This window comes from Thermoanaerobacterium sp. PSU-2 (assembly GCF_002102475.1).
In the GTDB taxonomy this organism is placed as follows: domain Bacteria; phylum Bacillota; class Thermoanaerobacteria; order Thermoanaerobacterales; family Thermoanaerobacteraceae; genus Thermoanaerobacterium.
Genome location: NZ_MSQD01000011.1, coordinates 1 through 93,368, shown reverse-complemented (window position 1 = coordinate 93,368; position 93,368 = coordinate 1). Strand labels below are relative to the sequence as shown.

The following is a 93,368-nucleotide window of genomic DNA, read 5'->3' as shown; positions in this document are numbered from 1 at the left end:
TGATAATTCGCAAATTAAATAAATTATTATCTGCATAGACGGTAACTGTGCAAATGCTGATTTTATTAGCTATATGTAAATAAAAGTAAATATCATTTTTAAAAACCCACTATCAACCATAGGAAAAGTCCATTAGTAATGGCTCAGAAATTCATTAGCACATGGATCACTTTTTCAATAGCAGAAGTGGTTCAAAAATTCATTAGCATGTGGCTCAAATTTCTATTGACATTCACACAGTTACATATCTTATTTGTGATTTCTTAAGTTTATTTGTAGAATTAAAATTAATATACCTTAATTTTTAACATGTATGGATTCACAACAATAACATGTATATATGTAATATGTCAATTAATAGTAATGTAACAAACTTTAATAGATATGAAATTTTTGCAACTTGAAAATTATTTATACTATACCGATGCTACTAAAAGATGGATAAAATCTTCGTATGTTTTAGTTTTTAAGAGTTCTTCAAAATATTTTTTGTTTAAAATTATTTCTGTCACAAAATCAAATATATCGCGAAAAAGTATTCGATCTTCCTCATTGATTGCAAGCATAAAAACAACATTTACCTTATTTTGATTCCAATTGATTGGTGTTGGATGTATCGATATTGCTATGGCAGTTGAAAAAGCACTCATTTCTAAGGGGTGAGGTATTGCGATATTTAAGTATGCGCTAGGACTAATCTTTTCTCTTTCGTTAATCCTTTCTTGGAAAGATGAGTCTACATAACCGAATTTATATAAGGCATTAGACAAATAATTTATTGCATCTTCTTTATTCGAAAAGCCAGGATTATAGAAAAACAATTCCCTTTTAAATATAAATTTAAGCTTTTTTTCTAAAATAGTTCTTAATCTTGCTTTTTTGATTTTTTCAATTTCATTGGCAATAATACTCATATCTTTATTATCAAAGTAATTTGATATGATGATCATTGGGACAGTAAGGCAGATGTTAACATGTACTGTGGATATTACAAGGTCATAATCTGAAAAATTCTTTAACTCATCTGGAGTGGTAATGACTCCGGACAGTATTATGTCGTTCTCAAAGATTGCATGAATTTTTTTTACTAACTTGAGATGAGTAGAGTAATAACGAGGGCAGAGTATGATTACTTTTACTTTGTTTCTTAATGCTTTTTGTTCTTCTATTAAGACACCTATATGCAATGATATATAGGCAATTTCATCTTCAGATATTGCGTAACCTGTTTCTTCTGTGATGATATTAGCGATAAAAACTGATACATCGTAAATATATGGGTAAGTGTTTTTAATTGACAGAAGTTGAGGATTTCTTAAGTTAATATTGTTTTCTAAACGAATAAGCATGTTGCATAGATGTAAAGAAAAACGCATCACGAAATCTGGATTGTCTAAGTTGATATATAAAGCGTTTTTCACTTTATTTTGAATTAGTTCCATTAGATTACATATTTTAGATCCAATAATTTCGTTTAGCTGAGAATATTCCAATTTGGTGATATTTTCATTGACAATACTGGTTGTTAAGATTAATGCTAGATTATAAAATTCATTGTCCGTAAAATGAATAGGGAAATACTTTTTTAAATCATCACAGATCTCCATTAATAACTTAGAAACAGGTTCGGTAATATGAACATTATTTAAGGAATCCAAAACTTCCGGTGTAGTAAGATTTTCCATGGAACGTTGCATTGTAATTGCTAAGTGTAAAATAAAGTTTATCAATGAAAAGTCATTGATAAAATAGTGATTTGCCAAAAGCTTCTCAGTCACTACTTCCTTTATTACCTTTAAATCTAAGTTTTGGAAATATGTTTGAAGGAGATCTAAACTAATAAAGTTTTCTTTTATCTCGTTATAGATAAGATGTGATATCATCTTTTTTTTATTTTTTTCCAGTCCCTCAATATAGACACAATTATTTTTTGTTTTGAATACCAGATCAAAATTTTTTAATTCTGCCTTGATTTTTGATATCTCATTCATCAAAGTCACAGGGGAGATACACAGCTCGTCTGCTAATTCATCAAGGTTTTTTGTTTGTTGCTGAAGCAAGAGAAGTTTAAGTATATATGCTTGTCTGTTTTTTGAAGACTGGGGTATATCGTTATTTGTAAAATTATTCAATATATTAGCCAGACGTTCTTTATCTTGTATAAAGTAGCCTTTTCTGGATGAAAGGATTAAATTGGGATAATTTGTATTGATATTAGATATATAAGTCTTAACACTGCGAATTGAAAATCCTAAATTTTCTGCTATGTTTAAAGCTGTAACGTAGCTTGTCTGATCTTTTAAATAGTTCAATATTTTAAGTTCTTTTTCTTGCATAGGAGAGTCTCACCTCTTACATAATAATGTAATTATTACTTTTTTATATTATAACATAGCAATTTTCAAAAATTTATATTATCAATTGCACTGTAAAAGTGCAAAATCAAGAATAGAAATTTGATTGTCCAGCTAGTATAATAAAATCACAGCGACGAGAGATAAGAACAAATGCAGATGGATGGAAGGAGAGATGTTTATGGATGCAATAGCAAAAAGTATGGAAATCATTGCAAACAGTGGTGAAGGTAAAAGTTTGGCAATGAAAGCAATCAAGCAAGCTCGTGCTGGCAAATATGAAGAAGCTGAGGCAGACTTAAAACATGCAGATGAGGCGATTATAAAGGCACATCAGGCCCACAGCGAATTGCTGTTCTATGATGCTGAACATCAGGATTTAAAAATTAATATGTTGTTGGTACATGCAGCAGATCATTTGACTGCAGCAGGTATTATAAAGGAATTGGCAGAAGAGATTATCTATTTGTATAAGACACGATAGTTAAGAAATCTATGTTATATTGGGTGGTGTGATATGTATAAAATTGCTTTGGTGTGTGAAAACGGTGCAAGTACTGGTATGGTAGTCAAAAAAATGAGAGAAGCTGCAAAAAAACGCGGGATAGAGGCAGAAATTCAAGCTTATCCATATACACAATTAGAAAATTTTATTGAAGAGGTAGATGCTATACTTTTAGGTCCACAGATCGCATACAAAAAGGACGTTATTGCAAAAACATTTTCAAAGTATGCGGATAAAATTGATGTTATAAAACCGATGGATTTTGGAATGATGAATGGCGAAAAAATTTTAGATGATGCTATTGCAATTATTAAAAAATGATTTTTTGCAGTACTTATACTTATAAGATTTGTTGAAATTTTATGACTGATTTCATGAAAAAATTTTTAAATATATGATTGCTTACGATTTTAGTATTGACTATATGAAAATAAAAGTATGATGATGTATAGTTTTAGTCTATTGTCATTCCTAAACATCTTTAAAATGGAAATCTCCATCCATATACAATTCTATCTTTGTATATTATAACTGCTTAATGACAGAAGGTCAAATCATATTAATTATAGTTTCAGCTTTGTTTACATCTATACTATGTATAGCTGCTAATATTAGTTTAACTGTACACATAAATCATGACGATGATGTTGGAGACTAGAAGATAAAAAATATATTTTAGGGGGAAAAAAGATGGATAGATTTATAGACGCATTGCAAAAAAGGCTAATGCCTATAGCAAAGAAAATAAGCGACATTAAATTTTTAAGTGCATTAGGTGCTACATTTCAAATTTTATTGCCAATTATTTTACTTGGTTCATTTGCTTGCTTAGGAGCATTTTTAAATATCCCAGCATGGCAAAGTTTTGTTAAAAATACAGGGTTAGCAACTATATTTATGACAATTCAATCTCTAACACTTAGCATTATTGCTTTGTATGTTGCTATTGTATTACCATATCAATATGCAACAAAATTGGGAATGAAACCCCTTTCCATAACAATTATTAGTTTTATGACATTTTTGTTAATTACTCCACATAAACTATACACTGATATTCCTACTCAATGGTTAGGATATCCAGGTTTATTTACTGCGATGCTTATAAGTGCTTTTACTGTAAGATTTACAAAATTGCTTCAAGATAAAAAGATTTATTTGCGTATGCCAGAAGGTGTTCCACCTATAGTAGAAGAATCTTTTGCAAGTTTAGTGCCCGCATTGTTTTCTGCACTTTTAGCAACGTTTATAGAAGCAGGATTAGCTAAGACAAGTTTTGGAAGCATTCATCAGATGATTTACTCACTAATTCAAGTACCATTACAAGGAATTGGATTGTCATATCCAGCTTATCTTCTTGTCCAAATACTAAGCACTTTGTTTATGTTTTTTGGTATTCATGGCAATGCGGTTTTTAGCATCATTTCACCGTTGACGTTAGCTGCATCTGCTGAAAATTTAAAGGCACTGTCATCTGAATTACCTTTACCGCATATTATAACTGATTCATTTTCTGTATTATGTCAACCTGGAGGCATTGGAGGTACATTTGGTCTTGCATTTTTAATGGCGTTTACCGCAAAGAGTAAGAGATTAAAGACACTTGGTAAAATGGCAATAATTCCTGCAATTTTTGGCATTAACGAGCCATTGTTATTTGGTATACCAATTTTATTAAATCCATTATTATTCATTCCTTATATTTTGAATCCGATTATTTGTACAACAATTAGTTATCTTTCAATAGCACTTGGTGTTACCCCGAGATTATCCGGTGTTATAGTAAACTGGACTATGCCGCAGATTATTTCAGGTTTTCTTGCACAAGGTGTGCCGACAGCAATTTTACAAATAGTATTGATTATTATAACAACTTTAATATGGATTCCGTTTTTTAAGATGGTAGATAGACAAATTATGTTGGAAGAAACAGAAGAAACATTAGTAAAATAAATTAAATTGTTTATAAGAGGGGGCGATAAAGCCATCTCTTCTTTTTATCATTATAACTCAAATATTAGGTAACTTTCATTTTGATAAGTAATTATGACTAGTTAATGGGATGTGCTAAAAGTCTGTATTGACATTATTCTGGGAAAAATAGAGAAAACCACTGTAGATTTTGGCTATATAGACGAAAATGACATATGAAATGGTAAATTAAAGAATTTTAATGAAATATTTATTGATGATATAAAAATTAATCGTCTATATGCAAAACTTAAATTTAGGAGGAATATTATGAAATATCCAAACTTATTTTCACCGATTAAGATCAATGATATGATGGTAAGAAATCGAATTGTGGCTACACCGATTGGACAGAAATTTCTTGACAAATCCTTAGGTGGACCGGCAATTGTTATCGCTGGTTCTGTTATTGCAGAGCCTGGAAAGTCTTCGTTTGCTTCAGCAGATGAACCTTATGCATTTTCAAAATATGAGGTTGAACAAACAAGACAAAGGATTTTGATTGCACGTCAGGCGGGTGCAAAAGCTTCTATTGAAATTGTACATGCAGGTCAATATGCTCGAGTAAAAGATTTTGCCAAAGGACCTTCCGGATTTATTAGAAATGATGGAGTAGAAGTAAAAGAAATGACAGAAGAAATGATGGAGGAAACACTTCACTGGTACGAACAAACTGCATTTGACGCTAAAGATATAGGATTTGATATGATTTTTATGCATTTTGGCCATGGCTGGCTACCAGCACAATTCCTTTCACCATTTTTTAACAAAAGAACAGATAAATATGGTGGAAGCCTTGAGAACAGAGCAAGATTTCCTCTAATGATTTTAGAAAGAGTTAGAAAAGCGGTAGGAACAAATTTCCCTATTGATATGCGAATTTCAGCAACAGAATGGATTGACGGTGGGATAGAATTTGAAGATGTGTTGGCTTTTATAAAGATGGCAGAACCATTAATTGATATGGTACAGATTTCGTGTGGATTAGACATGGAGCGTGAGGCTAATGTTCATATGGTTACTACTAATTTTTCAGAACATGTGCCTAATGCAAAGTATGCAAAAATCGTAAAAGAAAATGTTCATATTCCTGTTGCAGTCGTTGGGGCCATTATGAATCCAGACGAAGCTGAGCAGTTGATTTCAGATGGAGTTGCAGACATGGTTGCACTTGGACGTGCTTTGGTGGCAGACCCTGAATGGCCTAAAAAAGCGAGAGAAGGTAGACCTGAGGACATTGTCCCGTGTATAAGATGTTTACAATGTTATCATATAGCTACAAACCGCAGAAATGTAGGATGTTCTGTGAATCCAAGATACTCCAATGAATCATGGATACCGCGGAAATTAGAAAAGGCTGATATAAAGAAAAGAATTGTCGTAATAGGTGCTGGACCAGCGGGACTACAAGCTGCATTGGTAGCAGATAAAAGAGGTCATAAAGTAATTTTATTTGAAAAAAATAGTTTCTTAGGTGGCGAACTTCACTATGTTGCAATGGAATATTACAAGAGTGATATTAAAGCATTTTTAGATTATCTTAAAGTACAGCTTAAAAAGTCCAAAGTTGAAGTTCATCTAAATACAGAAGTTACGCCGGAACTTGTAGAAAAAATTATGCCAGATGCAGTTATAATAGCAGTGGGAGCGAATCCTGTTATACCACATATACCAGGAATTGATAATCAACATGTGATCAGTTTCTATGATGCCATTGAACATATGGATAAGATTGGGCAGAATGTTGTAATTATTGGTGGCGGCACAATTGGTGCAGAAATTGGACTGGAGCTTTCATTACTTCAGCAGAAAAATGTTACAATCATAGAGCTTGCAGGAGAAATAGCAGCGCAGGGAAACATGCTTTATAAAATTGCACTTCGCCAAAAAATGCAACAGGCAAGCACATTAAATACAATGTTGAAGACTACATGCCAGGAAATCAAAGAAGATGTTGTAGTGGTTAAAACAAGTGATGGAAAAGAAAAATTCATTAAGGCGGATACTGTTATAATTGCCACCGGATTGAAACCAAATAAATCGGTAGCAGAAAGTCTTTATGGGATTGTACCAGAAACATTTATGATCGGAGATTGTATCAAACCAAGAAAAATAATGGAAGCTGTAATGGAAGGGTATACAATTGCTTCCAATTTATAAGTTTACGTTATAATATTGATCTAGGAGGGAAAGATTTATTAATGTATCACAAATTTATAAAACCATTTCCAAAAGACTTTTTATGGGGAGCATCCACATCAGCTTATCAAGTGGAAGGGGCATGGAATGAAGACGGAAAAGGACCTTCTGTCATTGATATGGGAAAGCATCCTGAAGGAACATCAGATTTTAAAGTAGCCAGCGATCATTATCATCGATACAAAGAAGATATAGCTTTATTTGCAGAAATGGGTCTTAAAGCTTATCGCTTTTCTATTGCATGGACAAGAATTTATCCGAAAGGCACAGGGGAAATAAATGAAAAAGGTATTGCCTTCTATAACGATTTAATTAATGAATTGCTGTCACATAATATTGAACCTATTGTTACAATGTACCATTTTGATCTTCCATATGCATTACAAGAAAAGGGTGGCTGGTCAAATAGAGAAACGATAGATGCTTACGAAAACTATGCTAAGACATTGTTTAAATATTTCGGTGACAGAGTGAAATACTGGTTAACAATTAATGAACAAAATATGATGATTTTATACGGTGCAGTTCTTGGAACTGTTGATTCTAAAATAGAAAATCCACAAAAAGAATTGTATCAGCAAAACCACCATATGCTTTTGGCCCAGGCAAAAGCGATGAAGTTATGCCATGAAATGTGTCCAAATGCAAAAATTGGTCCTGCACCAAATATCATATCAATCTATCCGGCTAGCTCTAAACCAGAAGATGTAATTGCTGCTTCAAACTTCTCATCAATTCGCAACTGGCTGTACTTAGATGCGGCTGTGTTTGGGCGATACAATAGTATAGCATGGAGTTACATGGAGGAGAAAGGGTATACACCTGTCATTCAAGAAGGAGATATGGAAATCTTAAAAAATGGAAAGCCTGACTTTATAGCATTTAACTATTATTCAACATCAACTGTAGCTGAAAGCAAGAATGACTCATCTGATAAGAATTCCACGGGAGATCAGCAGATTGCAATTGGAGAAGAAGGAGTTTATAGAGGAGTTTCTAATCCTTATTTAGAAAAAACACAATTCGGCTGGGAAATTGATCCAGTAGGTTTTCGCAGTACATTGCGTGAAATAAATGAAAGATATAATCTTCCGCTGCTGGTAACAGAGAATGGATTAGGTGCTTATGACAAATTAGAGGAAGGTGATGTAGTAAATGATGATTACAGGATTGATTTTTTACGCAAACATATAGAACAAGCTAAGCTGGCGATAACCGATGGTGTAAACTTAATAGGATATTGCCCTTGGTCAGCAATTGATCTTGTCAGTACGCATCAAGGTATAAGCAAGCGTTATGGTTTTATCTATGTCAATAGAGACGAATTTGATTTAAAGGACTTAAGAAGGATAAGGAAGAAGAGCTTTTATTGGTATAAGGATGTTATAGAATCAAATGGAGAGAAAATATAAATCAATTTTATTAAAGAAAATAAATGATATTTCGATATAAAAGATGTTGGTGCTGAAGTTTACTTACACACTAACATCTTTTATCATTTTAGTAATGCGGAAATAATAGTAAAAATATAAACTAAAGTTGATATTATTCTAAAAAATTATACAAAAAATTTATATAAAAATTTTACGTAATTTACTTGATATATTTAGTAGATTATATTAAAATTATAATGAACTTTAAATAATATAAATTAATGTAGATATGTCGAGGTGGTTAGAATTAATATCTCAGATATTGCATCAATAGTTGGAGTATCTCCTGCAACAGTTTCAAATGCACTTAATGGTAAAAGTGGCGTAAGTGAAGAAACAAGGCAGAAAATAATAAAAATTGCTAAAGAGTATGGTTATTTTAAAGATAATATTTTTAATACTTTACAAAAAACTATAAGATTTATAATGTACAAAAAGCATGGTTTTGTCGTTTGTGATACGCCATTTTTTACTTCTCTTATAGAAGGTATAACTAAGGAATCTAAAGCACAAGGATACGAATTATTAATATCGCATGTAAATTACAATGAGAAAGATAACAAAGAATTGATAGAAATCATTGAAAAGGATTATTCTGAAGGTATATTGATTTTGGCTACAGAAATGACAAACGATGATTTAATGATGATAAAAAATGTTAATGTTCCAGTTGTTATGCTTGATAGTTATTTTAAAAATAGCGATTTTGATTCTGTTTTAATAAACAATTCAGAGGCAGCTTATAAAGCTACAGAATATCTTATTATGAATGGACATACTAATGTAGGATATCTTCATAGTTCGGTTTATATCAACAATTTTTATTATAGGCGAAGAGGTTATTTAGAAGCTTTATCAGATTATGCATTAAAGGCTGATAAAAAGTTTGAGTTTGCTTTGGAGCCAACGGCAGAAGGTTCATATCGCGATATGTCTTTATATCTAAAGCAAAAGAATATAACATTGCCAACAGCGTTTTTTGCTGATAATGATATTATTGCTTTTGGGGCAATGAGAGCATTGAAAGAAAGCGGCGTAAAAATACCAGAAGATGTTTCGATTATAGGTTTTGATGATATGCCCTTTTGTGAAATTTCTACTCCCAAGTTGACTACACTAAAAGTATTTAAACAAGAAATGGGTAAAGCTGCTGTTAAGAGGTTAATTGATAAAATAAAAGGAAATGATGACAGTGTACAAAAAATTGAAATTAATACACAGTTAGTAGTAAGAGAAAGTGTATTAAAAATTAATTAAATCTATTAAAATATTAAGCAATTATTTAATAGTTCTTTCAAATATTTCATGAAATAAAATTTTTATTATTGAATAGGGAAAATGAGTTTTATTTATATGTAATGGCTCTATTAGTAATATAAAAATTAAGTAGAGCCTTATTTTTTTATATAAAATTTTATTTACCTGTAATAAGTAATCATAATTTCTATATAAAAAATCCTTACAATATGATAAAAAAATTTATATAAAGTGGTTGAAATTTATATTAATATATTATATAATAATAGTGAAAAAATTAATCTAATTTAATTAAAAACTTAAGTTAAATGTGGATTCAAATTTAATAATCTGAAATTATTAAGGAGGAGAATATTTAATGGAGGATCGAGTAAAAATAGGTTTTTTACCTACACGACGAAATGTTTTTAGTAAAGAAGACGCTCTTAAATATAAAAATTTAACAAGAAATAAAATAGAGAATTATAATATTGACATTATTGATATTGAAGATATTAATGATGAAGGATTATTAGCAGATAATGCAGATGACATAAAAAAAGTAATTTATAAATTCAAAAATGAAAACGTTGATGCTGTTTTTGTACCGCATTGCAATTTTGGTACAGAAGACGCTGTTGCTAAAGTCACGAAAGAAATAAATAAACCATTGCTGCTTTGGGGACCAAGAGATGAAGCACCGCTTGATGATGGAATGCGCCTTAGAGATACTCAGTGTGGTTTATTCGCAACTGGAAAGATACTGCGGAGATTTAATGTGCCATTTTCTTATTTAGTAAATAGTTATTTGGATGATTTATCTTTTGAAAGAGGATTTAAAAATTTTATTTCCGTAGCGAACGTTTTAAAGAAATTTAATAACCTTAAAATATTGCAAATTTCAACGAGACCAGAAGGTTTTTGGACGATGATCTACAATGAAGGCGAATTATTAGAACGTTTTGGCATTCAAATTACTCCTGTCACTTTAAAAGATGTTGAACAAAAGACTTTGTTTGTTGAGAGAGAAGATAGCACCGAATTAAAAATGACAATGGAATTTATAAAATCAAAATTTGATTGTACTGAAGTAAGCGAATCAGATGTTAAAAGAGTAGCAGCCTTTAAAGTTGCATTAAATAGATTAATAAAAGAAAAAGATTGTTCTGCAGTTGCTATACAGTGCTGGACTGCATTACAAGTGAGTTTAGGAATCATGCCTTGTTTAGTAAATGGATTATTAACTGATGAAGGTATTCCTGTCACATGTGAAACAGATGTTCATGGAGCAATAAGTGCAGTAATAGCTCAGGCGGCATCAATGAATTCTGCAGTTCCATTTTTTGCAGACCTTACAATAAGACATCCAGAAAATGAAAATGGAGAGTTGCTATTTCACTGTGGGAATTTTCCTCCATCTCTGTGTTCTATAGATAATAAACCTAAATTTAAGCATCACTTCTTATTTGAATCGCATGCACCTGGTACGGCTGAATTCGAAATCAAAGGTGGGGATATCTCTATAGTAAGATTTGATGGTGATCATGGAGAATATTCTTTGCTTTTAGGGAAAGCTAAAGGAATTAAAGGACCTTACACAAGAGGTACATACCTATGGGTTGAGGTAAATGATTGGCCAATGTGGGAAGAAAAATTAGTAAAAGGTCCGTACGTTCACCACTGTGTAGGAATACACCACGACGTCATTCCAGTTTTGTATGAAGCATGCAATTTTATCCCTGGTTTGAGACCAGATCCTATTGATCCAACAGAACAGGAAATAAAAGAATTTTTAAGAGGTAAATGATACAAGGATAAGTTTGATTTTTATGTGTATGTAATGAATACATCAATGGAGATAAATTTCAGATTTTATATTGTTTTACTTTTGAGGTGATATAATTGAATGATGTTTTAGATCTAAAGGTAAAAGCTACACAAATTCGACTTGATATAATTAACATGATTTATGAATCTAAATCTGGACATATTGGTGGTTCACTTTCGTCTGCAGATATACTTACTGTATTGTACTATAATGTAATGAATATAGATCCAAACAATCCTAAGTGGGAAGAAAGAGATAGATTTATTTTAAGTAAGGGACATTCAGTAGAGGCATATTATAGTGTTCTTGCCGATAAAGGTTATTTTCCAAAAGAAGAGTTAAAAACGTATTGTAAATTTGGCACAAGGCTTATTGGGCATCCAAACAATAAAATACCTGGTGTAGAAATGAATACAGGAGCGCTTGGACATGGATTGTCCATTGCAGTTGGTATGGCATTAGGTGCAAAAATGGATAATAAATCTTTCCGCGTGTTTACTCTTATGGGAGATGGAGAACTTGCTGAAGGTTCTAATTGGGAGGCTGCTATGGCTGCATCTCACTATAAATTAAATAATCTTATAGGAATTGTTGATAGAAATAGACTTCAAATTAGTGGAAGTACAGAAGAAGTAATGTCTCTTGAGCCGCTGGAAGATAAATGGAAAAGCTTTGGCTGGGATGTGTTAACTACTGATGGCAATGATATTGAAAGACTTTTAGATATTTTTAATGTGGCTATAGCATCTACTAATGATAAGCCCAAACTTATATTAGCATACACAACAAAAGGCAAAGGAATTAGCTTCATAGAAAATAAAGCAAATTGGCACCACCGAGTTCCTACTGAGGAGGAATATAAAGCTGCAGTTTCTGAGTTGAGAGAGCAAATGGAGGTTTATTTGAATGAACAAAATATCAAATAAAGAAGTTATTAGCAATGTATTATTAAAAGAAGCTGAAGTAGATAAGGATATTGTTGTATTATCAAGTGATTCGAGAGGGTCTTCATCTACATCGAGCTTTGCTGAAAAATATCCAAGACAGTTTGTAGAAGTAGGAATTGCGGAGCAGAATTTGGTAGGTATAGCTGCAGGATTAGCATCAGTAGGTAAGAAACCATTTATAACTTCGCCTGCATGTTTTTTGACAATGAGAAGTATAGAGCAGGTAAAACTTGATGTGGCTTATTCACGAATGAATGTAAAGATTATAGGTGTAAGTGGTGGAGTTAGTTATGGAGCATTGGGTATGTCACATCATTCTTTACAGGATATAGCTGTGATGAGAGCTATACCAGATATTAATATCATTATACCTGCTGATAGGTATGAAACTGAGAAAATGATGTCAAGCTTATTAGATTATGAAGGACCTGTTTATGTAAGGGTAGGCAGAAACCCAGTAGAAGATGTTTACAGTGATTTAGATTATGATTATGAAATCGGGAAAGCAGTTGTTATGAGACAGGGGAATGACATAACGATAATTGCAACAGGAGAAACAGTAAAAATAGCAGTTGATGCATCTGACAAATTAAGAGAAGAAGGTATAGGTTGTCGGGTTTTAAACATGCATACTATTAAACCACTTGATGAAGAAGCTATTGTAAAAGCAGCACATGAAACTGGTCGCATTATCACAATAGAGGAACATAGCATATTTGGTGGTTTAGGTGCTGCTGTAGCTGAAGTAGTGGTACAAAATAAACCAGTGCCAATGAAGATATTAGGCATACCAGATGAACCAGCCATAGCAGGGAATAGCAAACAAATTTTTGACTATTATGGTTTATCAGTATCAAATTTATACGATGTTTCAATGTCATTACTTAAATAGGAAGTGATACGTATGACTGATAGTTGTATTATTGCTATAGATCAAAGCACATCGGGGACAAAAGCCATGGTTGTTGATAAATATGGCAAAGTAATTGCAAAAAGCAATAAAGAACATAAGCAGTATTATCCTAATCCAGGGTGGGTAGAACAAGATCCGTTAGAAATATATAACAATGTAAAGGCAGTAATAAAAGATGTAATAAATAAATTAAACTTTCCAACGTCTTATATAAAAGCGATATCTATTACAAATCAAAGAGAAACAGTTGTTGTATGGGACAAAGAAACGGGAAAACCTATTTATAATGCTATAGTATGGCAGTGTAGAAGAACTTCTGATGTGTGTATGCGACTCAAAGAACAAGGTGTTGAAAAATCAATAAAAAATAAAACGGGATTGCTTTTAAACCCCTATTTTTCAGCTACAAAAGTGAAGTGGATATTGGATAATGTTGAAGGAGCTAGGGAAAAGGCAAACAAAGGTAAATTGTTGCTTGGTACAATAGATTCCTGGCTTTTGTGGAATTTTACAAATGGAAAAGTACACGCAACTGATTATACAAATGCTAGCAGGACGCTACTTTTTAATATAAGAACTCTTAAATGGGATGAAGAACTATTAAAAATTTTTGATATACCTTTAAATATGTTACCTAAAGTAATATCATCGAATGATGTATTTGGTTATACAAATTGTGATGGAATACTCAATGGGGAAGTGCCAATAACAGGAATAATTGGTGACTCTCAAGGAGCCCTTTTTGGACAAAATTGTTTTGAAGCAGGTATGATAAAAGCTACATACGGCACTGGATCTTCAATCATGATGAATGTAGGTCAAAATTTCATAGATGCGGAAAGGGGGTTGGTAACATCTATTGCTTGGGGAATAGACAAGAGTGTAGAATACGTGCTTGAAGGTATTGTCAATAGTACAGGAGATACTCTTAAATGGCTAAAAGATAATTTGGAGATTTTTAAAGACTATGATGAACTAGAAGAATTAATTTCTAATTTAAAAAGTAATGAAGGCGTTTACTTAATTCCTGCATTTTCAGGACTTGGTATTCCATATTGGAATATGGATGCAAAAGCAGCCATAGTTGGCATGACCAGAGGTGTAAAAAAAGAACATATAATTAGAGTTGCATTAGAATCGATAGCATATCAAATTAAAGATGCTATTGATGTAATGAAAGAAGAATCTGGAATAGCTCCAAAAGAATTAAGAGTTGATGGAGGGGCAACCAATAATAAATTTTTAATGCAATTTCAAGCGGATTTGCTGGGTATAAAAGTTATTAAAACAGAAAATGAAGATTTATCAGCATTAGGTTCTGCATATATGGCTGGACTTGGCATTAAGTTATGGGATAGTAAGGATGAAATTATAAAGCTAAGAGGAAATGAATATGTTTATTCACCCAATTTAAATGTAAAAGAAGAAATGGATAGGCTTTATAGCGGTTGGAAAAACGCCGTAAAAATGATATTGACATGAGATTTTGTAAGTCAACTTCACTGTCTAAAATTTGTTTTCATAAGGGAAACCCACGATTAAACCTTATATAATTCGATTAAATGTGGGTGTACCTTAGAAATATATGCGAAACAAAATAGTTTACGATGTTTCGCAAATAATTTAAAATAATTTAAGGAGGAGATTTGTGTGAGAAAGGCAGTTGGTATTAAGTTTTTGACATTAGCATTAATAATGACAATTGTATTTTCTTTTTCAGCATGCGGTAATAAGACATCAACAAATAATAATTCAAAAAGTAGCAGTAGCAGTGAAAAAATTACGATTAAATTAGCTGATACTTATACAGGTTCAGATTCAAAAGCAGCTTATTTTCAAGCGGAATTAAAAAAATTTATGGCTGAACATCCAGAAATAAATCTTGTTCAAGAAACTGCGGCGGGTGATGAGCTAAGGAATAAAATAAAAGTTGAGTTGGCTGCTAATAATTTGCCTGATGTTTTTACTTATTGGGGTGGTTCAATTTTAAAACCATTAGTTGTTGATAAAAAAGTTTTAAATATTGATGAATATTTAAAAGTAAGCAAATCATTAAAAAAATCAGACTTTAGCGATGGAGCTTGGGCTTTTTATACTTATAACGGTGTTCCGTATGGTATTCCGACTGAGGGGTATGTTTCTGCATTAGTTGCAAACAAAAAATTGTTCGCAGAATATAATTTGCAATATCCTAAAACTGAACAAGATCTTCTTAATGTAGCAAAAGTTTTTAATCAGCATGGAATTGTGCCGTTAGCAGTTGGTAGCAAGGGAGGAAACCCTTCACATTTCTATTTTAGTGAGCTATATAATCAACTTCCAAATGGAACACAAGAAATCGAGGATTTGACTTCAAGCTATAAATTTAATACAGCTAATGCTTTGAAAGTAGCTCAAATTATAGATGAGCAACGTAAAGCAGGTGTTTTTCCGAAAGATACTGTAGCAAATGGTGATTGGACTCCGTCGGCAGAGTTATACAACAGTGAAAAAGCTGCTATGACCTATCTATATCCATGGACGATGGGTCTTATAAAACCAGAAATTGCAGCTAATTCTGTAATAATAGACATGCCAAAAATAGATGGCGCTACAAAGGATCCATCTACTTTTGTTAGTTCAAGTGCAGTATTTGGCCTTGTTATTAACAACGATTCATTTCATGATCCAAAAAAGCAAAAGGCAATTGTAGAATTAGTCGACTTTTTGACGTCTGATGAAATGTTCAAAGAATTAGCTAAAGGAGGAATGGTTCCGGCAAAGAATATTCCTAATATGGATAGAAGTGTATATCCTACGCTGTTAAAAGATGCTCTTGACCGTGCTGATAAATTGGAAAAAGTGCCTTCTCATTTTAATACATTCCCAGATGATAATTCATTTACAGTTTTCCAAAATACGTTGGATAGTTTATGGGCAGGTGCGATTTCGCCACAAGGTTTTGTTGATAAGGTTCAAAAAGCTTTAGACAGTGCTAAAGCTAGCAAGTAACTTAAATCAGCAGGAGAAAATGAATTTCTCCTGCTGATAAAAATTATTTTTAAAGGAAGTGAAATCATAACATGAAAAAAGAATCTAATGCAAATATTTCAGTATTTATTTTGCCAACTTTAGCAATTTATACATTACTTATTATTGTTCCAATAGTATTTTCTATATATTATGGTATGACTGACTGGGATGGCATTGGAAAACAAACATTTATTGGGATCAGCAATTTTTTAAATATTTTCAAAGATACTGATTTTTTGATTTCTTTTAAAAATACAATAATAGTCACACTTATATCAATTTTGTTACAAATACCTATAGGATTAGTCATATCATTTTTGCTAAGTAGGGGAATTAAATTTTATAAAACTTTCAGGGCTATATATTTTCTTCCAGTTGTAATTGCACCTATTGCAATAGGATTAATGTTTAGTTTGATATTTAATGGTCAAATTGGCGCTTTAAATAGTCTACTCAAAGACATTGGATTGCAAAGTTTTCAAAAAGCATGGCTATCTGACCCAAAAGTTGTGTTATATGCTGTAATGACACCACAAGTATGGCAATTTATTGGCTTGTATATAATTATATTTATAGCAGCCATTCAAAATATTCCTGAAGAAATTTTTGAAAGTGCTGAAATAGATGGGGCGTCATCGATAACAATTTTCTTTAGGATAGTAATTCCTATGTTATGGGATGTAATAAAAATATCTATTATCTTATGCTTTACAGGTTCTTTAAAATCTTTTGATTATTCATGGATAATGACTCAGGGTGGGCCAGGAGTAAGTTCGTCATATTTAGGAGTATACATGTTCAAATCTGCATTCATAAACACTAAATTTGGTATAGGCAGTGCAACTGCAATTGTTATTTTAGCTACATCGCTGATTTTTACAGTAATATTTCAGAAAATAGCTTCAAGAGATATATATGAATAAAAGAGGTGAAAGCATGAAAAATTCTGTTTTAAACAATATAGAAACGAATACAAAAAATATAATTTTTAACATCGTAAAATATTTTGTTGTTATATCATTTGCCATGATGTCATTATTTCCTTTTGTTTGGATGGTTATAAATGCTTTTAAAGATAATACTCAAATTTATTCTTCGCCATTTTCTCTGCCTAAGACATTTAATTTTACTAACTTTATACAAGCATGGTATACTGCAAATATAGGTACTTATTATTTTAACAGTATTATTATAGCTTTTTCATCAGTTGCAGTAATAATTGTACTTGCCTCTATGTCTTCATATATATTGGCAATGGTAAGACCGAATAAATTTCTTTATACTTATTTTACACTTGGGATAATGGTTCCAATACATGCAATGCTTATACCTACATTTATTATACTAAGAAAATTTGGTTTGTTAAATACTAGAACAGGCCTTGCCATTGTATATTCTGCTGCAGGTCTTTCACTAAGCATTTTTATATTAGTAGGTTTTATGAAAGGTATTCCCAAAGAAATAGAAGAAGCAGCGACAATTGATGGTGCGGGTATATTTAGAAGATTTTTTAGCATTATATTGCCGATGTCAAAGACAGGTATAGCTACAATTGGGACATTAGCATTTATCAATACTTGGAATGATTTTTTATATGCTCAGGTGCTCATTTCAAATCAAACTTTAATGACATTAACACAAGGTATATATTTTTTACAAGGTCAGTATTCTACTGATTATGGATTAATGAGTGCAGGTTTAGTTTTAGCGGTTATTCCGGTGACAATTATTTATGTTTTATTCCAGGAACAAGTGGTAAAAGGAATGACAGCAGGAGCTGTAAAAGGATAATTATTACTTAAATTTATAAATACACTTTGCTAAAGAAAGGTGGTTTTTACTGGTGAACAATTTTGTAGAAAAATGGGGTTTATTTGAGGCAAGTTTTGAAGGACCAAGAAATGGAAACCCATATATTGATGTAAATTTTGAGGCAATTTTTAAACATGAAGAAATTTTGATAAAGGTTAATGGTTTTTATGATGGAGATGGAATATATAAAGTAAGATTTATGCCGAATATTTTAGGAGAGTGGACATTTATTACTGAAAGTAATGTATCATCTTTAAGGGGGCTTAGTGGCAGCTTTGTATGTGTTGAACCTTCAAAGAAAAATCATGGACATGTAAGAGTAAAAGATAAGTTTTATTTCGAATATTCAGATGGTACGCCATACTATCCATTTGGGACAACCTGCTATGCATGGATACACCAACAATTAGAACTTCAAGAGAAGACATTGGAAACCTTAAAAAGATCGCCATTTAATAAATTGCGTATGTGCGTCTTTCCTAAACATTATGATTATAATCACAATGAGCCCATATTATATCCGTTTGAAGGTTCTTTAGACAAAGGTTTTGATTTTTCTAAATACAATCCGGAATTTTTCAGACATTTGGAAAAGAGAATACTTGATTTGCAGGAGATTGGCATAGAATGCGATCTAATTCTTTTTCATCCTTATGATAGATGGGGTTTTAGTAAGATGGGTGTTGAAAATGATGATAGATATGTCAAATATATTGTTTCTAGGCTATCATCCTTTAGAAATATTTGGTGGTCAATGGCTAATGAATATGATTTGATGGAATTTCTTAAGATGAAAAATCATGAAGATTGGGATAGATTAGCAAAAATAGTACAAGAAAATGATCTGTATGGACATTTAATGTCGATCCACAATTGGAAAAAAATTTATGATTTTAATAAACAATGGGTTACTCATTGTAGTATTCAACGTATAGATGTATACAAAACATCAGAGAACACTGATGAGTGGAGAAGACATTTTAATAAACCAATAGTTATAGATGAGTGTGCATATGAAGGTAATATAGAACATGGGTGGGGAAATATAACTGGCGAAGAAATGACAAGAAGAGTATGGGAAGGAGTTGTGAGAGGAGGTTATGTTGGACATGGTGAAACATATATGCATCCGAAAGATATATTATGGTGGGCACATGGTGGTGAACTTCATGGAACAAGCTATCATAGGATTGGATTTTTAAAAAGAATAATTGAAGAAGTTCCAGGAAATATTCAACCTATAGAAAATACAACTGAAATTAATCCTTATTGGGATGTCGCTGTAGGATCAGTTGGAGAAGATTACTACATATTTTATTTTGGTTTTAATCAACCTTCATTCAGAACATTTAATATGCCAAAAGATAAAGAATATTACGTTGATATTATAGATACTTGGAATATGACAATAAAAAGATTGCCAGGATTATATAGTGGAGATTTTCGCATAGATCTTCCGGGAAAACAGTATATTGCAGTTAGAATGATAAAAGCAGGTTGATACTTAAAAATATGTATATGTGCTTTCTCTAAATATTAAATTAATGAGATTCATTATAATTAAAAACCATCATTTTAATATTACAATTTAAATTAGATTTTTGGAAGGAAGATGTGATAATATGGAGCATAATATCAAAAAGCTCATTTCAGAGATGACATTAGAAGAAAAAGCAAGCTTATGCTCAGGATTAAATCTTTGGCAAACTAAGCCAATAGAAAGATTAGGGATTCCATCAATAACGATGACTGATGGACCACACGGTTTGAGAAAAGCAAGCAAATCAGATGAACTTGGACTCAATAATAGTGTGCCTGCAACATGTTTCCCGTCTGGCAGTGCTCTTGCAGCATCTTGGGATAGAGATTTAATCAAAAAAGTTGGTGAGGCCATTGGAGAAGAGTGCATAGCAGAAGATGTACAAATATTGCTTGGACCAGCAATCAATATAAAACGATCTCCACTCTGTGGACGTAACTTTGAATATCTGTCAGAAGATCCATATTTAATATCTGAATTAGCTGCAAACTATATAAAAGGCGTTCAATCAAAAGGCGTTGGAACATCTATAAAACATTACGCAGCCAACAATCAAGAAGACTATAGAATGACTGTAGATGTAAAAGTAAATGAAAGAGCACTACGTGAAATTTACTTAACAGGATTTGAAGGAGCTATAAAGCAGTCACAACCATGGACAGTTATGGCATCGTACAACAAAGTAAATGGAGTATACGCAACAGAAAATGAGCACCTGATAAATGAGATACTTAGAAACGAGTGGAAGTTTGACGGAATAGTCATATCAGATTGGGGAGCAGTCAACGATAGAGTCGCAGCATTAAAAGCGGGATTAGATATAGAGATGCCAGGAAGTGGAGGTGAAGAAGACAAAAAAATAGTTGAAGCCGTAAAAAAAGGTCAAATATCAGAAGAGTATTTAAACACAGCAGTTGAACGGATTTTAAATATAGTATTCAAAGCATACGAAAACAAAAAGAAAAACCAAAACTATGATGCAGAAAAACATCATCAATTAGCTCGTCAAGTCGCATCAGAATGTATGGTGCTATTAAAAAACGAAGATGAAATACTTCCACTTAAAAAACAAGGCAAAATTGCAATAATAGGAGAACTTGCCGTAAAACCAAGATATCAAGGTGGAGGAAGTTCACATATAGTACCAACGAAATTAGAAATTCCATACGACGAAATAACAAAAATTGCAGGAAATGCAGTAGAAATAAAATATACGCCAGGTTATGAATTAGAAAAAGACGAAACAAACAATAAATTAATCGAAGAAGCAGCGTATATAGCAAAAAAATCTGATGTTGCCGTAATATTTGCAGGATTGCCAGATAGCTATGAATCAGAAGGATATGACAGAGAACACATGAGAATCCCAGAAAGCCACAATAAATTAATACAAGCTATTACAGAGGTTCAGCCAAATGTTGTTGTCGTGCTTTGCAATGGATCACCAATAGAAATGCCATGGGTTCATAAAGTAAAAGGCATATTAGAATCATATTTAGGAGGTCAAGCATCAGGAGGAGCAATTGCAGAAATACTATTTGGTGAAAAAAATCCATGCGGAAAACTCGCAGAAACATTTCCAAGAGATCTTAAAGACAATCCATCATATCTAAACTTTCCAGGAGAAAAAAACGTAGTAAACTATGGCGAAGGAATATTTGTAGGATACAGGTATTATGACACAAAAGATGTAGAACCAATATTTCCATTTGGACACGGTTTAAGCTATACAACATTTGAATACACAGACATTTTTGCAGATAAAAATAACATAACAGATGAAGATACAATAGAAGTAAGAGTAAAAGTAAAAAATACTGGAAAACGTGCTGGAAAAGAAATTATTCAATTATATGTTCGAGACATACAAAGCAGTGTTACTCGCCCATACAAAGAACTAAAAGGGTTCCAAAAAGTATATCTTGAATCAGGAGAAGAAAAAACAGTTGTCTTCAATTTAGATAAAAGATCATTTGCATATTATGATGTTGATTCAAAGGACTGGTACGTCGAAACAGGAGACTTTGAAATTTTAGTAGGAAGCTCATCAAAAAATATTTTATTAAAAACAGTCATTCATATAACATCAACTACATCAGTAAAAAAAGAATATACAAGGAATTCAACAATAAACGATGTAATTACAAATCAATACGGTAGACAAATTATTTATAACATAATAGAGAGAATAAAGTCTGACACAAACGACACACAGGATATGTTAAATATATTAAAAAAACAGTTAGAGACAAACAATCAAGAAATAAGTAGTTTATCTCAAAAAGACATGATGAATGCGTTTTTAAAAAATATGCCATTGAGAGCCTTGACTATCTTAAGCAATGGAATTTTTACTGAAAAAATGGTTAATGAAGTTGTTGATGGGTTGAATAAACAATGATACTAGAAAAGTATGCATATAAAAAACAAATTAGAATATAGGCGTGCTGCGTTTAGGTGATAATCTTGTGCTGATAAGTTAAAAAACGCCAACATATTAAGGATGACATGATAACTGACTCATCAAATCCAAAGATAAAATTTCTCTGCTGCACAGAACTGACATAGTAATAATAATATACTATTATGGAATAAAGATACCATGGAAAATATCCTTTTAGCGACGTTTAATTGTTGCTAAAAGGATATTTTTTTGCTTTCTAGATAAATACGCAAAAATACTTCGTTGAAGGTATTGCAACAACTGGATTAAAGAACTAAACTAAGTATAAATCTACTCAATAAATTTTATTTTAGGTCAGGAGGTTAAGCTTAATGAGGTATACAGATGGAAAGGTGAATGACATCACTATTGCTTATATCGGTGGTGGCTCAAGAGGATGGGCGTGGAATTTAATGACCGACTTAGCAAAGGAAGAGAGCATTTCTGGCACAGTAAAGCTGTACGACATAGATTATGATGCGGCACATGACAATGAGATAATAGGCAATGCTCTATCAATGAGACAAGACGTTAAAGGCAAATGGCTTTATAAAGCCTGTGAGACATTAGAAGAGTCACTAAAAGGTGCTGATTTTGTCATAATATCTATTTTGCCAGGTACGTTCGATGAGATGGAATCTGATGTTCATGCACCAGAAAAGTATGGCATTTACCAGTCAGTAGGTGATACAGTAGGACCTGGTGGAATAGTCAGAGCTTTAAGGACAATTCCGATGTTTGTTGATATTGCCAATGCGATTAAAGAGCATTGTCCTGATGCGTGGGTCATAAATTATACAAATCCTATGACGCTTTGTGTCAGGACATTATATGAAATTTTCCCTCAAGTTAAAGCTTTTGGATGTTGCCATGAAGTTTTTGGCACACAAAAGCTATTATCTCGTGCTTTGCAGGATATAGAAGGTATTGAAAATGTTCCAAGGGAAGATATAAAGATAAATGTCTTAGGTATAAATCATTTTACATGGATCGACAATGCAATATACAAAGAAATAGATTTAATGGATGTTTATAGACAATTTGTGAATAAGTATTATGAAAGTGGATTTGTCAGCGATGCTAACAATAATTGGATGAACAATTCGTTTGTATCTGCAGAGAGAGTAAAATTTGATCTGTTTTTAAGATATGGAGTGATAGCTGCAGCGGGTGATAGACATCTGGCGGAATTTGTGCCGGGGTATTGGTATTTAAAAGATCCAGAGACAGTCAGAGAATGGATGTTTGGCTTAACGACTGTAAGTTGGAGAAAAGAAGACTTGAAGCGCAGGCTTGAAAGAAGTAAAAGGCTTAAGACAGGCCAGGAAAAATTTGAGTTAAAGGAAACAGGTGAAGAAGGCGTTAGGCAAATTAAAGCGCTATTAGGCTTAGGTGATTTAGTGACTAATGTCAATATTCCCAACTATGGACAGATTGAAGGAATACCATATGGCGTGGTAGTTGAAACAAACGCTTTATTTTCAGGAAATAAACTAAAGCCTGTATTATCAGGGAAATTGCCTGACAATGTAAATAGCCTTGTGCTAAGGCAGGTATACAACCAAGAAACGACGTTAAAAGCTGCTTTAAAGAAAGATTTTGATTTGGCTTTTAGTGCTTTTGTAAATGATCCCCTTGTTACAATATCTTTAAAAGATGCGAAAAAATTATTTAATGAAATGCTTGAAAATACGAAAAAATATTTAGATGGATGGAAAATAAAAGGATAACATCTTTATAATTACGGCTATTTATTGTAAACTAAAATTGATGATCCTCCTTAATAGAGCCGATACTATGCGATCGGCTCTATTATATTGCCCAAAAATTTATAGAAAATTTATAAAATACCTTGTCTAACTACTTTATGTTGGACACATACTGTGGTATACTAAGATAAAATATCAAATTTTTAACAAGAAAGGGGGATAAATACGGAAAGCCTATTGACATTATGGATTTCAATAATGATAATTGGTATAGCTATTGACCTTATTACAAGCAACTTCATATTTTTTAATTTTTCAATGGGAGCTTTTTTTGCAATATGTGCGGATCTATTAGGAGCTAATACACCGATTCAGATTTTTGCATTTCTCGCAGTAGGAATTGTTTCACTCATTTTTTCGTTTAAATACTTGAGAAAGAAATTTAAAAACATACCAAAGACTTATCCCTATGAAAACCAGTATATAGGTAGGACCATAGAGATAAAAGACGATATCGGCAAGACTGGTCAGGTATTTTTTGAAGGCATATATTGGACTGTCAAATCTGATGTGCCCCTAAAAAGCGGTGACAATGTGGTTATAACAGGTATATCTGGAAATAAATTAATTGTAAAGAGATTGGAGGAATAAAAGTGTTTATTTTGTTTATAATATTGCTTCTTCTCATATTTATTGCTGCTGTAGCGTCCATAAAAGTCGTTCAAACAGGTTATGTTTACGTCATTGAGAGATTGGGACAGTTTTACAAGGTGTTGGAGCCGGGTTGGCATTTTGTGATACCTTTTGTTGATTATGTACGGGCGAAAGTATCTACAAAGCAGCAGATATTGGATATTGAGCCGCAAAACGTCATTACGAAGGACAATGTGAAAATATCTGTCGATAATGTAATATTTTATAAGGTAATGAGTGCAAAAGATGCCATATACAACATAGAGAACTACAGATCAGGTATAGTCTATTCTACAATAACAAACATGAGAAACATCATTGGAGATATGACGCTTGACGAAGTTTTGTCAGGCAGGGACAAGATAAACGCAGAGCTTCTTAAAGTGATTGATCAGCTTACAGACGCATACGGCATAAAAATACTGTCTGTAGAGATAAAGGATATTACTCCGCCAGATGAAATAAGGCAAGCGATGGAAAAGCAGATGAAAGCAGAAAGAGATAAGAGAGCTACAATACTTCAGGCAGAAGGTGAGAAACAAAGTGCCATAGCTGTCGCTGAAGGTCAAAAGCAGGCAAAAATTTTGCAGGCAGAGGCTGAGAAGGAAGCAAATATCAGAAAGGCTGAAGGCTTAAGGCAGTCGCAGATATTAGAGGCGGAAGGCAAAGCGAAGGCCATTGAGGCGATTGCTGAAGCACAGGCAAAGGCCATTGAATTGGTCAACAAAGCCATATTAGAGTCAGGTACAAATGAGACTGTCATAGCATTAAAGCAAATAGAAGCATTGCAGGAGATGGCAAAGAATCCTGCCAATAAGCTTATTATTCCTGATAAATTGGTTGGAACATTAGGAAGCATAACGGCAGTTGCAGATCTCATTAAAAATCAATAGCTTTCTACACCTCGAGTTTACTCGAGGCTTTTTCATATGATTTGGTTTTTTTAAGGTTAAGCTATAAAATGTATAATGTAAAAAATATTGCGGAGGGATGAAACATGACTATTAAAGAAGTGCCTTACGATATGTACTTAAAAGAGGTGAATCAAAAGCTTACGTCAAGAGGCATATTTTTGACTACTAAAGAGAATAAGTTAAATACCATGATAATTGGCTGGGGAGGAATAACTTATTTTTGGGGGAAACCTGTATTCTTAGTTGCAGTGAGAAAGTCTCGCTTTACGTACAATCAAATCGAAAAATCAGGTGAATTTACGATTAGCGTGCCTTTAAATGAGGACTTAAATAAAGCCATTGCATTTTGCGGCACAAAATCAGGTAGGGATTTTGATAAGTTTAAGGAGTGCAATCTTACACCTATTCCATCACAAAAAATTGATACACCTATAATAGGCGAGTGTTCACTTCACTATGAATGTAAAGTCATATACAAACAGGAGATGATAAAGGAAAATCTGGATGCTGATATTGATAAAAGATGGTATCCAGATTACCATACGTTTTACTTTGGCGAAATTGTGGCATCATACATAAAAGAATAGTCAAAGCAGTGCCATTAAAAAGATTGCATAGAAAATGATGCCTGACATCAAAACAAATGGGCTTAAACTTTTTTTGTTGGATGCATATAAGAGGCTTATATATGATGATATAAGCGATAACATGGTTGTAAGCATAGTAAGCCCAGTCAAATGCCATTCTGTAAACATCATGCCTATGGCGACAGGCACAGATGATTGAAATACCATTGCCCCTGTTATGTTTAAAAGGGCAAGGGTATCTTTTTTTTGACCTATCCATAAGACAGAGTTAAGCTTTTCTGGAAGCTCGGTTGCTATAGGCGTTATGATTAATGACAGTATGGCTGGAGGAATCCCTGCTATCGCAGATACTTGTTCTGTGTACTTTATAAATATGTGAGCGCCATAGGATATTCCCAAAAGGGAAAGTATAAGCTGCAAAAGGATGAGATGTACAGTAGGCGTTGAATGAAAATTGGCCGAGAAGTACAAATTTTTTACATCATTTATGCTTTCATCATTGGATGAAAATGTGCGGATGACGTAAACGAAGTATGAAACAAGTATAGCAATTGATACAATGTTTTTAATATCTATGTAGTTATTCACTATGGAAGTGATGACGGCTAAAGAGTACATGGTTATAAAATACGACATGTCTCTTTGAAATCCAGTCAGCGAAGGGGTTATTTTTAAAGATCTCTTGTGAAATAAAGCGTATATTATTGCAGATGCACCTGTGACAAAGAAGCCAAGTGTCGACAGCATGAAGGGAGCGCCGACTATCGCACCAACACCTATTTCTTCTGATGCTTGGCCATTGTGAAATATGATTGCAATTACAGGTATAATCGTCTCTGGCATTGCTGTTCCTACAGCGGCAAAGATGCTTCCGATTATTCCTTGATTTAAGTTAAACTTTTTGCCTAACCATTCTACGGCATTTGTAAAATAAGCGCACGAAATCAATATAAACGCCAGGCTCATTAAAAGCATGATTGTAAGCAAAGCCAATATAAACAGCTCCTTTTATTTATGAATAAGCGTAAGACTACACTAAATTATAATTTGGAATGAGAGATTATATTCATGGAATATTAGTTTAATAGTAGATTTAAGACAGCTAAATTTTTGTTTATTTTTTTAAGAATTATGCTATAATATAAATAGAGAGGCAGCCGTCCGCAAAATGCGGTTGCCCGAGAGCGGTTTTAAAAAATCTTAAACCGTCCTGGTATCAGCAGGGCGGTTATTTCCTCTTAAAATCGAGGACTGCTATAATTAACATTCCAAACATTATCATTAAAGACAACGTTTGATATGTATTCATCATAGCAACCACCTCCTTATGAGGAGAGTGGCAACCGCACCCTGCTTATCCGACTACCTCAAGTATAATTATAGCATATATAAATGCATTAGGCACTCATCAGTTTGAGTGCTTTTTTGTTTGCTTCATTAAAACCGCATATATTGCGATAGATTGTAAAAATTAGATTGACATTTTATATAAAAAAGTATATTATATACTTAAGAAGTGCACTCGGTTGCACATACATGCGATTAACATATAGCTGATTTTTCTTACTTAGTTGATTCAATTGTGCTTTTTATTTTTTGATAAGGGTGATGATATGTCGGAGATTAGATATGATATTGTTACAGGCAAGATAGCAGTTATTTCTACTGAAAGAGGTAAAAGGCCTCACGATTTTAAGAAGGCAGATGTCATAAAAAGTAGCGGAGTATGCCCATTTTGTCCTGGAAATGAAACTATGACGCCACCTACGCTTGTAGAGTTTCGTGGGGAGGATGGCATGTGGACATTAAGAGGATTTAACAACAAGTTTGCGGCTTTTAAAAAAGATGTGAATGTGGCTAAGCATGAAGGTGAATTGTACAAGGCAGACGATGGGTATGGTGTGGCAGAGATTATCGTTGAAAGCCAGCATCATGATATGACTTTGGGGCAGATGGAAGTAGAAGGCATTGAGAACATCATGAAGGCACTCATCTTAAGATACGATGATATTGCGAAGGATGAGAAGATTAAGTACGTTCAGATGTTTAAAAACTTTGGTGCAAACGGTGGTGCTTCCTTAGAACATGGACATTGGCAGATTATGGGCGTATCATTTGTACCTGAGATTTTAGAGAGAGAGCTAAAAGGCGTTGAAAGGCATGAGGCAGATACCGGAAGATGCCCTTACTGCCACATCATCGATGAAGAAATGAAAGAAAAGGCAAGAATCGTTGCCGAAAATGATAAGTTTATAGTTATATGCCCTTATGCATCGCAATTTGCGTATGAATCATGGATACTTCCTAAAAAACATGTCAAGGCTTTTAACGAGATGGACGACGATGACATACGAAGTCTTTCATCACTACTTAAATCGCTTATAAAGAAGTATGAAGATTTTTTTGACAATCCACCGTACAATATAGTCATTCATACAGTGCCACATCATGATCGACGGGATTTTCATTGGCATGTAGAGATATTGCCAAGGCTTACCACATTTGCGGGATTTGAGCTTGCAACAGGAGCATATATAAATCCTACGCCGCCAGAAGAAGCAGCTTCAATCTTAAGGTTAGATTAATTGAAAGGAATGGTTTATGTGCACATTGAAGAAGGAGATTTTGATGGTTTCTTGTCGAAGATAGATTATATTGTAAAAACCATCAAAGATGACAAGGTTCAAGAATTCAGATGGTTTCAGGAAAAGGCCTCTTATATAAAAGATAAGATGCTTTTTGACTATGCTATATTAGGTATTGATAGATCGTTTATTATTATTGCAGCACTTATAGATTTTATTTTTGAAACCATAAGTGGTGAAGAAAAAAAATCTCGGTATTATTTTCCTATTATTGTAAGAAAGAATTCTTTCGATGATAGCTGTCTTACCATATATGATGATGGCGATTGTGTGTACGGCGTATATGATGCTGTTGATGATGTGGAGTACATCAGATGCTTAGATTATATATTAAGAGGTGGAAAAGAAATTGAGTTTAAATCGTGTGGCCGATTTAAACCTTACATGATTTTAAATCACGACATATACAGTTCAAAAAGATTAAACAACAAGTCCAGCAATAGCCTTACATTGCTTAGCAAAAATGAGATAGTGAAGACTTTTAGGAGAATGGCTAATGGAATGAATCCCGATCTTGAAATGACTTACATGCTTAGAAAACACGGTTTTAACGATGTGCAAGATATTAGAGGGTATTTTTTGTACGACGATGGAAAAGGCACCATATACACTCTTTCAATGTTTTCGCAGTACATCGAAAATGTTGCTGATATGTGGCAGTACACTCAAGAATACTTGAAGGATTTTGTGAAGAAGTACGATGGAAGCGACTTTGTAAGTTTTGTATACAAAAATTGCAGCGATTATATAGGCGAAGTGAAGAAGATATCGGAGCTTATTGCCAATATGCATATTAAGCTGTCACTTATTAATGAAGGCAATTTTGGTGTCTTAGAGCCTAATGAGTCTAACATAGATGAGATTACAAATCAGATAATATCTAATTTTAATTTGCTTTTGGATTACATGAAAAATCAGGATTACAGTGAAGATGTTGAAAGCCTTATAAAAGAGATAATTACTGACAAGAATTTGTTGCTGGAAAGCATCAATAATATTAGATCTTTAGCGCCATACTTTGGCAAATATTTAAGATGCCATGGCGATTTGCACTTAGAGCAGCTTTTAAAGAAAGAAGACGGTTATATACTTATAGATTTTGAAGGAGAGCCTACAAAACCTATTTCTGAGAGAAGTAGGCATATGTCCCCTTTAAAAGATGTGGCTGGCATGATAAGGTCATTTAACTATGCTGCTTACTCACAGTTTTTTGAATACAAGGAAAATGGTAAAGGTGGTATTGATTTAGAAAAAGTAGAAAATCTTTTGTCCACATGGGCAACCGTTATAACAAACGTGTTTGTTGATAACTATGTAAATCTAATCAATGAACACGACGCAGATTTAATACCTGATGAAAAATACATTACTGCCATTTTAGCATTGTTTAAGCTGGATAAGGCTGTGTTTGAAGCGATTTATGAAGTCAACAATAGGCCGTCTTGGTTTAAGATACCCCTAAAAGGCATTATCGAGTGTATAGATGAATTAAAAAATATTTCAAGTTTGGAGGTATACAATGGATAATTTGAAGGTCACTTTATTTACAAATGAATTTCCGCCTAATATTTACGGTGGCGCAGGTGTCCATGTGGATTATTTGACGAGGGAATTGTCAAAGCTTATGAATGTTGATGTCAGATGCTTTGGAGATCAAGACAATCATTTTGAAAACATGGAAGTAAAAGGCTACAGAGAATGGGATGTGTTGAAAAAAGCTTCTGACGATAAATTCAAAAAAGTGTTGGGACCATTGACAACAGATATTGCTATGGTAAGCGATGGGATTTCGTCAGATATTGTCCACTGTCACACATGGTACACCTTTATGGCAGGCTTTCTGGCAAAGATGCTTTACGATATACCGCTTATTGTCACCATTCATAGCTTAGAGCCTCTAAGGCCTTGGAAGGAAGAGCAGCTTGGAAATGGGTATCACTTAAGCACATGGATGGAGAGAACAGGTGTTGAGGCGGCAGACAAGATAATAGCTGTATCTAATGATTCTAAAAAAGATATCATGAAGTGCTACAATGTGCCAGAAGATAAGATTGAGGTTATATACAATGGAATAGACTTAAACCAGTACAAGAAGACGGATTCAAACATGGCAAGAGAAAAATACGGAATAGAGGGAAGGTACATTTTATTTGTAGGAAGGATATCAAGGCAAAAGGGAATAATTCATCTTATAGATGCTGTAAAATATTTGCCACAGGATGTAAAAGTCGTATTGTGCGCTTCATCACCTGATACACAGGAAATCAAGGAAGAGATGGAGGAAAAAGTCAAGCTTTATGAAAACATCATCTGGATTGACAAGATGGTTTCAAAGGAAGAAGTCATAGAGCTTTACAGCAATGCCGATGTTTTTGTATGTCCATCAATATACGAGCCTTTTGGCATTATAAATCTTGAGGCAATGGCTTGCAGCACGCCGGTTGTTGCCAGTGCTACAGGTGGAATAAAAGAAGTAGTCGTAGATGGGGAAACTGGATTTTTAGTGGAGCCTGGCAATTCACATGAATTAGCGGAAAAAATCAATATTCTCCTTGATGATAGGGATTTAGCTGCTTTATTCGGTGCAAACGGCAGAAGGAGAGTAGAAGACATGTTTAGCTGGGAATCAATTGCAAAAAAGACTTATGACCTTTACAAAAATGTCATCGAGAATTACAAAAAATAAATGGATTTTTTGAGAGCCTAAAGGCTCTTTTTTATTGTGTCATTTGCTTTTAAATTTTGCGATAAAGATGTATACTATTATATAGAAATTTTTGATTGGAAGGTAATTATGGAGAATACTAATATCTTATACAGCTTAATAATAGATTACGGTTATTTGGCATTGTTTCTGTCATTGCTGGTTGAAGGCACTGGTATGCCAGGACCTGTGGAGATACTCTTCCTGGCGGCAGGTTACCTTATATCAAGAGGTCAGATGAGCTTTTTGGCTGTAGTTTTGATTGCAGCGTTAGGGAATGTGTCGGGGAATGTATTGGCGTACATAATAGGTGCCAAATCAGGCAGGACTTTTGTAGAGAAATATGGCCATTTTTTAAAGATAACTGTTAAAGACTTAGAAGGCATGGACCGTTGGTTTTCAAAATATGGTGGTGTTACTAACCTTTTAGGGCGTCTCATAGGATTGCCAAGGACGCCTGCCATCTGGGCTTCAGGCATAACAAGGATGGACTTCAAGTCGTTTTTTGTGTTTTCTGCCATCGGCGATCTTTTATGGTCACTTTTTTGGACGTCTGTTTCGTATTTAGTGTCGATGCAGATTTTAAAGATAGACTTAATCGGTAGGACGTACCCGTGGTGGGGTTATTTGTTAATGCTTGTAGGCTTTATCCTATTTATGTACGTCGTTTGGAGGATATTTTTATGGATGAAAGAAAGATACTTGACATAGAGATAAAGATAGTGAGGGACGTAAAGACTCTTTTAAGCATCAAGGATATATGGCATCAACTGGAGGAGAATTCTAAGGTTTATCCTTTTAACACTTTTGAATGGGTCGTGAATTGGTGGAAGTATTTCGGCGGCGGCAAAAAGCTGTGGATTCTTTTGATAGTTGGCGATCAAGGCCCTATTGGAATAGCTCCTTTTATGATTACATTTGGTGAGATGGGGCTTCCTGTAAAGAGGATAAAATTCATAGGCTCTAATAACAGCGATTACCTTGACTTTATAGTGAAATACGGATATGAAGATATATTTTATCGCTCACTTATAAAGTATTTGGAGTCGACAATAGACAGGTTTACAGTGTTAGACTTGGAGCACCTTCCAGAGAGCAGCGGCATATATCCGTATATAATGGATAGCTGGCTTTACTACGATTACGATGTTCAAGATGTATGCCCATACATAAAGTTGCCGGCAACGTGGGATGAATACTTGGCATCCCTTGACGGCAAATTTAGAAGAAATATAAAGTACGAGATCAAGAGATTTTTCACAAAGTGCGATGGAAGTTTCATGTGCGTGGCAGATGAAAATGAGATAGATGATTCAATGGATAGACTAATAGAGCTGCATCAGGCAAGGTGGAGAAAACGACATATGCCGGGTGCATTTTATTCTAAAAGGGTTAGGGCTTTTCACAAGGCTTTGGCATTTGACTTTTTCAACAGGGGTATTTTAAGCTTGTTTGAATTAAAAGACAATGATAAAATCGTCGCAAGCTTATTAAGTTACCATGTAGGTGGGAAAAGGTATTACTACATAAGCGGCTACGATTTGGATTACAGCAGATTAAGCGTTGGAGCTGTAACATTAGGTTTATCGATAAAGCGCTCAATAGAAGTTGGAGATGAAGTCTACGACTTTTTAAGGGGAGATGAAAAGTACAAAGAAGATTGGACTAATGATAAAAAGAGGAACATGAGGCTTGTTGCTTCATATCCTTCTGTTGCAGGCAGGTTTTATCTTTACTACATCATTGCTGAAAATAAAATAATAAACAAGATAAAAGATAGGTTCAGTCATGACTGAACCTATCTTAATAAAATGTATTAAGGTAAGAGGCAAAGTTAATTTGTCGCTTTAGCGTATTTTAAGCTTATTGGATCTGTGTAGGCAGGTACTACGATGTTTTTAGATGTCTGTATGTCCACTTTTATTCCATAATATTTAAGAGTATCTACAATGCCGCCTTTAAGATTTAGTGAAGCTTCTAATGTGTCAGGATTTCCAATCGCCTTTATGACGTATGGAGGAGCATATCTTGTAGAATTTATGTTGATGGTAGGACCTACACATCTTATTTCAGATGTAGCTATAAGCCTTTGGTCATTTATAGATATGGCTTCAGCTCCGCCAGCTTTTAACTCGTTTACTACTTTTATCAGGTCTTCATCGTGTACCAAAAACATGTTTGGGTCTTCTCCATCTTTTGGCTGAAGGTCGCTGTCGTTTAAAGTGACTATGACTCCTGGACCTGTCATGGCAGTAAAACCTGCAAGCTCTTTATACTTTTCTACATCTTGTGACAGAGCATTTAAAGTCGCTTCGTATTTTGATGATGAGCTGTTTAATTCATCAAGCTTTTTATTAAGATCTGCCACTTGTTGTTTTAAGGCATTTCTCTCGTCAGTCATGTTCTGCAGTTCGCTGCTTAGTTCATCAACATTTACGCTGCTTCCACGAGATGTATCTGCTGCAGTCTTTACACTGCCTTGTATAGTCTTAAATTCCATTGATATCATAAAGCCCATTATTAAAAACACCATGACAAAAGAAACAACTTGAAAAACCTTACCCTTCATTTTTTCATCCTCCCCATGGGCTGATATATCCACTTATGAAAACTTCATTTTCATTCTATATATAATAATATCACGTATAAAGATAAAATTTATTAAAAAAATATTAATATTGTGTTACAGATTAGTAATAAATTCATTTTCTTTTGAATCATTGATCTTCTTCGTTTACTTTATTTTCTTCAGTCGCATTTTTTAAAGCCAATATCTCCTCTAAATCTTTGTTGTACTTGTCGATTTTAAGCATAGTGCTTTTGTATGCCAATATGTCTTCTTCGTTTTTCTGTATGCATTTTATCAAAGATTTCTTCACGCTGTCAAAGAGAGTGTCGTAGCTCATGTAGTCGTGTATGTCTAAATCCTCTATTTTTTCTGTCACCAACTGGTCATTTTCCACTTTATAAAGGTAAAAGCATCTGTCTGATTTTAAAATTATTTTTTCGTCTATGCCTTTGTCGTAGATTATGATTCCTTCTCCGGTGGCAAATGTTTTGCCGCTGTAGCTTCTCAGCGTTATATTTTCATTGGCTATGTATTTTTTTAATGTCAGCAGTATTTCTTTTACCTCTCTGATGGATTTGCCCAATACTTCTTGCATCTTTTTGCTGGCTTCTTCTTTGTCTTTTTCGCTTTCTGTAAGTCTTTCCATCAATTTTTTTATCTCATCTATATCGCTCATTTAAACTCAATCCTTTCACAAAACATTCATATACTTACTTCTAATATTCCACTTATAGTAATTTTTAAACCAATAATCCACGATTCAGGCTTAAAAAGTATACAAATAAAAATACAACCCTGCTTTAATAGAAATTGACGGTAGCATATTAAAGCAGTATAATGAATGTATGGAAAAGCAAAAGGGCAATATAATATTAAAAGGGAAATATAAACCTGAATATAAAGAAAAGTTGCTTGATTTAGCCAAATTTTTTACTGATAATGGCTTTGTTCTTACTGAACATGCATTGAATGAAATATTGAGGAAAACAGCTTCTGGAAGATTGCCAGCTGACAAACAGATGTTATTGGATGTATTACAAAATGGTGAAAATTATATTGAACCTAATGGCAATATAGTCAGGTATAAAAATGGTATATCAGTACATATCGATAGAGAACATGGCTGGATAATTACTATAACTCCAAGGAAACGAATAGTAAAAGAATGGAGGCGAATTAATGAGTAATGTCGCAATACAATTAATAGAAATTTGTCGGCAATATGTAAATAATAATTTAAACATAGATGGATTTATCGAAAATTTCCAAGTGCTTTATGAACAAAAGCAAGATTTATTGACAGATGAAGAAATGAGTCTGTTTGATGATATTTATATGGCTTGTGAATATTATGAACGGGATGAAAATATAAGAAATGAATATCACTTGTATATTGGAGAAAATGAGTTAAGACAAAAAGTGCAAAAACTTGTAAAAAAGTTAGCTGCATAATAAACCGCTAAGGTATTATACCTAAAGCGGTATTTTTATGCAAACTAACTATAAAGATAATATTTCAAATCAATAAGGACAAAATAAGATTAAAATTTAGACAATTTCACCAAAACTATGTTATAATATTATTAAAGGAAAATATATATTATTTAGGAGGCGATGTAATGAGTAAGGTAGCCATAATAGGATCTGGTTTTGTCGGTGCAACATCGGCATTTACGCTGGCATTAAGTGGGACTGTGACAGATATCGTGTTGGTAGATTTAAACAAGGACAAGGCTATAGGAGATGCACTGGACATAAGCCACGGCATACCGCTAATACAGCCGGTAAATGTGTATGCAGGCGACTACAAAGATGTGGAAGGGGCAGATGTAATAGTTGTGACAGCAGGTGCTGCTCAAAAGCCAGGCGAGACGAGGCTTGACCTGGTAAAGAAAAATACAGCCATATTTAAGTCCATGATACCTGAGCTTTTAAAGTACAATGACAAAGCCATATATTTGATTGTTACAAATCCTGTAGACATACTGACGTACGTTACATACAAGATTTCTGGACTTCCATGGGGGAGAGTTTTCGGTTCTGGCACCGTTCTTGACAGTTCAAGGTTTAGATACCTTTTAAGCAAGCACTGCAATATAGATCCGAGAAATGTCCACGGAAGGATAATTGGCGAGCATGGAGATACAGAGTTTGCAGCGTGGAGCATAACAAACATATCGGGTATATCATTTAATGAGTACTGCAGCATATGTGGGCGTGTCTGCAACACGAATTTTAGAAAAGAAGTGGAAGAAGAAGTCGTAAATGCCGCTTACAAGATAATAGACAAAAAAGGTGCTACATACTATGCTGTCGCAGTTGCAGTGAGAAGAATTGTGGAGTGCATCTTAAGAGATGAAAATTCCATTCTCACAGTATCATCTCCATTAAATGGACAGTACGGCGTGAAGGATGTCTCATTAAGCTTGCCGTCTATCGTAGGCAGGAATGGCGTTGCCAGAATTTTGGACTTGCCTTTATCTGACGAAGAAGTGGAGAAGTTTAGGCATTCAGCAAGTGTCATGGCAGATGTCATAAAGCAATTGGATATATGATCAAATATTTATGAGGCTTTACATCCATGTGATGAAGCCTCTTTTCATGTATATAAGGGATGCAATGTGGAAAATCTAATAACGGTGATGCAAAATGCAGAATATGAGCCCGCAGGAGATTATATCGAGTGCCTTTAAAAAGGCTAAAAATTACGAAGATGTTATACACAAAAAGGCAAAAGATTATGGCAAAAACATATCAGATAGTCAAGTTAAAGGAGTATTGAAACAGATAGAGATTACTGCTTTAAACCATGTAGACAAGATTGTCACTGCTGAAAAGACGATGCGGATAGATTCCCTTGTAAAGAAGAATATGTCTTATGATATGATGGACGCTTTACAGGATATAGAAAAGGATTTGATAAATCAGCAGATGTTCTACAACGAAAATCTCGTAAACATAACTAATCCGTATGTGAGGCAGATATTTACCCAGATGAGGGATGATGAGATGCGATTTATTACTATCATACAGCAGAACATAGAATCTCTAAAATCAAAGCCGACTGAGCCCAACAGCATAGTATACACGACGCCGAGGGAAAATAAATGAAAGTAGCTATTATAGGTGCAGGCTCGGCAGGCTTAACTGCGGCTATAAGGCTTGAATCTTATGGGATAAAGCCTGATGTATTTGAGAGAAAATCTAAAGTCGGCGATGCTTTTAACCATGTAGCAGGACTTTTAAATGTCATAAATAGGCCAATAAACGATCCTTTGGAGTATTTAAAAAATAATTTTGATGTAGCTATTGCGCCGCTTAACAACATAGACAAGATTGTGATGCACGGGCCAACTGTCACTCGTACTATTAAAGGCAGAAGGCTGGGATACTTTATGCTGAAAGGGCAAGGAGAATTGTCTGTAGAAAGCCAGCTATACAAGAAATTAAAGACAAATGTCAATTTTGATGTCCACGCAGACTACAAGAATCTAAAGGAAGTTTATGATTATGTCATTGTGGCGACTGGAAACCATCAGATACCAAACGAGTTAGGATGTTGGCAGACGCTGGTTGATACGAGGCTTAAAATAGCTGAGGTAATCGGTAAATTCGACCCAAATACGCTTATAATGTGGATGAACACAGTCTACTGCAAAAGCGGTTATGCATACCTTGCTCCTTTTGACGATAAAAGGGCGGTTTTAGCACTTATAGTTCCTTACATCACAAAAGAGGAAATAGACATGTATTGGGAGATGTTTCTAAAAATAGAGAAGATAGGATATGACGTAGTAAGTGTTTATGACTATGAGCATATATCAGGCAATGCGTTTCCACATACGTACGAAAACATGTACTTTGTAGGTAATGCGGGAGGAGCTATCGAGCCATTCTTAGGTTTTGGCCAGTTTGCATCAATTTTAGGTGGTGCTTTGGCAGCAAAAAGCATCGCAACAGGCTGCAACTTTGAAAATGAAATGGCGTATCTTACAAATGCAAATTTAAAGCTTTTAGAGTTTAGAAAAGCCATCGACACTGTAGATAATGATAAGATAGACAGGCTTATAAAGTTTTTGACAAAGCCACTCATAAAGCAGCTTATTTACGATACAAATTTTAACATAGTAAAATATTCTTCATTCATAATACGGTACGCCGTCAATGAATTATTTAAGTTTTAATGTTGATAAAAATTACATGAAAGGAATTTTAGGCTATGAAGGTTGCCATAATAGGAGCAGGAATATCAGGGCTTGCATGTGCTCATGAGCTTGAAAGGCTTGGAATAACGTGTGTGATTTTTGAGAGAAAAAATGCTATAGGGACGATTCAGCCTAACATCGGCTCATTTTTAAACATGGAAGATAGGCCGATTAAAGATCCGGTTTACTACTTTAGGCGTACCTATGGCATATCATTGACACCTGTTGAGAAGATGACAAAGATCATCATGCATTCTCCGATGTACACTTCAACAGTAAAAGGAAATCATGGGTATTTTGTCTTAAGAAGCAAAGATGCGGATTCACTTGACAATCAGCTGGCAAGAGGTGTGAAGTCAAAGGTAAACTTTAATGCAGACCCTGATTACAAAGAGCTATCAAGAGAATTTGACTTTGTAGTCGTAGCCACTGGCAATTCCGGGATACTGGAAAAGCTTACAGAGTGGAAGACTACCGTTACTACATGGATAAAAGGTGCTACAATCTTAGGGAATTTCGAACCACATACGGCAGAGATGTGGTTTAACACAGATTACGCAAGATCTGGGTACGGATACATCATGCCTTTTGATAAGACCAAAGCATCTTTAGTTCTTATAACAACCTATGCACAGCACGGCGAGTTAGACAGTTTATGGCAGCTTTTTTTAAAAACTGAGAGATTTAGCTATGAGATGGTGGAGACTTATGAATTAGAGCTAAATACAGGTATTGCTAAAGAGCACAAAATCGACAATGTGTATTTCGTTGGAAATGCCGCTGGATTTTTAGATCCACTTTTAGGGCTTGGAGCATTTCACGCTTTAGAAAGCGGCATTTACGCTGCAAGATCAATTGCAACAGGCGAAGACTATGAAAAAATGGTCAAAACTATAACTGATAAGGTACAAATGCTTTCAGATTACAGAGATAAACTGGATAAATTCAGTAACAGCGATTATGACAGAATGGTTAAGATATTAGGCATGCCGCTTGTTAGGCATATAGTGTATAACACAAATATAGATGTGATAAAATACGGGCACACCATGCTGAAGTTTATAAAGTAAAAGCTTAAAAGGCGTCAAAAACCTTTTAAGCTTTTTTTTCATAGATTCCAAAGAGATAATCCGGTGTAGTCGTCATCGACCCTTTCTAAGTTGTTTTCGCCATAGTCTACGATGACAAATTCAGCAGCAAATATTTTTGTGCCTTCCATGAGATGACCGCCGAAGGCATTTCCGTTTTCGTCAGCAAGAATTATATGTACATGTGGAAATGGTTTGCCGTCTTTTAAGGATATATTTCCTATAGCACTCAGTATTTCCATGTGCTCGTTTTTCTCGATAAATTTGTATTCCTTTGTAGATTGGTTAAAGTAGCCGAACCGGGCCTTTTTTACCGCACCTATAATCCTTATCTCGCCAGATCTTATATTCTCATTTGTTATGAAAGTCGTTATCTCCTGCAAAAGATCGTTATCGTACTTAAAGCGACCCATAAACCTTCTTTTCACATCTATATTAATATGACCCATACAAAAACCTCCTTAATTGAATTTATGTGTATCAATTCTTATACATATTATACCACAGCATATTTTGAAAAAATATGTCAATGAGCTTTTTTGTGAATATAATGGTACAAAAAAATTAAATGAAAGGTTGTGTTACAATGCCTTATTGTCCATCGGGAAGGTATTACACTGTAGAGCCTGGGGATACGTTGTGGCTTATATCTCAGAAAATCAATAGGCCTGTAGACGACATTATAAAAGTGAATCCTGGTATAGATCCAAACAGATTGATGGTAGGACAAGTAATATGCTTGCCGTCAATAATACCTTATGGCAAGACGACAGAATGCCCAACAGGCATATATTGGGAGGTAGCACCTGGAGATACCCTTTATAAAATAGCAAAAACTGTAGGAACTACTGTCGATAAAATTCTTGCATTAAATCCGTATATAGATCCAAATAACCTTGTGGTAGGACAGGTGATATGCTTGCCTTCACCAGGATAAAATTACCCTGAGTAAGCAGGGTAATTTTAAGCAAAAAAATTTTTAACATTAACTTGACAATCATCATTGGCAGTTATATAATTAAATTAAATAAATGTTAACGTGAACAAAAATTTCGTGGGAGAGCTGATTTTATGAAGAATTTTATGGATGATGATTTTCTATTAAACAACGAAGTTGCTGTTAAACTATTTCATGACTATGCATCAAAGATGCCTATATTTGATTTTCACTGCCATTTGAATCCTAAAGATATTTACGAAGACAAGAAATTTAAAAACATCACGGAAGTTTGGCTATATGGCGATCACTATAAATGGAGACTTATGAGGAGCAATGGCGTCGATGAAAAGTACATTACAGGCGATGCTGATGATTACAGCAAATTTTTAGAGTTTGCAAAGACTATGCCTATGGCTATCGGCAATCCTGTTTTTCATTGGACACATTTGGAGCTTCAAAGGTACTTTGGTGTTAATGAGCTTCTAAATGAGAAAACAGCTCCAATAATATGGGAAAAAGTCAATTCAGTATTGGAGAGTAGCGAATTCAGCGTCAGAAATATCATTAAGAAGTCAAACGTAAAGATACTGTGCACAACAGATGATCCGACAGATAGCCTTGAGTATCACAAACTTTTGAGGGATGATGAAAGCTTTGGTGTAAAGGTTTTGCCTGCATTTAGACCTGACAAAGGTATAAATATTGAAAGAGACGGTTTTAGAGATTGGGTCAAAAAGCTTGGAGAAGTAAGCGGGAAAGATATTGAAGATTACGAAGATTACTTAGATGCTTTAAATTCAAGAATAGAGTACTTTGACAGCTTAGGTTGCAGGTTATCAGATCACGCCCTCGACTTTGTATCTTATGAAGAAAGCACAAAAATCAAAGTGAATGAAATATTCAAGAAAGCTTTAGAAGGCGAAGAACTTTCTAAATTTGAAATTGACCAATACAAGACAAGTGTTCTTCAATTTTTGGGAAGAAAATATAAAGAATTCGGATGGGCTATGCAGCTTCACATTGCAGCTTTAAGAAATACAAACACCAGGATGTTTAGAAAGCTGGGTCCTGATACTGGATATGATTCAATAAATGATGTAGATATAGCACAAAAAGTGGCGAAGCTTTTAGACTCATTAGATTTAACTGGTTCTTTGCCGAAGACCATATTGTACACGCTAAACCCCAAAGATAACTACGTTTTAGCAACCCTTATGGGGTGTTTCCAAGGAGAAGGGATTCCAGGTAAAATGCAATTTGGCTCTGCATGGTGGTTTAATGACAACATCGACGGAATGAGGGAGCAGATGAAGACACTGGCAAATGTAGGGCTATTAAGCAAATTCGTTGGAATGGTAACCGATTCAAGGAGTTTCTTGTCATATCCAAGGCACGAATACTTCAGAAGGATACTGTGCAATTTGATTGGCGAATGGGTAGATAGAGGCGAGGTGCCTTACGATATAGACTTGTTAGGAAAGATAGTTCAGGACATATCCTACAATAATGCAGTCAATTATTTTGGAGTATAGTCTTCTATAATGAATGTGGAAGGTGCTTGAGATGAGCGTTACAATAAAGGATATAGCAAAACTTGCAAATGTGTCACATACTACAGTTTCCAGAGCTTTAAACGACAGTCCGCAGATAAAAGAGGAGACGAAAGAGAAGATAAAAGAAATCGCAAAAAAACTTAATTACGTGCCTAATTACAACGCCAAAAGCCTTGTTCTCAATAAATCATATAATATTGGCTTGTTCTTTTCTACAATCTTCAAAGGAACATCCCCCAGTTTTTTCTATGAGACTGTAAGGGGTGTAAACAGTGCAATCAAAAAAAATTACAATCTCATCATAAGAGGGATAGACGAGTATAAGGATTACTCGTCTATCGAAAAAAACCGTTTTGATGGAATCATACTTACAAGCCAAAGCGAAAGCGATAATGAATTTATGTACTACGTCATGAGAAAAGGTATACCTTTGGTTGTTTTAAATAGAGAAGTCAATGAAAAATCTGTAGTCAATATACTGAGTGAAGAGAAGACAGGAGCTTACAATGCAGTGAAGTACCTGATTGAAAATGGACATAGGGATATAGCCATAATTGAAGGCAAAGAAGGCTTCAAATCGACTGTTGACAGAAAAGACGGCTTTTTGAAGGCACTTATTGAAAGCAAGATACTTATTAACAATGATTACATCGTAAGTGGGGAGTACGACATAGAAAGCGGCTACAGCGCCATGAACAAGCTTTTGAAGTTAAAGAAGAAACCGACAGCCGTATTTTGCTCCAACGATGACATGGCGGTAGGTGCTATAAAGGCTATATATGAAAAAGGCCTTAAGGTACCTGATGACATTTCAGTGGTAGGCTTCGATGACAGTGAATTTTGCAGGTATATAATACCTGCTCTTACAACGGTGAGAAAGCCTATAAAAGATGTCAGCCAAAAAGGTGCAGAAATATTGATGACTATGATTGAAAATGACGAAAACAGCGGAGAAAAGATATACGTACCTACAAAGTTAAAGATAAGAGATTCTGTAATGGCAATAAAATAATTTTCGCATAAATCCAGTTAACGTGTGCAAAGCAGTTTAAATGAAAAGCTTTAATCGAAAATTGTCGCTGGAAATTGAAAAATCATTTGGAGGATTGAAAGCTTTGAACAAAGTTGAAAAGTTTATAGATGGCTACATTAAAGATTACAAAAGCTACAAACCATCGTGGAATTATGAAGATGGCTGTGTACTAAAAGGTGTACTTGATCTGTACAGTGCAACAGATGATGAAAAGTACAAAACATTTGTATTAAAATACCTTGATGAATTTATAGAAAAAGACGGCAAGATAAAAGGCTACCACATGGAAAATCATCATTTAGACGATGTAAATTCAGGCAAAGTGCTGTTTGATGTTTACAAGATGACTGGTGATGAGAAGTACAAGAAAGCCATAGAGACGATTTTTAATCAAGTTAAGACACAGCCCAGGACAAATGAGGGGAATTTTTGGCACAAAGACATATATCCTCATCAAGTATGGCTTGATGGACTGTATATGGTGATGCCTTTTTACATCAAATACATCAAAAATTTTGGCGATCTTAAAGATTTATCTGATATTGTAAATCAATTTGCTAATGTAAGAAGGCTTATGTATGACAATGAGAAAAAGCTTTACTATCATGGATATGACGAAAGTAGAAAAGAAGCATGGTCAGATAAAAAAACTGGTGTTTCTCAGAATTTTTGGGGAAGAGCAGAAGGTTGGTTTGTCATGGCCCTTGTTGATGTGCTGGAAGAGATGGATGAAAGAATGGAGTCTGAAAAAGATGCCCTTCTTAAAATATTCAACGAAGCAATAGATGGACTCATTATTTACCAAGATGAAAAAACTGGTATGTGGTATCAGGTTTTAGATAAAGGCGGCGAAAAAGGAAATTATCAAGAGACATCTGCCACGCTGATGATTTCGTACAGCATACTTAAGGGTATAAGGTTAAACCTTTTGCCGCAAAAATATAAAGAGCATGGTGTAAAGGCATTTGAAGGCACAGTCAATAAATACATTGTAGAAGATGAAGGAAAATTGGCGCTTGGAGGTATATGTTCTGTTGCAGGATTAGGCAATAATCCGTACAGAGATGGAAGCTATGACTACTATATATCGGAAAAAGTCGTATATGACGACCCTAAAGGCGTAGGAGCATTAATGATGGCATACAGTGAAATAATTAAAATAAATTAAATCTGTATTTGAAAGGGGTGATAAAGGGAGGTCAAAATCAACATCTTTGTATATGCAAAAATAAAAAAATTTTTTAAGGAGGATCATCTATGAAAAAACTAGTAGCATTAGCACTTGCGGCAGCTCTAGGCATTTCCACATTACTTACAGGATGTGGCTCATCAGGTAATTCGACGAGCCAGAAGAACACAAATAGCAGTACAAAGACATCTGAAAGCCAGCCAGCAAAACAAGTAACGCTGAGATTTTCATGGTGGGGCGATGACACAAGACATCAGGCGACTTTAAATGCTATAAAGCTTTTTGAGCAAAAATACCCAAATATAAAGATACAGGCAGAGTATGCTGGTTGGGATGGCTACCTTGACAAACAGACAACACAAATGGCAGGTGGCACTGCTGCAGACATAATGCAGATAAACTGGAACTGGTTGCCACTATTCTCTAAAGACGGCAATGGTTTTTACGATTTAAACAAGCTGTCAAGTGAGCTGGGTTTAGACAATTATTCTAAGGATATTTTGGCTACAGGAACCGTTAACGGTAAACTAAATGGCATACCGGTAGCTATGACTGGAAGAGTTCTGTATGTAAATAAGACCATGTATGATAAATACGGTGCTACGATACCTAAAACATGGGATGACCTTATCAATGATGCTTCGAAGTTCCCAAGTGGCAGTTATCCAATTGTAACAGGTTCTTATGATTCTTGGCTTTTAGCTATGACTTATGCAGAACAAGAGACAGGAAAACCTTTCTTGACAACAGATGGCAAGCTTAACTTTACTCAAGATGATATAAAGACAGCATTGTCGTTCTACAAGACTTTGTTAGACAAAAAAGTCACTACTCCGATTCAGTCAATAGCTGCAGAAGGTGGCAATGGACTTGCACCAATAGCACAGCTTCCAAGCTTCTTAAATGGCAAATTTGCAGGCTTGTTTGAATGGACAAGTGCAATATCAAAAGAAGCTACTCCAATAAAACAGAACAACATGGAGCTTGTGACAGCAGGACTTCCTATGAATTCCGATGCTAAGACATCAGCGGCTATATTAAAGCCATCAATGCTTTTTGCCATCAATAAAGATTGCAAATATCCAAAAGAAGCAGCCACATTCTTGAATTTCATCTTGAATGATCCACAAGGCGTAGAAGCTATGGGCACAAATAGGGGCATACCTGTAAGCAAGGCTGCTTTAGATACACTTAAAAAAGACGGAAAGATATCAGGCTTAGAGTATGAAGGATTGCAGATATTGGAGTCAAAGCCAGGATTGCCATTAAGCCCATATCTGGAAGATCCAAAGCTTCAACAAGTATATGATCAGACTATAGACAAGATTTCTTACAACCAAGAAACAGTTGATCAAGCCGCAAAAGAGATGTATACAAATCTTCAGAATGTGCTAAGTCAAATAACAAAATAAAACACTGTGGTCAATTTGTGGAACTACAGAGAGAAAACTGTAGTTCCACGCATTTAATTAATTGCATCCACTTTGTATTGATAGGAGGGTTTTGATGGAAAACAGGCGCATAGGGCTTTTATATATACTGCCGTGGCTTATCGGCCTTGTGATATTTACCATATATCCGTTTGTGACATCTTTAATATTAAGTTTCACAAATTACAATATTATTAATGCACCGCAATTTATCGGTATTCAAAATTACGTCAATATGTTTCATGACAGCACATTCTGGACGTCATTTACTGCAACACTGGAGTATGTTGTAATTACAGTACCGTTAAAGCTTATATTTTCGCTTTTTATAGCATTTATCTTGAATTACAAGCTAAGAGGAATAAATTTTTACCGCACTGCGTATTATGTCCCATCGATTCTCGGCGGAAATATTGCTATAGCTGTTTTGTGGAAGTTTGTATTTGCAAATACAGGGCTTGTAAATCAGGTTCTGGGAGTATTTGGCATAAAACCAGTAGGTTGGTTTTCCACAGGTCTAGGAGCGATATTTACCATAAGCGCTTTAAGGGTATGGGAATTTGGCTCTACCATGGTGATTTTCTTGGCAGGTTTAAAGGATATACCACAAGAGCTTTATGAGGCAGCGGCAGTTGACGGTGCAGGCAAGATCAAAACATTCTTTAAGGTCACCATACCGCTTTTGACACCTATAATATTTTTCAACTTGGTAATGCAGTTAATACAAGCTTTCCAGGAATTCAATGGACCTTACATGATAACGCAAGGTGGTCCTCTGTATAAGACGTATCTTTTGCCAATGATGATTTACGACAACTCATTTAAGTTCTTCAATATGGGATATGGCAGCGCTATATCATGGTTCCTCTTCATAATAATAATGATATTTACAATGTTTGTATTTTCGTCGTCGAAGTACTGGGTGTTTTATTCAGATGAAGGAGGAGGCGAGTCATAATGAACAATGAGACAGCATTCAACAATGTAAACCTTAGGATGGATAAGGGGTATAGAAAGAGAGAGTTCAGAAGAAAAGTCAATTTGGCAATTAGATATGCGATACTGACAATTGGCGCTATTATAATGCTGTATCCGATTGTCTGGCTTGTAGGAGCCTCATTTAAGACAAACAGCGAGATATTCTCATCAATAAGTTTCATACCAAAAAGGATAGACTTTACGCCGTATGTAAAAGGCTGGATAACAGGCACTCAGTACACATTTGCAACGTACTACATGAATACTTTTAAGTACGTCATCCCTAAAGTGATTTTTACAGTTGTTTCATCAGTATTGACAGCATATGGCTTTTCAAGATTTAATTTTCCGTTTAAAAAGCCTTTATTTGCAATACTGATTTCAACGATGTTTTTGCCACAGATCGTTTTAAGGATACCGCTATATCTTTTATGGAAGCAATTGCATTTACTGGACACGTTTGTTCCTCTGTATGCAAATGACATATTTGCGGCAGAAGCGTTTTTCGTGTTCATGATTATACAGTTTATGAGGGGAATACCAAAGGAGCTTGATGAAGCTGCAAAGATAGACGGATGTAATTCATTTACGATACTGACGAGGATATTGCTGCCTGTGATTACGCCAGCAATTGTGTCTGTAACGATATTTCAGTTTATGTGGTCTATGAATGACTTCATGGGGCCTCTTATCTACATTTCAACCGTCAGCAAGTACCCTGTTTCAATAGCTTTGAAGATGGCAATGGATGCTACGTCAGGCAACTTTGAGTGGAACAAGATAATCGCAATGTCGGTTATAGCTCTTATACCTTCAATCGTAGTATTCTTCTCGGCTCAAAAGTATTTTGTTGAAGGTATATCTACAAGCGGATTAAAGGGATGATTCTTTAAAGAAAGAGTGATTCGATTGGAAGAATTAAATGTCATATCAACTACATCTACCACAATTACGTTTGAATTGAAAGGTTCAAAGCCTTATTATTTAGAGAAAAAGTATCAGTTGTACGTTAATTCAGATTATATGGGCGATGTCGATAGGAGTGTGTGGACGGTAAAAAATTTAAAGCCAAACAGTCAATACGAAATTACACTAAAGAACGAAGAAACAAAAGAAAGATTAACTGTATTCCAACAGACAAAACCTCAGACAGCGTATATTAATGTAAAGGACTTTGGTGCTGTTGGTGATGGAAAGCGTCTTGATACTTTTTCTATACAAGCAGCCATAATGGCGTGTCCTGATGGAGGAAGGGTGTATTTTCCTGAAGGTGTTTACTTGACATACCCGATTTTTTTAAAAAGCAATATAACGATAGAATTAGGTAAAGGTGCTGTGTTATTAGGGGCAAAAGAGAGGGAAATGTACCCTATCCTTCCAGGGGAGATAGATAGCCAAGAATTTAAAAATGGCTATTTGGGATCTTGGGAAGGGGAAGCAAACGATATGTTTGCAAGCCTCATAACTGGCATCTCTGTGGAAAATGTTAATATAATAGGCGATGGTATTATAGACGGCAATTCCAGTTTTGATACATGGTGGTACGACGCGAAAGTTAAAAGAATCGCATGGAGACCGAGAACAGTTTATTTAAGCAAGTGCAAAAACGTACTGATAGAAGGCATCACAATAAAGAATTCGCCGTCGTGGACGATACACCCTTTAATGTCGCAAAACCTTAAATTTGTGAATTTGAACATCGAAAATCCGAAAGATGCACCAAATACTGATGGTCTCGATCCTGAGTCGTGTAAAGATGTCCTCATTGCAGGCACCAGATTTTCCGTTGGCGATGACTGCATTGCCATAAAGTCAGGCAAGTTGTCTGTAAGCCAAAGGCTTCCTATGCCGTCAGAAAATCTTATCATAAGAAACTGCCTTATGGAATACGGTCATGGTGCTGTCGTAATAGGAAGCGAGATGTCAGGCGGTGTAAAAAATGTCCATGTTGAGAATTGCATATTTAGAAAGACAGACCGCGGCATACGCATAAAGACCAGAAGAGGCAGAGGCAAGACCGGAATCATAGATGAGATACACGCATCAAACATCAGAATGGAAGGGGTTTTAACGCCTTTTACTATAAATAGCTTTTACTTTTGCGATGCTGATGGTAAGACTGAATACGTGTGGAGCAAGGAAAAGCTTCCTGTAGATGACAGGACGCCATATGTCGGCAATATTTATCTAAAAAATATAACATGCATTGATACTCAGGTTGCAGCAGGATACATGTATGGCCTTCCAGAGAGGAAAATTGAGAGAGTTGATATGGAGAATATCTATGTAAGCTTTGATTTAAGCGCTAAGCCTGATTATCCTGAGATGCTTAGCTTTGTAGAAGAAATGTGTAGAAATGGTTTTTACCTTAACAACATTAAAAACCTTAGATTGAAAAATGTTGTAGTAGAAGGTGCTTTGACAGAGCCTTTTACAAAGTTAAATATTGACAATGAAATTCAATGAAATATTTTTTTTAAAATAAAATGTTCACGTGTGCTAAAAATCGAACTAAGGAGGAAGAAAATGATGAGGTTATCGTCGAAGGTATATAAGGATTATAAAAGATATCCAGAGAAAGTTGTACAGTTTGGTGAAGGAAATTTTTTAAGGGCGTTTGCAGACTGGATGATTGACGAAATGAATGAAAAAGGTGTTTTTAATGGCAGCGTTGTCGTTGTGCAGCCTTTAAGAGGTGGATTGGTGGATAAATTAAATGAGCAGGATGGACTTTATACCCTTATACTTCAAGGGATAAAAGATGGAAAGGCTAAAAGGACTTATAAAGTTGTAAATAGCATAAGTAGAGGTATTAATCCGTATGATGACTACGAGGCTTTTCTAAAGGTGGCTGAATCAGAAACCATAAGATTTGTGATTTCCAACACTACAGAGGCAGGCATTGCATTTGATGAAAATGATGCGTTTGATGCTATTCCACACAACAGTTTTCCTGCAAAACTTACTGCTTTCATGTATAGAAGGTATAAATATTTTAATGGCAGAAGTGACAAAGGGCTTATAATTCTTCCTTGTGAACTTATTGACAGAAACGGTGAAAAGCTAAAAGAGATGGTTCTTAAGTACGTAGATTATTGGAATCTTGAAAAAGGATTTGCCGACTGGGTTTTGAAGTGGAATGTTTTTTGCACAACCCTTGTAGATAGGATCGTGACAGGATACCCGAAGGATGATGCTGCAGAAATTGAAAAGGAATTGGGTTATGAAGACAGTTTGATCGATGTGGGAGAATTATTTCACTTGTGGGTTATAGAGGGACCTAAATGGATTGAAAAAGAGTTTCCTGCAAGGGAGATAGGCTTAAATGTAAGATTTGTTGATGATGTGACCCCGTATCGCGACAGAAAAGTGAGAATCTTAAATGGACTGCACACAACTATGGTACCTGTGGCGTATCTTTACGGGATTGACACTGTTGGGGAAGCCATGGAAGATGATGTTGTAGGAAAATTCATCAAAGATGTGGCTTACGATGAGATCATGAAGACATTGGATTTGCCGGATGATGAAATTAAAGAATTTATTGGGGAAGTGTTCGACAGGTTTAAAAATCCTTACGTTAAGCACTACCTTATGAGCATTGCTTTAAATTCCATGTCAAAATATGAGACGAGGGTACTTCCCTCACTTCTCCAGTACGTAAAAGCATATGGAGAACTACCTAAAAAACTGGTATTTTCCCTTTCCGCATATATAGAGTTTTACAAAGGGAAAAGAGGCGATGAAGCAATACCATTAAACGACGATCCTGACATATTAAAGATGTATCAAGAACTGTGGAAAGACTTTGATGGCAGTCGTGAAGGAATAAAGGATATTGTAACAAATGTTTTATCGTACGATAAAGTGTGGAAGATGGACCTAAATGAAATAGCTGGGTTAAATGATGCTGTTACTGAGTATCTTTATTCGATTGAGAAGAACGGCATAAAAGAGTCTTTAAAAGAGGTGCTAAAGTAACCATGAAAGATTTCATAAAAATAAACCCTTCAGACAACGTGGCTGTCGCTTTGAGAAATTTAAAAAAAGGCGATGTTATTCCGTTAGGCGATAAGACATTAGTCATTGTCGATGATGTGCCAAAAGGCCATAAATTTGCTTTAAAGGAGATTAAAGAAGGACATGACGTTGTAAAGTACGGTTACCCCATAGGACATGCACTTTCAGATATACCTGAAGGTGCATGGGTTCATACCCATAATATTAAGACGAACTTAGGAGATATTTTAAACTACGTTTATGATAAAAAAGAAGCTGTTGCAGCTATGGAGTATGATGATACCATTACGTTTAAAGGGTACAAAAGGAAAACTGGCGCTGTTGGCATAAGAAACGAACTTTGGATCGTTCCTACGGTAGGCTGTGTAAATGGCATAGGAGAGATGATAATAGAGAGATTTAAAAGAGAAGTCAAAATCGAAGGAATCGATGATATCCAGATATTTAAACACAGCTATGGGTGCTCCCAGTTGGGAGATGACCACATAAATACCAGAAAAATTTTATCAGATATAGTGAAGCACCCAAATGCCGGCGGTGTCTTAGTCTTGGGTTTAGGCTGTGAAAACAACAACATACCTTCTTTTAAGGAAAATTTAGGTCAATACGATGAGGAAAGAGTTAAGTTTCTGATTGCCCAGGAAGTTGACGATGACATCGAAGAAGGAGTGAAGCTCTTAAAAGAGTTGTATCAGAAGATGAAAGAGGATGTAAGAGTCGATGTAGACATAAGTCAGTTGGTTGTTGGGCTTAAATGTGGCGGTTCTGACGGATTTTCAGGCATAACTGCGAATCCTTTGTTAGGTGCATTTACAGATTTTCTCGTATCCCATGGAGGCAGTGCGGTTTTGACGGAAGTTCCGGAGATGTTTGGGGCAGAGCAGATTCTCATGGAAAGATGCCAAGATGAAGATGTCTTCAACAGGACTGTCAATATGATAAATGGCTTTAAGCAGTACTTTTTAGAACATAATCAACCTATATACGAAAATCCATCGCCTGGAAACAAGGCTGGCGGTATAACTACATTGGAGGAGAAGTCCTTAGGCTGTGTTCAAAAAGGTGGAAAATCAATCGTGGTAGATGTCTTAGATTATGGAGATACAGTGAAAAAGAGAGGACTTAACCTTTTGTACGGCCCAGGCAACGATCTTGTGTCTTCTACAGCTTTAGCCGCATCAGGATGCCATTTGATACTTTTTACAACAGGAAGGGGAACGCCTTTTGGTACATTTGTGCCTACTTTAAAGATTTCTACTAATACGGAGCTTTATAGAAAGAAGAAAAATTGGATCGATTTTAACGCAGGAACGCTCATAGAAGATGAAGGGATAGATGTAGTCTTAGATAGATTGGTAAACTACGTTTTAAAAGTAGCCAGCGGCGATAAAGTCAACAATGAGAAGAATAATTTCAAAGAAATCGCCATTTTCAAGTCAGGTGTGACATTGTAAATTGAAAAGCAAAGGTGAATGATGTGAGAATATTTTACTACATTTTGACATCTGATATTCTTCCTATATTCTTGATAATATTTATAGGATATGTCCTTGGCAGCAAGTTTAAGTTAGACGTAAATTCCTTTAGCAAGATAAATTTTTACGTCTTTGTTCCGGGATTCATATTTGTAAATATTTATACTACTAAGATACCATTAGACATGATGAAAGTGTTGGTATTTGCCATATCTATGCTTCTGGCAAATGTGGCAATCGGCAGCATCATAGCTAAGTTTAGAAACTATGACAAAGGCTATAAAAATGCCTTTAGGAATTCCATCATGTTTTACAATTCCGGCAATATAGGGCTGTCGCTTATAACACTTGTGTTTACTACGGGACCGTATTTGATACATGGAAAGACTCCTTACGCCAACATGGCGATTACCGCACAGATAATGGTGCTTTTGATACAAAACATATCTACAAACAGCATAGGATTTTTTCTGGCCAGCAGTGCGTCTATGGACTTTAAAGACAGCATGAAAAAGATATTTTCTATGCCAACAATTTACGCAATTCCAGCGGCCTTGCTTTTAAAACTGTTGCCTGTCGATTTGACAAAAATACCAATATGGCCTGCTGCTGAGTACATCAAAAATGCTTTTGTGCCTTTTGCACTTATATCTTTAGGCGCTCAACTTTCGTATACAAATATAAGCTTTAAAAACAAGGAAGTCTATTTATCAGCAGTCACAAGGCTATTGGGTGGCCCTATAATCGCATTTCTTTTAATAAAGATATTCGGCTTTTCTGGCGTTGTGGCACAGGCATTGATGATATCATCTTCTACTCCTTCCGCAGTAAACACTGCTTTAATTGCCGTAGAATTTGATAATTGCAAAGACTATGCGTCGCAGTTGGTCATGGTTTCTACACTGCTTAGCACTATCACTTTGACTTTGGTTATTTATGTGTCAAGGGTTATATTTCCAGTTTGAATTTAGCTAAAAGGATGTTAATAGATGATTATCAAGAAAGACATACTCAAACTTATTGGACCTATAATAACGGAGCAGACGTTTATAAGCTCTATGGGAATAATAAATACCATATTGGCCAGCAGACTTGGGAAAGAGGCAATTTCATCTATCGGGATGGCTGATTCTATAAATAACATTTTAATAGGATTCTTTTCGGCTCTTGCAGTTGGTGGAACTGTCGTTGTAGCACAGTATGTGGGGCAGAAAAATCAAAAAGCGGCAAATGAAGCCAGCAAACAGATAATGTATTCAGGTGAGCTTATAACCATATTTATTACGATTCTCATATGGATTTTAAGGCATCCTATAGTGCTTTTGCTTTTTGGCAAAGCAGAAAAAATCGTATTTGACAATGCTATATTGTATTTAAGCATAAGCCTTGTAACATACCCATTTATAACAGCTCAGTTGGTAGCATTTGGGGTATTAAGAGGTGCTGGCGACACAAAGACACCTATGTATATAAACGTGTTTATAAATGTCTTAAACGTCATATTAAGTTATGCATTCATATATGGCATAAAGATGATTAATCTCAAAGGCTTAGGTGTGGAAGGTGCTGCAATAGGCATAGGATTGTCCAGACTTATTGGTGCTATAGTAGCATTGTACATCTTGATTAAGGGTACAAGTGTTGTGAAGCTTTACGATTTGCGCCATTACAAACCTGACATGAAAATGCTTAGATCTATCTTTAACATAGGACTTCCTGCCGGCCTTGAGTCGCTTCTATTTAGCGGTGGCAAATTGATAACGCAAGTATTTGTTGTGCTTTTTGGCACTGCATCAATTGCAGCAAATTCCATAGGTTTTTCTGTGCAACAGATATTCAATATTCCCGGCAACGCTTTAAGCATAGCTTCTACTATAGTCGTAGGACAGGATATGGGCAGTGGCGATCCTGTAGCCGCAAAAAAGTCCCTTTACTACATGACTTGGCTTGCCAGTATATGTATGGGTATACTTGGTGCAGTGTCGTTTCCTTTCGCAAGATTTCTTGTATCTATATACACTACAAATCAGGACGTCATAGATATCGCTGTGAAAGTCGTTAGACTTAATTTAGCTTGTATGGTTTTATGGTCATTGTCATTTGTGCTGCCTGCAGGCTTAAAAGGTGCAGGAGATGCCAAGTACACATTGATGACATCTATAATAGGCATGTGGGCCTTTAGGATAGTTTTAGGATATGTACTTGGAGTAGTGATGAAATTTGGACTTGTAGGAGTATGGATAGGCATGTTTACAGATTGGGCAGTAAGAGGGACTCTTTACCTTATAAGGCTTAGGGGTACCAAGTGGCAAAAAGCAATTGTGTAGAGGTGCATTTTATGAATTTAGGAATAAGAGCACATGATCTAATAGGATTATCTTTGGAAAGACTGCCTGAAGAGGTTTCGAAATTGGGACTTTCTTCAGTTCAATTGGCTTTAAATAAATTATTTCCAGAACTTAACATTAAAAATGGAAGTCTGACACCAGGCTTGGCTAACTATATATGCAGCCATTTCAGAAGTCATAACATTCAAATCGCAGTGTTGGGCTGCTATGTAAACATCATTCATCCAGATTTAAGCGAAAGGAGGTTGTTATTGGAGCTTTTTAAAGAACATTTAAGGTATGCAAGGGATTTTGGTTGCAGCATTGTTGCTACAGAGACAGGCAATGTGCATGAGAAGATGGGATACACGACTGATAATTTCACAGAAGATGCTTACAATGAAGTGGTAAAAAGCGTATCTGAATTAGTTGAGGAAGCTGAAAAATTTGGAGTCATAGTGGGCATAGAGCCAGGTGTCAACCATCCCATATACTCTCCCAAAGTCATGAGGAGGCTTATAGATGATGTAAAGTCCAGCAATTTGCAAGTCATATTTGACCCGGCCAACCTTTTGACTGAGGAAAATTACAAAAGCCAAAAGATTATTTTTGAAGAGGCCTTTAGATTGCTTGGAGATAGGATTGTAGCAGTACATGCGAAAGATTTTTCGATGAATGAAGGAAAGTTTGAATTTGTGCCTGTAGGTGAGGGACTGCTGGATTACGAAACAATATTCAAGTTTTTAAAGTACGCAAAACCGTATATAAACATCTTGATGGAAAACACAAAAGGCACATTTATACAAAGTGGGATTTCGTATCTTAAGGGTAAATACGAGACCGCAATCCAATAATTCCACAAAAACCACACAAAAATTTTTGGATTTTGAGGAGGAATTGTTGGTTTTACGTCGAATATATGTTAATATAGAGTTAGAAAAAGTTATTCGTTCTTTTTGATAATAATGATGAGTTTAAGATAGATGATAATTTGTATAGGATGGTGTCATATGCTGGCTTCCACGAGAAGAAATAAGATAAAAGAAATACTCATGAAGGAAAAATCTGTGAAAGTATCAGAGCTTTGTGAGATGTTTCAAGTGTCAGATGAGACCATAAGGCGAGACTTAGATGAGCTTGAAAAAGAAGGGTTTATAGAGAGAAACTACGGCGGTGGCGTGCTGAAGAAAAACATCGTTGTTCCTCCACTTTTATTCAGGATGGAAGAAAACATCGAAGAAAAAGAGAAGATAGCCAATAAAGCAATAGATGCGATTAAAGAGGGAATGAGCATTTTTCTTGATGCAGGGTCTACTACTTATCAGTTAGCACGGTATATTAACTACAAAGGCTTAAAGAACATCACAGTTATAACAAATGGACTTAACATAGCTGCCGAACTTGCAAGAAACACAAATATAACTTTACACGTGACAGGCGGAAATCTTAAAAACGTCAATTATTCTTTGATAGGTCCAGATGCTGTAGAGTACGTAAAAAAGTACAATGCTGACATTGCCTTCCTCGCAGCAGCAGGAGTGTCGTTAGAAAAGGGATTTACCACGTCTGATATCTTTGAGGCAGAAGTCAAAAGGTCTATGATTGGATCTTCAAGAACATCGATTGTCGTCGTCGACAGCAGTAAATTTGGCAAAGATGCTATGGTGTCATTTTGCAATATAGGTGATGTTGATAGGGTTATAACGTCAGGAGTGCAAAACATGGACGTGATAGATGATTTGAAAAATCATGTTGTAATAGATTTGGCTAATTAGCATGTTTTTCGATTTGAAAGGAGAGATGAGAAATGGTTGGAAATGTATCATCTGTGCTTAAAGAAAGCGGGTTTCAGATATATCCAGATTCTTTAAGGAAGCTTGGTGAAAACACATATATATTTGTAGTGAAAAAGCAAAAGGAAAAAATGATCGGCATACTGTCTAATGACGAGTTGAAGCTTAAAGAACCATACTTTTCAGAGAATAAGAAAATAAGCGACAGCCTCCAATTTAATGTTTATCCTTTTACCTTCGATAACTATGTGACATTAAACGGCAGGTTTCACATAGGGCCTACTATATGCAGGGAAAATGCCTCATTTGGCACAGGTGACAGGCTTGGGATGGCGACGGCAGCACAGCTTGATGCTTTAAAAAAATTCAATGTATTCCCTATTTTGGTGCAGCAATCCCCAAGAGAGCTTGTAAAGACAAACAGGGACTTTAAAGATGTGCTTTTAAAAGTAGTGTTAGGTGTTTTGGAGACAGGATATATAGGCCATTATGGGGCTGATGCAGACCATATAAAGGATGAGAAGTACCTTTTAGAAGGCATAGATGCCGGTTACACCATGTACACGCTGGACTTAAGTGAACAGCTTTTTGATGTAAGCGGTGCTACGCCATCAGAAATCAAAGAAAAGGCAGAAACATTGTCAGATGTAAGCAGAAAGATTGTGGAAGACTTTTCAGGCAAATCTCTAAATGTGGGTTTTGGTGGTCATTTAGTCTTAGAAGACGAGCTTTTAAAGTCTGCTGTAGCCTATGAAACTGCAATGAAGTTTGTGGAGAAAGTAAATGACATCTTAAAAGAAAAACTTAACGACTTTGACCTTGAAATCTCCATCGATGAAGGCGGAAAAGTGACGACTTTGGAGGATCACCTTTTTGTAGCAGAGTATCTCCATCGGAATGGCATCGACTTTTTTAGCATTGCACCTAAATTTCCTGGGGAATTTGAAAAGGCCATTGACTACGTAGGAGATGTAAATGAATTTGAAAGAGAGCTTAAAAAACATTACGATCTTACGAAGTTAATAGGCGGTTATAAGCTTAGCTTACATTCAGGCAGCGATAAGTTTAGCATTTACAAGGTATTTAGCCAGACAACTGAGAAGAATTTTCACATAAAGACGTCTGGCACAAGTTGGCTACAGGCTGTAAATCTCATTTACAAATCTGACAAGGAGTTCTACAGAGAACTTTACAAGATAGCTTTATCAAATCTGGAAGAAAGCAAAAAATCGTACAAGGTTTTGATTAAAAAGGATGACTTTAAAGATGAACCTGAGCTTGATAATCCAGAATTTATGATTAGACCAGAGATAAAGCAGCTTTTTCACATATCCTTTGGTGTTTTGCTTGACTTAAAGGGAAAAGAGATTAAAGACATGCTTTACGATTATGAAGAAGAACATTATAAAATGGTTTCTGATAACATAGAAAACCATTTGAAAGAAATATTCTATGAAAAATAAATCTTAGGAGGAGAAAAAATGGGTGTGAAAATAGCGATTGTAAATTCCAGCAGTTTTGGCAGGAACTTTCCTGAGCATTTGGAGAAGTTAAAAAAGTTTGGGGAAGTTGACAGATTTCAATTTCCTTACGACATGCACGGCAAAGAACTGGCAGAGAAGCTTATGGGATATTCTATCATTGTAGCCAGCGTCAAACCTTACTACGATAAAGAGTTTTTTGAGCACAAGGATGAGACGCTGCTTATTACAAGGCATGGCATTGGGTATGATAATATCGATATAAAAAGTGCTCAAGAGAAAGGCACATACGTCACAAAAGTCGATGGGTATGTTGAAAGAGAAGCTGTAGCAGAATCGGCAGTTACATTGCTTCTTGATGTTGTTAGAAAAGTAAGAGCAGCTTCATTAAAAGTAAAAGATGGCAAGTGGAGTGAAAGAGCCAGCTTCATGGGTGCAGAGCTAAGGGACAAAGTCATAGGAATAATAGGTATTGGCAATATAGGCAGCAGAGTTTGTGAAATACTCAGGTATGGGTTTAATGCAAAAGTTATAGCTTACGACCCGTACGTGCCATCTGGTTTGATACGTGAAAGAGGTGCTGAGCCTGTAGAGACATTAGAAGAACTTTTAAAAGCAGCAGACATGATATCCTTAAATGCATCTCTTAATAAAGGCAATTACCACATGCTATCATTTAAGCAATTTTCTATGATGAAAGACGGTGTCTACATTGTAGATACAGCCAGAGGGGAGCTTATAGACAACGAGGCTTTGATGAAAGCTCTCGACGATGGAAAAGTGGCAGGTGTTGGATTAGACGTTGTAGAAAACGAGCCTATAGACGAGAATCATCCACTTTTGAAATATGAGAATGTGGTGATAACGCCTCACATATCTGCTTACACAAGAGAATGCTTAAAAGGCATGGGCGACAAAGTTGTATCAGACATAGAGAAAGTATTGAATGGTCAAGAGCCTGACGGAGTGATAAAATTATAGTCGTGGAGGATTAATATGGATAGGGGATTAGCTCTTTGTATAGATATAGGCACCACAAATCTTAAAGCAGGTGTCGTAGACAAGGAAGGAAATGTGCTAAGCCTTTATAGGTGCGAGATACCACTTTTTAAAGGCGACGACGGGAAAGCGGAACACGATCCTGAAGTCTTGTTTTCTACTTTTGTAAAAGCGGCTAAAGAAGCGTCGAAAGGCTATGAGAATGCGATTTCGCTTGTCATACCGTCTACGTACATGTTTGGCCTTGTACCTGTCGATGAGAATTTAGAGCCATTGACAGGCATAATGACGCTTCTTGATACAAGGTCGAAAGAAACTTACGAAGAATTGCTAAACGATATTGACGTAAATGAGATGTACAAGAGGACTGGATTTGCTCCTACGTTCCATGCGCCGCTTTTTAAAATATATTGGCTTAAGAGAAAGAGAAGAGATATTTTTGAAAGATCAAAATACTTTTTAAGCTCAAAAGACTACATCATATCAAAGCTTTTAAATAAGCCGTATACAGAACCTAGCATATCATCTGCCACAGGAATGATGAATATAAATACCCTTAAATGGGATAGCTACTCACTTGGTGCCTTAGGCATAGACGAGGATAGGCTTCCTGAGATTGTGCCTTCAGATGTGATTTTAGCTGACCTTCCCGACAAATCGAAAGAGCTTTTAGGGTTGAATGGGGATGTAAAGCTGCTGCCTGGCGTGTACGATGGTGGCGCTGTAGGAATAGGCATTGGAGCATTTGACGATGGAGTTGGTGCAATAAACATAGGCACAACAGGAATGTTTAGAGTTGCGTATCCAGAAGCCGTTTTAGATAAAGAAGATTTAATGAGGCTTCAAACTTACTACCTTTCATCAGGAAAGTGGTTTGTAGGAGCGGCCATCAACAATGCAGGCATAATTTTAAGGTGGCTTAGAGACAATATCTTTAACATGAGTTATGATGAATTGACAAAGGAAGCATTAAGTGCTGATACGTCCAATCTGTTTTTCCTGCCTTATATCACAGGAGAGAGGGACAAAGAAATTGGCAACATAGCTTCTGGCGTCTATTTTGGATTGAAAAACAGTCACACAAAAGGGCATTTGATAAAAGCAGGTTTAGAAGGCGTTGCATATTCATTGAGAATGCTTTTTGAGGCAGTAAAAGACAATAATATAAATATAAAAGAGATAAGAGCTGGAGGTGGTGGTACAAACTCTGAGCTTTGGATGGAAATTTTCTCATCTGTATTGGGACTGCCTATAAAGGTGTCAAATGTGGAAGAACCTGAGCTTTTAGGCTCGGCTTTGTTGGGATTTTGTGCATTAGGAGTCTATAAAGATGTATTAGAGGCAACTTACAAGATGGTGAAGACTAAGAAAGTGTTTATGCCTCAAGAGGAAAAGGTACAGCAGTATGAAAAGGGATTTCAATTCTTTAAGCTTATGACAAGAGATCTTAAAAACTTATTTGAGGTTCACAACAAACTATAAAAATTGGAGGTAAGAGAAATGAACAATATAGGATTGATAGGCCTTGCAGTAATGGGACAGAATTTAGCTTTAAACATAGCCAGAAAAGGTTACAGCCTGTCTGGTTACAACAGATCACATGAGACGACTGAAAAATTCGTTAAAGAGAAAGTAAAGGATGAGAAAATCTATCCGTACTACGACATAAAGTCATTCGTTGAGTCTTTGGAAAAGCCCAGGAAGATAATACTCATGGTGAAGGCGGGAAAGCCAGTAGATGACGTGATTCATGAGCTTTTGCCATACCTTGATGAAGGAGACCTCATAATAGACGGCGGTAATTCGTACTTTAAAGATACTGACAGAAGGATAAAAGAGCTAAAGGACAAAGGAATACATTACTTAGGCATGGGTGTATCTGGCGGAGAATTTGGCGCATTAAATGGACCGTCACTTATGCCTGGCGGAACAAAAGAAGCTTATGAAATGGTAAAGGAGTTGCTTCTTAAGATAGCAGCAAAGACTGATTCTGGAGAATGCTGCACATATGTTGGCAATGATTCTGCAGGGCACTTTGTAAAGATGGTGCACAATGGAATAGAATACGCTATAATGCAGTCAATATCAGAAGTGTACGACGTAATGAGAAAAGTCTTAAAGCTTACCAGTGAAGAAATCGGAGATATTTTCGAGAAGTGGAATAACGGAGAGCTTAATTCATTCTTGATGGAAATATCTTATAAGATAATGAAGCACAAAGACGACAAGACAGGTAAGCCTTTGGTAGAGCTCATACTTGATGAAGCAGAGCAAAAGGGAACAGGCAAGTGGACCGCAGAGACGTCTCTTGATTTAGGCATTCCTACGCCATCTTTAAATCTTGCTGTTGTCGGCAGAACTCTTTCCTTCTTTAAAGATGACAGGGTAAAGCTTTCGAAAATGGTCAATAGAAACTATCCTGAAAATGCCTTAAATAAAGACGAAGTCGTAGAAGATTTGAAAAATGCGCTGTTGTTCTCAGTATTTTCATCATTTTCGCAAGGCATGTGGCTTATATCAGAGGCGTCAAAAGTCTATGGTTACGGCATAGATTTAAAAGAAGTTTTGAGAATCTGGAAAGGTGGTTGCATCATAAGGGCAAGGCTTCTGGACTTTTTGATGGAGATAATCTCAGAAGACAATGATAACTTGCTTCTTGACGCGAAATCTGTGAAATTCTTAGAAGAAAAAATAGATGCAGTTAAGAAGGTGACAAAGCTTGCTAAGGACAATTATATCCCGATGCTTACAGTAAATGCTTCTCTTGACTATTTCTACAGCATGTCGGAGGAAAACCTTCCTGCTAATTTGATACAAGGGCAGAGGGATTTCTTTGGTGCACACACTTACAAGAGGATTGACATGGATGGAATATTCCACACCGAATGGCAGCAGGATTAATATGAGGGGGATTAATTTATGAAATTAAGAAGGGCTGAGCTAAAAGATAGAAAAAAATGGGAAGATGCAGGCATAAAGCTTCCAAAGTTTGACGTAGAAAAGATGATCGATGTTACAGCGAAAAGGCCTACATGGATTCACTTTGGTGCAGGCAACATATTCAGAGGGTTTATAGCAATGCTTATGCAAACCCTCTTGAACAAAGATCTTATAGACACAGGAATAATTGCAGTTGAATCTTACGATTTTGAAGTCTCTGAGAAAATATATAAGCCTTACGACAATTTGGGATTGAGAGTCATCATGAATGCCGATGGCACACTGGAAAAAGAAGTCGTAGGAAGCATTGCCGATATTGTAATGGCAGATCCATCAAACGAAGCTCAATGGGTTAAATTAAACGACATCTTCAAAAATCAATCATTGCAGATAGTAAGCATGACAATAACAGAGAAAGGCTATAATCTTAAAGATTTCTCAGGCAATTTTATAAAAGAAGTCACAGAAGACATTGAGGCAGGTCCTGAAAGGCCGAAAAACGTAGTGTCAAAGCTTACATCTCTGGTTTATTCAAGGTACAAAGCAGGTGGGCATCCATTGGCACTTGTAAGCCTTGATAACTTTTCTGGAAATGGCGAAAGACTTAAAAGTGCAGTGATGACTATAGCAGAGGAATGGTCGAAGAAAGGTTATGTGGAAGATGGATTTATTAAATACTTAAACGATCCATCGAAGGTTTCTTTCCCGCTTAGTATGATTGATAAAATCGTTCCAAGGCCACATGAGATAGTCAAGAAATCTCTTGAAGACAGTGGCTTAGAGGATATGGACATAATAACAACTTCGAAAAATACCGTAATTGCGCCTTTTGTTAATGCGGAAAGAGCTCAATACCTTGTCATAGAAGACAAATTTCCAAATGGGCGAATGAAATTAGAAGAAGCTGGGGTCATCTTAACTGATAAAGAAACCGTAGAAAAAGTCGAAAGGATGAAAGTCACCACATGCCTAAATCCGCTTCACACAGCATTGGCTATATACGGATGCCTTTTGAATTACAAGACGATTGCTGATGAGATGAAAGATAGTTGTCTTAAAAAGCTTGTTGAAAAAGTGGGATATGTAGAAGGCATGCCTGTTGTCATAAATCCTAAAGTGCTTGACCCAGAAGAATTCATAAAAGAAGTAATCGAAGTAAGGCTGCCAAATCCGTACATGCCTGATACACCTCAGAGAATTGCCACAGACACATCGCAAAAGATGGGCATAAGGTTTGGAGAGACGATAAAATCATACATGCAAAGAAGCGATCTTGATGTAAAAAGCTTAAAGTATATACCGTTAGTCATAGCAGGATGGTGCAGGTATTTGATGGGTATTGATGATAACGGCAATGAAATGGCACTAAGCCCAGATCCGCTTTTAAATGATTTGAAATCCCATGTGTCAAATATAAAGCTTGGGGACGGAGAATCAGTTAAGGACAACCTAAGACCGATTTTATCAAACAAGCAAATATTTGGACTCGATTTATACGAAGCAGGATTAGGCGAAATGATAGAAGGCTATTTTAAAGAGCTTATATCTGATACCGGCGCAGTGAGAAATACCCTTAAAAAATACCTTGAATGCTAAAATAGGATGGATAGTGCAGAGGACATTTCTTCTGCACTTTTTATTTGAGGAAAAATAAATTATAATAAAAGAAAATAATAATAACAGTGGTGTTGAAAATGGATAATACTTTGAAGAAGAAGGTATTGGACATTATTGAAGAGTTGCCTGAAGATAAGATCGCAGAAGTGATTGATTTTATAGAATTTTTAAAATTAAAGGATGAAGCAGAAGACGATGAAATACTTAATGATAAAGAATTGATGGAATCTATAGAAAGAGGATTAAAAGATATAGAAAACGGCAATGTGTATGACTTTGAGGAATATGAAGATATATAGATTAATAAAAAATAATTATTTAATTATTATATTATAAAATGATTTGGAAATTCTCGATTTTAATTGTTACTTATGTTATAATAGATATGAAAGTTGAAAGAGCAAAAAGTTAATAAAAATTTTTAATAAATTAGGATTAAAAAAGAAGGATTTTTTTAATTGACGTCGAATATAAAATATATAAAGGAATATGAGAAGATAATTGTTAGCATTTGCAAAATAGAAATTTTTAAAAAATATAATTAGTAAGAATGGAGGATAATAAAAATTTTATAAAAGGTGTATATTAACAAGTTAATAAAATATTTTAATTAACTGTTAAATTTAGAATGATATTTAGGATCGAATTTAATATGATAATATACAAAATTTAAGGCAATTATTGAAATTAAATATGAACTTTTTCTATTTTATTTTTAATTGTCAATTATGTAGGTTTTCTTTTTTACAACATAGTATATTGTTGTCCAATAAAAAGTTAAAAACTTACATTATTAAATTATACTTTTAGTTTCTTGGTTATATTTGTAAGTATGAAATTGTTTATTATCCAGTGAAAGGGGTGATAGTTTAAATAATTTATTTATCCGTTGATTTATTTGTAAACCTTATTCTAAATTAAAAAATTTAACGAGGTGAGTTAAATGAAAAAATTTTTGTTAGTTGTAATGTCGACAATTTTTATTCTTTCTATGTTTTTGAGTGGTTGTAGTACGGCTGGTAATTCTTCTAACAATAAATCATCTTCAAATACGACGTCATCTGGAAGTGGTAACAATTTAAATGGTACAATAACAGTATGGAGCTGGAATGTTGCAGCTAAAACATTACAAGAAGCAGCAAATAAGTTTGAAAAATTGTATCCGAATGTAAAAATTAATATTAAGGATATGGGCCAATCTGACGTTTATGACAAACTGACTGTTGGATTAGCGGCAGGTTCTGGGTTACCAGATGTTGTTACTGTTCAGGATGATCATATTGCTGGATTTGCAAAAAAATTTCCAAACGGTTTTTATGATTTTACATCTGATTTAACGCCTATAAAAGATAAGTTTGTCTCATCAAAAATGGCTGTTGACACAGTAGATGGTAAAATTGTTGCTATACCATGGGATGTAGGTCCTGCAGCAGTTTTTTACAGAACAGATATTTTTAAAAATGCTGGAGTTGATCCTAATAGTATAAAGACATGGGATGATTATATAGAAGCAGGTAAAAAGATAACCCAAAGCACTAATGGTAAAGTAAAAATGTTAAATATTGATGAAAAATCTGATGATGGCGTGTATAAGGTTATGCTTAACGAGCAAAATTCATGGTATTTTGACAAAGATGGCAAACCTATATTAAATTCGCCAGAATCAATCAATGCAATGACAGAAATTAAGAAAATGGTAGATGCAGGAATAGTATATAACAATAGTGGATGGGATGCTGGAGTAACAGCAATTAAAAATGGATATGTAGCAACAACTGTGGCTGGGGTTTGGATGATTGGAACTCTAGAGGATCAAGCGCCTGAATTAAGTGGAAAATGGGCTGTTATGCCATTACCAGCTTTTAAAGAAGGAGATAATACTGCTGCAGTATATGGTGGTTCATCATTGATGGTTCCAAATGCTTCTCAAAACAAGAAAGTTGCTGTTGAATTTGCGAAATTTGCTATGACTGATAAAGACATTGCTAAAATTGGATTTACTAAATATGGTTTATTCCCGTCACTTGTGGAGCTATACAATGATCCTGTATTTGAAGAAGGTGTTGAATATACGGGAGGACAGAAAATTTGGGCATTATTTGCTGATATAGCAAAGAAAATACCTGGTAGCACAAACTTTACAGAAAATTTTGCAGAAACAGAAACAAGTGTAGTTGATGCACAAGGATCTATCTTACTCCTGCATAAAGATGTTAAACAAACTTTAGACAATTTACAAAAAGACATTGAAAATAAAATAGGTAAATGATTATAAAAAACCATTTGTACAGCTGCAATGCAGCTGTACAAATGTAAAAATGGAGGTATATGATGATTCCAATTGCTAATAAAAGAAAATTTAAAATTGATTCGAATAATGCACCTTATTTTTTCATTTTGCCTATAATAATATTATTTTTGATTTTTATGGTATATCCAATAATATATTCACTAATTCTTAGTTTTCAAAAGTTTGATAATGGTAAATATATTTTTGTAGGCTTAGAAAATTATACAATGCTTTTTAAAGATGATGTTTTTATTCAAGGATTAGAAAACACATTTATTTATTTAATTATACAAGTACCTATTATGATATTATTGGCGTTGATTCTGGCTACATTATTAAATAATAAATTTATAAAGTTTAAACAATTTTTCAGAATTTCATTTTTTCTTCCTGCGTTGATAGGCTTAGTAGCATATTCTATAGTTTTTAAATTATTTTTAAATACGGATTTTGGTTTTATCAATTATTTATTAAGATTATTCCATTTGCCAATAGTTGATTGGTTGAATGGCCAATATTCATCAAAAGCATCAGTAATTATTGCTATTACTTGGAGATGGACAGGATACAATATGGTTATTTTATTAGCAGCATTACAAGGTATTTCGGAGGATATATACGAAGCATGTGACATAGATGGTGCTAATGCTATTCAAAAATTTTTGTTTGTTACAGTTCCTCTCATTAAGCCTGTAATTCTATTTTGTACAATAACATCTACGATAGGTACGTTACAGTTATTTGATGAACCTTATATATTAACAGGTGGTGGACCTAGTAATGCTACAATAACAGTTGCACAATATTTATATAACATGGGTTTTAGATATTTTAATTTTGGTTATGCCGCTGCAATAAGTTATGTGATAGCTATAATTATAGCGATATTATCTTACATTCAATTTAAAGTTGTTGGGAGTGAGTAGAATGACGAAAAGCAAACCCAATGAGGCTAATGTTTTAGTTAAATTATTTATTTATGTAGTATTAATCATAGGAGTTATTATTTCTATTTTTCCATTTTATATGATGTTTGTGTCAGCTACGCATACGTCAGGTGAAATATTAAAAGTTCCTCCTATGTTGATGATTGGAAGTAGTTTAATAAAAAATTATGAAACGTTGCAAGCAGATATAAACTTCTGGAAAGTATTCTTTAATTCAATATTTATTGCAAGTGTATATACATTTCTAACAGTATTTTTATCTTCTATGGCTGGGTATGCATTTGCTAAATATAACTTTAAAGGTAAAAATTTATTTTTTTCGCTGATATTATTATTGATGATGATTCCGTATCAAGTTTTATTAGTACCACAATTTATACTGATGACTAAACTAGGTTGGGTTGGTTCTTATCAAGCAATTATTTTGCCTGGGCTAGCTAATATATTTGGAATATTCTTAATGCGTCAAAATATGCTTTCTTTTCCAAATGCATTAATTGATGCTGCTAGAATTGACGGACTAGGTGAATTTGGTATTTTCTTCAAAATAGTAATACCTAACGTAAAGGCATCTTTAGGTGCTCTTGCAATATATATGTTTATGAATCAATGGAATAGCTTCATGTGGCCATTAATAAATAATATGTATACATTTCCTGTTGCATTAGCACAATTAAATGGTACAACAAGAATTGATTATGGCGAAATCATGTTTGGAGCATCGATGTCTGCAATTCCGATAATTATTGTGTTCTTGATATTCCAGAGGCAGTTTATTTCTGGTATTTTGGGTGGTGCAATTAAAGAGTAATCAGTGCATGCTTATGTAAATCAATTATTTAAATTGATTAAGATTGTTAAAAAAGGAGGAAAAGTAAAAGTTATGGAAAGAGAAATAAGAAATTTCAATATTGGTTGGTTGTATGTTTCGGAAGATATAACAAATGGTGATAAAATTTCATGTGATGAGAGCAACTTTACTAAGGTTAGTTTGCCACATGCCAATAAAATTTTGCCACATCATTATTTTAGTGAAGATGATTATAGATTTGTTTCATGGTATAGAAAGCATTTTCGTATAGATGAAAAGTACAAAGGGAAAAAGATATATATACATTTTGAAGGAGTTATGACAATTGCAAAAGTTTATATCAATAATATTTTTGTTGGTGAGCATAAAGGTGGGTATACTCCTTTTGAATTTGATATTACTGATTATGTAAAATTTGGTGATTTTGATAATTTGATTGCAATTCAAGTTGATTCAATAGAACATCCAGAGATACCACCAGAAGGATTTATTGTCGATTATATGCTTTTTGGAGGTATATATAGAAATGTTTATATTAAAATTGTCAATGAATTTCATATAGAAGATGTATATTTTGTAGTTGATAAGCTAGATAAACATTCGGCAGAAGTTTCAATTTTAACTACATTAGATGGAACCAAGATAAGTGGTTCTAAAGTATTAACAGAAATTATAGATAAAGATGGAAATATTTGCGCGTCTTCAATGAATGATGTTAGTGATATAGGTAAAGAAGTTACTCAAAAAATAAAAATAGATAATCCTCATACATGGCATCCAGATCATCCATATCTTTATAATGTGGTAGTTAAACTAATTGTTGATAATACTATATTGGATGATTATACATTTAAGACTGGATTAAGAACTGTTTATTTTGGAGATGATGGTAAGTTTTATATTAATGGTAAACCATTAAAATTAAGAGGATTAAATAGACACCAGACATTTCCATATGTTGGAGGTGCAATGCCAGATAGGCTACAAAGAAAAGATGCAGATATATTAAAATATGAGCTAGGACTAAATTACGTTAGAACATCACACTATCCACAAGCTGTTTCTTTTTTAGAAAGGTGTGATGAAATAGGATTATTGGTCTTTGAGGAAATACCTGGATGGCAGCACATTGGTGATGAAAATTGGAAACAAATAACAAAAGAAAACATTAGAGAAATGATATTAAGAGATAGAAACCATCCATGTATATTCATGTGGGGGGTAAGAATAAATGAGTCTCAAGATGATCATGAGTTTTATGAAGAAACAAACAAAATAGCGCATGATTTGGATAGAAGCAGGCCAACAGGAGGCGTTAGATATTTACGAAATAGTGAAAAGTTAGAAGATGTTTTTACTTATAATGATTTTATATATAATTTAGAAGGCAGGGTACAGTTACCAAATCATGAAAAATATTTGATCTCTGAATATATGGGCCATATGTATCCGACGAAATCATATGACAATTTGCAAAGACTTATTACGCATGCCAGGTTACACGCAACTATACAGGATAAACAATATGGAGTACCAAATATAGCAGGAGCATCCGGATGGTGTGCCTTTGATTATAACACAACAAAACCTTTTGGTTCTGGCGATAATATTTGCTATCATGGTGTATGTGATATTTTTAGGCTTCCAAAGTTTGCAGCACATTTTTATAGGAGTCAGGCTGACCCTAAGTTATATGGAGCGTTTGTTTTTATAGCTTCGTATTTAATACCATCTTTTGAAGAGGAAAATGGAGATAAATTACTGATTTTTAGTAATTGTGACTTTATAAAATTGTACATTAATGATAAGTTTTTAAAATTAGTACAACCAAATAGAATAGATTTTCCAAGCTTGCCACATCCTCCATTCGAAGTTTCTTTAAAAGAGGTTGGTATAAATTATATGGATATAAGAGTCAATGATGCTGAAATTACCGCAGTTGGAATTATAGATGGAGTTGAAGTTTCAAAGCATACACTGAAGCCTTATGGTAAGCCATATAAATTATTGTTAAAAGTTGATGATAGTGAGATTTATGCCGATGGTAGTGATTGTACGCGTGTAGTTGTATCTATTGTTGACCAAAATGGTTCTGTTCTACCGTATGCCAATATACCTGTAGAATTTGAAATAAATGAAAATGGAATGTTAATTGGTGAAAATCCTTTAGTGCTTGAAGCTGGTAGAGGAGCTGTATATGTTAAATCAGGCGAAAAATCTGGTAAAATTGTTTTAAAAGTAAAATCACAATATATTTCAGATGAGGCAGAAATTGAAGTGAATACAAAAGATATAGATTATATGTATATATAGGTAGATTTAAAGGCAAAGAAGTATTCAAAAATTCTCATGGAATAAAGTTTTGATAATGCTATAAATGAGAAAGTTTATTGTGAAGATAAATAAAAATTAGTGTTATGAATATTGTTATAATTTGGCAGTATTCATAACATAACTTTGTTTTTTATTATAACAATTTTATTAGATTTACATTATATTACAATTTATTTCAAATCATAGTATATTCAGCAAAATCGTAAAAATTTTTTGATGTAAATAATATCTATACTATAAATTCAATAATTTATTTTGCTAACAATCATATAAAATCCTTCTAAGTTAATTTAGAATTAAAAAATAATCATTAATATTCTGTTATAAATAACTAGGTTGACAAAAACAATGATTGTTTTTATTGTATTTAAATAATTTTCTTATTTATAGCTGATAATTTAAATTTATTTTAAAACGTGAGGAGGAAGAATAATGAATAACAAAAAAGGTATTATCGTATTTATTATTATTCTAGCTATGATTTTTTCAAACATAACATTTGCAGACGCAAGCTCATCACAAATAAGTTTATCACAAACTAATACAAGCTTTTATGTAAACCCAATACCAGGACTTAGATCTGATTTTATAAAAGGTGCCGATGTTTCTATGCTATCTCAAATAGAGCAATGTGGAGGCAAATTTTATGATAATGGTGTAGAAAAAGATCTTTTGCAAATTCTTAAAGATCATGGTGTTAACTGGATTCGCCTTAGAATTTGGAATAATCCGGTAGATTCTAGTGGAAATCCATTGGGAGGAGGTAACAATGATGAAAAAAGAACAATAGAAATGGCAAAAAGAGCTAAGGCACTTGGACTAAAGCTTTTGCTAGATTTTCATTATAGTGATTTTTGGGCCGATCCTGGAAAGCAAAATAAGCCAGCAGCTTGGGCTAATGATCATGGTACGAAACTTCAGGAAGATGTATATGATTTTACAGCTAAAGTTATAAATGATATGAAAGCTAATAATGTGTTACCAGATATGGTTCAGATAGGAAATGAAATAGATAATGGTATTTTATGGCCTGATGGTGAGATTTCGGGAGAGGGAGCAGGTGGATATTCCGGACTTGCTGCTTTATTACAGCAAGGTATTAAAGCTGTAAGAGATAACGATCCAAACAATAATGATCCAGAAAAAAAAATAAAAATCATGATACATTTGTCAAATGGAGGGAATAATGCGCTTTATCGCTCGTTTTTTGATAATTTAATTTACAATCAGGGAGTTACAGATTTTGATGTTATAGGGCTTTCGTATTATCCATATTGGAGTGGAACACTTGATGAATTGAAAAATAATATCAATGATATAAGTCAAAGATATAATAAAGATATTGTTATTGCTGAAACTGCATATGCTTATACATTGAATAATGCTGATAATACTGAAAATAACTTTGGAAGCAAGGAAGAAGCAATTGGAGGATACAAAGCATCAGTTGAAGGACAAGCTACTGCAATTAGAGATGTGATGGCGGCTGTGTCACAGGTTCCAAATAATAAAGGGTTAGGTGTTTTTTATTGGGAACCAGATTGGATTCCAGTTGTTGGAGCAGGATGGAAAACAGGTGAAGGTGATGGGTGGGAAAATCAAGCGTTGTTTGATTTTAATGGCAATGCATTGCCATCGATTGATGTTTTTAACCTTGTATCAGGTAACCAAGGAACTATAATTCCACAAGTATTGTCTATAGAACCCGTAAACGTATCAACAACAGTTAACCAGGCACCTGTATTACCAACAACTGTAAATATAGTCTATGATGATGGATCTGTTAAACCGGCATCAGTTATTTGGGAAAATATTGATCCAAGTAAATATGCTCAGCCGGGAAGCTTCACTATAATAGGTACGGTTTCTGGCATAAGATATAAAGCGATAGCTACTGTTGCGGTAACAAGTTTAATAAATTATGTGCAAAATCCAGGATTTGAAGATGGATCATTAACAAATTGGAATGTATCAGGAGATACATCGGCAGTAAAAATTGATAAAAATGCTGCTAATGCGCATTCAGGTAAATATTCGTTGAATTATTGGAGTGATAATGCATTTACAGTTACAATATCACAAACAATAACTGGGCTAAAAAATGGATATTATCAATTAAGTGCGTACGTAGATGGTGGTGGAGGTGAAAATAGTTTACAGTTATTTGCAAGTGATTATGGTGGTTCCAAATTAACTGAAGATGTGCATAATTCAGGATGGCTTGTATGGCAACATCCTACTATTCCATTAATTAAAGTGACTAATGGTCAAGTTACAGTTGGGTTAACTATCAATGGGAATAGTGGTAATTGGGGTAATTTTGATGATATACAGCTTATTCAAGTCGATGATTCTGGCAATCCGATTGGTGGACCGATATCAACAGTTTTGACAACACCTTCTTATGTAAATAGTAGTGATGTATTTGATATTGGTTATGGATTAAAAGATATATCACAAACAATTTACGCACAGGAAATCATGATAAATTATGATCCGCAAATTTTTGATTTTGTAAAAGCTACTGCAACAGATGATAATACTATAATTTCAAAGGTATATAATGAAACACCAGGGACTATTATAATTGATGCTGTAAATAGTAAAGGGTTAACAACAGACACTAATTTAATTAGTCTAACATTTAACGCAAAAATAATTGATCAATTAACGTATAGTAATATTTCAATTTCAGAAGCTAAATTGCAAACTAATAGTGACAGAAGTAATTATATTGATGCCGCACTGTCAAGTAATACAATTGCTGTAGAAGGAACAGCGACAATGACATTATCGTCACCAAATTCGGTGTTTGCAGGGGAAGATTTTACCGCAGAGGTAAGTATATCTGATGTTTCTCAAGCAGTATATAGCCAGGATATTATATTAAATTATGATCCTAGGGTATTTGAAATTTTAAGTTTAGATAACGTTGGGAACTCGATGATTATAGATAGTAATTATGATAATTCACAAGGAATTGCTAAAATTTTAGGAGTTGATATTGGTGGCTTAAGTGGTACAAATGATGACATAATAAAGCTTACTATACATGCTAAAAAAACCTTACAATCTACCAGTGGTTATATTATGATTAGAAGTGCGCAATTAGGGACAGCACCAGAAGGCAACATTATATTTCCTAAATTGACAAGTACAAACATAAAAATTATTAGTGCAAATGTTGGGAATGATGAAAATGGGACAGGAACAACAAATACCAATAGTGGAAATACAAATAATTTGGTTAATGATGGAGAAATATCAGTAAAGCCATCTATTGATTATGTTAACGGTATTTCTACAGTATCTTTAAATGTTGACGATTTAAACAGAGCTATGAAAAATGCTAAAACCAGCGAAGATGGGACAAAAAATGTTGTAATAAGTATACCTAAATTTGATGACTTGAAACAGTACGATATTATATTCCCAGCGCCGTTTTTAGCATCAAATGATGAAAAGCAGGAAGTTCAACTTACAATGGGGAGTGCTACAGCTATAATTCCGACTAATATGTTTAATGAAGATGAAATAAAACAATCAAAAGAAATAACTTTTAGCTTCAAAAACATTGATAAGTTAGAATTAAGAAATGAATTAAAACAGTTTGATAGGATTGGAGCAGGCATAGACTTTAGTATAAAGATAGATGGTACTAGTATTTCTTGGAATAATCCTGATTCACATGTAGTAATAGAGATTCCTTATACACCTACTTCTGAGGAATTGAAAGACTTGGATCATATTGTTGCATTGTATATTGATAACAATGGTTCAGTTTCACCGATACCAAACTCTATATATGGTACTAAATCAGGGGAATTGATATTTAGAACAACACATTCAGGGAAATATGTAGAAGCATTTATTCATAAAACATTTAGTGATATAAGTGGTAATTGGGCCCAAAATGCAATAGAGGTTCTTGCATCTAAAGGTGTTACTAATGGCACATCAAAAAACTTGTTTAGTCCGAATCTTAAGATAACTAGGGCAGATTATATAACTATGCTTTTGGCAGCCATTGGATTGACTGCGAAAGTCGATCAAAATTTCAGTGACATTCAGGCATTAAATTACTATTATAATTCTGTTGGAATAGCTAAAAAACTTGGAATTGTTTCAGGAGTTGGTGATAACAAATTTGATCCTAACGATCCTATTAAAAGAGAAGATATGTTCGTAATGACTGCTAATGCTCTTAAGTTGCTTGGCATATTAAACTCAACGGGAACAAGTTATGATTTAAATAAATTCACAGATATAAATGATATATCACAGTATGCAGTTGAAAGTATTGCCACACTTGTTAAATCAGGTATAGTAAATGGTAAAGATAACAATAAGATTGACCCTAGAAATTATGCGACTAGAGCAGAAGCTGCAGCAGTTATTTATAATGTAATAAAAGACTTAGAAAAGTGATTAATATAATTTGTAGTGCATAATATTTTAATTATTATGCACTACATGATTAAAATATTTGTAAGAATTTATAAAATAGATTCTAATTAAATAAAATGAAGTGATTAGGAGGAATATTTATGAATAAGATTCTAAAAATATTTTCCATTTTTATAGGTGTTTTTTTGATTTTTGTTAACATGCCAATAAATGAAGCAAAAGCTGATCCTGTTAATTTTGTGCAAAATTCTAGTTTTGAATCTGGTTTAGACAATTGGACTATTGTTCAAAGTCAAAGTAATATAGCTTCTATTGATTCTTCTGGCAAGCCTGAAGAAATAAAATCGGGTAATAATTCCCTTGCAATTTATTATAATTCAAGTTATACATTCAAAATCTCACAAACTATTTCAAATATACCGAATGGCATATATTCTTTAACAGTCTATGCAGAAGGTGACCCATCTGAAGGCAATGCAAATATACAATTATTTGCAAGCGATTATGGTGGAGCACAAATAACGACTAATATAATTAATACAGGGTGGGGGAAATGGGTACAATATTCAATTAATAATATAGATGTTACTACAGGAACATGTACAATAGGAATTCAAGTAGAAACGAATGGGTCTTATTGGGGTACGTTTGATGATTTTTCATTTACTGTGGCGGGTGAATCAAATACACCACTTACAATATCATCTATAAAGCCTATAAATGTAAGTACAATAATTAACAATCCACCTCAACTTCCTACTACTGTAACAGCAGTATACAGTGATGGTTCTACTAGGCAAGTGAATGTAACTTGGGATGCGGTTGATCCAATAGATTATCAGCATATACAATCATTTAACGTTTATGGGACAGTCGATGATTCGGTATATAAAGCTCAAGCAATTGTTACGGTTAACTATAAACCTATGGATTTAAATAGCAATGGTATTGTTGATATTGGGGATTTAGCTATTGCAACATATTACTATCAAATAGAATCGAGCGATTCTAATTGGAAAAGTGCAAGTTTAGCTGATATTAATAATGATGGAATAGTTGATTTGAAAGATCTTAAAATAATAGCACAGCAAATATTTTGAAATTTGGCTATCAATTATCTATTTATTTTTTAGGAAAAGGAAGGTATATATAATAACCTTCCTTTTTTGTTAATAATAATATTTACTGCTATATAATCACTTGTGGCATATTAACAATATGTAAGAAAACAATTATAATTAATATTATGGTAATAATTATTTAGTTATGTATGTTTTATTTATCATTATTATACGAATTATAATGCAAATTTTTGAAAATATATTAAAGATATAAATAAAATCAAAAAAGGGTGGATTGGTTTGGTTAACATAAGAGATGTAGCAAAATACTGTGGAGTCTCAGCCATGACTGTATCGAGAGCATTGAATAACAGCGGTCAAATATCAAAAGAAACGAAAGAAAGAATATTGAAAGCTTGTGAAGAATTAGGATACAGGCCTAATTTTGCTGCCAGAAGCCTCGTCACAAAGAAAACCAACATGATAGGGCTCATTATACCTGATATAACAAATCAATATTATTCACAGGTAAGCAAAGGCGTCAGCTCATATCTAAGCCTTCATGGTTATGGGCTTTTGCTTTGCAATAGCGACAGAAAAAAAGAAGAGGAAAAAAGGTATCTCGACTTTTTGGCAGGAGGCAGAGTTGACGGTATAATTATTTTCCCTGTAAAGCCAAAGAAAGAAGATTATGAAAAAATTTTAAAGGAAGTACCACTTGTTATGGCAGATAATTATGTGGATGGGCTTAATGCAAACTTTGTCGGCAATGATAACTATCATGGAGCATCAGAGATAATACGACACATGGTAAAACAAGGATTCAAGAAGATTGGGGTTATACTTGGACCAACAAGCTCCAGTGCTTCAAATGAAAGGTTGAGAGCATACAAAGATGTGCTGGCGGAAAATAACATGGAATATCAGAGGGATATTATCTTAGAAAGTGATGCTACATTTGATGATGGATTTAACTTGGCAAAAGTTCTAATTGAAAAAGGCGTTGACAGTATATTTGCGATAAATGATACCGTTGCTTTAGGAGTCATAAAATATTGTTATTTAAACAATATTAAAATACCAGATGATATAGGTATTGCAGGGTATGACAATATTCAGCAATCGTCTATGTTACCTGTTCCATTGACTACGGTGGATCAAAATGGAAGTCGAATGGGGAAAGTAGTTGCAGAAACAATGTTGAATCTATTAACAGGCGGCGCGACAATTTCGAAGAAAATAATTCTCAAACCACAGCTTGTGGTAAGAAAATCTTTAAGGGAAAGTTGATAGTGTCATTGACTATTTCCAAAATAAAGAGTATACTTTATTTAGATGTTACGTTAACGGTAACAGAAAAATCGGGAGGGATTTTTATGGAGATAAGGTATGCAACTCATTATGAAGACGTTAAGCACTATGATACATCTGAATTGAGAAGACATTTTTTAATTGAAAATCCATTCGAGACAGGTAAGATTAATATGATCTACAGCCATGTAGATAGGATAATTGTGGCAGGCGTTGTACCGATAAATGAGGTGCTTCGCCTTGAGACAAGCAAAGAATTAGGGACAGATTATTTTTTGGAAAGAAGAGAGATGGGCATAATTAATATAGGCGGAACGGGCATCGTGAATTTAGATGGCAAAAAGTATGAGCTGAAAAATAGCGATGGCCTGTATGTAGGCATGGGGGTAAAGGAAGTAAGCTTCGAAAGTGCAGATGCTTCAAAACCTGCAAAGTTTTACATCAATAGCGCTACAGCCCATAAGAGTTATCCTACAGTTAAAATAGGTTTAAACGATGCAAATAAAGTGAAAGCAGGCACTGACGAGGAGTGCAATAAGAGAACGATAAATCAGTATATCCACCCTGCGGTATGCCAAAGCTGTCAATTAGTCATGGGCATGACCATATTAGAACCTGGTAGTATATGGAATACAATGCCGTGCCATACCCATGACAGAAGGATGGAAGTCTATCTTTATTTCAATATGGACGAAGATAATGTTGTATTTCACTTTATGGGCACACCAAATGAGACAAGACATATTGTCGTCAAAAATGAGCAAGCGGTTATATCACCCAGTTGGTCGATTCACTCAGGTGTAGGTACAAAGAATTACACATTTATATGGGGAATGGTAGGCGAGAATCAGACATTCACCGATATGGATACTATACCTACAAAAGATCTAAGATGAGGAAGGGGTTAATTATGTTTAGCATTAATGACTTTTCAATGGACTTTTTCAGATTAGACGGAAAAGTAGCAATTGTGACAGGTGGGAATACAGGATTAGGACAAGGATATGCGCTGGCATTGGCGAAAGCCGGAGCTGACTTATTTATAGTTACCCATAATGACCGCTTTGATGAAACGAGAGATCTTATCGAAAAAGAAGGGAGAAAGGTAGAGTTCTTTCAGACAGATTTATCGATCAGAGAGAATATAAATGCAGTTGTAGACAAATGTCTTGAGGTTTATGGGAAGATAGACATACTTGTAAACAATGCAGGTACAATAAAAAGGTCTCCTCTACTTGATTATAAAGACGAAGATTGGAAAGCTGTTTTAGATATTAATCTAAATGCAGTGTATTATTTAAGCCATGAAGTGGCTAAGGTAATGGCTAAACAAGGTAGTGGAAAAATCATAAACATAGCTTCGATGCTTTCATTCCAAGGCGGAAAATTTGTACCGGCATATACGGCATCAAAGCATGGTGTCGTGGGAATTACAAGGGCTTTTGCAAATGAATTGGCGGATAAAAACATACAGGTAAATGCAATAGCCCCAGGATATATTGAAACCAACAATACAGCCCCAATAAGAGCAGATGAAAGCAGAAATGCCGAGATACTTTCAAGGATACCTGCAGGAAGATGGGGTCATCCGTCTGATGTAATGGGAGCTTTAGTATTTTTGGCAAGTAAAGCTTCAGACTATGTAAACGGACACGTATTGGCTGTCGATGGCGGCTGGCTTGTAAGGTGATAGGAAAATGGCATGGCAAAGTGCCGTGCTTTTTTTAATACGCTTTATAAAAATTTTTAATTAACAATAAGTTTGCGTCATATGTATATAAATCACAGGTGTCTCCAGATGTAGAACCTGTATTGGAACCTGTGACATTTTGGGCTAGAGGCGAAAGAAGTATCGGTGGTGTTATACCGCTTGTTATATTTACTAATTGTGATTATATTGAGTTGCAATATGGCAGTAAGACAAAAATAGATAAAATATATCCGAAAAAAGACGAATATAAAGGTATACCATATCCACCAGTGATAATAGATTATTCAATTATAAAGCCTGAAGAAGTAGGTTCTTGGGGCATGAAATGGGAAGACTTATATTTAAGAGGATTTTATAAAAATAATGTGGTTATCGAAAAAAAATACTCAACCGAACCTGTCCCAACTGAATTGTGTGTTATGCCAGATGATTTTTTGCTTGATGCTTCTCAAAAAGATGCAACTAGAATTGTAGTAAAAATACTTGATCAGTACGGAAATCTTTTGCCATTTATTAATGAAGTAATTAAAATAGAAATAGAAGGACCTGCGAAGCTTCAGGGGCCAAATGAAGTAGCACTTATAGGTGGGGCAATAGCATTTTGGGTTGAAACTATAAATGAATCGGGTGTAATTAATATAAAAGTAAGGTCTAGGTCTTTAGGAGAAAAAAATGTAATGGTAAAAGTCGAATAAGAAGGTGGGTTAAGTGAAAATATACTATAATGAAACAGAAAGAGAATTTCATCTACAGAACGATTATATAAGCTATATAATAAAGATAATGAAAAATAATCAGCTTGGACATTTATATTTTGGGAAGCGATTAAATCATAGAGAATCTTTTGGGCATCTTATGAATGTATTGCCAAGAGCATATACCGCGTATGTTTTTAAAGACGATTTTAAGTTTTCTTTAGACTTGTTAAGACAAGAATATCCATCTTATGGAACGACTGATTTTCGAGAGCCTGCATATCAAGTAAAGCAGGAAAATGGGAGTATAATAACGAATTTTGAGTATCAAAATCATAAAATATACAACGGAAAGCCAAAACTTGATGGGCTTCCCTCAACTTACACTGAAAATGATTCTGAAGCACTAACACTGGAGATATGGCTAAAAGATAGTCTAATTAATATGGATCTAATATTAATATATACAATTTTTGAAGAGTATGCAGTAATAACAAGAAGTGCTAAATTTACAAACAATGGAAAACAGAAGTTAAAATTGATGAGAGCAATGAGCATGAGCATTGATTTGCCAGATGCTGATTACGATATGCTTCATTTATCAGGCGCATGGGCACGAGAGAGATACATTAAACATCGCAAACTTCAACCGGGAATACAATCTGTATCGAGCATAAGAGGTGCAAGCAGCGCTCAGCAGAATCCGTTTATAGCTTTAAAACGTCCTTGGACTACAGAATTTGAAGGTGAAGTATTTGGATTTAACCTAATATATAGTGGGAATTTTCTTGCGCAGGTAGAAGTTGACTATGACAATGTGACACGCGTTATTATGGGTATACATCCTTTTAATTTTGGCTGGGTTTTAGATTCTGGCGAAAGCTTCCAGACACCTGAAGCCGTTATGGTTTATTCTGATAAAGGATTAAATGGCATGAGTCAAATTTTTCATAAACTTTATAGAAATAGACTAGTAAGAGGGAAATATAGAGATGAAATTCGCCCGATACTGATTAATAATTGGGAAGCTACTTATTTTGATTTTAATGAAGGAAAAATATTGGAACTTGCGAAAGCAGCAAAGGAATTAGGAATAGAACTTTTTGTATTGGATGATGGATGGTTCGGAAATAGAAATGATGATTCTTCTTCTCTTGGTGATTGGCATGAAAATAGAGAAAAGCTTCCAAATGGTATTAAAGGCTTAGCGGATAAGATAACGGCAATGGGGCTGAAGTTTGGACTTTGGATTGAGCCAGAAATGGTTAATGAAGATAGTAATCTTTTTAAACAACATCCGGATTGGATAATCAAAGTGCCAGGAAGAAAAGTCTCTCACGGTAGAAATCAGTATGTCCTTGATTTTTCAAGAAATGAAGTCGTAAATTACATATATGAAATGATATCAAAAATATTGCGGGAAGCACCTATTTCTTATGTAAAATGGGATATGAATAGAAATATTACAGAACCATATTCTGTTGTGCTTCCTCCAGAAAGGCAAGGAGAAGTATTTCATAGATATATATTAGGAGTATATTCTCTTTATGAAAGGTTGACATCTGAATTTCCAGATGTATTGTTTGAATCTTGTGCTGGTGGTGGAGGTAGATTTGATCCAGGAATGCTTTATTATGCACCTCAGGCATGGGCAAGTGACAATACAGATGCAATTGAGCGATTAAAAATACAGTATGGTACTTCTATTTGCTATCCAATAAATTCTATTGGTTCACATGTTTCGGATGTACCTAATCATCAAGTAGGTCGAATTACTCCAATAGAAACAAGAGCTAATGTGGCTTATTTTGGTACATTTGGTTATGAACTTGATTTGAATAAACTAACGGATAAAGAGAAAGAAAAGATAAGACAACAAGTAAAATTTTTCAAAAAGTATAGAGAATTAATTCACAAAGGAACTTTTTATCGAATAAATAGTCCTTTTGAAGGTGATGGAAATATAACATCATGGATGGTTGTTTCTGAGGATCTTAAAGAAGCAATTATAGGATATTATCAAGTATTAGCACAACCAAATCAAGGTTTAAAAAAATTGCGTCTTAAGGGACTTAATACAAAGTATTTGTATAGAATTGTAGGTAGTTCAGAATGTTATTATGGTGATGAATTGATGTATTCTGGATTACCTTTAGATAATTTTTATCTTGAAATATTTAATAGAGATAAAGGTGATAGTGCAGATTTTAGATCAAAGATTTATGTGATAAAAGCTGAATAACAATAATAAAAATTTTTATTTTAAAACTTCCTTTCCAGTCATATTTTTTTCTTTTTTTACAAACAATATTGATTGGGGAGGCGCATATTATGAATGGAAGAACTACGAGTTGGGTTGTTACTGGCGTTGGAGCGGCTGTAACGGCTGCGGGACTTATGACAGGTGGAATGCTGGGTGCTGGAATCACTGGCTTTGGATTGGCTCACGTAGTATTAGGAGTTTTAGACATGTTTAGGCCGACAGTGCAAAGATAGCACAATATCTCCTCAGTTTTTTGCTGAGGAGATTGTTTTTATTGCAATAAAATTTCAAATGCGAATATTGTCCAAAAATTTAAAAAATGATTGACAAATCAATTTTATTGCTGTATAATGATAAAAAAGTAAAAGATTTTTCGATGATCAGGAATAGTAGCTTAAGCGACTAATACAAGCGAGTCAGGGATGGTGTGAGCCTGATTATTATAGCTTTAGCGAATGGGCCTGTGAGATGCGAGGTGAACTGTAGTAGCCGAGCCGGTAAACACCGTTATATGTGATGCACATGTTGGTGTGCTTAGAGATAAGACATATTGTCTTAAGAAGGGTGGCACCGTGGAAGCGTAGCCTTTCGCCCCTACATTTGGGGTGGAAGGCTTTTTAATTTGCATTTTTTTAAGGAGGGAGGTGAAGAGTGTGGATACAAGAAAGACATTGAGGGAGTTTGTACTTTGCGCACTGCTTATGGCTATTGGTGTAGTACTGCATTTTATCACACCTGCTTTCATGTTAAATATGAGACCAGATTTTATGCTTTCAATGCTTTTCATATCACTGATGATCGTTGACGATCTAAAAATCAATTATGTAACAGCGATCATCGCAGGAATATTGACGGCATTGACAGGATCTATGCCTGGAGGTCAGATTGCAAATCCAATCGATAAACTTGTCACAGCAACAATCATAATTTTGATGCTTAAAGTGTTGAGAAATAGAGTAAATGAAGGAATTATCGCTGGAGTAGTTGGTATCATAGGGACAATCATTTCAGGTTCTGTTTTTTTAGGAGTTGTTTCACTTGTAGCAGGGCTTCCAGGACCATTTTATTTACTGATGTTGACGGTTGTAATACCTACAGCAGTAGTAAATACTATAGTTACTGTCATTGGATACTACATCATAAAGAAAGTCTCCAAGTCCACACTTGCTATAAATAAATAGCACTTTGACATATATTAATCCTCGAAAGAGGATTTTTTGTTTTTTGTAGAATAAAATATTGTGTGACATTGACTTAATATGTGACTATTGAAAAATTTCAATCCCTGTTGTAATATTTAGGGGTAGGGGGCAAGAAATAATTATGAAAACGTTGCATAGCATCTTTAATTTCTTTAAGAAAAATATAATATTGATATTGATAACGCTAATTGCAGTATTAAGCATTTTTTTATATAAATTTCAGCAGATCGAGGAACCTGTTTTAGCAGGTAAACCATTATATCACTTTTATTTAGTAGCACAAAATTCGGTGGATCCGTTTTGGAAGGAAGTGCAAAAAGGTGCGGAAGATGCTGCAAAATACTATAACGTCGCTGTCGAATTTAATGCTCCAAAGTTTAATAATCTTAACGAAGAATTGGAGTTTCTCGATATAGCAGTTTTATCAAAAGTAGATGGTATTATAACACATGTTTCATATGATGGGGACTTCAATACGCTGATAGATGAAGCTTATGCAAACAATATACCTGTTGTTACAATTGAAAATGATTTAAAAGACAGCAAAAGGAAGTCTTTTGTAGGTGCCAACAGCTTTATTTTGGGAGAAGAAGCTGGAAAGCTTATGAAACAGTCTACAGGAGGCAAAGCCAATATAGCTGTTATCATGAGCAATGATGTAGGAAATGATACAACAAGCCAGAACTTAAAACTGAATGGATTCTTAAGCATTATAAACAGTGTACCGGGTATGAAAGTTTCAAAGGTATATACGTCACAGTTAGGTGCTTTAAGTGCAGAAGAAATAACTCAATCCATCATAAATAGCAACGATGGTATAAATGCTTTGTACATTACAGATTCTGTGGATACAATTGGTGCCGCACAAGTGGTGGTGGATTTCAGCAAGGTAGGTGAAATATCTATAGTTGGATATGGAGATACACCTGATATATTAAGGTACGTTGACAAAGGCATAATTTATGGTACAGTGGTGAGCGATCCATATAAGATGGGTTATGAAAGCATTAAAGCCATGATTGAGATCAAAAAAAATAACGATGTTTCTACTTTTATAGACACAGGAGTAAATATAATAACTAAAAACAATGTAAAAGAGTATGAGGATAAGATAAAACAAAAAGATTAGTAGGTGTTATGGTGAATAAGAGTTTATTTCAGTTTAAAGGTATAAGAAGAAAAATATTTGCACATCTTTTGATAACTACACTTATTATGGGGATTACAAGCATATACTCTTATTATAATGCGAAAATTGTAATAGACAGGTTAAAGTCTATTTTTACTGATTATGTCTACTTAAACAGCCTTAACAACGACATAAATTCTCTGGAAACAGAAGTTGAAAAGTATCTTTCTACAAAATCTTCCGATTCGCTTCTAAATTATTACACCATTAGCAACAAGCTAAACAATAGTGCTGAAGACATGATAAGCATAGCAACATATGATAATGACAGCCTCATGCAAAAGGACATTGGCAATATGATAATAAGCCTTCTATCTGAGACAGATAAAGCTGTAAATGCCAAGAGAGGCAGAATAAGTAGCGAATATATAGAGTATTTCACAAGAGCAAATAAAATAAATGATTATATAAAATTGTACATCAATAATTTAATGTACAATAAACTTCAAGAAGGTACGATAAAGTACAACAAAATATCTAAGAATATGGTTTTTATAAGCTTTTTAAATATTTTTCTGATAGTTATATCTGTGGTTTTAAATATCGTGTTAGCGATTATATACACATATAGGATAACAAAGCCGATTTCAGAGTTATCTGACACAGCAATGAGGATTTCAAAAGGAGATTTTGACATAGATCCAATTAAAATAAAGACAGACGATGAAGTTAATATCTTGGCTGATGCTTTTAACAATATGGTTACTAACATTAAAAATTATATAGATGAGATAAAAATGCAGGTTAAAGTAGAAAAGCGTCTTAAAGAACAAGAGATGCAGAACCTTAAGATGAAAAATATCTTGAGAGAATCGGAGTTGAAGGCACTTCAGTCCCAGATAAATCCACATTTTTTATTTAATACTTTAAATGCCGCATCACAAATCGCTATGATGGAAGGCGCAGAAAAATCATCTGAATTTATAGAAAAGGTGGCGGATCTTTTTAGGTACAATCTTAGAAAACTTGATAAACCAGTTACGCTGAAAGAAGAAATAGACAATGTGTTTAATTACATGTACATTCTAAAGACAAGATTTGGCGATAAGGTGGAATTTCAGGCGGACATAGATGAGAAACTTTTAGATGTAAAGGTGCCTTGTACAATTGTTCAGCCTGTTGTTGAAAATGCATTCATTCATGGTATAGAAGACATGGATGGAGATGGCCATATAAAGATAGAGATTAAAAGAGTAGGAGAAAGTATTCATATTGATGTCATAGATGACGGTATGGGAATGCCTAAGGAAAGTATTGAGAAGATTCTGGCTGCGGATGATCCTGACAATGATGAGAATAAGCATGTCACAGGCATTGGAATGCACAATGTGATAAACCGCTTAAGGCTATACTACAATAAGCCCAATATAAGTGATGTCATAGAGATAGAAAGCCGCATAGGATATGGAACAAGGGTGACTTTAAAGATTCCTGATGGAAGGGGTAGTGCAGCATGATAAAAATACTTATAGCAGATGATGAGCAGATAGTGGTGGATTCTGTAAAATTTATCATTGATAATAACTGTGAAGATGTGGAAGTTGTAGGTTTTGCAAAATCGGGAAGAGAAGCCATAGAAAAAGCTCACATGTTAAAGCCTGATGTTGTATTCATGGACATAAGAATGCCTGGCATAGATGGCATAGAGGCAATTAAGAGAATTAAGGAAAGCCACAATGATATAGAGTTTGTCATAATCACAGCTTATGATTACTTCAACTATGCAAAAGAAGCAATAAACCTAGATGTAGTAGACTACCTTTTAAAACCACTAAATAAAAACAAGGTCATAGATACCGTCAAAAAAGTCAAAAGATTGATAGAAAAAAAGCGCGAAGATATGGCAAAAGAATTGGAAATGAAGGAAAAAATGACAGCGATACTGCCTTATATTGAAAATGAAATGATATATTCCTTATCATCGTCTAATTTTAAGCAGGAAGATATTGATTTTTATGGAAATATATTTAATATTAAATTAGATATGGGTTTTGCCGTAGTCGTCTTGCTTGATAAAGATAGCACAGATTCGGATATCTTTATGGGAAATGTTAAAGTGCACGAAAATCTGATGTACCTTAAAGAATATATAAAAAGTTTAAAAGATTGCCTTGCAACTATTTTGCTTGACAGGATAATAGTCTATGTTCCTACAGTAGCTTATGATGATCTATATATAATTAAAAATGATTCAATTAGCTTTTGCGAAATGATTTTAAAAGAAATGAGAAACCTCGAGATAGGAGTCAGAATAGGTATAGGCAGACCATATGAGACAGCTTATTTTTCGAAGTCATATGATGAAGCTTTATTTGCCATAAAGACAGGTTCTGACGCTATAACACATTTCGACGACATTAAGCTATCTGAAGCAAAAGAACTTGGTTTAAATTATGATACGGCTGAGCTTGTAGAAAATATCATATCCAATAGCATTGACGGAGCTTTAATTAATGTCAACAGCATTTTTCAAAAATTGCAACATAACTATGAAGGTAGTGTAGAACAGATTAAATCGAAGGTCTTTAGCCTTCTTATTGAAGTTATGACTAAAATCAACACGTACTGTGATGTTACGTCAGTATTAGAAGAAAATTTGATTATCGATATTTTAAAGACCGACGAAATAGATAGCCTAAAAGATATGTTTTCAAAATTTATATCAAACGTTATAACGAAATTGCACAGAAATAGGGAGAAATACTACACGGGACTTATTGCGAAGGCTATTGATTATATAAATAAAAATTACCATAAGGAGGTAAAACTTTATGATGTGGCCCAGATGCTAAGCATAAGCTATCACTATTTCAGCAAGATGTTTAAAGAAGAGACAAAGTGCAATTTTGTTGATTACATCACTCGAGTAAGAATAGAAAAGGCGAAAGAGTTTTTGCAGGACGAAACCATAAGTGTAAAGGAGGTTTGCTTTAAGGTAGGATACAATGATCCTAACTATTTTAGCAGGATATTTAGAAAGGAGACAGGCATGACTCCTACGGATTACAAAAATAGAGTATCAAAAGGAGGTGTTGCGTTTGAAAATTAAACCAAGAGATGTGATATTAGTGTTGCTTACGTTGATATTGCTAGTTCTTCTGGTGTTATTAGGGAACAGGATTTACAAATATTATGAAGCTAGCAAATATGTTGACGATACAAGTGATAAAAATGCGATAAAGATAGGATTTTCCCTTGGTACTTTAAAAGAAGAAAGATGGGTAAAGGATCGGGATATATTCATGGCAAAAGCGAAAGAGTTGGGAGCAGAAGTTTTTGTGCAAAATGCAAACAATGATGACGAGGATCAGCTAAAGCAAGTGAAATATTTGTTGGACAAGAAGATTGACGTGCTTGTCATTGTTCCAAACGATCTTAAGAAAGCTTCTGCAGCGGTGGAGATGGCTAAAAAAGCAGGTGTCAAGGTTATTTCCTACGACAGGCTTGTCTTAAATTCAGATGTAGATTTATATATTTCATTTGATAATGTAAAGGTCGGAAAGCTAATGGCAGAATATCTTATTAAAAGGTATCCAAAAGGCAATTATCTCATAATAAATGGTGCGACAAATGACAACAACACAAAGATGATTAAAGAAGGGTATGACAGCGTATTGCTTCCAAAGGTTAAAAGCGGAGACATACGCATATTAGGAGAGGAATGGTCTCCAAACTGGATGTCAGAATACGCATTTCAATCTACTGAAAAATATATACAGGAAAATTATAAGATAGATGCAATAATTGCAGGTGACGACGGATTGGCAAATGGCATAATTGAAGCATTGTCAGAACACAGGCTGGCAGGCAAGGTGGCTGTTGTGGCGCAAGATGCTGACCTTGCTGCATGTCAGAGAATAATAGAGGGTACTCAGCTTATGACTATATACAAGCCAATTGATAAACTTGCTGGAGATGCGGCGAAGTTGGCAGTGAAATTGGCAAAAGGGGAGAAATTAAACGTAAGCAATACGATTTACGATGGGAAGTACAATGTTCCATATTACAAGCTGGAACCAATAGCGGTTGACAAGACTAACATAGACGATACTGTGATTAAAGATGGCTTTCATAGCCGCGACGATGTGTACAGATATACCAATTGATTTTTTTAAGGCTTAAAGCCTTTATTTTTTTGTCATAAAATAATCCAGATAAAATTTCAAATAAAATTATTTAAAGCAAAAAAATGAACGAAAACAAAAAATGGTTTAGAGGCGAAATAAAGATGTTTGTAGAATATATATAGCGAAAATATAAACAACAGAAAGGAGATAGTATTTATGAAAACATTTAGGTTATGGCTTGTGGTTGCTTTGATGGTTTTTGCAACTTTTGCATTTGCAGGTTGTGGAAATAGCACAAGCTCAAGCAGCACAGGCTCAAGCAATACAAGTTCAAGTAATACGAGTTCAAGCAATACAAGCTCAAATAGTACAGGTAAGTATTCAAATGTTGGTATAGTGCTTCCAACAAAAGCTGAATCAAGATGGCCAATGGCACAGAAGCAATTCGAACAAGCATTGCCAGGTGCTACAATTCTTTATAGTAACGGAGATACCGCTACTGAAAAAACAAATGTTGAAAGTCTTATATCTAAAGGTGTAAAGGTTCTTGTTATCGTTCCTCAGGATGCAACTGCAGCAGCGGCTGAAGTAAATGAGGCTCATAGTAAAGGTATCAAGGTTATTTCTTATGACAGACTTATAATGAATACACCAAATGTTGACTACTATGTAACATTTGACAGCGTAGCTGTTGGTGCAGCTCAAGCTCAATATTTAGTTGATAACGCTAAAGGTACAGGCAATCACTTGTATTTATACGCAGGTGCTCCTTCAGATAACAATGCATTCTTATTCTTCCAGGGTGCATGGAGTGTTCTTCAACCAAAGATTGCTGATGGTACATTTGTAATAGAAAATTCAAGTATTGCTGATTCATTGAAAAACACAGCAACACTGACACACAGTCAATTAGCTCAAATTATAGGTCAGATTACAACAAACTGGGATCCAGCAACTGCTAAGACATTAGCACAAGCTAACTTAGCAAAAGCAAAGGCGGATCAGAAGGGCGTTGTTTATGTTCTTGCTCCAAATGATGATACATCACGTGCTATAACAGATACATTCAGAGCAGACAAAGATGTTACTCAGATTTACTCAACAGGTCAGGACTTTACACAGGCTTCGTTGCAGTACATCTTAGATGGTAAGCAGAGCATGACAGTTTGGAAATCAGATGCAAAACTTGTTGCTGACGTTAAAGATATAGTTGATTCTATCAATAATAATACAAAACCATCATGTATCGTAACAACTTACAATAATGGCAGCGCAGACGTTCCTGCAACAAAAGCTCCTTTGATTATCGTTACAAAGGATAATGCTGAAAGCGTTATTAATTCTTCAGGATTGTATAAACTGGATAACGGCAAAGTTACTCCAATACAATAATTGACTGTTAACTATTACGCTATACAATTTAGAAGGGTAGGATAAACTTTTGCTTATCATACCCTTCGACTTTAATTTAGGAGGTGCAAACTCTTGAAAGATGCTGAATACATTCTTGAAATGGATAATATCGGAAAAACATTTCCTGGCGTTAAAGCACTGGATGGTGTAAACTTCAAAGTTAAGCGAGGAGAAATTCACTGTTTGGTTGGTGAAAATGGCGCAGGGAAATCAACGTTGATGAAGATTCTCTCTGGTGTTTACCCGTCAGGTACATTTACAGGAAGAATCATTTTAAATTCTACTGAACAACATTTTAGAAGTATTGAAGATAGTGAAAAAGCAGGAATTGCCATAATACATCAGGAGCTTGCTTTAATACCGGAACTCACAATTTATGAAAACATATTTTTGGGACATGAAATCAAAAAAGGTCCGTTTATAGATTGGAATGAAACGATTATTAAAGCCAAAGAAGTGCTTAAAAGAATTCGCGTAAATATTAATCCTGAAACTAAAGTTAAGGATGTTGGTGTTGGGGTTCAGCAGCTTGTTGAAATAGGCAAAGCCTTAAGTAAAGACGTTAAACTTTTGATTTTAGACGAGCCGACAGCAGCGCTTAGTGAAGTTGATTGTGAGAATTTGCTGCAAATCTTAAGAGAATTAAAGAAACAAGGCATAACATGTATAATGATATCGCATAAATTAAAAGAAGTTATCTCTATTGCCGACACAATCACGGTTTTAAGAGATGGAAAGACAATTACGTCGATTGATGCTACTAAACGCAAAGTTGAGGAAAAAGAAATAATTAAGTATATGGTTGGCAGAGAGATAGAAGACATTTATCCAAAGAGGGAAGATGTTAAATATGGAGATGTATGCTTTGAATTGAAAAATTGGACAGCTTTTGATCCAAGCAAAGGGCGTGAAATTCTCCATAATATTAATTTTAAAGTCCGCAAAGGTGAAATTGTTGGTATTGCAGGGCTTATGGGCGCAGGGCGTACCGAAATGGCTCTAAGCATTTTTGGCAATACAAAGCATTATAATATAAAAGGCGAATTATACGTTAATGGAGTCAAAAAGCATTTAAGTTCTCCTGAGAAAGCCATTAAAGAGAAAATTGTATATGTTACAGAGGATAGAAAAGGGAATGGTCTCGTATTGATTCAAGACATAAAATTTAATATAACTCTTTCCAATCTCAAGCAGTTACTGAATGGGCTTTTTATTGATCAACATGAAGAAGTAAATGCTGCCAATAAGTTCTTTAATGAGTTAAATATTAAAGCACGCTCTATCGAGCAAGTTGTTGGGACTTTGTCTGGTGGAAATCAGCAAAAGGTCTCAGTAGCGAAAGGACTTTTTACTTTGCCAGATCTGTTGATTTTGGATGAACCAACTCGAGGAATTGATGTTGGAGCCAAGTTTGAAATATACACAATTATGAATGAACTTGTTAAGAGGGGTATGAGCATCATAATGATTTCCTCTGAGTTACCTGAAATATTGGGTATGAGCGATAGGATATATGTTATGTCTAATGGTACTATGACCGGTGTTATAGACGCCAAGGACGCAACAGAGGAGAAAATTATGGAAATGGCTACGGCCTGATATTTTGAGGAGGGATATTATGAAAGAACTAGGTGTAATTCTTAGAAAAAACATACGTGATTATGGTATGTTTATTGCATTAGCTGTAATTTTTGTTTTATTTACTATTTTAACTAATGGTACGTTTATTTCTCCATATAATATATCAAGTTTGATAAATCAAACAGGTTATATAGCAGTGTTAGCTACTGGTATGACGCTTGTCATTATTGTTCGGCAAATTGACTTGTCAGTCGGTTTCCTTTCAGGCTTTTTAGGAGCTATAGCTGCAATATTGATGATGAATTATCATGTTCCAGCTATTCTCGCAATACTAATTGTACTGGCTTTAGGTGCAGTTATTGGTTTGTTCTTTGGTGTACTGATTGCAAAGGTTGGTATACCTGCGTTTGTCGTAACTCTTGCAGGTATGATATCTTTCCATGGATTATTGCTATTCGCTACTCAGGCAGGCGGTACAATTAACATTACTGATAAATTCTTTAATGAAATAGGTAATGGTTTTATACCAAGTTTCGGAAAAATTGGCGGATTTGCAGTGTCAACTCTTGTAATTGGTTTAATTGGTATAGTATTGTTTATTTATTTTCAGTTTAAGGCTCGGAACACAAAGAAAAAATACAATTTTGAAGTTTTACCTATGCCTTTCTTTATTGCTAAAATCGCTTTTGTTGTTGCCTTGATTGCAGCATTAATACTTGTTTTGGCGATGAATAATGGTATTTCTTGGACATTTGTTATTGTCTTTGTAGTTGTTTCTATATTTACGGTGATATTAAATAAAACAGCATTTGGACGCCACATTTATGCTGTTGGTGGTAACCCTGAAGCAGCTGAACTTTCTGGTATCAATGTGGCAAATGTTTTAATTTATACATTTGTTATTATGGAAACTTTGACTGCACTTTCAGGAATACTTTTTGCATCAAGAATGCAAAGTGCTTCACCGACAGCAGGCACAGGTTTTGAGCTCTTGGCAATTGCCGGTGCATTTATCGGCGGATGCTCTGCAAACGGCGGTGTTGGTAAAGTTACAGGCTCATTAATAGGTGCTTTAGTTATGGTATCACTAACCAATGGTATGGATTTAATGGGACTTGGAAGTTCTATTCAATACGTAATACAAGGTATAATACTTGTTTTAGCTGTTGTATTTGACATCCTTACACGTCGTTCTCAAGCTGTTGGCTGATTAAATGGTGTCAGTCAATTGAGTAGAGCTTAATAATTATTTTATTCAGCGTCATCAAAGTATTTACTTATAATGATCGTTTTGAGTATTTGGCTATTGGATATTCTCCAGTAGCCTTTTCTTATATTGGCGTATGCCTATGCTTTTTGTCTTTCTACTCCTAACTTTGTACTTTTTCAGTCACGGTAGTGCTTTTTTACATTTGCAGCAAACCATACCAAGTTTGGCAATGGCGTTATGCGATTGGTGAAAAAATGCACATAGTGTTCTTGTTATCTCACCATTTACAAATATTTCTATAAAAAAGAAGATAAAAATTATGATGCTTTAAATTGTTGAAATTGTGTATTATAATTGAATAAAGAGTTTTTATTGAAAGTGGGGGAGCATGGTGGGTTTCGAAGATAGAGTTTCAAGACGTGCAAAATCTATAGAGATATCTACAATAAGGTATTTTTTTAATATGGCAAAAGAAGTGCCTGGCGCCATATCGCTGACGATTGGGGAGCCGGATTTTGTCACACCAAGGCACATAATCGATGCAGCGTATGCCTCATTATTAGAAGGCAAAACAGGATATACTGTAAATGCTGGGCTTATAGAATTAAGGCAAGAGATATCAAAATATCTTAAAAGAAGTTGCGATGTAGATTATAAGCCTGACGGTGAGATACTCGTCACAATCGGTGCGACGGAGGCTATTTACATAGCACTGAATACTCTTGTGGAAGATGGTGACGAAGTTTTGATACCTGAGCCGTCATTTGTGGCTTACGATCCATGTACGAAATTGGCTGGTGGCAAATCTGTTTTTGTCCCTACATATGAAAAAGATAACTTTGTCTTAAAAGCAGATGTATTAGAAAAGTATGTGACAGATAGATCGAAAGTTTTGATTTTGCCATATCCCAATAATCCAACAGGAGCTGTCATGCCTTATGAGGAAATGGTGAAATTGGCTGAGGTAGTATTAAAGCACGATTTGCTGGTTGTGACGGATGAGATATACTCTGAACTGGTTTACGATGGCTTTAAGCATGTAAGTTTTGCATCACTGCCTGGAATGTGGGAAAGGACTGTTTTGATAAATGGTTTTTCTAAGTCTTATGCCATGACAGGATGGAGGCTGGGCTATATAGCCGCACCGGAGTATTTTGTAAAGCACATGACAAAGATACATCAGTACGATGTCACGTCAGCATCCACCCAATCGCAATACGCAGGTTTGGAGGCTTTAAGAAACGGCGATGATGATGTGAAATTCATGCGGGAGAAATACGATGAAAGAAGGAGATTTTTGTACGCAAGCTTAATTGATATGGGCTTTAAGTGCTTTGAGCCTAAAGGAGCATTTTACATATTTCCATCGATTAAAGAGACTGGACTAACCTCATTGGAATTTGCCAAAAAGCTTTTATATGAGGCGAAAGTTGCAGCAGTGCCAGGAAGCGCATTTGGTGAGCATGGCGAGGGATACATAAGAATGTCTTATGCCACATCCATGGAAAATCTAAAAGAGGCGGTAAAAAGGATAAGGGAGTTTATGAAGGAATTTTAGGAAGAAAACCCATGGATATAAGTCCATGGGTTTTAAATTTTTTCACGATAGAAAAGAAAACATTTAGATTGATTTAACAATTAAATTACCAAAAATTTGACAAAAAGATATATAGATTTTAACAAATAAATTGAATGTTTCTTACGGGAGGGATTGTAAGAATACAGGTAAAAAATAAACTATCTACAATCTTACACAAATATCCAAAATACCGTAGATTTGGTATATGTTTTATG

At 34.6% G+C, this 93,368-nt stretch carries 77 protein-coding genes and 1 other annotated feature; of the genes, 71 read left to right on the top strand and 6 right to left on the bottom strand.

Annotated features, from left to right (window positions below):
- Nucleotides 1-416 precede the first annotated feature (416 nt).
- On the bottom strand, nucleotides 417-2,336 hold the full coding sequence (locus tag BVF91_RS09625) for a BglG family transcription antiterminator (RefSeq protein WP_085113192.1): 1,920 nt from the start codon (nucleotides 2,334-2,336) through the stop codon (nucleotides 417-419).
- A gap of 199 nt (nucleotides 2,337-2,535) precedes the next feature.
- Here BVF91_RS09625 and BVF91_RS09620 point away from each other — a divergent pair, with 199 nt between their 5' ends.
- The 19 genes from BVF91_RS09620 to BVF91_RS09530 all read left to right on the top strand — a co-directional run bounded on the left by BVF91_RS09620 (nucleotide 2,536) and on the right by BVF91_RS09530 (nucleotide 26,096).
- Nucleotides 2,536-2,838: a PTS sugar transporter subunit IIA gene (locus tag BVF91_RS09620; protein WP_085113191.1), complete on the top strand. Its 303-nt coding sequence runs from the start codon at nucleotides 2,536-2,538 to the stop codon at nucleotides 2,836-2,838.
- A gap of 33 nt (nucleotides 2,839-2,871) precedes the next feature.
- Nucleotides 2,872-3,180, top strand: a complete 309-nt coding sequence (locus BVF91_RS09615) for a PTS sugar transporter subunit IIB (protein ID WP_085113190.1) — start codon at nucleotides 2,872-2,874, stop codon at nucleotides 3,178-3,180.
- Between the two features lie 369 nt (nucleotides 3,181-3,549).
- Nucleotides 3,550-4,812, top strand: coding sequence for a PTS sugar transporter subunit IIC (locus BVF91_RS09610; RefSeq protein WP_085113189.1), 1,263 nt, complete (start codon nucleotides 3,550-3,552; stop codon nucleotides 4,810-4,812).
- A gap of 288 nt (nucleotides 4,813-5,100) precedes the next feature.
- Entirely contained in the window at nucleotides 5,101-6,990 is a 1,890-nt protein-coding gene (locus BVF91_RS09605; protein ID WP_085113188.1) for an oxidoreductase, read from the top strand.
- Nucleotides 6,991-7,031: 41 nt separating this feature from the next.
- Nucleotides 7,032-8,441, top strand: a complete 1,410-nt coding sequence (locus tag BVF91_RS09600) for a glycoside hydrolase family 1 protein (protein WP_085113187.1) — start codon at nucleotides 7,032-7,034, stop codon at nucleotides 8,439-8,441.
- A gap of 258 nt (nucleotides 8,442-8,699) precedes the next feature.
- Entirely contained in the window at nucleotides 8,700-9,719 is a 1,020-nt protein-coding gene (locus tag BVF91_RS09595; protein ID WP_085113186.1) for a LacI family DNA-binding transcriptional regulator, read from the top strand.
- A gap of 358 nt (nucleotides 9,720-10,077) precedes the next feature.
- The gene (locus BVF91_RS09590) at nucleotides 10,078-11,505 is read left to right on the top strand and encodes an L-fucose/L-arabinose isomerase family protein (protein WP_085113185.1); all 1,428 of its coding nucleotides are present in this window, start codon (nucleotides 10,078-10,080) and stop codon (nucleotides 11,503-11,505) included.
- Nucleotides 11,506-11,600: 95 nt separating this feature from the next.
- Entirely contained in the window at nucleotides 11,601-12,452 is an 852-nt protein-coding gene (locus BVF91_RS09585; RefSeq protein WP_085113184.1) for a transketolase, read from the top strand.
- Nucleotides 12,433-13,365, top strand: coding sequence for a transketolase family protein (locus BVF91_RS09580; RefSeq protein WP_085113183.1), 933 nt, complete (start codon nucleotides 12,433-12,435; stop codon nucleotides 13,363-13,365). The genes BVF91_RS09585 and BVF91_RS09580 overlap by 20 nt, the downstream gene beginning before the upstream one ends.
- 12 nt (nucleotides 13,366-13,377) lie before the next feature.
- On the top strand, nucleotides 13,378-14,868 hold the full coding sequence (glpK, locus tag BVF91_RS09575) for a glycerol kinase GlpK (RefSeq protein ID WP_085113182.1): 1,491 nt from the start codon (nucleotides 13,378-13,380) through the stop codon (nucleotides 14,866-14,868).
- Nucleotides 14,869-15,036: 168 nt separating this feature from the next.
- On the top strand, nucleotides 15,037-16,377 hold the full coding sequence (locus tag BVF91_RS09570) for an ABC transporter substrate-binding protein (protein ID WP_085113181.1): 1,341 nt from the start codon (nucleotides 15,037-15,039) through the stop codon (nucleotides 16,375-16,377).
- Between the two features lie 71 nt (nucleotides 16,378-16,448).
- Nucleotides 16,449-17,321 (top strand): carbohydrate ABC transporter permease, encoded by an 873-nt coding sequence (locus tag BVF91_RS09565; RefSeq protein ID WP_085113180.1) that lies wholly within the window; start codon nucleotides 16,449-16,451, stop codon nucleotides 17,319-17,321.
- Between the two features lie 13 nt (nucleotides 17,322-17,334).
- Entirely contained in the window at nucleotides 17,335-18,189 is an 855-nt protein-coding gene (locus BVF91_RS09560; protein ID WP_168170200.1) for a carbohydrate ABC transporter permease, read from the top strand.
- Between the two features lie 52 nt (nucleotides 18,190-18,241).
- Complete coding sequence (locus BVF91_RS09555) at nucleotides 18,242-19,711, top strand: DUF5605 domain-containing protein (RefSeq protein WP_240495869.1); 1,470 nt, start codon at nucleotides 18,242-18,244, stop codon at nucleotides 19,709-19,711.
- Nucleotides 19,712-19,832: 121 nt separating this feature from the next.
- Nucleotides 19,833-22,151: a beta-glucosidase gene (locus tag BVF91_RS09550; protein WP_085113177.1), complete on the top strand. Its 2,319-nt coding sequence runs from the start codon at nucleotides 19,833-19,835 to the stop codon at nucleotides 22,149-22,151.
- Nucleotides 22,152-22,525: 374 nt separating this feature from the next.
- On the top strand, nucleotides 22,526-23,923 hold the full coding sequence (locus BVF91_RS09545) for a family 4 glycosyl hydrolase (protein ID WP_085113176.1): 1,398 nt from the start codon (nucleotides 22,526-22,528) through the stop codon (nucleotides 23,921-23,923).
- A 237-nt stretch (nucleotides 23,924-24,160) separates the two neighbouring features.
- On the top strand, nucleotides 24,161-24,553 hold the full coding sequence (locus BVF91_RS09540) for an NfeD family protein (RefSeq protein WP_240495868.1): 393 nt from the start codon (nucleotides 24,161-24,163) through the stop codon (nucleotides 24,551-24,553).
- Between the two features lie 2 nt (nucleotides 24,554-24,555).
- Complete coding sequence (locus BVF91_RS09535; RefSeq protein WP_085113174.1) at nucleotides 24,556-25,488, top strand: SPFH domain-containing protein; 933 nt, start codon at nucleotides 24,556-24,558, stop codon at nucleotides 25,486-25,488.
- Between the two features lie 104 nt (nucleotides 25,489-25,592).
- On the top strand, nucleotides 25,593-26,096 hold the full coding sequence (locus BVF91_RS09530; RefSeq protein ID WP_085113173.1) for a flavin reductase family protein: 504 nt from the start codon (nucleotides 25,593-25,595) through the stop codon (nucleotides 26,094-26,096).
- Here the strand turns inward: BVF91_RS09530 and BVF91_RS09525 are convergent, their stop codons facing one another.
- Both BVF91_RS09525 and BVF91_RS13620 read right to left on the bottom strand, forming a co-directional pair.
- On the bottom strand, nucleotides 26,097-27,089 hold the full coding sequence (locus BVF91_RS09525; RefSeq protein WP_085113172.1) for a sodium:calcium antiporter: 993 nt from the start codon (nucleotides 27,087-27,089) through the stop codon (nucleotides 26,097-26,099).
- Between the two features lie 235 nt (nucleotides 27,090-27,324).
- Nucleotides 27,325-27,405 carry a putative holin-like toxin gene (locus BVF91_RS13620; RefSeq protein WP_223814574.1) on the bottom strand — a complete coding sequence of 27 codons (81 nt, stop codon included), beginning with the start codon at nucleotides 27,403-27,405 and terminating at the stop codon, nucleotides 27,325-27,327.
- 304 nt (nucleotides 27,406-27,709) lie between these two features.
- On the opposite strand from BVF91_RS13620, the gene galT reads away from it, so the two are divergent.
- The 5 genes from galT (at nucleotide 27,710) to BVF91_RS09500 (ending at nucleotide 33,241) form a co-directional block, all read left to right on the top strand.
- Nucleotides 27,710-28,681, top strand: coding sequence for a galactose-1-phosphate uridylyltransferase (gene galT / locus BVF91_RS09520; RefSeq protein WP_085113171.1), 972 nt, complete (start codon nucleotides 27,710-27,712; stop codon nucleotides 28,679-28,681).
- Nucleotides 28,682-28,690: 9 nt separating this feature from the next.
- Complete coding sequence (locus BVF91_RS09515) at nucleotides 28,691-30,268, top strand: hypothetical protein (protein ID WP_240495870.1); 1,578 nt, start codon at nucleotides 28,691-28,693, stop codon at nucleotides 30,266-30,268.
- Entirely contained in the window at nucleotides 30,261-31,427 is a 1,167-nt protein-coding gene (gene glgA, locus BVF91_RS09510; protein ID WP_085113170.1) for a glycogen synthase, read from the top strand. The genes BVF91_RS09515 and glgA overlap by 8 nt, the downstream gene beginning before the upstream one ends.
- A gap of 108 nt (nucleotides 31,428-31,535) precedes the next feature.
- Nucleotides 31,536-32,156, top strand: a complete 621-nt coding sequence (locus BVF91_RS09505) for a DedA family protein (RefSeq protein WP_085113169.1) — start codon at nucleotides 31,536-31,538, stop codon at nucleotides 32,154-32,156.
- A complete protein-coding gene (locus BVF91_RS09500) occupies nucleotides 32,129-33,241 on the top strand; it encodes a GNAT family N-acetyltransferase (protein ID WP_085113168.1) in 1,113 nt (370 codons plus the stop codon). The genes BVF91_RS09505 and BVF91_RS09500 overlap by 28 nt, the downstream gene beginning before the upstream one ends.
- 38 nt (nucleotides 33,242-33,279) lie before the next feature.
- Here the strand turns inward: BVF91_RS09500 and BVF91_RS09495 are convergent, their stop codons facing one another.
- Entirely contained in the window at nucleotides 33,280-34,014 is a 735-nt protein-coding gene (locus BVF91_RS09495) for a DUF881 domain-containing protein (RefSeq protein WP_085113167.1), read from the bottom strand.
- Nucleotides 34,015-34,162: 148 nt separating this feature from the next.
- Nucleotides 34,163-34,690 carry a hypothetical protein gene (locus BVF91_RS09490; RefSeq protein WP_085113166.1) on the bottom strand — a complete coding sequence of 176 codons (528 nt, stop codon included), beginning with the start codon at nucleotides 34,688-34,690 and terminating at the stop codon, nucleotides 34,163-34,165.
- A gap of 169 nt (nucleotides 34,691-34,859) precedes the next feature.
- Here BVF91_RS09490 and BVF91_RS09485 point away from each other — a divergent pair, with 169 nt between their 5' ends.
- The 6 genes from BVF91_RS09485 to BVF91_RS09460 all read left to right on the top strand — a co-directional run bounded on the left by BVF91_RS09485 (nucleotide 34,860) and on the right by BVF91_RS09460 (nucleotide 39,289).
- On the top strand, nucleotides 34,860-35,201 hold the full coding sequence (locus tag BVF91_RS09485; RefSeq protein ID WP_085113165.1) for a hypothetical protein: 342 nt from the start codon (nucleotides 34,860-34,862) through the stop codon (nucleotides 35,199-35,201).
- A complete protein-coding gene (locus BVF91_RS09480) occupies nucleotides 35,194-35,466 on the top strand; it encodes a colicin immunity domain-containing protein (RefSeq protein WP_085113164.1) in 273 nt (90 codons plus the stop codon). The genes BVF91_RS09485 and BVF91_RS09480 overlap by 8 nt, the downstream gene beginning before the upstream one ends.
- Before the next feature lie 167 nt (nucleotides 35,467-35,633).
- On the top strand, nucleotides 35,634-36,569 hold the full coding sequence (locus tag BVF91_RS09475; protein WP_085113163.1) for an L-lactate dehydrogenase: 936 nt from the start codon (nucleotides 35,634-35,636) through the stop codon (nucleotides 36,567-36,569).
- Nucleotides 36,570-36,663: 94 nt separating this feature from the next.
- On the top strand, nucleotides 36,664-37,125 hold the full coding sequence (locus tag BVF91_RS09470) for a DUF2383 domain-containing protein (protein WP_085113162.1): 462 nt from the start codon (nucleotides 36,664-36,666) through the stop codon (nucleotides 37,123-37,125).
- Nucleotides 37,122-38,198 (top strand): FAD-dependent oxidoreductase, encoded by a 1,077-nt coding sequence (locus BVF91_RS09465; RefSeq protein ID WP_085113161.1) that lies wholly within the window; start codon nucleotides 37,122-37,124, stop codon nucleotides 38,196-38,198. Before BVF91_RS09470 ends, BVF91_RS09465 begins: the two co-directional genes overlap by 4 nt.
- 35 nt (nucleotides 38,199-38,233) lie before the next feature.
- On the top strand, nucleotides 38,234-39,289 hold the full coding sequence (locus BVF91_RS09460; protein WP_085113160.1) for an NAD(P)/FAD-dependent oxidoreductase: 1,056 nt from the start codon (nucleotides 38,234-38,236) through the stop codon (nucleotides 39,287-39,289).
- Between the two features lie 38 nt (nucleotides 39,290-39,327).
- On the opposite strand, the gene BVF91_RS09455 is transcribed toward BVF91_RS09460, so the two are convergent.
- Nucleotides 39,328-39,756 carry a PPC domain-containing DNA-binding protein gene (locus BVF91_RS09455; protein WP_013788801.1) on the bottom strand — a complete coding sequence of 143 codons (429 nt, stop codon included), beginning with the start codon at nucleotides 39,754-39,756 and terminating at the stop codon, nucleotides 39,328-39,330.
- Between the two features lie 137 nt (nucleotides 39,757-39,893).
- Between BVF91_RS09455 and BVF91_RS09450 the strand changes: the two genes are divergently transcribed.
- The 41 genes from BVF91_RS09450 to BVF91_RS09260 all read left to right on the top strand — a co-directional run bounded on the left by BVF91_RS09450 (nucleotide 39,894) and on the right by BVF91_RS09260 (nucleotide 93,132).
- Nucleotides 39,894-40,244 (top strand): LysM peptidoglycan-binding domain-containing protein, encoded by a 351-nt coding sequence (locus BVF91_RS09450; RefSeq protein WP_085113159.1) that lies wholly within the window; start codon nucleotides 39,894-39,896, stop codon nucleotides 40,242-40,244.
- 134 nt (nucleotides 40,245-40,378) lie between these two features.
- Entirely contained in the window at nucleotides 40,379-41,779 is a 1,401-nt protein-coding gene (gene uxaC / locus BVF91_RS09445) for a glucuronate isomerase (RefSeq protein ID WP_085113158.1), read from the top strand.
- Between the two features lie 31 nt (nucleotides 41,780-41,810).
- Nucleotides 41,811-42,812 carry a LacI family DNA-binding transcriptional regulator gene (locus BVF91_RS09440; RefSeq protein ID WP_085113157.1) on the top strand — a complete coding sequence of 334 codons (1,002 nt, stop codon included), beginning with the start codon at nucleotides 41,811-41,813 and terminating at the stop codon, nucleotides 42,810-42,812.
- Between the two features lie 103 nt (nucleotides 42,813-42,915).
- A complete protein-coding gene (locus tag BVF91_RS09435) occupies nucleotides 42,916-44,001 on the top strand; it encodes a glycoside hydrolase family 88/105 protein (RefSeq protein ID WP_085113156.1) in 1,086 nt (361 codons plus the stop codon).
- Between the two features lie 89 nt (nucleotides 44,002-44,090).
- The gene (locus BVF91_RS09430; protein WP_085113155.1) at nucleotides 44,091-45,434 is read left to right on the top strand and encodes an ABC transporter substrate-binding protein; all 1,344 of its coding nucleotides are present in this window, start codon (nucleotides 44,091-44,093) and stop codon (nucleotides 45,432-45,434) included.
- Between the two features lie 94 nt (nucleotides 45,435-45,528).
- Nucleotides 45,529-46,410 carry a carbohydrate ABC transporter permease gene (locus tag BVF91_RS09425; protein ID WP_085113154.1) on the top strand — a complete coding sequence of 294 codons (882 nt, stop codon included), beginning with the start codon at nucleotides 45,529-45,531 and terminating at the stop codon, nucleotides 46,408-46,410.
- Nucleotides 46,410-47,315, top strand: a complete 906-nt coding sequence (locus tag BVF91_RS09420) for a carbohydrate ABC transporter permease (protein WP_085113153.1) — start codon at nucleotides 46,410-46,412, stop codon at nucleotides 47,313-47,315. The genes BVF91_RS09425 and BVF91_RS09420 overlap by 1 nt, the downstream gene beginning before the upstream one ends.
- 24 nt (nucleotides 47,316-47,339) lie before the next feature.
- On the top strand, nucleotides 47,340-48,896 hold the full coding sequence (locus BVF91_RS09415; protein WP_085113152.1) for a glycoside hydrolase family 28 protein: 1,557 nt from the start codon (nucleotides 47,340-47,342) through the stop codon (nucleotides 48,894-48,896).
- Between the two features lie 63 nt (nucleotides 48,897-48,959).
- Complete coding sequence (locus tag BVF91_RS09410) at nucleotides 48,960-50,411, top strand: tagaturonate reductase (RefSeq protein ID WP_085113197.1); 1,452 nt, start codon at nucleotides 48,960-48,962, stop codon at nucleotides 50,409-50,411.
- 2 nt (nucleotides 50,412-50,413) lie between these two features.
- Nucleotides 50,414-51,904, top strand: a complete 1,491-nt coding sequence (locus BVF91_RS09405; protein ID WP_085113151.1) for a UxaA family hydrolase — start codon at nucleotides 50,414-50,416, stop codon at nucleotides 51,902-51,904.
- Nucleotides 51,905-51,927: 23 nt separating this feature from the next.
- Nucleotides 51,928-52,890: an AEC family transporter gene (locus tag BVF91_RS09400; protein ID WP_085113150.1), complete on the top strand. Its 963-nt coding sequence runs from the start codon at nucleotides 51,928-51,930 to the stop codon at nucleotides 52,888-52,890.
- Nucleotides 52,891-52,914: 24 nt separating this feature from the next.
- The gene (locus BVF91_RS09395; protein WP_085113149.1) at nucleotides 52,915-54,252 is read left to right on the top strand and encodes an MATE family efflux transporter; all 1,338 of its coding nucleotides are present in this window, start codon (nucleotides 52,915-52,917) and stop codon (nucleotides 54,250-54,252) included.
- 11 nt (nucleotides 54,253-54,263) lie between these two features.
- Nucleotides 54,264-55,106 carry a sugar phosphate isomerase/epimerase family protein gene (locus BVF91_RS09390; protein WP_085113196.1) on the top strand — a complete coding sequence of 281 codons (843 nt, stop codon included), beginning with the start codon at nucleotides 54,264-54,266 and terminating at the stop codon, nucleotides 55,104-55,106.
- Between the two features lie 156 nt (nucleotides 55,107-55,262).
- Nucleotides 55,263-56,027 (top strand): DeoR/GlpR family DNA-binding transcription regulator, encoded by a 765-nt coding sequence (locus BVF91_RS09385; protein ID WP_085113148.1) that lies wholly within the window; start codon nucleotides 55,263-55,265, stop codon nucleotides 56,025-56,027.
- Nucleotides 56,028-56,059: 32 nt separating this feature from the next.
- On the top strand, nucleotides 56,060-57,508 hold the full coding sequence (locus tag BVF91_RS13170) for a tagaturonate epimerase family protein (protein WP_143589001.1): 1,449 nt from the start codon (nucleotides 56,060-56,062) through the stop codon (nucleotides 57,506-57,508).
- Between the two features lie 18 nt (nucleotides 57,509-57,526).
- Nucleotides 57,527-58,507 (top strand): D-isomer specific 2-hydroxyacid dehydrogenase family protein, encoded by a 981-nt coding sequence (locus BVF91_RS13165; protein ID WP_143588999.1) that lies wholly within the window; start codon nucleotides 57,527-57,529, stop codon nucleotides 58,505-58,507.
- A gap of 15 nt (nucleotides 58,508-58,522) precedes the next feature.
- The gene (locus BVF91_RS09375) at nucleotides 58,523-60,007 is read left to right on the top strand and encodes a gluconokinase (protein ID WP_085113147.1); all 1,485 of its coding nucleotides are present in this window, start codon (nucleotides 58,523-58,525) and stop codon (nucleotides 60,005-60,007) included.
- Between the two features lie 18 nt (nucleotides 60,008-60,025).
- Complete coding sequence (gnd, locus tag BVF91_RS09370) at nucleotides 60,026-61,426, top strand: NADP-dependent phosphogluconate dehydrogenase (RefSeq protein ID WP_085113146.1); 1,401 nt, start codon at nucleotides 60,026-60,028, stop codon at nucleotides 61,424-61,426.
- An 18-nt stretch (nucleotides 61,427-61,444) separates the two neighbouring features.
- Entirely contained in the window at nucleotides 61,445-63,061 is a 1,617-nt protein-coding gene (locus tag BVF91_RS09365; protein ID WP_085113145.1) for a mannitol dehydrogenase family protein, read from the top strand.
- Nucleotides 63,062-63,159: 98 nt separating this feature from the next.
- Complete coding sequence (locus BVF91_RS09360; protein WP_085113144.1) at nucleotides 63,160-63,381, top strand: DUF2281 domain-containing protein; 222 nt, start codon at nucleotides 63,160-63,162, stop codon at nucleotides 63,379-63,381.
- Nucleotides 63,382-64,025: 644 nt separating this feature from the next.
- Complete coding sequence (locus tag BVF91_RS09355) at nucleotides 64,026-65,351, top strand: ABC transporter substrate-binding protein (RefSeq protein WP_085113143.1); 1,326 nt, start codon at nucleotides 64,026-64,028, stop codon at nucleotides 65,349-65,351.
- Between the two features lie 62 nt (nucleotides 65,352-65,413).
- Nucleotides 65,414-66,298 (top strand): carbohydrate ABC transporter permease, encoded by an 885-nt coding sequence (locus tag BVF91_RS09350; protein WP_206199044.1) that lies wholly within the window; start codon nucleotides 65,414-65,416, stop codon nucleotides 66,296-66,298.
- Between the two features lies 1 nt (nucleotide 66,299).
- Nucleotides 66,300-67,130 carry a carbohydrate ABC transporter permease gene (locus BVF91_RS09345; RefSeq protein WP_085113142.1) on the top strand — a complete coding sequence of 277 codons (831 nt, stop codon included), beginning with the start codon at nucleotides 66,300-66,302 and terminating at the stop codon, nucleotides 67,128-67,130.
- Between the two features lie 72 nt (nucleotides 67,131-67,202).
- A complete protein-coding gene (locus BVF91_RS09340; RefSeq protein WP_085113194.1) occupies nucleotides 67,203-69,443 on the top strand; it encodes a glycoside hydrolase family 2 protein in 2,241 nt (746 codons plus the stop codon).
- A 453-nt stretch (nucleotides 69,444-69,896) separates the two neighbouring features.
- Nucleotides 69,897-73,892 (top strand): glycosyl hydrolase 53 family protein, encoded by a 3,996-nt coding sequence (locus tag BVF91_RS09335; RefSeq protein WP_085113141.1) that lies wholly within the window; start codon nucleotides 69,897-69,899, stop codon nucleotides 73,890-73,892.
- A 119-nt stretch (nucleotides 73,893-74,011) separates the two neighbouring features.
- Nucleotides 74,012-74,971, top strand: a complete 960-nt coding sequence (locus BVF91_RS09330; RefSeq protein WP_085113140.1) for an Ig-like domain-containing protein — start codon at nucleotides 74,012-74,014, stop codon at nucleotides 74,969-74,971.
- 261 nt (nucleotides 74,972-75,232) lie between these two features.
- On the top strand, nucleotides 75,233-76,222 hold the full coding sequence (locus BVF91_RS09325; RefSeq protein WP_085113139.1) for a LacI family DNA-binding transcriptional regulator: 990 nt from the start codon (nucleotides 75,233-75,235) through the stop codon (nucleotides 76,220-76,222).
- A gap of 86 nt (nucleotides 76,223-76,308) precedes the next feature.
- On the top strand, nucleotides 76,309-77,139 hold the full coding sequence (kduI, locus tag BVF91_RS09320) for a 5-dehydro-4-deoxy-D-glucuronate isomerase (RefSeq protein ID WP_085113138.1): 831 nt from the start codon (nucleotides 76,309-76,311) through the stop codon (nucleotides 77,137-77,139).
- Nucleotides 77,140-77,153: 14 nt separating this feature from the next.
- The gene (gene kduD / locus BVF91_RS09315) at nucleotides 77,154-77,933 is read left to right on the top strand and encodes a 2-dehydro-3-deoxy-D-gluconate 5-dehydrogenase KduD (RefSeq protein ID WP_085113137.1); all 780 of its coding nucleotides are present in this window, start codon (nucleotides 77,154-77,156) and stop codon (nucleotides 77,931-77,933) included.
- Between the two features lie 98 nt (nucleotides 77,934-78,031).
- Nucleotides 78,032-78,649 (top strand): hypothetical protein, encoded by a 618-nt coding sequence (locus BVF91_RS09310; RefSeq protein WP_240495867.1) that lies wholly within the window; start codon nucleotides 78,032-78,034, stop codon nucleotides 78,647-78,649.
- Nucleotides 78,650-78,662: 13 nt separating this feature from the next.
- A complete protein-coding gene (locus tag BVF91_RS09305; RefSeq protein WP_085113135.1) occupies nucleotides 78,663-80,891 on the top strand; it encodes an alpha-galactosidase in 2,229 nt (742 codons plus the stop codon).
- An 89-nt stretch (nucleotides 80,892-80,980) separates the two neighbouring features.
- A complete protein-coding gene (locus BVF91_RS13295) occupies nucleotides 80,981-81,145 on the top strand; it encodes a hypothetical protein (protein ID WP_013788773.1) in 165 nt (54 codons plus the stop codon).
- Between the two features lie 134 nt (nucleotides 81,146-81,279).
- Nucleotides 81,280-81,511: a binding site (T-box leader), on the top strand.
- 54 nt (nucleotides 81,512-81,565) lie between these two features.
- A complete protein-coding gene (locus BVF91_RS09300; RefSeq protein ID WP_085113134.1) occupies nucleotides 81,566-82,093 on the top strand; it encodes a tryptophan transporter in 528 nt (175 codons plus the stop codon).
- A gap of 142 nt (nucleotides 82,094-82,235) precedes the next feature.
- On the top strand, nucleotides 82,236-83,243 hold the full coding sequence (locus tag BVF91_RS09295) for a substrate-binding domain-containing protein (protein WP_085113133.1): 1,008 nt from the start codon (nucleotides 82,236-82,238) through the stop codon (nucleotides 83,241-83,243).
- Between the two features lie 11 nt (nucleotides 83,244-83,254).
- A complete protein-coding gene (locus BVF91_RS09290) occupies nucleotides 83,255-84,760 on the top strand; it encodes a sensor histidine kinase (protein ID WP_085113132.1) in 1,506 nt (501 codons plus the stop codon).
- Complete coding sequence (locus BVF91_RS09285; protein ID WP_085113131.1) at nucleotides 84,757-86,352, top strand: response regulator; 1,596 nt, start codon at nucleotides 84,757-84,759, stop codon at nucleotides 86,350-86,352. The genes BVF91_RS09290 and BVF91_RS09285 overlap by 4 nt, the downstream gene beginning before the upstream one ends.
- A 70-nt stretch (nucleotides 86,353-86,422) precedes the next feature.
- Complete coding sequence (locus BVF91_RS09280; RefSeq protein ID WP_502688657.1) at nucleotides 86,423-87,409, top strand: sugar ABC transporter substrate-binding protein; 987 nt, start codon at nucleotides 86,423-86,425, stop codon at nucleotides 87,407-87,409.
- Nucleotides 87,410-87,586: 177 nt separating this feature from the next.
- A complete protein-coding gene (locus BVF91_RS09275; RefSeq protein ID WP_085113130.1) occupies nucleotides 87,587-88,762 on the top strand; it encodes a sugar ABC transporter substrate-binding protein in 1,176 nt (391 codons plus the stop codon).
- 120 nt (nucleotides 88,763-88,882) lie between these two features.
- On the top strand, nucleotides 88,883-90,382 hold the full coding sequence (locus BVF91_RS09270) for an ATP-binding cassette domain-containing protein (protein WP_206199045.1): 1,500 nt from the start codon (nucleotides 88,883-88,885) through the stop codon (nucleotides 90,380-90,382).
- A gap of 19 nt (nucleotides 90,383-90,401) precedes the next feature.
- On the top strand, nucleotides 90,402-91,574 hold the full coding sequence (locus BVF91_RS09265) for a sugar ABC transporter permease (RefSeq protein ID WP_085113128.1): 1,173 nt from the start codon (nucleotides 90,402-90,404) through the stop codon (nucleotides 91,572-91,574).
- Nucleotides 91,575-91,965: 391 nt separating this feature from the next.
- Entirely contained in the window at nucleotides 91,966-93,132 is a 1,167-nt protein-coding gene (locus tag BVF91_RS09260; protein ID WP_085113127.1) for a pyridoxal phosphate-dependent aminotransferase, read from the top strand.
- Nucleotides 93,133-93,368 lie beyond the last annotated feature (236 nt).

Excerpts from the sequence above, each read along its gene's own strand:
- BVF91_RS09265 (WP_085113128.1), top strand. The coding sequence starts at position 90,402 with ATGAAAGAACTAGGTGTAATTCTTAGAAAAAACATACGTGATTATGGT.
- BVF91_RS09355 (WP_085113143.1), top strand. The coding sequence starts at position 64,026 with ATGAAAAAATTTTTGTTAGTTGTAATGTCGACAATTTTTATTCTTTCT.
- BVF91_RS09610 (WP_085113189.1), top strand. The coding sequence starts at position 3,550 with ATGGATAGATTTATAGACGCATTGCAAAAAAGGCTAATGCCTATAGCA.
- glgA (WP_085113170.1), top strand. The coding sequence starts at position 30,261 with ATGGATAATTTGAAGGTCACTTTATTTACAAATGAATTTCCGCCTAAT.
- BVF91_RS09390 (WP_085113196.1), top strand. The coding sequence starts at position 54,264 with ATGAATTTAGGAATAAGAGCACATGATCTAATAGGATTATCTTTGGAA.
- BVF91_RS09545 (WP_085113176.1), top strand. The coding sequence starts at position 22,526 with ATGAGGTATACAGATGGAAAGGTGAATGACATCACTATTGCTTATATC.
- BVF91_RS09440 (WP_085113157.1), top strand. The coding sequence starts at position 41,811 with ATGAGCGTTACAATAAAGGATATAGCAAAACTTGCAAATGTGTCACAT.
- kduI (WP_085113138.1), top strand. The coding sequence starts at position 76,309 with ATGGAGATAAGGTATGCAACTCATTATGAAGACGTTAAGCACTATGAT.
- BVF91_RS09375 (WP_085113147.1), top strand. The coding sequence starts at position 58,523 with ATGGATAGGGGATTAGCTCTTTGTATAGATATAGGCACCACAAATCTT.
- BVF91_RS09460 (WP_085113160.1), top strand. The coding sequence starts at position 38,234 with ATGAAGGTTGCCATAATAGGAGCAGGAATATCAGGGCTTGCATGTGCT.
- BVF91_RS09605 (WP_085113188.1), top strand. The coding sequence starts at position 5,101 with ATGAAATATCCAAACTTATTTTCACCGATTAAGATCAATGATATGATG.
- BVF91_RS09350 (WP_206199044.1), top strand. The coding sequence starts at position 65,414 with ATGATTCCAATTGCTAATAAAAGAAAATTTAAAATTGATTCGAATAAT.
- BVF91_RS09615 (WP_085113190.1), top strand. The coding sequence starts at position 2,872 with ATGTATAAAATTGCTTTGGTGTGTGAAAACGGTGCAAGTACTGGTATG.
- BVF91_RS09590 (WP_085113185.1), top strand. The coding sequence starts at position 10,078 with ATGGAGGATCGAGTAAAAATAGGTTTTTTACCTACACGACGAAATGTT.
- BVF91_RS09465 (WP_085113161.1), top strand. The coding sequence starts at position 37,122 with ATGAAAGTAGCTATTATAGGTGCAGGCTCGGCAGGCTTAACTGCGGCT.
- BVF91_RS09565 (WP_085113180.1), top strand. The coding sequence starts at position 16,449 with ATGAAAAAAGAATCTAATGCAAATATTTCAGTATTTATTTTGCCAACT.
- glpK (WP_085113182.1), top strand. The coding sequence starts at position 13,378 with ATGACTGATAGTTGTATTATTGCTATAGATCAAAGCACATCGGGGACA.
- BVF91_RS09330 (WP_085113140.1), top strand. The coding sequence starts at position 74,012 with ATGAATAAGATTCTAAAAATATTTTCCATTTTTATAGGTGTTTTTTTG.
- BVF91_RS09270 (WP_206199045.1), top strand. The coding sequence starts at position 88,883 with ATGGATAATATCGGAAAAACATTTCCTGGCGTTAAAGCACTGGATGGT.
- BVF91_RS09405 (WP_085113151.1), top strand. The coding sequence starts at position 50,414 with ATGAAAGATTTCATAAAAATAAACCCTTCAGACAACGTGGCTGTCGCT.
- BVF91_RS13165 (WP_143588999.1), top strand. The coding sequence starts at position 57,527 with ATGGGTGTGAAAATAGCGATTGTAAATTCCAGCAGTTTTGGCAGGAAC.
- BVF91_RS09625 (WP_085113192.1), bottom strand. The coding sequence starts at position 2,336 with ATGCAAGAAAAAGAACTTAAAATATTGAACTATTTAAAAGATCAGACA.
- BVF91_RS09450 (WP_085113159.1), top strand. The coding sequence starts at position 39,894 with ATGCCTTATTGTCCATCGGGAAGGTATTACACTGTAGAGCCTGGGGAT.
- BVF91_RS09480 (WP_085113164.1), top strand. The coding sequence starts at position 35,194 with ATGAGTAATGTCGCAATACAATTAATAGAAATTTGTCGGCAATATGTA.
- BVF91_RS09365 (WP_085113145.1), top strand. The coding sequence starts at position 61,445 with ATGAAATTAAGAAGGGCTGAGCTAAAAGATAGAAAAAAATGGGAAGAT.
- BVF91_RS09600 (WP_085113187.1), top strand. The coding sequence starts at position 7,032 with ATGTATCACAAATTTATAAAACCATTTCCAAAAGACTTTTTATGGGGA.
- BVF91_RS09470 (WP_085113162.1), top strand. The coding sequence starts at position 36,664 with ATGCAGAATATGAGCCCGCAGGAGATTATATCGAGTGCCTTTAAAAAG.
- BVF91_RS09475 (WP_085113163.1), top strand. The coding sequence starts at position 35,634 with ATGAGTAAGGTAGCCATAATAGGATCTGGTTTTGTCGGTGCAACATCG.
- BVF91_RS09560 (WP_168170200.1), top strand. The coding sequence starts at position 17,335 with ATGAAAAATTCTGTTTTAAACAATATAGAAACGAATACAAAAAATATA.
- BVF91_RS09335 (WP_085113141.1), top strand. The coding sequence starts at position 69,897 with ATGAATAACAAAAAAGGTATTATCGTATTTATTATTATTCTAGCTATG.
- BVF91_RS09420 (WP_085113153.1), top strand. The coding sequence starts at position 46,410 with ATGAACAATGAGACAGCATTCAACAATGTAAACCTTAGGATGGATAAG.
- BVF91_RS13620 (WP_223814574.1), bottom strand. The coding sequence starts at position 27,405 with ATGAATACATATCAAACGTTGTCTTTAATGATAATGTTTGGAATGTTA.
- BVF91_RS09360 (WP_085113144.1), top strand. The coding sequence starts at position 63,160 with ATGGATAATACTTTGAAGAAGAAGGTATTGGACATTATTGAAGAGTTG.
- BVF91_RS13170 (WP_143589001.1), top strand. The coding sequence starts at position 56,060 with ATGGTTGGAAATGTATCATCTGTGCTTAAAGAAAGCGGGTTTCAGATA.
- BVF91_RS09385 (WP_085113148.1), top strand. The coding sequence starts at position 55,263 with ATGCTGGCTTCCACGAGAAGAAATAAGATAAAAGAAATACTCATGAAG.
- BVF91_RS09395 (WP_085113149.1), top strand. The coding sequence starts at position 52,915 with ATGATTATCAAGAAAGACATACTCAAACTTATTGGACCTATAATAACG.
- BVF91_RS09410 (WP_085113197.1), top strand. The coding sequence starts at position 48,960 with ATGAGGTTATCGTCGAAGGTATATAAGGATTATAAAAGATATCCAGAG.
- BVF91_RS09490 (WP_085113166.1), bottom strand. The coding sequence starts at position 34,690 with ATGAGCGATATAGATGAGATAAAAAAATTGATGGAAAGACTTACAGAA.
- BVF91_RS09295 (WP_085113133.1), top strand. The coding sequence starts at position 82,236 with ATGAAAACGTTGCATAGCATCTTTAATTTCTTTAAGAAAAATATAATA.
- BVF91_RS09500 (WP_085113168.1), top strand. The coding sequence starts at position 32,129 with ATGGATGAAAGAAAGATACTTGACATAGAGATAAAGATAGTGAGGGAC.
- BVF91_RS13295 (WP_013788773.1), top strand. The coding sequence starts at position 80,981 with ATGAATGGAAGAACTACGAGTTGGGTTGTTACTGGCGTTGGAGCGGCT.
- galT (WP_085113171.1), top strand. The coding sequence starts at position 27,710 with ATGTCGGAGATTAGATATGATATTGTTACAGGCAAGATAGCAGTTATT.
- BVF91_RS09505 (WP_085113169.1), top strand. The coding sequence starts at position 31,536 with ATGGAGAATACTAATATCTTATACAGCTTAATAATAGATTACGGTTAT.
- BVF91_RS09530 (WP_085113173.1), top strand. The coding sequence starts at position 25,593 with ATGACTATTAAAGAAGTGCCTTACGATATGTACTTAAAAGAGGTGAAT.
- BVF91_RS09430 (WP_085113155.1), top strand. The coding sequence starts at position 44,091 with ATGAAAAAACTAGTAGCATTAGCACTTGCGGCAGCTCTAGGCATTTCC.
- BVF91_RS09515 (WP_240495870.1), top strand. The coding sequence starts at position 28,691 with ATGGTTTATGTGCACATTGAAGAAGGAGATTTTGATGGTTTCTTGTCG.
- BVF91_RS09620 (WP_085113191.1), top strand. The coding sequence starts at position 2,536 with ATGGATGCAATAGCAAAAAGTATGGAAATCATTGCAAACAGTGGTGAA.
- BVF91_RS09550 (WP_085113177.1), top strand. The coding sequence starts at position 19,833 with ATGGAGCATAATATCAAAAAGCTCATTTCAGAGATGACATTAGAAGAA.
- kduD (WP_085113137.1), top strand. The coding sequence starts at position 77,154 with ATGTTTAGCATTAATGACTTTTCAATGGACTTTTTCAGATTAGACGGA.
- BVF91_RS09455 (WP_013788801.1), bottom strand. The coding sequence starts at position 39,756 with ATGGGTCATATTAATATAGATGTGAAAAGAAGGTTTATGGGTCGCTTT.
- BVF91_RS09285 (WP_085113131.1), top strand. The coding sequence starts at position 84,757 with ATGATAAAAATACTTATAGCAGATGATGAGCAGATAGTGGTGGATTCT.
- BVF91_RS09275 (WP_085113130.1), top strand. The coding sequence starts at position 87,587 with ATGAAAACATTTAGGTTATGGCTTGTGGTTGCTTTGATGGTTTTTGCA.
- BVF91_RS09425 (WP_085113154.1), top strand. The coding sequence starts at position 45,529 with ATGGAAAACAGGCGCATAGGGCTTTTATATATACTGCCGTGGCTTATC.
- BVF91_RS09495 (WP_085113167.1), bottom strand. The coding sequence starts at position 34,014 with ATGAAGGGTAAGGTTTTTCAAGTTGTTTCTTTTGTCATGGTGTTTTTA.
- BVF91_RS09345 (WP_085113142.1), top strand. The coding sequence starts at position 66,300 with ATGACGAAAAGCAAACCCAATGAGGCTAATGTTTTAGTTAAATTATTT.
- uxaC (WP_085113158.1), top strand. The coding sequence starts at position 40,379 with ATGAAGAATTTTATGGATGATGATTTTCTATTAAACAACGAAGTTGCT.
- BVF91_RS09540 (WP_240495868.1), top strand. The coding sequence starts at position 24,161 with ATGATAATTGGTATAGCTATTGACCTTATTACAAGCAACTTCATATTT.
- BVF91_RS09340 (WP_085113194.1), top strand. The coding sequence starts at position 67,203 with ATGGAAAGAGAAATAAGAAATTTCAATATTGGTTGGTTGTATGTTTCG.
- BVF91_RS09485 (WP_085113165.1), top strand. The coding sequence starts at position 34,860 with ATGGAAAAGCAAAAGGGCAATATAATATTAAAAGGGAAATATAAACCT.
- BVF91_RS09580 (WP_085113183.1), top strand. The coding sequence starts at position 12,433 with ATGAACAAAATATCAAATAAAGAAGTTATTAGCAATGTATTATTAAAA.
- gnd (WP_085113146.1), top strand. The coding sequence starts at position 60,026 with ATGAACAATATAGGATTGATAGGCCTTGCAGTAATGGGACAGAATTTA.